Here is a 101,105-nt window from a genome sequence, read left to right on the forward strand (position 1 = left end):
GGTTCATCAAATAACTGCCCAAGGCAATGTAGACGCCGAACTGCAGCCCTGCGTACCACTGCTGGCGCGGGTCCAGCGGCACTTCGAATTTGCGGAATTTGCTCAAGTCCGGCTTGTTCAGCGGGTACCGGGCCGCGACATCCGCCGGACGCCAACCGGTGGGCATGAACCAGATTCGCAGCTTGTCCCACCAGCGCCCCGCTCGCCGCGCATCGGCCCACAGCTGGGCATAGAACTGCAGGTTGGCCCACAACGGATTCCAACTCGCCAGCGGCGTGGTCACGCCAAAAATCACCGGCTCGTTATCGTCTTCTTCCTGGAAGGTGCCAAACAGACGGTCCCAAATAATGAACACCCCGCCGTAGTTGCGATCCATGTAGAGAGGGTTCTGTGCATGGTGGGCACGATGATTGGACGGCGTCACGAAACACCACTCCAGCCAGCCGAGCTTGGGAATGTGCTGGGTGTGGACCCAGAACTGGTACAGCAGATTCAACGCCGCAACGCTGACGAAGACCACCAACGGCACGCCCAATACGGCGAGCGGGACGTAGAAGACCCAGCTCAACAGGAAGCCGGTGCTGGTCTGGCGCAACGCGGTGGACAGGTTGTAGTCCTCGCTCTGGTGGTGCACCGAATGGGCGGCCCAGAGGATGTTGCGCTCATGGCCCATGCGGTGCAGCCAGTAATAGCAGAAGTCGTAGAGCACAAAGGCAAACACCCAGGTCCAGGCCCGGTCGGCAGGGAGCTCGATGACGGCCAGGTGCTTCAATGCAAAGGCATAGGTCACCAGTCCCACGCCTTTGGTCAGCAGGCCGGTGGTGGTCGACAGCACGCCGGTGCTCACGCTGTTGATCGCGTCTGCCACGCGGTAGTGGCTCACGCCCCGCCAGCGATCGGCCAACAACTCGACGGCAATCAGCACAAAGAAGAACGGCACTGCATACAGGATGAAGTTCATGACGCAACCCGGGCAGGCGAGGCAGGGAGATAACCGGCAGGTTAGGTGTAGCTGCCCGATCCCCCTATGGCAACGAGTGACAAATTAGTAGACATTTAACGCCATGAATCTGGAGAAAAAGCCCATGAGCAAAAAAATTGCAGTGATCCTTTCCGGCTGTGGCGTGTATGACGGCGCCGAGATCCACGAAAGCGTGATCACCTTGCTGCGCCTCGATCAGCGCGGGGCGCAGGTCCAGTGCTTCGCCCCCAACATTGCCCAGTTGCATGTGATCAATCACCTGACCGGCGAGGAAATGCCCGAGAGCCGCAACGTGTTGGTGGAGTCCGCGCGGATCGCCCGGGGCAACGTGAAGGATTTGCGTGACGCCAACGTCGACGATTTCGATGCGCTGATCGTACCCGGTGGTTTTGGCTCGGCGAAAAACCTCTCCAACTTTGCCGTCGAGGGCGCCGGCTGCACGGTCCAGCCAGAAGTCCTGGCCTTGACCGAAGCCTTTGCCGAGGCCGGTAAACCGGTGGGGCTGATCTGCATCTCCCCGGCCCTGGCAGCAAAAATCTATGGCCCGGGGGTGACCTGCACCATCGGCAACGACCCGGATACGGCGGCAGCCGTGAGCAAAATGGGCGGCACCCACGAAGACTGCGCGGTGACCGACATCGTCGAGGACCGCGCGCGCAAACTGGTCAGCACGCCGGCCTACATGCTGGCGCAGAACATCAGCGAAGCGGCTTCGGGCATCAACAAGCTGGTGGACCGGGTGTTGGAATTGACGCACGAGAACGACGCCTGACCCCGCAACCGCTCCTGAACTTCCTTCCTGTGGGAGCGGGCTTGCTCGCGAATGCGGTGTGTCAGTCATCGATGAGCCAACTGAACCTACGCCTTCGCGAGCAAGCCCGCTCCCACAAGGGAATTGAGGCAAGACTCAGGAAACTCGAGTCAACCGAGTCAGGATCCGATCCAGCGCATTGGCAAACCCTTGCTTGTCCCGCTCGCTGTACGCCGCCGGGCCGCCACCCATATGCCCCTGCTCACGCAAATCGGTGAACAGGTTGCGCACCGCCAGGCGCTCGCCCATGTTTTGCGCGTCGAACTCCTTGCCCCGCGGGTCCAGGGCGGCGACGCCCCTCTTTACCAACCGGTCGGCCAAGGGCACATCGCTGCAGATCACCAGCTCACCCGGCACGGCGTGCTCCACCAGGTAATCGTCCGCCGCGTCAGGGCCGCTGGGCACCACGATCAATTTCACACAGGCCAGGGCCGGCTTGATCTGCGGTTGGCCAGCCACCAGCACCACCTCGAACCGGCGCTTCAAGGCGAACTTGACCACCAGTTCCTTCGCCGCCTTGGGACAGGCGTCGGCGTCGATCCATACGCGCATTGAGTGGTTTCCTCTAAATTAAAAAGCATCGCGGGCAAGCCTTGCTCCCACAGGTAAGTGCTGGCTGTGGGAGCAAGGCTTGTGTGGGAGCAAAGCTTGCTCGCGATCATGAGCGCAGCGAATGCTTTTCAGGAAACCTGCACCCGACGCTTCTCCGCCACCCAGCTGCGCCCATACAGCACCACGATCGCCACGATCGCCACCACTTGGGCGGCCAGCGAATAGGCATCGGCATGAATGCCCAGCCAGTCGAAGTCGAAGAACGCCACCGGATGGGTGCCGAAGATCCCGGCTTCCTGCAACGCCTTCACGCCATGACCGGCGAACACCACCGACAGCGCGCACAGCAACGCGGCGTTGATACTGAAGAACAGCGCCAGCGGCAGTTTCGCCGAGCCGCGCAGGATCACCCAGGCCAACCCCACCAGCAACACCAGCGCCGTCGCACCGCCGGCCAGCACCGCGTTGTGCCCGGCAGGGCCCGCTTGCAGCCACAGGGTTTCGTAGAACAGGATCACTTCGAACAGTTCGCGATAGACCGAGAAGAACGCCAGGATCGCAAAACCAAAACGACCACCGCCGCCCACCAGGCTGCTCTTGATGTAATCCTGCCAGGCCGCTGCGTGGCGACGGTCGTGCATCCAGACACCCAGCCACAGCACCATCACGCTGGCGAACAACGCCGTCGCGCCTTCGAGCAACTCGCGCTGGGCACCGCTGACGTCGATCACATACGCCGCCAGGCCCCAGGTCGCCAGGCCGGCCAGCAGCGCCAGGCCCCAACCGACGTTGACGCTGCGCACCGCCGACTGCTGGCCGGTGTTGCGCAGGAATGCCAGGATTGCCGCCAGCACCAGGATCGCTTCCAACCCTTCACGCAGCAGGATCAGCAAGCCGGAGATGTAGCTCAGCGACCAGCTCAAGCCATCGCCGCCCAGCAAGTCGGCGGACGCTTTCAACTTGGCCTTGGCCGCGTCCAGGCGCTGTTCGGCCTGCTCCACCGGCAGACCGTCCTGCAGCGACTGACGGTAGGCCATCAGGGCCTTTTCGGTGTCTTTGCGCACGTTGGCATCGACATTGTCCAGCGAGCTTTCCACCAGCTCGAAACCTTCCAGATAAGCCGCGACCGACAGGTCGTAGGCCTGGTCATGGTCACCGGCGCGATACGCCGCGATGCTTTTGTCCAGGGTAGCGGCCGTGTAGTCGAGCAACTGCGCCGGGCCACGTTGCACCTGTGGCGGCTGGGCGCGCTGGGCGCGGAATGTCGCCGCCGCCGCCGGGCCTTGCGCGGCGAGGACTTCGCCCGGGGTCTGGCGCGCCAGGTCAGCGAGGTTAAAGACTTGTTCACTTTTGGCCGCGGCCGGGTCGGCGCTGAAGCTGGCGATGTAGGTCGCCAGGTCCCAGCGTTGACGGTCGTCGAGCTGATCGGCGAAAGCCGGCATGTCGGTGCCTTCGATGCCCATGCCGAGGGTGTTGTAGATCCCATAGAGGCTCAGGCGATCCAGGCGCTGGGCGTCCCGCAAGTTGGCGGGCGGCGGTTCCAGGCCAACACCGGCAGGACCGTCGCCGGCACCGCTGGCACCGTGGCACACCGAACAATTCTGCGCATACAACGGCGCACCGCGAATGGGATCGGGAGTGATGACCGGCGCTTGGCTGACTTCATATGCCACCGCCAGCTTGGCCCCCAGCTGCCGCGCCAGGCGGGCGACTTCGCCGCCGTCCTGGCGCTGGGTGATCGCCGTGCGCAAGGCGCCGAGGCCCTGGACCAGCTCAGCCTTTTCCGGTTTGGCCGGCAACCCGACGATCAACCCTTCCAGCGCCTGGGTGAACTCCAACTGCTCGCGGTACTCCGCCTCGTCGATGACCTTGCCCGCCTCGACCGTAGCCGGGTAATCCGCCCCGATGTAATCCAATAAATGCAGCGCCTGGGGGGCGCTTTCGAGGGTGTCGGCCAGCAGCGAAGTGCTGCACAGCGCAAGCAATGGCAATACAAGCCAGGCCAGCAAACGGAACGGCGCAGTCATGAATGACTCTCGGTTGGTAATAAGAAGTAACACATTGTTCACTTCCAATGGCTTTGGCTCAAGGGCGGATGTGCCTGGGGAGCCGATTTTCATCGGATTTTCATGCTTTGGAGGTGATGTCACAAAAACAGCATTTCGCAATTGAAAAGCCATTACATAGCCAAGCGCCATGTTTATAATCCCGCGGCCTTCTTATCATTCGATGGCATAAAAGCTCCTCTTTTTATGAGGAACCGACAGCGTTTCGACGCTCGTCCGTGGGATCGCTCCAGCCCGGCCCGCACACCCCCGGCTGCTATCAGGGAAGAAAATGTTCATGGCATCCCGTGCCGTTCTTTCGGTCGCCCTTGGCGCGATCACCTTGTTGTCCGGCTGCTCGGCCTTTCGCAACTACGACAGCGAATTGGCCCAGACCAACCAGCAGCTGGCGTCCGGCAACGTCGACGGCGCGTTGACCCTGCTGGAAAAGAACAACTCCAGTCAGGACAAAGACCTGCTGTATTACTTCGAGAAAGGTGAGCTGCTGCGTGCCAAGGGCGATTTGTCCGGCAGCCAGACCGCCTGGAACAGCGCCGATCAGCAGGTCGGCCAGTGGGAGGATGCGGTCAAGCTCGACACAGCCAAGTACCTGGCCCAGTTCGGCAGCTTCCTGGTCAACGATAAAGTCCGCCGCTACGAAGGCTACGATTACGAAAAGGTCATGCTGACCACGCAGATGGCCCTGAATCTGCTGGCGGTGAATGACTTCGACGGCGCCCGGACCCAGATCAAGAAGACCCACGAACGCGAAGCGGTGATTGCCGACCTGCGGGACAAGGAATACCTCAAGCGCGAGGAAGAAGCCGAGAAACAAGGGGTCAGGACCGAATACAAGGACCTCCAGGGTTACCCGGTGGCCAGCCTCGACGCCCCGGAAGTCGTCGGCCTCAAAAACAGTTACCAAAGCGCGTTCAGCCACTACCTGGCCGGTTTCGTCTACGAAGCCCTGGGTGAAAAGGACCTGGCCGCGCCGGGCTATCGCAAGGCCGCCGAACTGCGCCCCAACACGCCATTGCTGGAGCAGGCCCTGCGCGACCTGGACAAGCCTGCCGCCAAAAGCGATGACAGCGACATCCTGATCGTGGTGCAGAGTGGCCTGGCGCCGTCCCGGGACTCGATCCGCATTCCCCTTCCGCTGCCGATCAGCGGCAACCTGGTCATCACGCCGTTGTCGTTCCCGCTGATCAAGCCTGACACCTCCACAGCCACCTTCGGCCAGATCGGTGTCGATGGCCGCCAGTTGGACCTGACCCAGCTCAACAGCACCACCGCCATGTCGCGCCGAGCCCTGCGCGATGACATGCCGGGCATCATCCTGCGCACCACCGTGCGCGCCATCACCCGTGGCGTGGCGCAAAAACAGATCAACGAAACCAACCCCCTGGCCGGCCTGGCCGTGGGTCTTACCTCGGCGGTACTCGAAGGCGCCGACACCCGGACCTGGCGCACCCTGCCCGACTACACCCAGGTCGTGCGCCTGCGCCTGAAGAAAGGCGAGCACCAGGTCACCCTGCCAAGCGCGGTGGGCGGTTCGGTGGTCAAGGTCACCGTCGACCAGCGCTACCAGGTCATCACGCTACGGGCGGTGGGTAACCAAGTGTTCGCCGGCGGTTTGGCGGCCCAGGTGATACCAAGCGCCAACCCGACCGCCATTGCCCTCAAGCAACCTTAAGAACGGAGTCTTGTTCACATGCGTTTAAAACTGATCGCCGTCGGCGCCCTGGCCTTGCTGGCCGGTTGCGCCACCCCGCCGCCACCGGAGCCGGGCAGCGCCGCCAGCAAGGTCGTGGCGATGGGCAAGACCAAGAACATCGTGGTCGGCGCCATGCGCGTGGCCCGGGAAAACGGCTACATGACCGTCAACGTCCAGTTGAGCAATACCAGCTACAACAACAAGACGATGTATTACCGCTTTGCCTGGCTGGGGCCGGAAGGCTTTCCGATCGCCGAAGAAGAAACCTGGAAAAGCCTGACGATGTATGGCGAACAGACCAGTTTCCTGCCGGCCATCGCACCGACACCCAAGGCCGTGGATTTCCGTTTGGAAATCAATACCCCTTGAGCCTGATCCCGGTCGGTCAAGCCAGCACGGACCTGTGGCGAGGGAGCTTGCTCCCGCTGGGCCGCGAAGCGGCCCCAAGATCTTGCGGTCGCTGCGCAGCCGAGCGGGAGCAAGCTCCCTCGCCACAGGGATCGTCGGCACAAGTTCCTTTACCGATCGGCATTGCACCTAAGCCCATATTCATTCAGTTTTCGAGAGCCCCCACATGTTCGTACGCATTTCCTCCCTCGCCCTCGCCGCCCTGCTGGTCAGCGGCTGTGCCAACAACTCGCCGGTCCTGGGCAACAAGAACATCAGCTACGGCGACACCAAGGCCGTGGAAACCGTGACCAACGAGTTCGGCTCCACCGACCTGCAAATGATCGCCGAGTCCATGACCCGCTCCCTGGCCCAGTCCGGCATCCTGCAGGGTCGCCCGGTTGTCCAGGTCTATGACGTGAAGAACAAGACCAGCGAATACATCGACACCCGCGAAATCACCACCAGCATCAAGACCCAGTTGATGAAGACCGGCGCGGCCCGTTTCGCCAGCGACAACACCGCCATGGAAAGCCAGGTCGACCAGCTCAAGCTGCAGAACCAGAGCGGCCTGTACAAGAAAAGCACCGTGGCCAAGACCGGCAACATGATCGCTGCCAAGTACCGCCTCGAGGGCTCCATCAGCTCGATCGTCAAGCGCAGCAGCGACTACAAGGACGTCTTCTACAAATTCAGCCTGCAATTGATCGACGTCGAGAGCGGTCTGGCCGAGTGGATGGACGAAAAAGAAATCCGCAAGACCACGGAGCGCTAAGCCATGCGCACATGGATAGGCATCATGGCCCTGGCCTGCGCATTCAGTGCCCAGGCGGCCCCAAAAGTCGCGGTGACCGACCTGGCGTACCAGGAGCGGGTGGAGGAATACATCCACACCGTTTCGGCGCAAAGCAACTTCCAGGCGAACCCCTACAGCGCCAGCGCTTCCTCGAGCTACGACGAGATGGAAGCCACCAGCAGCTACATCGAGCAGGGCGAACTGCGCAAGTTCACCGGCGACATCAAGGGCGAGATCCTGCGCAGCGGCATGTTCCAGCTGACCCAGGGCACGCCCCACACGGCGGCTTCCACTGGCGACGTGTATGACGTGATCAAGCGCATCAAGGCCGGCAACTTCAAGGGTGCCGACTACGTGCTGTTCGGCACCGTGTCGGACATCGACTTCACCCGCGACATCAACGAGCTGGCCCATACCGACAGCTACTCGGCTGTGCTGGCGTTGACCCTGGTGGCGGACTTCAGCCTGATCAACACCAAGACCTACGAGATCACCTCGGCCTTCACGGCCATGGGCGAAGGCCAGGACACCAAGTTGCTGAACCACCGGGACGCACGCATCAGCCTCAACCGCCCGCGGGTGGTCCGCGAAGTGTCCAAGGCCTTGGGTGAAGACGTGGCGCGGCAACTGAGCGAACAACTCGGCGGCCCGAGCTACGAGCAACCTGGCGAACCGGTACAGCGCAATAACCTGCCCCGGGACACGGCGCCGGTGATCTTGCGCTGAGTCATACCGTCGGGTAGCTGTTTAGCGGCTCTTGTGGCGAGCTAGCTGTTTTAGCTTCTGTGATGAGCTGAATGCTTTTGTGGCGAGGGAGCTTGCTCCCGCTGGGCCGGTCCGACGCTTCGGGCGAAGCGGCCCCAAGATCTTGTGGTCGCTGCGCAACCGAGCGGGAGCAAGCTCCCTCGCCACAAAAGCCCTCTACAAAAGCCAGCCACAAAAGCTACCTCGCCACAGGTTTCGCTTTATGCCGCGGCTTTGCGAATCGTCGCAAGCAAACCCGCCGCGCCAATGAACATACCCGCAAAGGCACGGTTCATCCGCCGCTGTTGTTTCGGTGTGCGCAACAGACGCAGGACTTTCGACGCCAACCCGGTGTACCCGGCCATGACGATGAGATCGACGGCGATCATGGTGACGCCCAGGATCAGGTACTGCTGGATCAACGGCGCATGGGGATTGATGAACTGCGGCAACACCGCCAGCATGAACACCAGCGCCTTGGGGTTGCTGACATTGACCAGGAAACCGCGAAACACCAGCGCCAGGGGCTTACCGATGGGCCGTGGGGCCGCGTCGTCGGTCATGTCGCCGGGAATGGCTCGCCACTGCTTGACCCCCAGGTAGACCAGGTAGGCCACGCCGAACCACTTGATGGCATAGAACGCAGTGGCCGACGCCGTGAGGATCGCGCCAACACCAGCGGCAACGACCACGATTTGCAACGCCAGGCCCAATTGCAGGCCCAAGGCGTTCCAGTAACCGCGCCAAAAGCCATATCGCAGACCGCTGGACATCGATGCAATCGCGCCGGCACCCGGTGAAAGACTGATCACCCAGCACGCAGCGAAAAACGCCAACCATGTTTCCAGCACCATTTCACCCCCCGGCTTGGATTCGTCGAAACGACTAAGCTAATGCGCCGTCACGTGGTTGACCATCGTTTTTTGCACACGCATTTGAGTCGATGCAAACACCGTGGCGAGGGAGCTCGCTCCCGCTGGGCCGCGTAGCGGCCCTATGCGTTATTCGACGAACCCACCCACCGGAAACGCCTCACTGCCGCGCCAGCGCCGCACCGAGCGCTGGAAGAACAGGCTGTTGGGCACTTGCACCATCGCGCTGCCGGTGCCGAGTTCCTCGGGTTCGATCAGCGTGGTGTACAGCAGATTGATTGCCACCACGCGCCCCTTGATACCGGGCTTGTCGGTGCTATCCACCAACTCGACCACATCGCCCAGGCGAAAGGGTCCCACGGTGTAGATCAAAACGGCGCAGAACAGGTTGGACAGCACGCTCCAGATGGCGAAGAACGCCACCGCTGCCACCGCGACAAAGCCCGACAGCGCCGTCCACAGCACCGTGGCCGAGACACCCAGGCGTTCGAGCACCACCAGCACCGCAGTGCCCATGATCAGCCAGCGCAGCACACCCCGCAGGATAATCACCAGTTGGGGTGGGAGCGGGTAACGCTCACCCAGGCCCGTGAGCGCACGCGCGACGAAGCGCTGCGAGACATAACCGGCCACCAGGATCAGCAGGATTTGCACACCGAGCCAGATCGGCTCGATCCACATGACAGGGACAGGCAACGCCAACGCTTCCATCAGGACAACGCCTCCAGCTCCGCTTGCAGGTTTTCCAGCAATTCCAGCGCTTGCATCCAAGCCTCCTCGAGCTCCGCTTCCCGGACCTTCAGCTTGGCCTGTTCGGCCAGCAGGTCACGCAACTCATCCTTGCGCGCTGCCTCGTAGAGACCACTGTCGCCCAGGCTGGTTTCGATTTTCTGCAGTTTTTCGTGCAGCTTGCCCAGCTCGGCTTCGAGCTTGTCGGCCTCGCGCTTGTGCGGCGCCAGTTGCTGGCGAAGTGCGGCGGCGGCCTGGCGCTGGGCTTTCTTGTCGGTCTTGTCCGGGTTGACCGGTGTGCTGCTGACCGGCGCGTTGCGCTGGCGGTACTCCACCAGCCAACGGGCGTAGTCCTCCAGGTCACCGTCGAACTCCTCGACCTTGCCATCGGCGACCAGGAAGAAGTTATCCGTGGTGCTCTTGAGCAAATGCCGATCGTGGGACACCACCAGCACCGCGCCACTGAATTCCTGCAAGGCCATGGTCAGGGCCAGGCGCATTTCCAGGTCCAGGTGGTTGGTCGGTTCGTCGAGCAGCAACAGGTTCGGCCGGCCCCAGGCGATCAACGCCAGCGCCAGGCGGGCCTTTTCGCCACCGGAGAAATTCAACACCGGCTCGTCGATGCGCGCCCCGCGGAAATCGAAACCGCCGAGGAAATCGCGCAGGGTCTGCTCACGCTCGGTCGGCGCCAACCGTTGCAGGTGCAGCAGCGGGCTGGCCTTGGAATCCAGGGAGTCGAGCTGGTGCTGGGCGAAGTAGCCGACGACGGTGTTTTCACCTCGGGTCAGGCGCCCGGCCAAAGGCTCGAGTTCGCCGGACAGGTTCTTGATCAGGGTCGACTTACCGGCACCGTTGGGGCCCAGCAGGCCGATCCGCGCACCGGGGGTCAGTTGCAGCTTGACCTTCTCCAACACGGTCTTGTCGCCGTAGCCCAGGCGTGCGTCAGACAGGTCGATCAACGGGCTGGAGATCTTGGTCGATTCGCGGAAGACAAAGTCGAACGGTGAATCGACGTGGGCCGCCGACAGCTCTTCCATCCGCTCCAGCGCCTTGATCCGGCTCTGGGCCTGGCGTGCCTTGGTGGCCTGGGCCTTGAAGCGGGCGATGTAGCTTTCCATGTGCGCACGTTGCGCCTGTTGCTTCTCATAGGCCTGCTGTTGCTGGGCCAGGCGTTCGGCACGGGCGCGCTCGAAGGCGCTGTAGCCGCCACGGTACAAGGTGAGCTTGCGCTGGTCGACATGGGCCACGTGATCCACCACCGCATCGAGGAAATCACGGTCGTGGGAAATCAACAGCAGCGTGCCCGGGTAGCTCTTGAGCCAGTCTTCGAGCCAGATGATGGCGTCGAGGTCCAAGTGGTTGGTCGGTTCATCGAGCAACAACAGGTCCGAAGGGCACATCAACGCCTGCGCCAGGTTCAGGCGCATCCGCCAGCCGCCGGAGAAATCCCCGACCTGACGGTCCATCTGTTCATTGGTGAAACCCAGGCCGGCGAGCAATTTACGCGCGCGGGCATCGGCGGTGTAGCCATCGGCACTGTCGAGTTCCGAATGCAGGCGGGCCTGTGCGGCACCGTCGTGGGCCGCTTCCGCCGCCGCCAGGTCACGTTGCACCTGGCGCAGGCGCAGGTCGCCATCGAGCACGTAGTCCACCGCCAGGCGCTCGAGGGTGTCGACCTCCTGGCGCATGTGGGCGATGCGCCAATCGGCCGGCAGCAGGCAATCGCCCGAGTCCGGGTGCAGCTCGCCTCGCAGCAAGGCGAACAGGCTCGATTTGCCGGCACCGTTGGCACCGATGAGGCCGGCTTTGTGGCCGGCGTGCAGGGTCAGCTCGGCGTCTTCTAGCAGACGTTGCGGGCCACGCTGTAAAGTCAGGTTCTGAAGTCGGATCATAATGGCGGCGGAGTCTACCAGCTTCGCTCGCAACTGGCGCGAGTAGCACGATGTCCCCTGACCTGTGGAGTTTTTCCCTCGACCTCTATGCCAAGCCTGGCGTAGAGCCTGCGTGCCTGGCGGCACAAGACGCCGGCGCCAACGTCTGCCTGCTGCTTTGTGGCCTGTGGCTGGCGCAGCGCGGCGTGGCCTGCAATGAACACCGGCTGCAGCGACTTCGACAAATGGCCGAGCCGTGGGAGACCGAGGTGGTGCGGCCACTGCGTACGCTTCGCAACCAATGGAAAGCCGGCGCCCTTCAGGACACGGCACTCAATGGCCTGCGCGAACAGGTCAAGCAGCTGGAGTTGGCCGCCGAACGGCGATTGTTGGAAAGATTGGAAGCGCTGGCCATGGATTGGCCGGGGGCACAACAGAACGATTCAGCGCAATGGCTGCAAGGGCTGGCGGCGAATGCCGGACCCGCGAGCCGCGACGCGCTGCATCAGCTGCGCGTCGCGGTGTCCGGCACTTAGGAAGCGCTGGTTGGGGTGCTGCTGCTGGTGGTCGGCGCAACGGCGGCTGGGCCGGTTGCCGTGGCCGAAGTGCTGGCGGTTGGCGCAGGTGCAGCGGTCGGAGCCGGAGTCGATGTCGCGGGCTTGGCGGCTGGCGCAGTCGCAGGTTTTGCAGCGGCTGGTTTTTTCACGGCCGGTTTCGCGGCGGGCTTGGCAGCAACTGGTTTCGCGGCGGCTGGCTTGGCAGCCGTTGGCTTCGCAACTGCAGGCTTGGCCGCGGCCGGTTTGGCAGCGGGTTTAGCCGCGGCTTTGGCAGGGGCTTTGGCAGCGACTGGCTTGGCAGCGGTTTTTGCAGCGGGCTTGGCCGCAGCCGTTTTGGTTGCCGCAGGCTTCGCTGCCGGTTTGGCAGCAGGCTTGGTGGCAGCCGGTTTTGCAGTGGCTTTTACCGGCGCTTTGGCAGCCGGTTTAGCGGCGGCTGTTTTAGCGGCAGGTTTGGCGACAGGTTTTGCCGCTGGCTTGGCGGCAGGTTTAGCAACCGCTTTTACAGCAGGCTTGGCAGCCGCAGGTTTAGCGGCCGCCGTTTTTGCAGCGGGCTTGGCAGCCGCCTTGACGACTGGTTTTTTCGCCGCAGGTTTTGCAGCGCTGGCAGCGACGGGTTTGGCAGCCGGCTTGGCAGCGACTTTGGCCGGCGCTTTTGCCACGGCGGGTTTAGCCGCCGGCTTCTTGGCCGATACAGCGGCAGGCTTGGCAGCACGAAGCGACAGCGCCTTGCCCGCGGCTTCTTGCACGCGACCGACGCCCTGGGCCAGTTTCAGGCTTTCCTGGGCATCACGCTTGAGTTGCAGAATGTAGGCGCGGGTTTCGGACTGACGATCCTTCAAGGCATCGAGCAAGTCTTCGAGCTCTTTCACGACGTCTTTAGCCTTGGCTTGGGCCTTGGCCTTGCCAGCAGTGGCTGCGTCTTGCAGTTTGGTGCGCGACTTGTGCAGTTTTTCCTGCGCCTTGCCGCGTTGCTTTTCCAGTTTGGCGAGCAGTTTTTCAGCATCAGCCAGCGCTTGGGAGCAGGCATTTTCCAGATGTTCGAGCAGGCTGCCCGAGAGTTGTTGGAGCAAGTGCAACGGAGTGTTTACAGGCTTCTTGGTGGCCGACATGGTTTACCTCCTGACTGACGTGAGTGCGGCTCATACTAGACCTCTGCTGCAACCGCCGCTAGGGCATGTTGACAGTACACAAGACGTTGCGTTGCAAGGGAGGAAAAATCTTCTGCGCCAGTGCCTTGGCAATCCACCTCTACAGATATCGGCACTGGCATAATTCCTCGATTCGAGGCCGGAGAGCACACATGTCGCGTCACCTATTTTTACTCCTGTGCATGGCTTGCGCCACGGTCCAGGCCGCTGAAAAAACCAGCGCAAACGATGCCCACGATTTGGCTTACAGCCTGGGCGCCAGCCTCGGCGAACGCCTGCGCCAGGACGTGCCGGACCTGCAGATCAAAGCCTTGGTTGAAGGTTTGCAACAGGCCTACCTGGGCAAGCCGCTGGCGCTCAAGGATGAACGCATCGAACAAATCCTGGCCGAGCACCAGGCGCAACTGAACGCGCCTTCGACAACGCCGCAGACCGACGCCGCATTGAAAACCGAGCAACAATTTCTCGTCGAAGAAAAGAGCCGACCCGGCGTCCAGCAACTGGCAGACGGCATCCTGCTGACCGAAATCAAGCCAGGCCATGGCGCGAAGGCCGGCCCTCATGGCAAGGTCCAGGTGCTGTATACCGGTCGACTGCCGGACGGCTCCGTATTCGATTCCAACCGCCAGGCACAATGGTTCAACCTCGACAGTGTGATTGACGGTTGGCGCAGTGCATTGCCGCAAATGCCGGTCGGCGCGAAATGGCGACTGGTGATTCCGTCGTCCCTGGCCTATGGCGCTGAAGGGGCCGGGGATGTGATCCCGCCGTACACGCCATTGGTGTTTGAGATCGAGTTGCTGGGCGCGACGACCTGACGTTGACCCAATAAAAAAAACGGTGCGCAATGCGCACCGTTTTTTCATGACCGCGAGGCCTCAGGCCTGGACGGTATCTTCTTCCTTGTGAGCGTTGTGCAGCACTTCGATCAGGCAGTCTTCCAATTCGAAACGCTCGTGCAGCAAGCCGCCTAGCTCCTTGAATTTTTCCGCTACACACTTGCCTTCATCGCACAGGTCGTTGAACGCCAGCAGCTTCTCGGTGATGACATCGATGCGCGGGTAAATCGTCTCGGCCAATTCCAGGCCGCGCTTGTCGTTGAAGGCCTTGGCCTCGCCCGTCAGTTGTTCATAGATCTCGAAATGACCGGCAGACACATAGTCGACCAGCACACCGCAGAACTCTTGCAAGGGTTTGCGGCTTTCGCTCAGGGCTTCAGGCTTGTCGCCAAGATCATCGTAGGCCCGAATCAGTTCGCGACGCTCTTGCAGCCAGCGATCGATCAACAGATGCACCCCACCCCAGCGTTCCTGAGCATTCTGACAACTTTCGAGCATGGTGATTTCTTCCCTTGTGAGTCATGCCCCTCGCAGCCTGTGCACGCCTGATGGAACAGGGACAAGCCAGACACAACATGATCGAGCGGCACAATTCCAATAACACGTGCGGGCCAGATTATGCCCGCACGACAACGGCTTCAAGGTACGCAGGAGATAAAGTTCATACAAGTGTTTAATCCACGGCCCGGACCAACTGCGACGTCTCGCCGCTGAGCGGTTGTACCAGAGCACTCCAGGCAAGGCGCAGCAGCAGATAGGTCATCACGCTGGACACCGCAAGAAAAAACAACAAGCTCCACTCGGGGATGCTCATGTCGAACAACGTCCAAGTGATATTCGCGCAGTCGACGGTGCCATCAAAGATACGATGCAATGCGCACCACCACGAATCCATCAGCTTGGGCTGGGCAACACAATCAGCAAACGGCTCGAACGAATCGCTTTGCATCAAGACCTGACGCCAGGCCAGGGTCATTCCCCCCGCTACAAAAACCAGCCCTGCCGTACCGTAGAAGAGCGTGCCTCTTTGACCTGGACCCTGCACGCAGGCCACGAGACTGTTCACCAGGAACAGCATCAGGCACAACCGCTGCAAGACACACAGGCTGCAAGGCGCCAGGCCGACCGAATATTCCAGATACGTGCTGATGCCCAAAGCCAGGGCGGCGGCGATGGAAGCCATGAGAAACAAGAAACGTGAGCTGGCCAAAGACATGGCGATTCCGTAACAGAAGAGACAAGCTGTTACGGTAGAGGAAAGCCCTCGGGCCTTTCAAGACAGCCTCGCGCAGACACTTCACCGGGGGTGTAGGGAATTCCCGACAGGCCGAGGAGGATACGGCGCGATGGGCTGTAGGACTTTACTGATGGTATGACCAAAGCCCCGAAACCGTATTCGCAACCACGCATTTAAGGTTCATCAACCCGTGGCGAGGGAGCTTGCTCCCGCTGGGCTGCGCAGCAGCCCCAAAGCCATTCAACACGGTGCATCAGGAAAACAGTGAGCAGGTTTTTTACGACTGCTGCGCAGCCGAGCGGGAGCAAGCTCCCTCGCCACGATGGTTCATACCCTTTTCAAGAATGGGTCATATCCCTCTCAAGTGGACAACACCTAAGCCGGAACCGGCAGCGGCGCAGCCAGCAGGCGCTCATCCAACAACCCCAACCCCTCTTGGAACAACTGGTTGCTGCGCTCGGCATCCCCCAGTTGCGCCAGCAGGCGCGCCAGTTCGGCGCAGGCTTCGGGATTGCGCTGGGCCCGCAAACTGCTTTCCAGGTAATCCCGCGCCTTGCCCCACAAGCTGTTCTGCAGGCATAGGCGCCCCAGGGTCAGCAGCAGGCTTGGATCGGCCGGGTGGTCCTTGAGCCAGCCCTCGGCCGTTTGCAGTTGGCGGATCGGATCGTTGCCACGAACCAGCCCATATAGACGCGCCAGGTGGCTTTCGTAATGACGCTTGAGCGCGCCGCGCAGCACCTCTTCGGCTTCGACCTGAGCGCCCAACTGACGCAGTTGCTCGGCATAGGCCAATACCAACGCCGGTTCCTGGCGCTGCGCGGAGGTCAGCTGTTGCCAGGCCCGATTGAGCGACTGCAAACCGACACTGCCGTCCTCTTCACGGTGGGCCGCCAGGGTGAGGTTTTCGCCCCAGGCACGCCGTTCCAGTTCAGCCAATTCAGCCGGCGGCAGGACTTTATCCTTGCGCAACTCCGGCAACAGCCGGATCACCGCCGACCAGTCGCCGCGCTGCTGATGCAGTCGCTGCAATTGGCGCAGGGCCTGGACGTTATGGGGATGACGCTCATGCATGGCCTGCAGCGTGCTCAATGCCCCGTCCGTGTCGCCCCGGTCCGTCTGCAGTTGCGCGTGCGTCAGGGCAATGGCCAGCTCCGCCTGGGGCTGACGCTCCAGGGCGCGCTCCAGCAAACTGTCGCTCTGTTCGTAAAGACCTTGTTCGTTAGCCGCGCGGGCAGCACCCAGGTAATACAGCAGCGGTTGGCGCTCGGCTTCGGCGGCACGGTGCAGGTGGCGCTGGGCACTGGCCCAGCGACCTTCGGCCAGGTCCAACTGGCCGTGTTCGATCGCCACTTGCACCCGACGGCTGCGGTTGCGCCGCGACCACGGGTTGACCACGCCGCTGGAAGTGGTCACCAGCCCGATCAGGAATCTCAGGCCTCGCCACACCAGCCAGAGCACCGCCACCAGCGCCAGGGTGACCCACAGGCCGGCTTCATAACGGAAGTTCTTGTACGCCACCAGCACGTAACCCGAATGCTCGGCAATCGCCACGCCCAGCAAGCCGGCGGCGGCGATGACCACGAACAGAATCACGTAGAGACGTTTCATGGCGTGGCCTCCTGCGCGCCAGGCGCGGGCAGCGGCTTGACCGATTCCTCGGCATTGAGGTTGCGGCGCTCAAGGTAGGCCTGGACGCTGCTCAGCGTGCCGGTCAGGTCCGGGGTGACCACCGTCACCGGTTGCTTGGACAGCTCACCCACGCGCTCGAGCATGACTTTGCTTTGCGGGTTGTCCTGGTTGAAGTTGTTCTTCAACACATCCCGCGCCTCGGTCAGCGCCTGGGTGTAGACCGGCGCCTGGCCGTTGAGGGCGGCCCATTGCGCCTGCTCCAGCGCCAGGCTCAGGGCCAGGCGCACTTGTACGAGGCTCTGCCCGGCCAGCAGCGGACGAACGTTCTCGTCCGCGTTGAAATCGATGCGGATATAGCGCGATATCTGATCCCACCACTGTGCCCACCGGCTGGCACCATCGCCATCGGCGGTCAGGCCCAGCAGCGATTCGCCGCGATCCTTGTACTCGGGTGCCAGTTCGGTCAGTTGCAGCACCTGGTCACGCAAGGCGCCCAGTTGCAGGAACAGCCCGGTGCGATCCGGTTGTTCGGTGCTGCGCAGCGCAGCGAGGGTCTTGGCCAATTGCTCGCGGGCGGCGAACGAACCAGGGTCGTTCTGCTCCCGCAGGATTTCGTCAGCGCCCTGGACCAGCGCCTGGGCACTGTTGATGTCTTGCAGGGCGGAAAGACGCAGGCTGGCCAGGCGCAACAGGTGCTCGGCCTCTGCCAGGCGCCAGTCCTTGCGGCTGGCACCGAGCACGGTTTCCAGGCGCTGATTCAAGTGTTGCTGGTCACTCTGCAACTGGGCCACCAGGCGCCGCCGCTCCTCCAACTCTTCAGCCGGGGGCAATTGCGCCAGGCGCTCGCTCAGGCGTTGCTCGTTGAGCTTGAGGGTCTGGGCCTGGTCGTTCAGCGCCTGGACCTGGGCGGACTGCTGCTGGTTATTGGTTTGCAGGTGACGCACCTGCCATACGCCCCAGCCGCCAACGGCTACGCCGGCAGCGCCGAGCAACAGTGCAACAACGGCCACCCCGTTGCCACGACGCGGCGCTACGGGAGGCGGGGTTTCAACCGGCGCATCGATCGCTGGCTGGTCTAGATCTTCTTTTGGCAAGGCTGTTTCGCTCACGTATCCATCCTTTGCATTAGAAAACGGCACGGAGTGTTCCCGTAACGCCGCCAGCAAAGCCGCGGCATGGGCGCCACGGCAATCCACAACTGTTCGGGCCCCGGCGGCTCGCGCCATCTCGGCCACCCTTGGGCTTGGCACAAACAACGGTAACCGCGCCAGGGCCGGCCACGCATCGCCGGCCAGCCGCCGCAGATGCTCGAAGCCCTGCCCACTGCTGACCACCAGGGCGTTCAAGCGTTCCGCTTCGACTTTCGCCGGCAACGCCCCTTCGCCGTAATCAGGCAAGTGGCGGCGGTACAATTCCAGATAATCGACACTAGCACCTTGCTCGCGCAAACGCTCTGCCAGCAAGCCACGCCCGCCTTCACCCCGCACGATCAACACCTTGGGGTCGGGCCGCGATACAGCCTGGCGCAAGACCAAGTGTTCCAGCAAGGCTTCGCTGTCATCGCCGTGATCGGGATAAAACACCGTGAGGCCGGCATCGGCGAGGATCTGTCCGGTGGCCGCGCCCACGCTGAACCAGGGTTGGTCTGGAGGCTGGGGCCAGTATTGGCGCAACAACTCGACGCACAGGCGTGCGGCCGGTTTGCTGACGACGATCACGGCAGAGTATTGGTCCAGCGCCTGGAATATCACCCGCCCGGCATCGGACAGCGGGACCGGCTCGATCTCCAGCAACGGCAAGCTGCTGCTGTAGACCCCCGCTTCGGCCAGAACCGCCGCCAGCGCCGACGACTCGTCCGCCGGCCGGGTGAGCAGCAGCCGCCAGCCCGTCACGCGTGGCCGGCCTCGCCGTAGACAGCCTTGAGGATGTCAGCAGCGCCCTGGCTCAGCAGGTCCTCGGCCACCCGCACGCCCAACGCCTCGGCATCGTGGCGCGGTGCCCGGGCCTCGGCGCTAAGCAGTCGGCCGCCGTTGGGATCCCCCACCAGACCGCGCAACCAGACGTGCTCACCCTCCAGCACGGCGTAACAGGCGATCGGCACCTGGCAACCGCCATTGAGATGTTTGTTCAGCGCGCGCTCGGCGAACACCCGCGTGGCGGTGTCTGCATGATGCAGCGGCGCCAACAGGGCATGGATATCGCTGTCGGCGCTACGGCACTCGATACCCACTGCCCCTTGGCCGCCGGCCGGCAGGCTGTCATCGACGCTGATGGCCGAGGTGATGCGGTCTTCGAAGCCCAGGCGGATCAAGCCGGCGGCGGCGAGGATGATGGCGTCGTATTCGCCGGCGTCGAGCTTGGCCAGGCGTGTGTTGACGTTGCCACGCAGGAAACGGATTTGCAGATCCGGGCGCCGCGTCAGCAATTGTGCCTGGCGACGCAGGCTGGACGTGCCGACCACGCTCCCGGCAGGCAGCGCCTCAAGGCTGGAAAACGTGTTGGAGACGAACGCATCGCGGGGGTCTTCTCGCTCGCAGATGCAAAACAGGCCCAGGCCTTCGGGGAAGTCCATGGGCACGTCTTTCATCGAGTGCACGGCGATGTCGGCTTCGTTGTCCAGCAACGCGGTTTCCAGCTCCTTGACGAACAGGCCCTTGCCGCCGATCTTCGACAGCGGCGAGTCCAGCAGCTTGTCACCGCGACTGACCATGGGCACCAGGGTCACGCTCAGCCCGGGATGGGCCGCTTCCAGGCGGGCTTTGACGTATTCGGCCTGCCAGAGGGCCAAGGCACTTTTACGGGTGGCGATGCGGATCTCGCGAGGGGACATGGATCAATCCGTACTTAAAAGATACGGCAGATAATAACAGCTCAGCCAAAACCGCTTTGATTTGAATCACGACCCCAAGGCCTCCCTGGCCGCCAGATCCTCGAAATGAAACGCGTTGAACGCCTTGGACCGCTCGGTTAAAGCTGCTGCATCATCTTGCGCACGCCGGCCACGTGCCGTCGGCTGACAATCAGCGCGTCGCCATTGAGGCCCTTGAGGAACAGTTGGAAATGCCCAAGGGGGGTGCGCTGCAAACGCTCGATGCGCTCGCGGGCCACGAGGGCGTTGCGGTGGATGCGTACGAAGCGTTCACCGAACTCGTCTTCAAGGGCCTTGAGGGGTTCGTCCAGCAACACCTCGCCACTCTCATGACGCAAGGTCACGTACTTGTGGTCGGCAATGAAATAGACCACTTGATCCAAGGGGATCAACTCGATGCCTTTGCGGGTGCGCGCACTGATATGGCTGCGCGGGCCGCTGCCGCTTTCGGCGGCCGGACGGGTCAGCGCTGCCAGTTGCACGCGGTTGAGCCGCTCGGCCTTGCGCAAGGCTTCGAGCAACGCCTCGGACGCCACGGGCTTGACCAGATAGCCCACGGCACCGGCCTGTAACACCTCGGGTGGGAAGTCGTCCCGGGTGGTACAGAACACCACGGCGGGCGGCGATTCTCGTTCGCACAACTTCGCCGCCACTTGCAGGCCGTCCAGGCCAGGCATGCGAATGTCGAGCAGCACGATATCCGGCTTGTGGCTGTCGATAAGGGCCAATGCCTCGTCGCCATTGGTGGCGCTCGGCTCCAGGACACTGTAACCCTCGAGTTCGCCAACCATTCGGCTCAGGCGCTCGCGGGCCAGTGGTTCGTCATCAACGATCAGGACATTCATATTGCGCTGGATTCCTGCGTGAGTCTCGCACAAGGATAGCGTAGACAGGGGAAGTGACATCCGTCACCGCGATCCACGCTAAGACTCGTTCGAGGGCCAAAAAGTGCCGCGAGGCGGTTGTCTATCTTTACCAGCGCTTGCCGACCGATGCCCGAGGCCCGTTGTCGCACGGCGTCGCCGTAGGGATTGTTAACTGTCGATCTGACCAATATGAGCTCCCCCTTCTTCTATTTTTCCGGTGCGCCATGGATGGAAAAAGCAAAAGTCCTACCGTCCACTGTAGACGGTTGCCACGACGATATTGCTCAATCGAAAAATATCGTTGTGCGAAAACCTTCTTGGATCCCAAGGCCCGATCGGAAAAACCTGCCGACCAGTGCCAGCGCCAGTCCCGGCAACCCTGCTATCATCCGCCGCAGCCTTTAACCGCTACTTTCTCCACAGCCGATCACGAGCGAATTCATGAGCACTGACAAGACCAATCAGTCCTGGGGCGGCCGCTTCAGTGAACCCGTCGACGCCTTCGTCGCCCGCTTCACCGCCTCCGTCAATTTTGACCAGCGCCTGTATCGCCACGACATCATGGGTTCGATCGCCCACGCCACCATGCTGGCCAAGGTCGGCGTGCTCACCGATGCCGAGCGCGACAGCATCATCGACGGCCTGAAGACCATCGAAACTGAAATCGAGGCCGGCCAGTTCGACTGGCGCGTCGACCTTGAAGACGTGCACATGAATATCGAAGCACGCCTGACCGACCGCATCGGCGTGACCGGCAAGAAACTGCACACCGGCCGCAGCCGCAACGACCAGGTCGCCACTGACATCCGCTTGTGGCTGCGGGATGAAATCGACCTGATCCTGGGCGAAATCACGCGCTTGCAAAAAGGCCTGCTGGAGCAAGCCGAGCGCGAGGCCGAGAGCATCATGCCGGGCTTCACGCACCTGCAGACCGCCCAACCTGTAACGTTTGGGCATCACATGCTGGCCTGGTTCGAGATGCTCAGCCGCGACTACGAGCGCCTGGTGGACTGCCGCAAGCGCACCAACCGCATGCCCCTGGGCAGCGCCGCGCTGGCCGGCACCACGTACCCGATCGATCGTGAATACACTGCGCAGTTGCTGGGCTTCGACGCCGTCGGCGGCAACTCGCTGGATAATGTCTCGGACCGCGATTTCGCCATCGAATTCTGCGCCGCCGCAAGCATTGCGATGATGCACCTGTCGCGTTTCTCCGAAGAGCTGGTGCTGTGGACCAGCGCGCAGTTCCAATTCATCGATTTGCCCGACCGCTTCTGCACCGGCAGCTCGATCATGCCGCAAAAGAAAAACCCCGACGTGCCGGAACTGGTGCGCGGCAAGAGTGGCCGGGTGTTCGGCGCACTGATGGGCCTGCTGACCCTGATGAAAGGCCAGCCGCTGGCCTACAACAAGGACAACCAGGAAGACAAGGAACCGCTGTTCGACGCCGCCGATACCTTGCGCGATTCGCTGCGGGCCTTCGCCGACATGATCCCGGCCATCAAGCCCAAGCACGCTGTGATGCGCGAAGCGGCCCTGCGCGGCTTCTCCACTGCCACCGACCTGGCCGACTACCTGGTACGCCGCGGCCTGCCGTTCCGCGATTGCCATGAGATTGTCGGCCATGCCGTGAAATACGGCGTAGACAGTGGCAAGGACCTCGCGGAAATGAGCCTGGACGAACTGCGCCAGTTCAGTGATCAGATCGAGCAGGACGTGTTTGCCGTGCTGACCCTGGAAGGCTCGGTCAATGCCCGCGACCACATCGGGGGCACCGCGCCGGCGCAGGTCAAGGCAGCCGTGGTGCGTGGCCAGGCGCTGCTCGCTGGCCGCTAAAAAGCTAAAAAGCTAAAAAGCTAAAAAGCTAAAAAGCTTCGCGAGCAAGCCCGCTCCCACATGGGATCTCCAGTGGACCCAAAATCTTGGTGAATATGGAGATCCCATGTGGGAGCGGGCTTGCTCGCGAAGGCGTCCTTCAAGGCGCCAGAAAACTCACTTCTTGGCAGCGATCCTCGCTAAAAACGCCGGCATCTCTGCCTCCCTGTCCGCCGCGATCCGCTGCACGTTCGGGTTCTCCCCCAACCGCTCCATCAGCGCCTTGGCCGCCGGCATGTCCGCCAGCAAATCCATATCGAAGACCTTCTTGCCCACCTGCAAAGCCAGCGAAAGGCTGTAGTAGAAATACAGGTCGGCAATGCTCAGGCTGTCGCCCGCCACGTAGGGCGAGAACTTGCCGTGTCGACCGAGCGAGGCGAACCCCAGCAGCAATTCGGCCTTGGATTTTTCCTTGATGGCCTCGGCCACCTGCATACCGAAGAACGCCTCGCCATAGCAGGCCCGTCCGGGCAGCTCGATGTACAACTCGATTTCCCGGCACAAGGCCAACACCTGGGCGCGCTCGAACGGGTCGGCTGGCAGCAAGGGCTTACCCGGCTGGGTCTGCTCGAGGTATTCGAGGATGACGCTGGTCTCGTTGATAAAACCCTGTTCGGTCTTGAGCACCGGCACCTTGCCGCGCGGGCTGATGGCCAGGGCTTCCGGGGTCTGGGCGCCGAAGAACTGGACCTCTTCGAAGGGCAGGCCCTTCTCCAGCAGCGCCAGCTTGACCATGTTGTAATAATTACTGACGGAGAAACCATAAAGCTTGAGCATTACAAAGCCTCCAGGCCGTGCGGGGTTGGCAGCCTTGCGTTATAGACCGTCGAGGCGTTTCCTGCCAGGCGCATCACGACGCTGAATGCAGGTAAACTGGCGGCCTTTCCTACAGGAGCCTGCCATGAGCGAGCCAACCGATATCGACAACGACGAAGAAGCGTTCGTCGAGAACACGCTGATCGAGGCGATTGAAAACCAGATCGAGAGTGACAACCCGCCAGCGGCCAAGGCCGTTTTCAATAAATTGACCCTGGTGGGTTATGAGCGCGAAGAAATCCTCAACTTGATGGCCCATGTGCTCGCGGTGGAAATCGACGCGATCCTGGAAGAGGACCGCCCGTTCAATACCGAGTGGTACGAAGCCGCCTTGCGTGCCCTCCCCGAGTTGCCGCCGGAAAAAAACTGAACCGCTCTTGTGAAAACTGGACCGCTCTTGTGGCGAGGGAGCAAGCTCCCGCTCGGCTGCGCAGCAGTCGTCAAGCTATTGGGGCCGCTTCGCGTCCCAGCGGGAGCAAGCTCCCTCGCCACAAAAGAATCGCTTTAAACAAAAAAAGCATGACACTGACACTGGACAGCTCGGCCGAGTGCGCTCACCTTAGTGACGCTGTCGACCAAATTCCTAGAAAGTCTGGAGTCCTTATGTCGCTTACCCCTGAGTTGGTTGCCGAACTGGAAATCCTCGCACTCTTCAACCTGGACAGTTCCCAGGAAGGCCTGAAAATTCATCAGACCGCTGCCCCTAAAGCGATTGCCGCTGCCCAACGCCTGTTCGAAAAAGAGCTGATCGATCAACCCGATGGTGGCTACCTGACCAGCCTTGGGCGTGATGCCGCGCAGAATGTACAAACCGTCCTGACTATTCTCAGCGTTCAAGAAACCGCCTGATCCCCCTGCCGCCCACGGAAATCTCCTCTACGGGATTTCCGCCGGCGCACTGGCGCCCTGCGTAAAAAACCAACCTCAAAATCCTGTTTTCAGCTTAAGTATTCCCAAGACCGGGCGCTAACCTGCCATCACCCCACGTTCGACGCCGCGAGCCGGTTTGAGCCGACATGACCCGCAACCACGAAATACGCCCCGATCTGGACGAAGGAATCGACCGCAAGGTGCTGAGCCAGTTGCGCGCACGTTTCCTCAAGCTCAACACCGTGCGGATGGAGCGCGCCCTCGAAGGCCTGTCGCCGCGCCAGCAAGGCGTACTGACGTTGCTGCCGCTGTTCTTCCACGTCAACCATCCGCTGCTGCCCGGCTACGTCTCCGGCAGCACGCCTGCCGGACTGTCGAACTACGAGCCTGACGCCGACGTCCTTGCCGAAGCCCAGCGGCTGACCCGTTCGTTTTCCTACAAGCCTCGGCACGGCGGCAACCCGCCTCGCCCGATCCTGGGCCTGTTCCTGATGGGCAGCCTCGGCACCCTGGCCCAGGCCGACCAGAGCGACATGGACGTGTGGGTCTGCCACGGGCCGGACCTGAGCGACGATGAGCTGGCCGAGCTGCGCAAGAAATGCCAGTTGCTGGAGATATGGGCCGCGACCCAGGGCGCCGAAGCGCATTTTTTCCTGATCGACCCGGCGCGCTTTGTGCGGGGCGAGCGGGACAACCAGCTCAGTTCCGACGATTGCGGCACCACCCAGCATTACCTGTTGCTCGACGAGTTCTACCGCACCGCGATCTGGCTGGCCGGGCGCACGCCGATCTGGTGGCTGGTGCCGGTCTATGAAGAAGAGAACTACGAGCAATACACCCATACGCTGATGTCCAAGCGTTTCATTCGTGCGGATGAAACCCTGGACCTGGGGCATCTGGCCTACATCCCGCCGGGAGAATTCGTCGGTGCCGGGCTCTGGCAACTGTTCAAGGGCATCGAATCGCCCTATAAGTCCGTGCTCAAGCTGCTGCTGACCGAAGTCTATGCCAGCGAACACCCGAACGTGCGCTGCCTGAGCCTGCGTTTCAAGCAGGCGGTGTTTGCCAATCGCCTGGACCTGGAAGAGCTGGACCCATACATGCTGGTTTACCGCCGCATCGAGGAATACCTCAATGCCCGTGGCGAACCCGAACGCCTGGAGCTGATCCGCCGCGCGCTGTACTTGAAGGTCAATCGCAAACTCACCGGCCAGGCGCGCAGCAATGGCTGGCAACGGGTACTGCTTGAGCGACTGGCCCGGGAGTGGGGCTGGGACCAGCGTCAGTTGGCCTTGCTGGACAGCCGCAGCCAGTGGAAAGTCCGCCAGGTCAGCCACGAGCGGCGCGCCCTGGTCAACGAACTCACCCACAGCTACCGCTTCCTGACCCAGTTCGCCCGCACCGAGAAAACCGTCAGCCTGATCAACAAGCGCGATCTCAACGTGCTGGGCCGGCGGTTGTACGCCGCCTTCGAGCGCAAGGCCGACAAGGTCGAGTTCATCAACCCCGGCATCGCGCCGGACCTGGCCGAAGACACCTTGACCCTGGTCCAGTCGCCCAACAAGAAAGAACCCGGGCAGAACCAGTGGGGCCTGTACAACGGCAGCCTCAACGCCCTGGAGTGGGAGAACTTCGCGCCGATCAAGCGCTGCCGGGAGTTGCTGGAACTGCTGACCTGGTGTCATCGCAACGGCGTGATCGACAGCAGCACGCGCCTGGCGCTGCACCCAGGTAGCAGCGACCTGAGCGAGTTCGAACTGTTCAACCTGCTGGGAAGCCTGCAGCAATCCATCGCCCTGCCCCTGGTTACGGTGGACGAAGCGCAGTTGTTGCGGGCCAGCGTGCCCAGCGAAGTGTTGATCCTGGTGAACGTCGGCGTCGACCCGCTCAAGCACCACCGCGACTTGAACATTCTGATGACCACCGAGCGTACCGATTCCCTGAGCTATGCCGGGGTCCGGGAAAACCTGGTGCTGACCCTCGACCAAGTCACGCTCAATAGTTGGAATGAGGTGCTGGTCAACCGTTTCGACGGCGAACACGCCCTGCTCGATTGCCTGCGCGACTATCTCAACGACCTACCCGTCACCCAGCGCCAGCCGCGCTTGCAGGTGCGCTGCTTCTGCCACAACCGCGCCCAGTTCATTGCGCGGCGCGTCGAGGAAGTCATCGAAACAGCCCAGACCCTGTTATTGAGCAGGCTCAATTACCGTTATCTGCTTCAGGTCCAGCAGCACTATCACGTGCTGGAATTGATGCCCGGCCAGGTCAATCACGTAGCCCTGGGCAGCTTGTCGGCGCTGATGGATTACCTGGGCGAAGAACTGACGGCCTACAGCCCCTTGCACCTGGACCCGATGGCGCTGGAAGACCATGACCTGGCGCTGATCCTGCCCATGGGGCAGCCCGAGTGCATCCAGGTGTTCTACCGGACCAACGAGGACGAAGCCGACCTGTACGTGCTCGATGAATTCAACGCCCTGTGGCAACAACACGTGCCGTATCACGACGAACAAAGCCTGCTGGTACCGCTGCAGCGCTTTGTGCAATCGGTGCTGTACCGCCGCGACGCCTTGCTGCCGCTGGATGCCGCCCAGCCGCTGAGCCTGGAAACCCTGTACTACCAGTTGCTGCCTTCAGGTGGCCGGGCACGACGGATCGAAGCGCGGCAAGCCCCGCAGATGCCGGTCAACAAACCGTTCTATGACGTGCAGGCGATCATCGGCAAAGCGGCGCACGGGCAGGTGCACGTCACCTTGTACTGCGATCAACAGGAGTTTTCCGAACTGGAGCATGGCGACCAGCTGTTCCGCGTGGTCGCCAGGGAGATCGTCGAACAGCGCCGCGAAGCCCAGCGCTATCGCTGCTACATCACTGACCTGGACCTCTCGGGACTGGTGGGCGACGGCGCCTGCTCAACAAACTTGTACCTGCGCTACAAGGCCGACCTGGAACGCGCCCTGAACGAGGCGCTGGCCCTGGCCTGATGCGCCCGGGCACTCAGAGCTGAAAATCACCGCCGGCTTCGGGCTGGTATTCGACGTCCAGCAAGGTCAGCTTCAGTGTCTTGCCGCCCGGGGCCGGCCAGTCGATGTGCTGGCCGACCTTCAGGCCCAGCAAGGCACTGCCCACCGGCGCGAGGATCGAGATCCGGCCTTCGTCGGCCTTTGCGTCCTGTGGATAAACCAAGGTCAGGTGATAGTCCTTGCCGCTGCTTTCTTCGCGGCAGTGCACACGCGAGTTCATGGTCACGACATCGGCAGGCACTTCTTCGTGGCCCACCACGTTCTCGGCGCGATCCAGTTCAGTTTGCAACGCAATCACGCCCGGCAGCGTTTCATCAAGACTGTCGATCAGGCGTTCCAGACGCTGTACGTCCAGGCGGGTAAGGGTGATGGAAGGTGCGGTCATGATCCAGGCAGACTCCTTTCTTCTGCACAAAAAAAGCAAAACCCCGCCACAAAAAGGCGGGGTTTTCACGGGCCTCGATAAGTTGAGGCGTAGCCGGACACTACCACAGCTCAATAAATAAACAACCCGGGCAGGATTTGCCCTGCCCATGGACACCACCGAACCCTTGTGGCGAGGGAGCTTGCTCCCGCTGGGTTGCGAAGCGACCCCAAAAAACTGCGACTGCTGCGCAGCCGAGCGGGAGCAAGCTCCCTCGCCACAAAAAGCCTGGCCATCAGGTGTTGGCTACTTCAAGAGTCTGCGCTTGAGCGCCTCGGCACAAATGACCCGCCGGCGCTCGTCGTCGGCCGAGCGCCATTCGCGGATATCTTCCACATGGCGCAAACATCCGAGGCAGACCTTGCGTTCATCCAACTTGCACACGCCGGTACACGGCGACGGCACGGCGGGGCTGACGTTGCTGTAGAGCGGCTTGGGTGGCCGTGGCAGGGCGGTCTGGCTCACGCCGTCACAGGCCTTCGAAATCGAGTTCAACGCCAGCCTGCTGCTTGACGATGCGCTCGAGCATCTCGCCCAGCTGCTCTTCGCTCTTGTCGCACATCCAGCGTTCGCTTTCCTCGTCATAGTCGAAATGAAAGCCGCCGGAGACCGCTGCCAGCCACAACTGCCGCAACGGCTCCTGGCGACTGAAGATCAGCTGGCTGCCGTTTTCGAACTTGACGGTGAGGACACCGGCGGAGATTTCCAGGTCAATGTCCAGGCCACTGTCATCGAACACATCCTCCAGCGTTTGCTGGGTCGCATCGACCAGATCGTGAAAACGGGCTTCAGTCAAACTCATTGCGGCAACCTCGAAAATGTCTGCTCATGCTCAAGCGCCGCAAGATACGGACGCTTCCCGGCGATTGCAAAGGATATACCGACTGACGACCCCAGTGCCGCCGGACGGGCGCCCCGTTGCATAGGCAAGCTGACGGGTGGCCGGTATACTCCGGCGCAATTAACGCATTTTCAAGGATTTCGCCATGAAGCGCCTGATCTCTTCCCTTGCTGCGCTCGTCGCGGTTGCCTGCCTCGTGACAGCTTGTGGTCAAAAGGGTCCGCTGTACCTGCCTGATGACAGCAAGTCTCCCGAAGAACAAGCAGAACAGGCCAAGTCGTCGCAATCCAAGTCACACTCGCACGACACCCACACCACTTACTAAGGGAACGCCATGGACGCTTTTAACTACCGTGGCGGGGAGCTGTTCGCGGAAGGGGTTGCCCTGTCCGCGATCGCCGAACGTTTCGGCACGCCGACCTACGTCTATTCCCGTGCCCACATCGAAGCGCAATATCGGACATTCGCCGATGCCCTCGACGGCATGCCGCACCTGGTGTGCTTCGCTGTAAAAGCCAACTCGAACCTGGGCGTGCTCAACGTCCTGGCACGCCTGGGCGCCGGCTTCGACATCGTCTCCGGTGGCGAGCTGGAGCGTGTGCTGGCCGCGGGCGGCAGCGCCGACAAGATCGTCTTCTCCGGCGTCGGCAAGACCCGCGAAGACATGCGTCGCGCCCTGGAAGTCGGCGTGCACTGCTTCAACATTGAATCCACCGATGAGCTCGAGCGCCTGCAAGTCGTCGCCGCCGAGCTGGGCGTCCGCGCGCCGGTTTCCCTGCGCGTGAACCCGGACGTCGACGCCGGCACCCACCCGTACATTTCTACCGGCCTGAAGGAAAACAAGTTCGGCATCGCCATTGCCGACGCCGAGGATGTGTACGTACGCGCCGCCCAACTGCCGAACCTGGAAGTGCTGGGCGTCGATTGCCACATCGGCTCGCAGCTGACCACCCTCGAACCGTTCATCGATGCCCTCGACCGCCTGCTGGCGCTGGTCGACCGCCTCGGCGACTGCGGCATCTACCTGCGTCACATCGACCTGGGTGGCGGCGTCGGCGTGCGCTATCGCGATGAAGAGCCGCCGCTGGTGGCCGACTACATCAAGGCCGTGCGTGAACGCCTCGACGGTCGCGACCTGGCGCTGATGTTCGAGCCCGGCCGCTACATCGTGGCCAATGCCGGCGTGCTGCTGACCCAGGTCGAATACCTCAAGCACACCGAGCACAAGGATTTCGCCATCGTCGATGCGGCCATGAACGACCTGATCCGCCCGGCGCTGTACCAGGCGTGGATGGACGTCACCGCCGTGCGCCCTCGCGACACCGCGGCCCGCCCCTACGACATCGTCGGGCCGATCTGCGAAACCGGTGATTTCCTGGCAAAAGGCCGGGAGCTGGCGCTGGAAGAAGGCGACTTGCTGGCCGTGCATTCGGCCGGTGCCTACGGGTTTGTCATGAGTTCCAACTACAACACCCGCGGCCGCTGCGCCGAGGTGCTGGTGGACGGTGATCAGGCATTCGAAGTGCGTCGCCGCGAGACGGTAGCCGAGTTGTTTGCCGGCGAAAGCCTGCTGCCGGAGTAAAACCATGCTGCTGCGTTTTACCAAGATGCACGGCCTGGGCAATGACTTCATGGTCCTCGACCTGGTCAGCCAGCACGCGCACATCCAGCCCAAGCATGCCAAGCAATGGGGCGACCGCCACACCGGCATCGGGTTCGACCAGTTGCTGATCGTCGAGGCGCCGAACAACCCGGACGTGGACTTTCGCTATCGGATCTTCAACGCCGACGGTTCGGAAGTGGAGCAATGCGGCAACGGCGCGCGCTGCTTCGCCCGTTTCGTGCTGGACAAGCGCCTGACCGCCAAGCGGCAGATCCGCGTCGAGACCAAGAGCGGCATCATCGAACTCGATGTGCGCAGCGACGGCCAGATCGGCGTCAACATGGGCGCTCCGCGCCTGGTGCCGGCGGACATCCCGTTCCAGGCGCCGGCCCAGGCCTTGAGCTATAAGGTGGACGTCGACGGCACCCCGGTGGAACTGGCGGCGGTCTCCATGGGCAACCCCCATGCCGTGCTGCGCGTGGCCGATATCAACAGTGCCCCGGTGCATGAACTGGGGCCGAAAATCGAACACCATTCGCGCTTTCCGGCGCGGGTGAATGTCGGTTTCCTGCAAGTCATCGACCGCCACCGCGCACAATTGCGCGTCTGGGAACGCGGCGCCGGGGAAACCCAGGCCTGCGGGACCGGCGCCTGTGCCGCTGCCGTCGCTGCGATCAGCCAGGGGTGGATGGATTCGCCATTGTTGATCGACCTGCCCGGCGGGCGCCTGTCCATCGAATGGGCAGGCCCTGGCCAGCCGGTGATGATGACCGGCCCGGCAGTACGCGTATACGAAGGACAAGTTCGTCTTTGAGTGAGCCAAACCCATGACCGATCAGCCACAGGTTCCAGCCCCACAGCCCGACGAATCCCCCAGTCTTCCAGAAACCGCGGCCGTGGCTGCTTACCTGGAGGCTCATCCGGACTTCTTCGTCGAGCATGAAGAACTGCTTGCGACGATGCGCATCCCCCACCGGCGCGGCGATACCGTGTCGCTGGTGGAACACCAGATGAAAATCCTGCGCGAGCGCAACATCGAAATGCGCCATCGGCTTTCGCACCTGATGGACGTGGCCCGGGACAACGACCGGCTCTTCGACAAGACCCGTCGGCTGATCCTGGCCCTGATGGACGCCAGCACCCTTGAAGACCTGGTCATGAGCGTCGAAGACAGCCTGCGCCAGGATTTCCAGGTGCCCTTCGTCAGCCTGATCCTGTTCGGCGACAACGCCATGCCGGTGGGCCGGTGGGTGACCCACGCGGAAGCGCAGACGGCCATTGGCGGCCTGCTCACGGAAGACAAAAGCGTCAGCGGCAGCCTGCGCGAGCATGAGCTGGATTTCCTGTTTGGCGAAGAACAACGCAAGCAGATCGGCTCCACTGCCGTCGTCGCCATCGCCCACCAGGGCGTGCACGGCGTGCTGGCCATCGCCAGCCGCGATCCGCAGCACTACAAGAGTTCGGTGGGCACGCTGTTTTTGAGCTACATCGCCGAAGTCACCGGCCGGGTGCTGCCAAGGGTCGCCGGCTCGCTGCGCCCGGTACGCTGATCATGGAACGGCAACTGGACGCCTACTGCGAACACCTGCGCAGTGAGCGCCAGGTATCGCCCCACACGTTATCGGCCTATCGCCGCGACCTGGAAAAAGTGCTGGGCTGGTGCCAGAAGCAGAACATCGGCAGTTGGTCGGCCCTGGACATCCAGCGCTTGCGCAGCCTGATCGCCCGCCTGCATCAACAAGGCCAATCCTCCCGCAGCCTGGCGCGCCTGTTATCGGCGGTGCGTGGCCTGTATCACTACCTCAATCGCGAAGGCCTGTGCGATCACGATCCGGCCACCGGCCTGGCGCCGCCCAAGGGCGAACGCCGGCTGCCGAAGACCCTCGACACCGACCGCGCCCTGCAATTGCTTGAAGGCGCCGTCGAGGATGATTTCCTGGCCCGGCGCGACCAGGCGATTCTCGAGCTGTTCTATTCTTCCGGCCTGCGGCTTTCGGAGCTGACGGGGCTCAACCTGGATCAACTGGACCTGGCCGACGGCATGGTCCAGGTACTCGGCAAGGGCAGCAAGACGCGCCTGCTGCCCGTCGGCCGCAAGGCCCGGGAAGCCCTGGAGCAGTGGCTGCCCCTGCGAGCACTGGCCAACCCTGCCGACGATGCGGTATTCGTCAGCCAACGCGGTCGGCGCCTCGGCCCGCGGGCGATCCAGTTGCGGGTCAAGGCCGCGGGCGAACGTGAGCTGGGGCAGAACCTGCACCCGCACATGCTCAGGCATTCCTTCGCCAGCCACCTGCTGGAATCCTCCCAGGACCTGCGCGCCGTGCAAGAGCTGCTGGGTCACTCGGACATCAAGACCACACAGATCTACACCCATTTGGATTTCCAGCACCTGGCAACGGTCTATGACAGTGCCCACCCCAGGGCCAAACGCATCAAGGGCGACGAATCATGACCATCGAGCTCATCACTTTCGACCTGGACGACACCTTGTGGGACACCGCCCCGGTGATCGCCAGCGCCGAAGCCGTACTCCGCCAATGGCTGACCGACAACGCGCCCGACCTGGGCGATTTCCCGGTGGAGCGCCTGTGGGCGATCCGCACGCAAGTGCTCAGCGAAGAGCCGAACCTCAAGCACCGCATCAGTGCACTGCGCCGGCGCGTGCTGTTCCGGGCGCTGCAAGACGCCGGTTATGATCAGTGGCAAGCCTCGGAGTTGGCAGACCAGGGATTCGAGGCATTCCTCCATGCCCGGCATCAACTGGAGGTCTTCCCCGACGTCGAGCCAACCCTGGAAATCCTCGCCAACCAGTTCGCCCTTGGCGTCGTCACCAACGGCAACGCCGATGTGCGTCGCCTCGGGCTGGCCGACTACTTCAAGTTTGCCCTGTGCGCCGAAGACATCGGCATCGCCAAGCCAGACGCCCGGCTGTTCCACGAAGCCTTGCAGCGCGGTGGTGCAACGGCGCAGACGGCCGTGCATATCGGCGATCACCCGGGCGACGACATCGCCGGCGCCCAACAGGCCGGCCTGCGCGCGGTGTGGTTCAACCCGACAGGCAAGGCCTGGGATGCCGCGCATGCGCCCGACGCGGAAATCCGCAGCCTGACCGAGCTGCCGGGGTTATTGGCAGGGTGGCATAGCCAGCCCTGACCCCCTGCTTCGCAGCGCCTCAAATCCCTATGTGGGAGCGAGCTTGCTCGCGAAGACGGCCCCCATCCGCCGCCTGAGCCTCAAACCGATCCGTGGCGAGGGAGCTTGCTCCCGCTGGCCTGCGAAGCGGGCCCCGGCGTATTTCCAGGCAGACCACTTCGACCGGTTTAGCGACTGCTGCGCAGCCGAGCGGGAGCAAGCTCCCTCGCCACCGGATTGGGTTGTCTGGGCTGAAGTCATCGCGAGCAAGCTCGCTCCCACCCTGGAACTGCGGTGCACCGAAGCTCTGCGCCCATGAAAAAGCCCGCAGCGACGGCGGGCTTTTTCAGCAAGCAAGAAGCAGACACTCAGATAGGGCGGCTGCCGTACTTGTTGTCTGGCTTCTTGGGCGGATCAGCGACCACGTTGGCCTCCACTTCCTGCACTTTACCGCCCCTGGCCAGGAATTCCTCCATGGCCTTGGCGAGCGCATCACGCTCCTTGTTCTTGGCCTCTACGCTCGGCAATTCGTCGACCGACACAGCCGCCTTGGCCTTGCCTTTGGCGGTAGGAGCCGGAACGTCGGCGCCATCGTCTTCGGCAACGTCTTCCGCCGCCACTTCAAGGCCTTCTTCGGTCTCGTCTTCGTCGCCTACTTCGAGGTCGTCGTTTTCCAGATCATCGTCGCTCATGTTCTACCTCATGACTTGCGAAAAGCAGATTAGTTATAGCCCAGCTTCGCCATCTGTTCGAAGGCTGCCAGAAAAAATTCAACATCCGCCGGCAATCAGCGGTTATGCCTCTTCACCGTACAAGGTGGCGAGGACTTTACGAGCACCGCCGTGATCACGGTGCTCGCCCAGATAAACACCTTGCCAGGTTCCCAACGCCAGCCTTCCTGCCGTAACCGGCAGGCTGAGCTGGCAACCGAGCACGCTGGCCTTGAAGTGCGCCGGGAGGTCGTCCAGGCCTTCGTCGTTGTGCTCATAACCGGCGGCTCCTTGTGGGATCAGCCGATTGAAAAATCGTTCGAAGTCTCGACGTACCGCCGGATCGGCGTTCTCGTTGATGGTCAACGAGGCCGAGGTATGCTGCAGCCACAGATGCAACAGACCAACACGACACGCCTTGAGTTCAGGCAGGCCGGCCAGCAACTCGTCCGTCACCAGATGAAAGCCCCGGGGCCTTGCCCGCAGGGTTATCAGCGTCTGTTGCCACATACAGATCTCCGCACGTTCGGCGCGCATTCTAGCGCGCTCTGGGAAAAAACAAAGGCCCTAATATTCTTGCTTCGATGTAAGCCTTTGGCGGTATAAAAACCCATGTCGCATCCACAACAAAAGGCGTCGGAAAAACCGCCGCATCCTGTGAGCAATGACAAATTCCAGGCAAAAAAATGCCCGGCGAACCGGGCATTTTTTAGGGCGCGTATTTACAGGTTGTAGCCACGCTCGTTGTGCTGGGCCAGGTCCAGGCCCACGGCTTCTTCTTCCTCGGTGACACGCAGACCCATGACGGCATCCAGCACCTTGAGGATGATGAAGGTGACGATCCCGGTGTAGACCACCGTGAAACCCACGCCTTTGAATTGAATCCACACTTGCGCGCCGATGTCGGTCACGGTGCCGAAGCCACCCAGTGCCGGAGCGGCGAACACACCGGTCAGGATCGCGCCGAGGATACCGCCGATGCCGTGTACGCCGAAGGCGTCCAGGGAATCGTCATAACCGAGCTTGCGCTTGAGGGTGGTAGCGCAGAAGAAGCACACCACGCCCGCCGCCAGGCCGATGACCAGGGCGCCCATCGGGCCCACGGTGCCAGCAGCCGGGGTAATTGCAACCAGACCGGCCACCACGCCCGAGGCAATGCCCAGTGCGCTTGGCTTGCCGTGGGTGATCCACTCGGCAAACATCCAGCCCAGCGCCGCCGCAGCGGTCGCGATCTGGGTCACCAGCATCGCCATGCCGGCGGTGCCGTTGGCGGCGACAGCAGAACCGGCGTTGAAGCCGAACCAGCCGACCCACAGCATGGCCGCGCCCATCAGGGTGTAACCCAGGTTGTGCGGCGCCATTGGGGTGGTCGGGAAGCCTTTGCGCTTGCCCAATACCAGGCACGCCACCAGACCTGCGATACCGGCGTTGATGTGCACCACGGTGCCGCCAGCGAAGTCCAGCACGCCCCAGTCCCACATCAGGCCGCCGTTGCCGGACCAGACCATGTGCGCAATCGGTGCATACACCAGGGTGAACCACACGCCCATGAAGATCAGCATGGCGGAGAACTTCATCCGCTCGGCAAATGCGCCGACGATCAGGGCCGGGGTGATGATGGCGAAGGTCATCTGGAAAGTGATGAACACCGCTTCAGGGAACAGCGCCGCCGGACCGGTGATGCTCGCCGGCGTGACGCCCGCCAGGAACGCCTTGCCCAGGCCACCGACGAAGGAGTTGAAATTGACGACGCCCTGCTCCATGCCGGTGGTGTCGAACGCGATGCTGTAGCCATAGATGACCCACAGGACGCTGATCAGACCGGTAATGGCAAAGCACTGCATCATCACGGAAAGAAGGTTTTTCGACCGGACCATGCCACCGTAGAACAGTGCCAGGCCGGGAATGGTCATGAACAGTACAAGAATCGTGGCCGTGAGCATCCAGGCGGTGTCGCCGGAGTTCAGGACAGGGGCTGCCGCTTCTTCTGCCATGGCCAGGCCAGGCATTGCGAAGGACAACAGGGCTCCTAGCCCTGCGAATTTACGCAGAGTCATATTGTTTTCTCCTGGGGCGTTGGGTTTGGCGGCTTAGATGGCGTCGGTATCGGTTTCGCCGGTACGGATGCGGATAGCCTGTTCCAGATTGACCACAAAGATCTTCCCGTCACCGATCTTGCCGGTGTTGGCGGCCTTGGTGATTGCCTCGATCACCCGGTCAAGATCCTTGTCGTCAATGGCGACATCGATCTTCACCTTGGGCAGGAAATCGACCACGTATTCCGCGCCGCGATACAGCTCGGTGTGGCCCTTCTGCCGACCGAAGCCCTTGACCTCAGTAACGGTAATGCCCTGCACGCCGATCTCGGACAACGACTCGCGCACGTCGTCCAACTTGAACGGCTTGATGATGGCAGTGACTAGCTTCATGAAACTTTCTCCCGAATTGGTGGACTTGCCCCAGGAAAACAAACCCGACTCAAGTCTAAGCGCAGTGCCTGGCTTTGTAACGCGTCGTCGGCCCAAGTTGCCCGACAGGTGCCAGTTAACCGATCCTGACGAAACTCCCCGTTCCGCCTGCTGCACTGCATTCGTCACAGCGACTGCATCAGTGCATGGGTCATCAGCCTCTAAGCAGAAACCTTGCCATCTGCACCCAAACCCTCTGATTTCAATCTCTTGGCCACCTGCTCGACGTGCACTGCGTCATGAACCGCAACGTTACGCACAACAACAGTGCAGCAACGCCCGGCGCAATGCGCGAAAAGCGTGCATCCCCGGCTTGCGAATTGACTATAGACACTGCGTGGTACACTGCCCGCCATCGTTTCCAGGACACCTGCACATGCTTGCGCCCAAAGACCTCCTCGACGCCCTGAGCGGCCACGCCTCCCGCCTCTTGAGTGGTGACACGCCGCTGCCCAAAAGCGAAATCGAAAGCCAGTTCAAGGCCCTGCTGCAAAGCGGCTTCAGTAAGCTGGACCTGGTCAGCCGGGAAGAATTCGACAGCCAGATGGTCGTGCTGGCCCGGACCCGGGCACGGCTCGAAAGCCTGGAGGCCAAGGTCGCGGAGCTGGAAGCGAAGATGAATCCATCTGTCGATTAACGTGTACCCCTGTAGGAACTGCCGAAGGCTGCGATATTTTGATCGCTATCCTTTCCAACATCCCGGCAAAATCCTACAAGCCTCAGCGCCTCCGTCCGATTGCGCCGCCATGTCCAGGTTCCTAAGCTCGCTCGATGCTGAACATTCAGCACCGGGTTTGGCGACCCGAGCAGCTTAAGGCGCACACTATCCGACGGCGGACTTCCTTTCCGCCACATCGAGTCATGGCGGTTGTGCGTGGGAGACCCTCGGGTCTGCCGGGTTCCTTTTGCTCCGGTTCGCCAACCCGCGCACAACTGCCACCCAATCGTTTGGCGACGATTGATGGCAGCCCTTAAGCAAAAGGAGCTGTTCAATGAATCACGATGACGCTTATCTGATCCCCCACGTCTTCATCCGTCACAAGCTGCACCTCCATGCCCTGCTACTGCAAAACCAACCCTGGTTCAGCGCTCGCGATCTGGGCCGGTTCCTTCGGCTTTTTCTTGATGACCGAGCGCTACGCAAACTCGATCCTGACCAATACCAAAATTTACAAATGCTTATTCACGGCACTATCGAGAACGTACTGCTGATCAGCGAATCCGGTATCTATGCGTTACTGATCTATCACTATTGCCCCGAATATCGTGGCCTGCGGGAATGGCTCACTCACGACGTAGTCCCAACCCTTAGAGACGCGCAACAGTTAGCCCCAGCCGAACGCCCAATTCTGAGCGTGCTGAACTGGCCAGATATGTCTTTGAATTTACTGCACTGGAATAACCAGCCTTGGATTCGGTTGCAGGATGTTCCGCAATTGCTGCCGTATGAGGAGCAACCACGAAATGCGGTTAATCCGCCATGGTGGAAGCGTGCTTCGCGCGCGCTGCAGTTTTTTTAGTTTGGTCAATGATGATCATGAAACCCTTCGATTTGGTGGAGTTCCATTGGGTTACCGAGGTCCTTCACCGATCCAGGCTCGCTCCTACAAGGAGAAGCTCCCGCAGCTGATTACCTCGGCGATCCTGCATCTCTTACGATTCAGCGACGCCAAGAGTCCAGAGGAAACCAAATGAGCCTCCAGAAATACAAACCAAATCGGGATAAAGAGCTATACCACGATAAATGCCTCAGCCTAGCGTCGCCCAGGCTCCGCGCGTATTACATCGCTGGTTGCCAAACTGCTTGCATCTGATATCAATGTGCAACGATCAAACCTCAACGCGCGCATACCTCACAGGGACCGTTATGGCAGCACCAGACTTCCGCCTCATAGCCTCAGCGAACAGTGACCAAAGCGGTCATTTCGACGACATCGGCGCAATAGGAAAGACAATCACTCCAGAGATAGTCATCGCCCTATGTGGACCGATGGGAACACCCTTGCACGATGTTGCACAGACTTTCCAAGACTTACTGCTCGGCAATGATTACAGCTACGAAAAAGTTAACATCATCCGACTGAGTGACGAGATTCGTAAGCAGAAAGCACTGACCGGCGAAAAATCAATTCTTAAGCTGATTGAGGCGGGAAATGAGCTTCGTGCTGAGTATGGCAACGAAATCCTGGCTCGCTTTGCAATTAGACGGATCACCTTGGAGCGCGAGGAAGCCCAGCAAGCATCGGAAAAAAATCTCGAGCCCGATTTATTTGAAGATGCAGAATCATCGGTCGTCCCTAAGGTGACCGTTCGCTACTGTCACATCATCGACTCAATCAAACATATCGATGAGTTGAAGCTGTTGCGGTCTATCTACGGAGATATGCTCCATGTAGTGGGGGTGTACTCACCCATTGAGATGCGCATTGCCAGGCTTGAACGCTCCAAAGGTCCCGGCGATCACATCCACGATCTGATCGACAGGGACTCTGGCGAGGAAATAGATCACGGTCAGCGAGTCGAAGACACGTTTCCCCAAGCTGACTTTTTCCTGCGCGTGGAAAAGACCACAGACACACATCGTAAAGGGCGGGTAAAACGCTTTCTCGACCTCATGTTGGGGACGGTGATTGCGACCCCAACCCTGAATGAACGGGCCATGTACACGGCATTCTCAGCTGCACGGAATTCAGCGTGCCTTTCGCGACAGGTCGGCGCCGCTATCACCAGTGCTGATGGGGAGATCCTAGCCACCGGATGGAACGACGTACCCAAAGCTTTCGGTGGGCTCTATCAGACAGAAACATACGGTAGCTCACCCGATGAAGACCGGCGCTGCTGGAACCTTGAGGGCGGCTTTTGCTCCAACGACCAAGAAAAAAGAGTCATTTCCAATGCGATAGTCGATCTCTTGACCAGTGAAGGCCTCATCGAAGAGGCCAAACGAGATCAGGTCTACCAAGTCATCCGCAAGAAGTCGCAGTTGAAGAGCTTGATTGAGTTTTCGCGTGCTGTGCACGCTGAAATGCATGCATTGTTAAGTGCTGGCGGTACTGATGGAGGGAAGATCCGGGGCGGGAAGCTATTCGTCACCACCTATCCCTGCCACTCTTGTGCTCGGCACATTGTTGCTGCAGGAGTCCGGGAGGTTTACTTCTTGGAACCCTACAGAAAGAGCCTTGCTACCAAGCTTCATGAGGATGCTATAACTGAAAATGAAAACGAGACAGATAAGGTCAGAGTGATGCCCTTTGACGGTGTGGCTCCCTCACGATTCCTGCGCTTTTTCTCCGCTCACCCCAAAGGCCGGAAAAACGCCGAAGGAAATATGCATACCAGGGAAGCCCATCCCGTCGCCTTCGTTACAATAGAAGCCATTCCGACCCTTGAATCTCTCATCGTACAGGGACTATCCTCCCGCGGCATTTAAGGTCATCTGGTGAGCTGCTAGCAGCAGTGGAGAATTTTATGAAGAACGTTGACGAGTCTGGTAAACCAGAAGTCGGAATACAGTTGGCGTTCACCTTTGATTCCTTCGATTCCAAGGACCAGTCGTACCTGCCGGTACCGGCGTTCATTGAATCTGCGAAAGTGTTCCGCCTCACTGAGAACAAGGTGATAGCGTTTCCCAAGCAGCGGATTTCCTCCGCTGAAGCAGGTTTAATCGCAAGGATCTTGCACAGAACCAAACATTTCGTCTGAGACTCTTATTGCTTTTACCTGTGACTCAAGCGCGGCGCTCGACCCGCTCCCCGGTTATCCTCCGCGCCTGTAACACTTTCGTGTCCTAGGCCTTGATCTGACAGCTTAACCATCCGCCGCCCGCTGAGACGGGGCCAGTGCCAGCGGCAGCTCCAGGATAAACAGCGCGCCGCAGCCCGGCCCGGCGCTCTGCACGGTCAGATCGCCGCCCATTTCGTGCGCAGCCAGGATGCAGCTGTGCAGGCCAAAACCATGGCCGTCGACACGCGTGGTGAAACCGTGCTCGAACACCCGCGCCAGATTGTCCTGCGCGATTCCCTCACCGTTGTCCTCGATCTCGACCCGCACGCGCCCCTCGTCAACGATCTTCAGGCGCAGGACGATCTGCGGCGGCCGGTTCGTACCCGCGTCCAGCGCCTGCTTGGCGTTGTTGATCAGATTGACCAGGATCTGCAGCACTCGGTGCTTATCCAACGGCATTTGCGGGGTATCGCTGAATTCCTTGATCAGCGTGATGTGGTGGCGGGCCAGGGACACATCGCAAATGCGCACCACATCCTCGACCAACTCTCGCAGCGAGCCCGGCTCCAAGACACTGGCATTACCGGCGTAGGACTGCTGGGTGGCGACGATTTCCTTGATGTGGTCGATTCGACGGGTCAATTGCGCCAGCTCGGCGATCATGCCTTGCTGCTCGACGGCCAGCGCGTCGGCCAGCTTGTCGAGATAGTCGGGTAGCGCGCGCCCTTTCGGATCAGTGCTGATGAAGTCGCCGAGATCATCGGGATGGTCCTTCATCAACTGGGCGACCTTGGCCACCGCAGGCCCCTTGGAGGTGTGCACCTTATCGTAGAGGACCTGGGCTGACACATTCACGCTGTTGAGCACATTGCCCACGTTGTGCAGCACATTGGTGGCGATCTCCGCCATGCCGGCCCGGCGCGCAGTGGTCACCAGTTCGGCCTGCGCCTCGCGCAATTCGTCGTTGACCTTGGCCAGTTGCTGCGGGCTGGGGATCTTCAGGGCCGCCGGCACCAACCGCACCAGCAGGATGGCGGTAATCACCGAGGCGATCGCAGTGATCACCTTGACCAGCGCCGACAGCCAGTAATAGGGCTGCCAGATGGTCAGGATCTCCATCACATGACTGGTCCCGCAGGCCAGGATAAACACGCCGAAAGCCGCCAGCATCCAATCGAACGGCACATCCTTGCGCTTGTGGATGAAGTACAGGAGGGTGAAGGGAATGGTGACGTAGGACAGGGTGATCAAGCCGTCGGCGATCACATTGGTCCACAGCAAATCCGGACGCCACATGTAGCAATGCCCGTGAGGCATGAAGCGCTTGTCGGTTAACAGAGCCAGCAGATCGTTCATGGCCACTTCCTCGCTGTGCCGTTGATACCGCCAAGTGCCGACTGGGCAAAATCGAGTCTAGCAGAGGGCGGCGGCCGGATATTTTGCGGCGGCACCGGTTGGACGATAGGGTGTTGGTCGTCCTTCGGCTGTCACTTACCCTCGAAACATCCTGCCAAATTTCTCCCCTCAATTACTGCGCCCAAGTTCATCCCCACGACTAATCTTCAAGAGCCGCAGGACGCGGCGCCCCATTCACTCAAGGAACGATTCATGTCGCTTGCCATTGTCCATAGCCGCGCCCAGGTAGGGGTCGAGGCGCCTGCCGTTACCGTTGAAGTCCACCTGGCCAATGGCTTGCCGTCGCTGACGATGGTTGGCCTGCCGGAAGCGGCGGTCAAGGAAAGCAAGGATCGGGTGCGCAGCGCGATCATCAACTCGGGGCTGAATTTTCCGGCGCGGCGCATCACCCTGAACCTGGCGCCGGCGGACCTGCCAAAAGACGGCGGCCGCTTCGACCTGGCCATCGCCTTGGGGATCCTCTCGGCCAGCGTGCAGGTGCCGACCCTGACCTTGGACGACGTGGAATGCCTCGGCGAACTGGCCTTGTCTGGCGCAGTGCGCCCAGTGCGCGGGGTATTGCCCGCGGCGCTGGCGGCGCGCAAGGCCGGGCGCATGCTGGTGGTGCCACGGGCCAATGCCGAGGAAGCCTGCTTGGCCTCGGGGCTGAAGGTGATCGCCGTGGACCATCTGCTGGAAGCGGTGGCGCACTTCAACGGTCACACTCCGGTCGAGCCGTTCGTTTCCAATGGGCTGCTTTCGGCCAGCAAACCCTACCCCGACCTGAATGAAGTACAAGGCCAGGCCGCGGCCAAGCGGGCGTTGCTGATTGCTGCCGCAGGGGCTCACAACCTGCTGTTCAGCGGGCCACCGGGCACCGGCAAGACCTTGCTGGCGAGCCGTTTGCCCGGGCTGTTGCCACCACTGGCCGAGAGCGAAGCCCTGGAGGTCGCAGCCATTCAGTCGGTGGCCAGTTGCGTGCCGTTGAGCCATTGGCCGCAACGTCCGTTTCGCCAGCCACACCACTCGGCTTCCGGCCCGGCGCTGGTCGGTGGCGGGTCAAAACCGCAGCCAGGGGAGATCACCCTCGCCCACCATGGCGTGCTGTTTCTGGATGAATTGCCGGAATTCGACCGCAAGGTGTTGGAGGTCTTGAGAGAACCGCTGGAGTCCGGGCACATCGTGGTGTCTCGCGCCCGTGACCGGGTGCGCTTCCCGGCGCGCTTCCAGTTGGTGGCGGCGATGAATCCCTGCCCCTGTGGATATCTTGGCGAACCCAGTGGCCGCTGTGCCTGTACACCGGACATGGTGCAGCGCTACCGCAACAAACTCTCCGGCCCGCTGCTGGACCGCATCGACCTGCACCTGACCGTCGCCCGGGAAGCCACGGCCTTGAACCCCAAGCGCGAACCCGGGGACGATACGGCCACGGTCGCCGAGCGCGTCGCCGAAGCCCGGGAGCGCCAGCAGGAACGCCAGGGCTGCGCCAATGCCTTCCTCGATCTGCCGGGATTGCGCCGGCATTGCAAGTTATCCACAACCGACGAAACCTGGCTGGAAACTGCCTGCGAGCGGCTGACGCTGTCGCTGCGCGCCGCCCATCGCTTGCTCAAGGTCGCCCGGACATTGGCGGACCTGGAGCAAGCGGGGAGCATTCGCCGCGAGCACCTGGCCGAAGCGTTGCAGTACCGGCCGGCTACGGCTTGAACCGCTTTATGGCTTGCTCAGGTCCACCAACGGTGTTTGCCGAACCTCGGTTTTTTGACCGTTCTGGATCGTATCGATGCGCTTGAGCGCCTTATCCACAGCGCCCTTGTCTGCCAACAGGCTGTAGTGGATCTGGAATTGCTTGTGCTCTTTCGGCGCGATGGTGGGCACCAGGCCCAAGGGGCGCTGATACCGGCGGTTATAGGAAAAACTGGTGCCTGGCTCCAGCCCGGTCACGTAGCCCTGGCCTTGGGTATCCGTGTTTTTCCACAGGGAGAACACGGGCAGCGTGCTGGTATTGAAGCCCACCGACACCCCGAGACTGCCGGCCTTGTTGTGCAACACCGTGAGGGTGTCGCCCTTGGCGTCGGCGTAGGGCACGACGTTATAAACGGTTTCGTCGTAATCCTTGGTCGGGCCCCGGTAGGTTTGCCAGTCGGCCAAGTCGCCCTTGGCCTTATCGTTGAACGGCGAGACCTGCTTGACCGGTGCCGCGAAACGAGCGCCCTGCTCCAGGAAAGGCGTGCTGAAATTGCTGTGGTAGAGCGCTTGGTATTCCTTCGGGTAATCGCCGTTGTTGGTCAGCGTGTCGTTGAGCGCGAACGTCACGCTGCCGGGCTCGGTGACCAGTTCGGTCTGCACCGAGAAATCGACCTTCTTGAATGCCTGCTCCTTCAACTCGCCCCGCAGGGTAATGGCGTAGGGCGGTTTCTCATCGATGTGCAAGGTGACTTTGTTAGCCGGAATATTCGCGGCGCGACCGTGCAGGGTCAGCAGCTCGCCATTGTCCATGCCGGGATGGCCGACCCATTCGTAGCCGCAGCGGGTGACCAGCTCGTTGAAGCCTTCAAGCCAACCCAACCCGCCTCGGCCGTTGAGCTCGATGAACGCCGGGTTGACCACTTCCTTGACGGGCGAATCCCATCCCATGCGCACGTCGCCAACCGATGCCTGCAGCACATTCATGCCACGGGTCGGGACCACTGAAAGCTTCAGGGTGCCGTTGTCGATGTCGACCACGCTGACACCCTCCTGCCGACCACCGTGCAGGGTGCGCAGCGTCACGGAAAAGGGTTTGTCGGTCTTCACGCCGAGTTGCTGGCTGGTGATTTGCCAGGGTTGGGCGGCTTTATCGGTATCCAGCAGGACGTAATCCCAAGCCATCGCATGGGAAGCAGCGCCCAAGGCGCCAAGGGTAACGAGCAGTTTGAGCGGAGTCATGGTCACGACCTTTTATTGGAGTTGTGCGGTTTTTATAGACTTGAAGAAACGTTTCAGCAAGCTTAAAAACAGCAATTTCCTTAAAAAGCACAGCGACAACACCAGCAGTTTTTTGTGGGAGCGAGCTTGCTCGCGATGACTTTCGTCCGGCCGACCTCAAACCCGTGGCGAGGGAGCTTGCTCCCGCTGGCCTGCGAAGCAGGCCCCAGCCTATCTCCAGGTGGACCGCGTTAACCGGTTTGCGACTGCTGCGCAGTCGAGCGGGAGCAAGCTCCCTCGCCACAGGTGATTGGCTTGGCTTGCGGTTCAGGTATTGGATTCAGAGGGCTGTGGTGACTGACTGCCGCCTTCGCGAGCAAGCTCGCTCCCACACTGATTCCAGGCAGGCGCAAGAGGTAGGATCACCGCAAATTCCCTTGTGGGAGCGAGCCTGCTCGCGATGGCAGTGGGTCAGCTGACAGAGATGTGACTGACAAGCCGCTTCGCGAGCAGGCTCGCTCCCACATTAATCGCGGGGGTGCCTGCTCGCGGTGGTTGCAGAGGCCTCAGCGGAACCGATCCACCTCTTGGCGCAGGTCCTGGGCGAGTTTTTCCAGTTCTTTGGCGGTGAGCGCCAGGTTCGAGACCACTTGGCGCTGTTCGCTGTTGGCCATGGCGATGCTCTGCAGGTTGCTGCTGAGCAGGGTCGCGGTGCTGCTTTGTTCCTGGGTGGCAGTGGTGATCGCCGCGAATTGCTGGCCAGCCGAGCGGCTCTGCTCGTCGATGCGCGCCAGGGCCGAGGCCACGTTGGCATTGCGCGACAAGCCTTCCTGCATCAGCAGGTTGCCCTGCTCCATGGTGCTGATGGCATTGCCGGTTTCCTGCTGGATGCTGTTGATCATGCTGGAGATTTCGTCAGTGGCCTGGCGGGTGCGGGACGCCAGGCTGCGGACTTCATCGGCCACCACGGCGAAACCACGGCCCTGTTCGCCAGCGCGGGCAGCCTCGATAGCGGCGTTCAATGCCAGCAGATTGGTCTGCTCGGCAATCGAGGTGATGACACCGACGATGCCGCCGATCTCCTGGGAACGCTGGCCCAGGGTATTGATGACCGAGGCCGTGCTGTTCAGCGCGCCGGCAATTTGTTCCAGGGAGGACGATGCTTCGTCCATCGAGGTCCGGCCAATGCGGGTTTGCTGGGCATTCTCCTGGGCCAGGCGCTCGGTATTGCCCATGTTGTCGGCAATGTTCAAGGAGGTCGCACTGAACTCTTCCACCGCGCCAGCCATGCTGGTGATTTCGCCGGACTGCTGCTCCATGCCCTCGTACGCCCCGCTGGACAACCCGGACAGGGCCTGGGCGCGGCTGTTGACTTCCTGGGAGGCCTTGCGGATGTGCTCGACCATGGTCGACAGGGCCTGGCTCATCTGGTTGAAGGCACGGGCCAGCTGACCGATTTCGTCATGGCTCGATACGTTCAGGCGCACGCTCAGGTCGCCAGCGCCCAATGCTTCGGCCTGGCGCACCAAATCCCCCAGCGGTGCCAATTTGCTACGCAACAACCACATCGCCGAGCCGACCGCCAACAGCATCGCCAGCAGGCTGCCGATGGCCAACTGCGTACCGACGCTCCAGGTCACGGCGCGGATCTCGGCTTTCGGCATGCTCGCCACCACCGCCCACGGCCCACCCTCGAACGGCACGGCAACGCTGTAGAAGTCTTCGGCGGTATCGGCCCAGAACGCACCCTTGCCCGGTTTTTTGATCAGGCCCGTAATGGCCACGGTCGCATTATCCAGCGCCTGTACACCTGCCGGCGGCACCAGCCATTTGTTTTGCTCATCCAACAAGGCCAGCGAACCGGTCTGCCCAATGCGGAAACGCTTGAGGTTTTCGAACTGCGCGTTTTGCGCATCGGTGTAATCGAAGCCTACATACAACACGGCGATGATCTTGCCGCTGCTGTCGCGTACGGGCGTGTACTGCGACATGTAGAAGCGCCCGAACAACAGGGCCCGGCCGATGTAGCTCTGCCCGCTGATCACCGGACCGTAGGCTGGACCGGCGCGGTCGAGCACGGTGCCGATGGCCCGCGTGCCGTCCTGTTTACTGACGGACGTGCTGACGCGAATGAAATCGTCGCCGCTGCGCACGAATATCGTGGCCACACCGGCGGTCATCGCTTTGAAGTCATCCACTTCCTTGAAGTTGTTGTTCAACACCTCGCTGCCCAGGTTCAAGCCTGGGGTCTGTACGCCCGCCACCGTCACCGGCTGGTCTGGATGCACGGTCAAACCCGCGCTGAAGCGCTTTTCGAACAGGCCGGCCAAGCGCTGGGTGCTCTCACGCAAGGTGCTGTGGAAGGTATTGAGCTGATCGGCCATCAGGCGCGCTTCGCTGGCCAAGTGCTCTTCACGGGTGGCAAGGTTGGCGGTGTCCAGGGAACGCAGGGCGAAGACGGTACTGCCGGAGATCACGACCGCCAGTATCACGGCAAGGGCAAGGCCTAGCTGCGAGGCGATCCGGGCGCGGGGTTGAGACATGATGGCTCCTGGCCGAGAGACCGGATCATCCTGATCACGTCGCACGCTCGGCATTTTATTCGGGTGAGGTGTAAGTAGACCCTTTCTGAACGAGGGTTCCATCTTCACGGATTCGGCGGCAAAGCCAAATACTTGAGCGGTTTGGACGGATTAATGCCAAGTGGCTAGCACGCCAACTGCAACGTTTCAGCCCAGACGCTGCACTTCGGGCAACTGCATGGCCTTGACCTCACCCTGGAGGAAGTCGCTGAGCCGACGCAAACGCTCGCCCCCCGGCCGGGTTTTCGGCCAGACCAGGTAATAGTGCTCGCCACTGGCAACCGCCGTCGGCCATGGCAGGCTCAGGCGCCCTTGGGCAACGTCCTCGGCCACCATCAGCAGGTCGCCCATGGACACCCCATAGCCGCGTGCCGCCGCGATCATGCCCAGCTCCAGGGTATCGAACACCTGCCCACCCTTGAGCGAGACCTTGTCGGCCAGGCCCATGCGTTGCAACCAGTTGCGCCAGTCCCGGCGATCCGGCGTCGGATGCAGCAGTTCGGCGCTGGCCAACCGCGCCACATCCCAGGGCTGATCGTTCAGCAGGTTCGGCGCGCCCACCGGAATCAACTCCTCGGGGAACAGCAGACTGGCCTCCCAGTCCGCCGGAAAATGCCCGTTACTCAGCAATACGGCGCAATCGAAGGGCTCGACGTTGAAGTCCACCGAATCGATGTCCATCCAGGCACTGGTCAGTTGCACCTCGTTGCCAGGCTGCAGATGCCGGAAACGGCTCAGGCGCGCCAACAGCCAGCGCATGGTCAATGTGGAGGGTGCCTTCATGCGCAAGATGCCGTCTTCGCCATGCAAGGTGTGGCAGGCCCGCTCCAGCGCCATGAAACCTTCGCGCACGCCCGGCAGCAGCAGCCGTGCCGCCTCGGTCAATTGCAAGTTGCGACCGCTGCGCTGGAACAGCCGACAGGCAAAGTGATCTTCCAGGGTGCGAATGTGCCGGCTGACGGCGCTCTGGGTAATCGACAGCTCTTCGGCGGCCCGGGTGAACGAGCTGTAGCGTGCCGCGGCTTCGAATGCCCGCAGCGCATAAAGCGGAGGAAGACGACGAGGCATCGCAAAAGCTCCATGGCGGTGTTTGCAAACCCTACCAGAAACGCGCCTAGCATGAGTTTTAATCATGCCAGCGATCTTTTTTATCCTTTTGTGCAATCCGTCTAGAGCGCCGAGAATCGTCGCTTTACTGCCTTCTTTGAACAGGGAGCGTGATGATCATGCGGCATCCGGTGCGTACCGAACTCTGGGCCATCCTGCGGCTGGCGGGGCCGTTGATTGCCTCGCAGTTGGCGCACATGCTGATGGTGCTCACCGACACCGTGATGATGGCGCGCCTGAGCCCCGAAGCCCTCGCCGGTGGCGGGCTCGGGGCGGCCACCTATTCGTTCGTGTCGATCTTCTGCATCGGCGTGATCGCCGCGGTGGGCACCCTGGTTGCGATTCGCCAGGGCGCAGGCGATGTCGAGGGCGCTACCCGGCTGACCCAGGCCGGATTATGGCTGGCCTGGTTGATGGCGCTGATGGCCGGGTTGCTGCTGTGGAACCTCAAGCCGGTGCTGCTGATGTTCGGCCAGACCGAAACCAACGTACTGTCCGCCGGGCAGTTCCTGCTGGCGCTGCCATTCGCCCTGCCCGGCTACCTGAGCTTCATGGCCCTGCGCGGCTTTACCAGCGCCATCGGCCGAGCCACGCCCGTAATGGTGATCAGCCTCGGCGGTACGGTGGCCAACTTCCTGCTCAACTACGCGCTCATCACCGGCATGTTCGGCCTGCCGAAACTCGGCTTGATGGGCATCGGCCTGGTCACGGCCATCGTCGCCAATTGCATGGCCCTGGCGCTGGCCTGGCACATCCATCGGCACCCGGCCTACCGTGCCTATCCGCTGCTGGATGGGCTGTCGCGGCCCAACCGCCAATACCTCAAGGAACTGTGGCGCCTGGGCCTGCCGATCGGCGGCACGTACGCAGTGGAAGTCGGGCTGTTCGCGTTCGCCGCGCTGTGCATGGGCACCATGGGCAGCACGCCGTTGGCGGCCCACCAGATCGCCCTGCAAATCGTCTCGGTGGCGTTCATGGTGCCGGCCGGGATGTCCTACGCCATCACCATGCGCATCGGCCAGCACTACGGCGCCGGGCAACTGCTGATGGCGCGCCTGGCCGGGCGGGTCGGGATCGGCTTCGGCGCGGCCGCGATGCTGGCGTTCGCCATGGTGTTCTGGTTGTTGCCCCATCAATTGATCGGCTTGTTCCTGGACCACGACGACCCGGCGTTTCGCGAGGTGATCAACCTGGCGGTGAGCCTGTTGGCGGTGGCGGCGTGGTTCGAGCTGTTCGACGGCACGCAAACCATCGCCATGGGCTGCATTCGCGGACTCAAGGACGCCAAGACCACCTTCCTGGTGGGCCTGGGTTGCTATTGGCTGATCGGTGCGCCGTCGGCGTGGTGGATGGCTTTCCACTTGAACTGGGGGCCAACCGGTGTCTGGTGGGGCCTGGCCCTGGGGCTGGCCTGTGCGGCCGTGAGCCTGACGCTGGCGTTTGAGTGGAAGATGAAGCGGATGATTCGCAGTGAGCCTGGGCGGCCCGGATTCGAAGCGATCCAGGCCAAATGAAAATCCCCTTGTGGGAGCGGGCTTGCTCGCGAAGGCGGAGTGTCAGTCCAAGAGTATCCGGCTGACCCACCGCCTTCGCGAGCAAGCCCGCTCCCACAGGGTTTTGTGTCAGCTGATTTCCAGCATCGACTGCTGATCACCCTCGAACGTCAAATATTCAACCAACTCCGGCAACGGCAACGGCTTGCTGATCAGGAAACCCTGCACCTGGTCGCAACCGAAACCGCGTAGCAGGTCCAGTTGTTCCTGGGTTTCCACACCTTCGGCCACCACCTCCAGGTTGAGGTTGTGGGCCAGGTTGATCATGGCGTGCACCAGTTTGCGGTTCTCTTCGCGCTGTTCCATGCCGCCGACGAAGCTCTTGTCGATCTTGAGCAAGGCGATCGGCAGGCTGTTGAGGTGCACGAACGACGAGAAGCCGGTGCCGAAGTCGTCCAGGGAGAAGCGCACCCCCAGGCGGCCCAAGGCATCCATGGTCTGCTTGACCAGTTCGCTGCGGCGCATGACGGCGGTTTCGGTGAGTTCGAATTCAAGCCATTGCGCCTCGACACCCCGCTCGGCAATCAGCCGGCTCAAGGTCGGCAGCAACTGGCTGTCCTGGAACTGCCGGAACGACAGGTTGACCGCCATGTGCAACGGCGCCAGCCCTCGCTCGCGCAGGGCCTGCATGTCCCGCAGCGCCCGGGAAATCACCCAGTAGCCCAGCGGCACGATCAGGCCGCTCTGTTCGGCCAGCGGCACGAACTCACTCGGCGGCAGCAAGCCGCGCTCGCCGTGACGCCAGCGCACCAGGGCTTCGAGGCCGACGATGTGGCCGCCATCGAGGTTCAATCGGGGCTGGTAATGCAGTTCCAACTCGTCGCGGCGCAGTGCCCGGCGCAGCTCGCTTTCCAGGTCGGCGAGGCTGCGGGCATTGCGATTGATGCGCTCGTTGAAGATATGAAAGGTGCAGCCCTGGGTGCTCTTGGCCTGTTGCATGGCGATGTGGGCGTGCCACATCAGCGGATCGGCGCCGGCCTGGGCGCGGGCATGGGCGACGCCCAGACTACAGCCGATCAGCAAGCTTTCACCGTCCACCCAATAAGGTTCGGCCAAGGCCTCGGTAATACGCTCGGCCATCCACTCGGCCCGCTGTGGTGCGCGGCGGGTGTCGATCAACAGGGCGAACTCATCACTGCCCAATCGCGCCAATTGATCGCCAGCCTCGAGCGAGCTCTTGAGCCGCGACACCACTTGCAGGATCAAGCGGTCACCGGCCTGGTGGCCGAGGGCGTCGTTGGCGTGGCGAAAGTTGTCCAGGTCCAGGTGACCGAGCGCCAGGCCACGGCCGTCGTTTTCCGCCAGGCGCGCCGCCAGCAAGGTCTGGAAGCCCTGGCGATTGGCGATGCCTGTCAATGGGTCCTGTTCGGCGAGGCGCTGCAAGGTGTTTTCCAGCACGCCGCGTTCACGCACATGGCGCAAGCAACGACGCAGGGTCGCACCGTCGAGCACGTCGCGCACCAGCCAGTCGCTGACACCGTCGGGGGCAGCCGCCGGCTCGTGCTCAAGCAACAGGATGGTTGGCAGGCTGCAACGACCCGGCGCCGGTTGCAGCGCCGCAACGGTCAGCAACACCGCGTTGCGATTGTCTTCGAACAGGCTGCAGACTGACTCCCAGTTCGGAGCGCTGATCAACACGACCGAGGGCCCCAAGGGCACCAGGCACTCGCGCAAGATTGCTGCCCACTCTGGCTCTTGGGCCAATAACAGCAAACGCAAGGGTTCGACAGGCGTTGACAAGCTGACTCCCTAGACTCTGCAAGGTGGTAGGCGCCGGGCATTATGACCTGCCGATGGGCAATGACCAATGCCAATGGTTCTCAAACACGCGCTTTTCGGTGGTTTTTCCGCTCGAAATGCTACGCAGGACCCAATTGGCTCCACATCCTGCGTGAAAGTGACAAAAGCGGCAAATGACAATCCTGTGTGCGTCACAAGTCGGACAGAGCAGCACAATTCTCTGAGCCTGTTAAAATGCCGGCCCATTTCGCAAACGACTCCCTGAACCCTGTCATGTCCCGACTCAATCCCCGGCAGCAAGAAGCCGTGAACTATGTCGGCGGCCCTCTTTTGGTGCTCGCCGGTGCAGGCTCCGGCAAGACCAGCGTGATCACCCGCAAGATTGCGCACCTGATCCAGAATTGTGGCATCCGCGCCCAGTACATCGTCGCCATGACCTTCACCAACAAGGCCGCCCGGGAAATGAAAGAGCGGGTCGGCGGCCTGCTGCGCGCCGGCGAAGGTCGCGGCCTGACAGTCTGTACCTTCCACAACCTGGGCCTGAACATCATCCGCAAGGAACACGCGCGGCTGGGCTACAAACCGGGCTTCTCGATTTTCGACGAGACCGACGTCAAGGCCCTGATGACCGACATCATGCAGAAGGAATATTCGGGCGACGACGGCGTGGATGAGATCAAGAACATGATCGGCGCCTGGAAAAACGACCTGATCCTGCCGCCCGAGGCCCTGGAAAACGCCCGCAACCCCAAGGAACAGACCGCCGCCATCGTCTATACCCACTACCAGCGCACGCTCAAGGCGTTCAACGCGGTGGACTTCGACGACCTGATCCTGTTGCCGGTCAAGCTGTTCCAGGACCACGCCGACATTCTCGAAAAATGGCAGAACAAGGTCCGCTACCTGCTCGTGGACGAATACCAGGACACCAACGCCAGCCAGTATTTGCTGGTGAAGCTACTGATCGGCAAGCGCAACCAGTTCACCGTGGTGGGTGACGATGACCAGTCGATCTATGCCTGGCGCGGCGCGCGGCCGGAAAACCTGATGTTGCTCAAGGAAGACTACCCGTCGCTCAAAGTGGTGATGCTGGAGCAGAACTACCGCTCCACCAGCCGCATCCTGCGCTGCGCCAACGTGCTGATTTCCAACAACCCCCACGAGTTCGAAAAGCAACTGTGGAGCGAGATGGGCCACGGCGACGAGATCCGCGTGATCCGTTGCCGCAACGAAGACGCCGAAGCCGAGCGCGTGGCCATGGAAATCCTCAGCCTGCACCTGCGCACCGACCGGCCGTACAGTGACTTTGCGATCCTGTACCGCGGCAACTACCAGGCCAAGCTGATCGAGCTGAAATTGCAGCATCACCAGGTGCCTTATCGCCTGTCGGGGGGCAACAGCTTTTTCGGACGCCAGGAAGTGAAGGACCTGATGGCCTACTTCCGCCTGATCGTGAACCCGGACGACGACAACGCCTTCCTACGGGTGATCAACGTGCCGCGCCGGGAAATCGGTTCGACCACCCTGGAAAAACTCGGCAACTATGCCACCGAGCGCAAGATCTCGATGTACGCCGCCACCGATGAAATTGGCCTGGGCGAACATCTGGACAGCCGCTTCACCGATCGCCTGGCGCGCTTCAAGCGCTTCATGGACAAGGTCCGCGAGCAGTGCGCCGGGGAAGATCCGATCTCGGCGCTGCGCAGCATGGTCATGGACATCGACTATGAGAACTGGCTGCGCACCAACAGCTCCAGCGACAAGGCTGCCGACTACCGCATGAGCAACGTCTGGTTCCTGATCGAGGCGTTGAAGAACACCCTGGAAAAAGACGAAGACGGCGACATGACGGTCGAGGACGCCATCGGCAAGCTCGTGCTGCGGGACATGCTCGAGCGCCAACAGGAAGAGGAAGAAGGCGCCGAAGGCGTGCAGATGATGACGCTGCATGCTTCCAAGGGCCTGGAGTTTCCCTACGTGTTCATCATGGGCATGGAAGAGGAAATCCTGCCGCACCGTTCCAGCATCGAGGCCGACACCATCGAGGAAGAACGGCGCCTGGCCTATGTCGGCATTACCCGGGCACGCCAGACGCTGGCCTTCACCTTCGCCGCCAAGCGCAAGCAATACGGCGAAGTGATCGACTGCGCACCGAGCCGCTTTCTCGATGAACTGCCGCCGGACGACCTGGCCTGGGAAGGCAATGACGACACGCCAACGGAAGTCAAAGTCGTTCGCGGCAACAGTGCCCTGGCGGATATACGCGCGATGTTAAAGCGCTAGAATCGACTACTTTTTTACCGACTTCAGGCGCTCACGCGCCATCAGAGGAGGCTTCATGGAAGCCCTGCACCAGAAAATCCGCGAGCTAGGCATCGTGCTGTCCGACCAGGTCCTGAAGGTCGATGCGTTTCTCAACCACCAGATCGACCCGCAATTGATGAAGCTGATCGGCGACGAATTCGCCGCGCTGTTCAAGGATTCTGGCATTACCAAGATCGTCACCATCGAAGCCTCGGGCATTGCCCCGGCGATCATGACCGGGCTGAACCTTGGCGTGCCGGTGATCTTCGCCCGCAAGCAACAGTCCCTGACCCTGACGGAGAATCTGCTGTCGGCCACCGTGTATTCGTTCACCAAGAAGACCGAAAGCACCGTCGCCATCAGCCCGCGTCACCTGACCAGCAGTGATCGGGTGCTGATCATCGATGACTTCCTGGCCAACGGCAAAGCCTCCCAGGCGCTGATTTCCATCATCAAGCAGGCCGGCGCCACCGTGGCAGGTCTGGGGATCGTGATCGAGAAGTCATTCCAGGGCGGCCGCGCGGAATTGGATGCACAGGGCTATCGCGTCGAGTCGTTGGCCCGGGTGAAGTCGCTGGCGGGTGGGGTTGTGACTTTCATCGACTGATCACCCCATTCAATCCTGTGGGAGCGGGCTTGCTCGCGAATGCGGTGTATCAGTTAGCATTGATTTGGCTGACACACCGCATTCGCGAGCAAGCCCGCTCCCACAGGGGAATGTATATACCGCTATGGCACTGTCGCCTTGAGCCCCGCCAGCAGCAACCGCTGGGCCAATTCCTCCTTCAACCCCTCGGGACTGGTCAACTGCATCCGCTCCAGATGCCCGGCATATTCCCAGGGCTCCGGAGCATCCAGCGCGGCTTTGCCCAGCTCCAGGATCTCAGTGAGCTTGAACTTGCTCTTGAGCCAGTTCAGCGCCCGTAATAGGTCCCGCTCCAGCCCATCGAAATCACAGCCCAGCGGGTACTCGGGAAACAGGTTCGGATGGCGTGTCTGGATCGCCTGCAACCGCTCCGAGGTGTTGTCGGCGAACCGCGGATCGAGACGGAAATCCTTCGGCAGCTTGCCGGCCTTTTGCGCCTGCTCGATCAACCCGGGCTGGAAGCGTGAGTCGCTGATGTTCAGTAACGCCTCGATCACTGCCGCGTCGGTCTTGCCGCGCAGGTCGGCGATGCCGTATTCGGTGATCACGATGTCCCGCAGGTGCCGGGGAATCGTGCAATGGCCGTACTCCCAGACGATATTCGAGCTGATCTCGCCCCCGGCCTCACGCCAACTGCGCAGCAGCAGGATCGAGCGCCCGCCCTCCAGCGCATGGCCTTGGGCAACGAAGTTGTACTGCCCGCCCACACCGCTGAGCACTCGCCCATCTTCCAACTGATCGGCCACCCCGGCGCCCATCAGGGTCATGGTGAAAACCGTGTTGATGAAACGAGCATCGAGGCGTTGCAGGCGCTTGAGCTGTTCCTGGCCGTACAGCTCGTTGATGTAACTGATGCGCGTCATGTTGAATTCGCGCAGACGGCTTTGCGGCAGCTCGCTCAGGCGCTCGTAAAAACTGCGCGGGCCGAGGAAGAATCCGCCGTGTATGCAGATGCCGTCGGGTTGCGCCGCCTCGTCGAGCGTCCCGGCATTGGCCCGCTCCTGGGTCGCCTCGTCGGGGTAGACCTTGCGCCGGATGATCCCGGCCTCCGCCAGCGCCAGCAAACCGTTGACGAACATTTCACTGCAACCGTACAACCCTTTGGCAAACGGCTCGACCCCGCCCTCACGCTCGATCAATTGCGCCCACTGGCTAAGGTTCAGGTCCGCCAGCAACGCCTGGTAGCCGGCGTTATCGGCCTGGCGCGCCAGCAGTGCCGCGGTCAATGCGTCGCCCATCGAGCCGATACCGATCTGCAACGTACCGCCATCGCGCACCAGGGTACTGGCGTGCAGGCCGATCAAATGGTCCTGGAAACCCACCGGCATGTTCGGCGTGGAGAACAACGTGTGGCTGTCCTTTTCGTCGATCAACAGGTCGAAAGCGTCGATGCCGACTTCCGCATCGCCGGGCATGTAGGGCAAGTCGCTGTGGACCTGGCCCACCATGAGAATGGTCTCCCCGGCCTCGCGCCGCTTGGCGATCATCGGCAGCAGGTCGAGGGTGATGTCCGGGTTGCAGCTCAGGCTCAGGCGATCCGGGTGCTCCGGATCGCTCGCCACCAGTTGCGCCACCAGGTTCAAGCCGGCGGCATTGATGTCCCGGGCCGCATGGCTGTAGTTGCTGCTGACGTAGTCTTGCTGGGCCGACGTGCTATGCAGCAGGCTGCCGGGCTGCATGAAGAATTGCTGGACGCGGATGTTGGCCGGCAGGCTGTCCCGCTGCAGGTCCGCCAAGAAATCCAGCTCGGGGTAATCGCCGAAGACCCGTTCGATAAAGGGTTCGAGGAAGCGCTTCTGCAAACCATCGCCCAGGTTCGGCCGGCCCAGGCTCAGGGCGGTGTAGATGGTCAGCTGTCGCTCGGGCAGTTGCGCGATGCGCCGGAACAGCGCGTTGGCGAACAGGTTGGGCTTGCCCAGCCCCAGGGGCATACCGAGGTGAATATGTGCCGGCAGGCGCTCGAGCACGTCATCCACCGCCTGTTCGATTGAACACAACTGCACCATCGGACCCTCCAGGACATTCCATGAATGTGGGTTGGACCGAGCTTGCCGGGTCTTGGTTGCGATGAACAGCCCCGAAAAATCCCAGGCGCAAAAAAGCCGCTCGTAAGCGGCTTTTTTGTGAAAGATGTTGGCGTATTACAGGCCAGACATCTCTTTGATAGCGCCCTTGAGGTCGTCATCGGAGCAGTCGGCGCAGGTGCCTTTAGGCGGCATGGCGTTCACGCCAGTAATCGCCTTGGCCAGGATGCCATCGAGACCACCCTGGTGGTCGGCGCGCTCTTTCCAGGCAGCCTTGTCGCCGATTTTCGGCGCGCCCAGCAGGCCAGTGCCGTGGCAAGCGTTGCAGTGTTTTGCGATCACGTCTTTCGGCGTCTTGGCAGCCCCGCCGCCAGCCGAAGCCACGACTTCCATACCCTTGCATTCCTTGCCCTGGACGCAGACCTGGCCGACGGGTTCAAGGCGCTTGGCGATTTCGTCGTTCGGCGCCGCTTGAGCGGTCGCAGCCCATAGGGCCAATACGGTTGCTGGTGCAGCCAGCATTTTCATAATTAGGTTCACGCGTACACCCTCAATGGTGGCTAGTCACGCCTGCGGCCACGGTTTGCAGGCGGGCGCAAGTATAGCGGTAAGCCTGTCACTCTGAAACAACCCCAAAGTCGCAAGGGTCTTGTTTGTCATGACAGCCCAACAAGCGGGCGCCTTGGCCACGCGGGCCTGGCGCCTCTCGGTCTAGAAATTGGCCGGTGTGGCTGCGCTGATCAGTCGCGCCGGCACGTCGAACGGATTACGGAAACGGTGCGGCTTGGTGCTTTCGAAATAATAGCTGTCGCCGGCTTCGAGCACGAAGGTTTCGACGCCGACCACCAATTCCAGCCGCCCTTCCACCAGGATCCCGGTTTCCTCGCCCTCATGGGTGAGCATCTCTTCACCGGTATCGGCACCCGGTGGATAGATTTCATTGAGGAAGGCAATCGCCCGGCTCGGGTGTGCCCTGCCCACCAGCTTCATGGTCACGGCGCCGTCGGAGATGTCGATCAGTTCGTTGGCTTTGTAGACGATCTGGGTCGGTTTCTCCTGAAGGATCTCTTCGGAGAAAAATTCGACCATGGACATGGGAATCCCGCCAAGGACCTTACGCAGCGAACTGATCGAGGGGCTGACGCTGTTCTTCTCGATCATCGAAATAGTGCTGTTGGTGACGCCCGCGCGCTTGGCGAGTTCACGCTGGGAAAGGCCTTTGAGTTTACGAATGGATTGCAGTCGTTCACCGACGTCCAATGCTGGAGCCTCCAGGGAATCAGGTTGTGTGGAAAGTGAGCGTTATCATGGCGACAGCGTTCAGTATTTACAACACTTTGACCCGAATCCTGTGCGGTGAAGCGACTTTCGGTAGGTTGCGCTTCGTGTCAGGCCCCGGAATAGAGCCGTGGCACCCGCCGCAGGTTGCAGAAAATCTGATAAGGAATCGTGTCGGCGGCCTTGGCGACATCGCTGGCGAGGATGTGCTTGCCCCAAAACTCCACGGTCGAGCCGAGCCCGGCCTGGGGGACTTGGGTCAAGTCGACAGCCAGCATGTCCATCGACACCCGGCCCACCAACTGGCTGCGCTGCCCCTCCACCAGCACCGGGGTGCCGGTGGGGGCCTGGCGTGGGTAGCCGTCGGCATAACCCATGGCGACCACGCCCACCCGGGTCGGTTGCGTGGTCACGAAGCGAGCGCCATAGCCCACCGGCTCGCCGGCAGGCAATTCGCGCACGCTGATGATCTTCGACTCCAGGGTCATCACCGGTTGCAAGCGCGAGGCGACAGCGTTGGGCTCATCAAAAGGCGTGGCCCCGTAGAGCATGATGCCCGGGCGCACCCAGTCGCTGGGTATCTGCGGCCAGCCTAGCACCGCTGGTGAATTGCGCAGGCTGATCGGCGCCACCAGGCCCTGGCGGGCTTTGTCGAAGATCGCCAGTTGCTCGGTACTACTGGGATCGTGCAGTTCATCGGCACGGGCGAAGTGGCTCATCAACACAATCTTCGCCACTTTGCCGCTGGCGAGCAGGCGACGGTAGGCCGCCTGGTAATCCGTCGGATGCAGGCCGACCCGGTGCATGCCGGAATCGAGCTTGAGCCAGACGGTGATCGGCTGGCTCAGAGGGGCTTTTTCAATCGCTTCAAGCTGCCACAACGAATGCACCACGCACCAGAAATCGTGCTCGACGATCAGTGGCAACTCATCGGCTTCGAAAAACCCTTCCAACAGCAGGATCGGCCCACGAATCCCGCCGGCCCGCAATTCCAGGGCCTCTTCGATGCAGGCCACGGCAAACCCGTCCGCCGTGTCCTGCAGCGCCTCGGCGCAACGCACCGCGCCGTGCCCATAGGCGTCGGCCTTGATCACCGCAAGGGCTTTGGCCCCCGTGACTTCGCGGGCCAATTGGTAGTTGTGACGCAGGGCTTGGAGATCGATCAGGGCACGGGCAGGACGCATGGCGGCAGGCTTCTAGGCGGTCATCAATAAAAAACCGGCGCGGGCTGACGGCATGAACCGCCCGCAGCGCCGGAAGAGGGATCGTTTCGGCCGGGGATTAAGGCAGCGCGGCCACGACGGACAGCTCCACCAGAATCTCCGGTTCACACAGCTTGGCCTCAACCGTGGCACGGGCCGGGGCGACGCCTTTGGGCAACCATTGGTCCCAGACGGCATTCATGCCTGCGAAATGGGCCTCGATGTCCTTCAGGTAGATCGTCACCGATAACAGCCGCGTCTTGTCAGTCCCGGACAGGTCCAGCAAGCGTTCGATATTGGCCAGGCATTCGCGGGTCTGCTGTTCAATACCGGCGTTCATGTCGTCGCCGACCTGCCCGGCCAGGTAAACGGTGCCGTTGTGCACGACAACCTGGCTCATGCGGTCATTGGTGAGCTGGCGCTGGATTGACATGTTTTGCAGACTCCTGGTGTTTGCTACCGTAACGGGAAATATCGAGGCCTTCGGCGCTGATCTGCGGCTTTTTCTTTGCCATCAGGTCGGCCAACAGGCGACCGGAACCACAGGCCATGGTCCATCCAAGGGTGCCATGGCCGGTGTTCAGGAACAGATTCTTGAACGGTGTGGCGCCTACGATTGGCGTGCCGTCCGGGGTGGTCGGGCGCAAGCCGGTCCAGAAACTGGCCTGGGCCAGGTCGCCGCCCTGAGGATAAAGGTCGTTGACGATCATCTCCAGGGTTTCGCGCCGACGAGGGTTGAGGGACAGGTCAAAACCGGCGATTTCCGCCATGCCGCCCACCCGAATGCGATTGTCGAAGCGGGTGATCGCGACCTTGTAGGTTTCGTCGAGAATGGTCGAGGTCGGTGCCATGGCCGGGTTGGTGATCGGCACGGTCAGGGAGTAACCCTTGAGCGGATACACCGGTGCACGGATCCCGAGGGGCTTGAGCAGTTGCGGCGAATAGCTGCCCAGGGCGAGCACATAACGGTCGGCGGTTTCCAGCTTGCCGTCGATCCACACGCCGTTGATGCGATCACCCGCGAAGTCCAGGCGTTGGATGTCCTGGCCGAAGCGGAATTGCACGCCCAGCTTCACCGCCATTTCCGCCAGGCGCGTGGTAAACATCTGGCAGTCGCCGGTCTGGTCGTTGGGCAAGCGCAAGGCACCCGCCAGGATGTCGGTGACATTGGCCAGGGCCGGTTCGACCCGGGCGATGCCTTCGCGGTCGAGTACTTCGAACGGCACGCCGGACTCTTTCAACACGGCGATATCTTTTGCCGCGCCATCGAGCTGGGCCTGGGTGCGGAACAACTGCGTAGTCCCCAGGCTACGGCCTTCGTAGGCAATGCCGGTTTCGGCGCGCAGTTCGTCGAGGCAGTCGCGGCTGTACTCGGACAGGCGGACCATGCGCTCCTTGTTGATTGCGTAGCGGTTGGCGGTGCAATTGCGCAGCATCTGCGCCATCCACAGATATTGATCGATGTCGGCAGTGGCCTTGATCGCCAGTGGCGCATGGCGTTGCAGCAGCCATTTAATGGCCTTGAGCGGCACGCCCGGCGCGGCCCACGGCGAGGCATAACCCGGCGACACCTGACCGGCATTGGCGAAACTGGTTTCCATGGCAGGTGCTGGCTGACGGTCGACCACCACCACTTCAAACCCGGCACGAGCCAGGTAATAAGCACTGACGGTACCGATGACGCCGCTACCCAAGACCAGAACGCGCATGTTGATGCCCTCATCGCGGATAACCGCTGACGTTTGTTGTACATAGCTTTGATGGGCGCAGTGTAAAAAAGATCAGCCAGTGCTTTTCACTATATAAACACCTATATTTGGCGAGAATTCTCGGCAAAACCCCTTTTCATGGAGGCGCATCACCTGTGCGTACCAACACCCAGACCAAACGCGAGCTGGACAAGATCGACCGCAACATCCTGCGGATCCTCCAGGCGGACGGACGGATCTCCTTCACCGAGCTGGGGGAAAAGGTCGGCCTCTCCACCACGCCCTGTACCGAACGGGTGCGGCGCCTGGAGCGCGAAGGGATCATCATGGGCTACAACGCCCGGCTCAACCCGCAGCACTTGAAGGGCAGCCTGCTGGTGTTTGTCGAAATCAGCCTCGACTACAAATCCGGCGACACCTTCGAAGAATTCCGACGCGCCGTGCTGAAATTGCCTCACGTGCTGGAATGTCACCTGGTGTCAGGAGATTTCGACTACCTGGTGAAAGCACGGATTTCCGAGATGGCGTCGTACCGCAAGCTGCTGGGGGACATCCTGCTCAAACTACCCCACGTGCGCGAATCCAAGAGCTACATCGTGATGGAAGAAGTGAAGGAGAGCTTGAACCTGCCGATTCCGGATTGATGGCAGCCCCCAAGGCCGCCTTCGCGAGCAGGCTCGCTCCCACACAGGTAGGTGGCGAACGCTTTCTTGCGAACTACAGAGAGCCCTTGTGGGAGCGAGCCTGCTCGCGAAAGCCGCGACTCGGTATGCCAGACCGCTAGACCAACACCTGCCGAGTGCTGGCCATATATTCATGAATCTGCTTCTCCACACGCGGATGAATCAGTTCCACCGGTCGCCGGCCATTGGGACACGGCAAGGTCGCCGTGGTGCCGAACAGCCGACAGATCAGCGGACGCTCGTCATAGACCGTGCAACCGTTGGGCCCCAGGTGCACGCAGTCGAGCGCTTCCATGGCCGCATCCTGTTCGGCGCGGGTCTTGCGGGGCAAGCGGGCCATTTCCTCGGGCGAGGTGGTGACCGGACCGCAGCAGTCATGGCAGCCCGGTACGCACTCGAACGAGGGAATCTGCTGGCGTAGCGTGCGAATTTTTTGACTGTTGCAGCTCATCGAGACGGTTACCGAGAAGGACTGTCCGGGATTCTGCCTTAAAAGCCGCGGACCAGACAGCGCCAACCGACCGGTGTTGCCCGAGGAGGAATCCCCGGCTTATGCTCCGTAAAATTTCTCAAACAGAACAATCAGGATTACGCACATGAACGCCCGTGTTCAGCAACCTGCCCCGAACCACGCGCACGCCGCCTCTTACTACGCCGCCAGCAGCCTGCCGCAACCGGACCATCCGGTGTTGCAGGGGGAGTTGCGGGTGGACGTCTGCGTCGTCGGCGGCGGGTTCTCCGGGTTGAACACGGCGATCGAACTGGCTGAACGCGGCATGAGCGTGGCGCTGCTGGAGGCGCACCGGATCGGCTGGGGCGCCAGCGGGCGCAACGGCGGCCAATTGATCCGTGGCGTCGGCCATGGCCTCGACCAGTTCGCGCCCATCATCGGCACCGACGGCGTGCGCCAGATGAAGCTCATGGGCCTTGAGGCGGTGGAAATCGTTCGGCAGCGGGTCGAGCGCTTCCAGATTCCTTGCGACCTCACCTGGGGCTACTGCGACCTCGCCAACAAACCCAGCGATCTGGAAGGCTTCGCCGAAGACGCCGAAGAACTGCGCAGCCTCGGTTATCGCCACTCGACCCGACTGCTGCAAGCCGACGAAATGCACAGCGTCGTAGGCTCGGATCGCTACGTCGGCGGATTGATCGACATGGGCTCGGGCCATCTGCATCCGCTTAACCTGGCCTTGGGCGAAGCCGCCGCCGCGCAGCAACTGGGAGTCCGGCTGTTCGAGCAATCGGCGGTCACGCGTATCGACTACGGCCCTGAAGTGAAGGTGCACACCCAACAGGGCTCGGTCCACGCCAAGACGCTGGTACTGGGCTGCAACGCCTACCTCAACGGACTCAACCCGCAACTCGGCGGTAAAGTGTTGCCGGCCGGAAGCTACATCATCGCCACCGAACCCTTGAGCCAGGCGCAGGCACAGGCGTTGTTGCCGCAGAACATGGCGGTCTGCGACCAACGGGTGGCATTGGATTACTACCGGCTTTCGGCCGATCGTCGCTTGTTGTTCGGCGGGGCCTGTCACTATTCCGGCCGCGACCCGCAGGACATTGGCGCCTACATGCGTCCGAAGATGCTCAAGGTGTTCCCGCAGTTGGCGGGCGTGAAAATCGACTATCAATGGGGCGGGATGATTGGCATCGGTGCCAACCGCTTGCCGCAGATCGGCCGGCTCAAGGACCAACCCAATGTGTATTACGCCCAAGCCTATTCCGGCCACGGCGTGAATGCCACGCACCTGGCCGGCAAATTGTTGGCCGAAGCCATCAGCGGGCAGCAGAGCAGCGGTTTCGACCTGTTCGCCCAGGTCCCGCACATGACCTTTCCGGGTGGCAAGCATTTGCGCTCGCCGTTGTTGGCGTTGGGGATGTTGTGGCATCGGTTGAAAGAGTTGGTCTAGCCCAACAACCGTGGCGAGGGAGCTTGCTCCCGCTGGGTTGCGCAGCGACCCTACGATTTTGCGGTCGCTGCGCAACCGAGCGGGAGCAAGCTCCCTCGCCACAGGTCCTTGATCACGTCAAAGCCGCCAGAACGGTTTCAGCCCCTCCTCCCGCGCCTGCTCTCGGCTCAGCCCAACGTCATGCAACTGTTCGGGTGTAAGTTCCAGCAAGGCCTTGCGTGTATGCAGACGATGCCAGAACAGGCCCCAGCGACCGAGGCCGGACGGTGCATTGCGCAATGTCGCGCTGCGCAGCCCTTTCTCTTGCCCTGCCGCCAGTTCCTGACTGTGTAACGTCAGCCGCACATCGCTCAAGCCGTTCATTTTGATCGCTCCTGTTTACTTGGGTAGCCAGAGGTTTCATGATGCGCGGACGGCAAAAAGCAATACAGATTCAACCTAATTCTTTTATAAGCATACAGATTAGGTACTTCGGGTACTGAATCATCATTTTCCAACCCAACTGTATTGGTTGCAGTTGTCCTTCTCATCGGGAGCACACCATGACCCTCTATGTGAACCTCGCCGAACTGCTCGGCACCCGCATCGAACAGGGCTTTTACCGTCCTGGCGACCGGCTGCCTTCTGTACGGGCATTGAGCACGGAGCACGGGGTCAGCTTGAGTACGGTGCAGCAGGCCTATCGCGTGCTGGAAGACAGCGGGCTGGCGATGCCGAGACCCAAGTCAGGTTATTTCGTGCCCGTGAGCCGTGAACTGCCGGACCTGCCGGTGATTGGCCGCCCGGCCCAGCGCCCCGTGGACATTTCCCAATGGGACCAGGTGCTGGAACTGATACGCGCCGTGCCGCGCCCGGACGTGGTGCAACTGGGCCGAGGCATGCCGGATATCCATTCGCCGACCATGAAACCGCTGCTACGCAGCCTGGCGCAGATCAGCCGCCGACAAGACATGCCAGGCCTGTATTACGACAACATCTACGGCAACCTCGCGTTGCGCGAGCAGATCGCCCGGCTGTCGCTGGACTCCGGCTGCCAATTGGGCCCCAATGACCTGATCGTCACCACCGGCTGCCATGAAGCCCTGTCGGTCAGCATCCGCGCCACCTGCGAACAAGGCGATATCGTCGCGGTGGACTCACCCAGCTTTCACGGGGCCATGCAAACCCTCAAGGGCCTGGGCATGAAAGCCCTGGAGATCCCCACCGACCCGCTTACCGGCATCAGCCTGGATGCGCTGGAACTGGCCCTGGAGCAATGGCCTATCAAGGCCATACAGTTGACTCCCAGCTGCAACAACCCATTGGGCTACATCATGCCCGACGCCAATAAACGCGCGCTGCTGAACCTGGCGCAACGCTTCGACGTGGCGATTATTGAAGATGATGTGTATGGGGAATTGGCCTACACCTACCCTCGCCCACGCACCATCAAGTCGTTCGATGAAGACGGCCGCGTCTTACTCTGCAGTTCGTTTTCCAAGACCCTGGCGCCTGGCCTGCGCATTGGTTGGGTCGCGCCAGGCCGGTATCTGGAGCGGGTGCTGCACATGAAATACATCAGCACCGGCTCTACCGCGCCACAGCCGCAGATCGCCATTGCCGAGTTTCTCAAGGGCGGGCACTTCGAACCCCATTTACGGCGGATGCGCACGCAATACCAGCGCAATCGCGACGCAATGATTGACTGGGTCAGCCGCTATTTCCCAGCGGGTACCCGTGCCAGCCGCCCGCGGGGCAGCTTCATGCTGTGGGTGGAACTGCCCGACGGCTTCGATACGCTGAAGCTCAATCGAGTCCTGCTGGACCAAGGCGTACAGGTCGCTGTCGGCAGCATCTTTTCGGCATCGGGCAAGTACCGCAACTGCCTGCGGATGAACTACGCTGCCAAGCCAACGGCCCAGATCGAAGAGGCTGTGCGCAAGGTCGGAGCGGCCGCCATCGCACTGTTGAACGAAACCCAGCGCGATGTCGTCTGAACGTTAACCAGGGAAGCAGCACCCAACAGCCGATCCCCACCAACAAGCGGAACGATCCTACGTGAGATCCAGACCGATCCTGCCTGCGTTGCTGTTAGTCGCCTCACTGCTGAGCGGCTGCGCCGGTCTTGATGTCACCCGTGAGCCCTCCCAGGCCTTGCCCGCCGCCGAATCCTCGTTCGGCCGCTCGGTCCAAGCCCAGGCCGCGCCCCACGAAGGACGCTCAGGCTTTCGGCTGCTATCGGACAGCACCGAGGCCTTTACCGCCCGAGCCGAGCTGATTCGCAACGCCCAAGGCAGCCTGGACTTGCAGTACTACATCGTCCACGACGGCATCAGTACGCGAATGCTGGTGGATGAATTGCTCAAGGCCGCCGACCGCGGCGTGCGCGTGCGGATCCTGCTGGACGACACCACCAGCGATGGCCTCGACCAGGTCATCGCGACCCTTGCCGCTCACCCACAGATCCAGATCCGCCTGTTCAATCCGCTGCACCTCGGACGCGCTACCGGCGTGACCCGTGGCCTCGGGCGCCTGTTCAACCTGTCGCTGCAACACCGGCGGATGCACAACAAGCTTTGGCTGGCCGACAACAGCATGGCCATCGTTGGCGGCCGCAACCTGGGCGATGAGTATTTCGACGCCGAACCCAACCTGAACTTCACCGACATCGACCTGCTCGGCGTCGGCCCGGTGGCCGAACAATTGGGCCACAGTTTCGACCAGTACTGGAACAGCGCCCTGAGCAAACCCATCGAACAGTTCCTGTCCCATCGCCCCACGCCCAAGGACCTGGCCAACAGTCGGCTGCGCCTGCAAGAGTCGCTGGAGCAGACCCACAAGGAAAACCACGCGCTTTACCAGCAATTGACTGCCTACAAGACCCAACCGCGCCTGGATACGTGGCGCGACCAGTTGATCTGGGCCTGGAACCAGGCGCTGTGGGACGCGCCCAGTAAAGTGCTGGCCAAGGGTGAACCGGACCCGCAGCTATTGCTGACCACCCAACTGGCCCCCGAACTGACGGGCGTCCGCAAAGAACTGATCATGATTTCCGCCTACTTCGTCCCCGGCCAGCCAGGCTTGGTGTACTTGACCAGTCGCGCAGACGCCGGTGTGTCGGTGAGCCTGCTGACCAATTCCCTGGAAGCCACCGACGTGCCCGCCGTGCACGGCGGCTACGCGCCGTACCGCAAGGCCCTGCTGCAACATGGCGTGCGCCTGTTCGAGTTGCGACGGCAACCGGGCGACACCGGCGGCAGCGCTCACTTGTTCTACAGCAAGTCCTACGGCGAATCGGACTCCAGCCTGCACAGCAAGGCGATCATCTTCGACCAGCAGAAATCCTTCATTGGCTCGTTCAATTTTGACCCGCGTTCGGTGCTATGGAACACCGAAGTCGGCGTGCTGGTGGACAGCCCTGAACTCGCCGGACAAGTCCGTGAGCTGGCCTTGCAAGGCATGGCGCCGGCCTTGAGCTACCAGGCGAGGCTGGAAGATGGAACGCTTGTGTGGACCACCGAAGATAACGGCCAGACCCACGACCTGGCCCGAGAACCGGGCAGTTGGTGGCGCCGGTTCAATGCCTGGTTCAGCACGACGATCGGACTGGAGCGGATGCTTTAGAGGCGGACAGGTCGCTTTTGTGGCAGACCTTTTGTGGACAGCCTGCCTTGTGGCAGACCGCTTTTGTGGCGAGGGAGCTTGCTCCCGCTGGACTGCGAAGCAGTCCCGGCTTTGCGGTTGCCGCGCAACCGAGCGGGAGCAAGCTCCCTCGCCACAAAAGCCCCCTTGCTACAGGGTTTCGGGTGTTCAAGCGGGCTGGGGGCTCCCAAACGCCCCCTGGCGAACCAGCAGGATCACCAGCCCGAACGCCCCGGCCGCCATGAACAAAGGCAGCGCATGGCCGCTGATCCATTGGCTGCCCGCCCCCGCCACCAGTGGGCCGACCAGGCAACCGAGCCCCCACAATTGTGCGACATGGGCGTTGGCCCTTACCAGCGCATCGTCGCGGTAACGCTCGCCGATCAGGATCAGCGACAACGTGAACAAACCGCCCGCGCTGGCGCCGAACAGCACCCACAGCGGCCAGATCAGCAGGGTATCGATCAGCAGCGGAACCGCCAGGCTCGATAACATCAATGCCACCGCACATCCCGTCAACAGAGCCCGGCGAGACACACGATCGGCCAGGGCACCGATGGGCAACTGCAGCAAGGCATCGCCGACCACCACGGTGCTGACCATCGCCAGCGCGATGTCAGCCGTGAAGCCCTGGCGCAGGCAATACACGGGCAGCAAGGTGAGGATCATCGCCTCGAACGCAGCGAACAACGAGACCGCCCAGGCAATCGCTGGCAAGCCGCGGCAGAACGCCCATAAATCACTGAACGTGACGTTGCCGGCCTCACTGCTGGGTGCACCGCTACGGCCCAGCAGCAACAAGGGTGCGATCAACAACAGCCCAACGCCCACCCAAAACCCGTAGTCATGATCGGTCCCCAGGGCGCCCAGCAGCAGCGGGCCAGACAACTGGCTCAGGGCGTAGCTACTGCCGTATAGCGCCACCAGCCGTCCACGCCATTTTTCAATGACCAACTGATTGATCCAGCTTTCACCCAGAATGAACACCAAGGTCAGAACCACGCCGATCATCAGGCGCAACAGCAACCAGACTGTATAACTGGGCAGCAGCGCCAAGAGCCCGATGGACACTGCCCCACCCCATAGGCACAGGCGCATCAACGCCGCCGTGCCGAACCGCGCCGCCAGACGGCTCGACACCTTGGCCCCAAGCAACACCCCCACGGCCGGCATCGCAGCCATCACGCCAATGGCGAACGAGCCATAACCCCAGCCCTCCAGGCGCAGCGATACCAGCGGCATGCTCACGCCCAGGGCCAGGCCGACGCTCAGGACAGACGCCAACACGGCGAAATAGGTTGCCCAACGCATTTCCACGCTCCTGTGGACAGTGATGTTTCAAGCCCTACGCAAAACAAATGTGGGAGCGAGCCTGCTCGCGATGACGGAGCAACATTCAACAAAGTCGTCGACTGTCATACCGCTATCGCGAGCAGGCTCGCTCCCACAGGGGATCTGTTTCGACCGCCAATCTTCCGCTCATTCTCAGCCAATGTGGGAGCGGGCTTGCTCGCGAAGGCGGAGTGCCAGTCAACTTAGCTGCTGAATGTTAAACCGCTTTCGCGAGCAAGCCCGCTCCCACAAACGAATCAGCACGGCATGGAGCCCCGGACAGGGTCCGGGGCCGCCCGTGTCAGAGCTTGATCCAGGTCGACTTCAGCTCGGTGTATTTGTCGAACGCATGCAGCGACTTGTCGCGACCATTGCCCGACTGCTTGAAGCCACCGAACGGTGCGGTCATGTCGCCGCCGTCGTACTGGTTGACCCATACGCTGCCGGCGCGCAGGGCCTTGGCGGTCAGGTGAGCCTTGGAGATGTCTTTGGTCCATACCGCTGCAGCCAGGCCATACGGCGTGTCGTTGGCGATTTCAATGGCCTGCTCGGCGGTGTCGAAAGCGATGACCGACAACACCGGGCCGAAAATCTCTTCCTGAGCGATCTTCATGGCATTGCTCACGCCGTCAAAAATCGTCGGCTCGACATAAGTGCCGCCGGTTTCTTCAAGGATGCGCTTGCCACCGGCCACCAGTTTGGCGCCGTCGCTGTGACCGGCCTCGATGTAGGACAACACCGTGTTCATCTGCTGGGTATCCACCAGGGCGCCAACGTTGGTCGCCGGATCCAGGGGGTTGCCCGGCTTCCAGCCCTTAAGGGCTTCGATCACCAGCGGCAGGAACGTGTCCTTGATGGAACGCTCCACCAACAGCCGCGAGCCGGCGGTGCAGACTTCGCCCTGGTTGAAGGCGATGGCGCTGGCAGCGGACTCGGCCGCGGCCTGCAGGTCCGGAGCATCGGCGAACACGATGTTCGGGCTCTTGCCGCCGGCTTCCAGCCAGATGCGCTTCATGTTGGATTCACCGGAATAGATCATCAATTGCTTGGCGATCTTGGTCGAGCCAGTGAACACCAGCGTATCGACGTCCATATGCAGGGCCAGGGCCTTGCCGACGGTGTGGCCGTAGCCTGGCAGCACGTTCAGCACGCCTTTCGGAATGCCGGCCTCGATCGCCAGCGCGGCGATGCGGATGGCGGTCAGCGGGGACTTTTCCGACGGCTTGAGCACCACCGAGTTACCGGTGGACAACGCCGGACCGAGCTTCCAGCAGGCCATCATCAGCGGGAAGTTCCACGGCACGATCGCGCCCACGACACCCACCGGCTCACGGGTCACCAGGCCCAATTGATCGTGCGGCGTGGCGGCCACTTCGTCGTAGAGCTTGTCGATGGCTTCACCGCTCCAGCTCAACGCTTGGGCCGCGCCGGGCACGTCGATGTTCAGCGAGTCGCTGATCGGCTTGCCCATGTCGAGGGTTTCAAGCAGGGCCAGCTCTTCGGCATGCTGCTTGAGCAGGCCGGCGAAACGAATCATGGTGGTTTTGCGCTTGCTTGGCGCCAGGCGCGACCAGACGCCGGAGTTGAAAGTGGCGCGGGCATTCTCGACGGCACGCTGGGCGTCGGCCACGTCGCAGCTGGCGATCTTGCCCAGCAGGCGGCCATCGACCGGGCTGAGGCAATCGAAGGTTTCGCCGGACACCGCATCGGTGTACTCACCGTTGATGAAGGCGCGGCCTTCGATTTTCAGGTCGCGGGCGCGTTGTTCCCAATCGGCACGAGTCAGGGTGGTCATGCGTGTGTCCTCCTCTTATTGAGTACGAACGCCGCGCAATGCGCAGCGCTCAAAAGAATTCTGCCCGGCCAGCCTGCTTTCGGCGCTGTTCGGCGCTGTAATTGGTACGGGGCACCCGCCACCCTAAACCAGCGGCTGGTCATGTTTCAATATATTTGACACAACGGTGGCAAACGGCCTTGCGATGTTCGTTTTAATAAACATAGACTCGAGGCCTTTCCAAGCGATCACTGGGGATCACCCGCATGAGCATTCAGGACATCGTCGACTTCAGCCAGGCCAATACCACCGCCGAACGTTATCGCCCGGACCCGGCCAAGGTGTTCAAGGGCGATCCCGAGCAAGCCGTGTTCAACCACTACAGCAGCCCCTGTGGGCAAATGAACGCTGGCGTGTGGGAAGGCGCCATTGGCCAGTGGACGGTCAACTACACCGAGCATGAATACTGCGAGATCGTCCAGGGCGTTTCCGTGCTGCGGGACAATGACGGCAACGCCAAGACCCTGCGGGCCGGCGACCGCTTCGTGATTCCGGCCGGGTTCAAGGGCACCTGGGAAGTGCTGGAGCCGTGCCGCAAGATCTATGTGGTGTTTGAACAGGCCAAGACCGCGCCGTAAAAGACCGTGACACTTAATCATTGGTCAATCGCCACGGTGACGATTAAAACCTGCCATAGGCACCGCGCAATTTATCGTCGCAGCGGGACGCGCAGGATGCGCGACCAACCCAACCGGTGAGTGCCTTTTCTTTTTAACGATCAGCAAGGAAGCTAGAAATGCCGAATCAAAACGACACCGTTGTCGTGCCGATGCCAGACGACCAGTGCGATATCGCTATCGCCCAGTACACCATTGGCCAAAAATACACCCGCGAGCTGCGTGAAGAAGTTCGCGCGCTGGCCAACGGGCCCCAGGTTCGCCCCGCAGGCCCGAAACACCCTATAACCTACGATCTGCGCCCGCGACGCATCAACCTTGTAACGGATGTCGACGGAATCATCGTCGGCATTAAATGCGGTTGATCCACAGGACCAAAACACAACAAAAAAGGCCCGTATCTCGCGATACGGGCCTTTTTCGTAAGAAGGGAAAAATCAATTACTTGATTTTGCCTTCCTTGTAGATCACGTGCTTGCGAACAACCGGATCATATTTCTTGATCTCGATTTTGTCCGGGGTAGTACGCTTGTTCTTGTCGGTAGTGTAGAAGTGACCAGTACCGGCGCTCGAGATCAAACGAATCAATTCACGCATGATTAGCTCCCTTAAACCTTGCCATCGCGACGAAGTTCGGCCAGCACGACACTGATGCCACGCTTGTCGATGATGCGCATGCCTTTGGCAGATACGCGCAGACGCACAAAACGTTTCTCTTCTTCAACCCAGAAGCGGTGATGCTGCAGGTTCGGCAGGAAACGACGACGGGTTTTGTTGTTTGCGTGGGAAATGTTATTCCCAGTCACCGGACCCTTACCGGTAACTTGACAGACTCTCGACATGCCTCAGCCCTCTAAAACCACATGCCCAACCCGGCATGGGTTGGCCGCTTAATCTCTCAGTCATTTGGCGCCAGGCGCCGCGTTTCTTTAAGGGTCTTACCGGCTACACCTACAGTGAAGGAACCGGGCCCCTAGAAAAGAGCGCTGCTTTATACCAGAAAGACCACAGTGCAACAACAGCCGATGTGATTTGTCTTCCTGGAGAATCATCGGCCAACCGCCCGGGACGGCGGGGACAGAGGCTGGCGCGACCCCTTACCGCTCGTCGCTGCACGCAGGTTTTTTTCACATACGACAGGTTTTGGCCACCCAAACGTCGCCGCAGCGTGCCGGAAAATGCAAAAAGGGGATAGTCATTTGGCAGCGAGCCCACTAGGGTAGGCCTTTTCCAGACTGCACTCGCAGATGGGCCTTCGACTTGCACAGGAAACCGACCATGCGCCTCGCTGCCCTACCGTTGTTGCTCGCCCCTCTGCTGATCACCCCGCAGGTATTCGCCGCCGCCCTGAGCGTCTGCACCGAAGCTAGCCCGGAAGGGTTCGATGTCGTCCAGTACAACTCCCTGACCACCACCAATGCCTCCGCCGACGTGCTGATGAACCGCCTGGTGGATTTCGACACCGCCAGCGGCAAAGTAGTCCCCAGCCTGGCCGAGCGCTGGGAAGTCTCCACCGATGGCCTGACCTACGTGTTCAAGCTGCGGCCGCAGGTCAAGTTCCACCGCACCGATTACTTCACGCCGCGCCGCGACCTGACCGCCGAGGACGTGAAGTTCAGCTTCGAACGCATGCTCGATCCGGCGAACCCGTGGCACAAGGTCGCGCAAAGCGGCTTCCCCCACGCCCAGTCCATGCAGTTGCCGGCGCTGATCAAGAAAATCGACGCCCTGGATCCGCTGACCGTGCGCTTCACCCTCGATCACGCCGACTCGACGTTCCTGGCGACGTTGAGCATGGGTTTTGCCTCCATCTATTCGGCCGAATACGCCGACCAGTTGATGCAGGCCGGCACGCCGGAAAAACTCAACAGCCAGCCGGTCGGCACCGGCCCGTTCATTTTCAGCCGATTCCAGAAGGACGCCTCGATTCGCTATAAGGCCAACGACGCCTATTTCGGCGGCAAGCCCCAGGTGGATCCGTTGATCTTCGCCATCACGCCGGACGCCAACGTGCGCCTGCAGAAACTGCGCCGCAACGAATGCCAGATCGCCCTGTCGCCCAAGCCGCTGGATGTGCAGGCCGCCCGGCAGGAATCGACCCTGAGCGTGGCCCAGACCGAGGCCTTCATGACCGCGTTCCTGGCGATCAACAGCCAGCATCCGCCCCTGGACAAACCTGAGGTGCGGCAAGCCATCAACCTGGCCTTCGACAAGGCCAGCTACCTCAAGACCGTCTTCGAAGGCACCGCCGAAGCCGCCAGCGGCCCTTACCCACCGAACACCTGGAGCTATGCCAAGCACTTGCCGGGCTATGCCCACGACCCGGCCAAGGCCCGCGACTTGCTGGCCAAGGCCGGCTTGAAGGAAGGCTTCAAGACCACCATCTGGACGCGCCCTTCCGGCAGCCTGCTCAATCCCAACCCAAGCCTTGGCGCACAGCTGCTGCAATCGGACCTGGCGGAAGTCGGCATCCAGGCGGAAATCCGCGTGATCGAATGGGGCGAACTGATCCGCCGCGCCAAGGCCGGCGAGCATGACCTGCTGTTCATGGGCTGGGCCGGCGACAACGGCGACCCGGACAACTTCCTCACGCCGCAGTTTTCCTGCGCGGCGGTGAAGTCCGGGACCAACTTCGCCCGTTATTGCAACCCGGACCTGGACAAACTGATCAGCGCCGGCAAGACCACCGGCGAACAAGGCGTGCGCGCCAAGCTCTACGAACAGGCCCAGGCCCAGATCCAGCAGCAGGCCCTGTGGCTGCCCCTGGCCCACCCCACTGCCTTCGCGCTTACCCGCAAGGATGTGCAGGGTTATGGGGTGAGCCCGTTTGGGCGGCAGGACTACTCCAAGGTCAGCCTCAAGTAACCCCAGCCCACGGACATTTGAAGTTGCAATGGTCCCTGTGGGAGCTTGCTCGCGATAGCGGCGCATCAGACACATCAATGCTGGCTGACCGACCGCTATCGCGAGCAAGCTCGCTCCCACAAAGGGCCTCGCTTCGTCAGACCCGGCCTACATCCACCCCCGCTCCGCCATCGACAACGGTTCCCCATCGCCAACGATGAAATGGTCGAGCACCCGCACATCGATCAACTCCAGGGCCTCCTGGAGCCGCTCAGTGAGCACACGGTCGGCCTGGCTGGGCTCGGCGTTGCCGGAGGGGTGGTTGTGGCACAGGATCAACGCAGCGGCGTTATGGGCCAGGGCGCGCTTGACCACCTGCCGGGGATGGACACTGGCGCTGTCGATAGAACCGCGAAACAGCGCCTCGAAGGTCAGCACCTGGTGCTTGGAGTTGAGAAACAGGCAACCGAACACCTCGTGGGGTTCGTGGCGCAGCATGGACTTGAGGTATTCACGCACCGCGAATGGGCTTTCCAGTGATGTCTTTTCCCGTGCCCGCTCAGCCAAGTGCCGCCGACTCATTTCCTGGGCCGCCTGCAACTGGGCAAACTTCGCCGGCCCGAGCCCCATATGATTGCTGAATGTAATCTGATCGGCTTCAAGCAGCGCGCGCAGGCTGCCAAATTGAATCAACAGTTGTCGCGCCAGATCCACCGCGCTTTTGCCTGACACCCCGGTGCGTAAAAAAATCGCCAGCAGCTCGGCGTCCGAAAGACTCCCCGCCCCCAGCGCCAATAACCTCTCCCGCGGTCGCTCGGCCGCGGGCCAGTCACGAATACTCATGGCATCTCCCTGATTGTGGGCGCCGCTGTTCCGTAGCGGTCGCTGTGATATCGTAGCCCATCTTTTTTGCAGGCGATTTGCACCCTGGCAGGCTGCTGCCAAGGGGTTCGCCTTGCACTGACCACTGAAATCGAAAGGCAGGCCTATGCAGCGGCTGTATCGGAAACGCATCGTTCTGGGCGTCGGCGGCGGCATTGCCGCCTACAAGAGCGCCGAGCTGGTTCGCCGACTCATCGACCAGGGCGCGGAAGTACGGGTCGTCATGACCCGTGGCGGCAGCGAGTTCATCACCCCGCTGACCATGCAAGCCCTGTCCGGCCACCCGGTCCACCTGGATTTGCTCGACCCGGCGGCCGAAGCCGCCATGGGCCATATCGAACTGGCCAAGTGGGCCGACCTGGTGCTGATCGCCCCGGCCACGGCCGACCTGATCGCCCGTTTGGCCCAAGGCATCGCCGACGACCTGCTGACCACCCTGGTGCTTGCCACCGACGCCGTGGTCGCCGTCGCCCCCGCCATGAACCAGGCCATGTGGCGCGATCCGGCCACCCAGGCCAACCTGCAATTGCTGGAAAGCCGCGCCCTGAAAGTCTTCGGCCCAGCCTCCGGCAGCCAGGCCTGCGGCGACGTCGGCATGGGGCGCATGCTTGAGGCTACCGACCTGGCCCAGTGCGCCGCCGATTGCTTCCAGCGCCAGGCCCTGACCGGCAAGCATGTGCTGATCACTGCCGGGCCGACCCAGGAAAACATCGACCCGGTGCGCTACATCACCAACCACAGCTCCGGAAAAATGGGCTTCGCCCTGGCCGAAGCCGCCGTCGAAGCCGGCGCCCGGGTGACGCTGATCACAGGTCCGGTGCACCTGCCGACCCCGGACCGAGTCACGCGCATCGACGTGGTCAGCGCCCGGGACATGCTCGCGGCCTGCGAAGCGGCCATCCCCTGCGACCTGTTCATCGCCTCGGCTGCGGTAGCGGACTACCGCCCCGAAGTCGTTGCCCCGCAAAAATTGAAGAAAGACCCTACAAGCGGCGACGGCCTGCTCCTGCAAATGGTGCGCAACCCGGACATCCTGGCCAGCATCGCCACCCGCCCCGACCGACCGTTCAGTGTCGGCTTCGCCGCCGAGACCGAACATCTGCTCGATTACGCCGCCCGCAAGCTCAAGGACAAGAACCTCGACTTGATCGTCGCCAACGATGTGGCCAACCCGAGCATCGGCTTCAACAGCGAAGAAAACGCCTGCAGCGTGATCGACCGCCAGTTGCACGCCACACTTTTCGCCCAGACCAGCAAGAGCAAGATTGCCCGCCAGCTGATCACTTTCATCGCCGAACGTCTGAACCAGGTTTAATGTCATGCACGCTCTACAAGCCAAGATCCTCGACCCACGCATCGGCAGCGAATTCCCGCTGCCGCAATACGCCACACCAGGCTCCGCCGGCCTCGACCTGCGGGCGATGCTCAAGCAGGACACGATCCTGGAGCCAGGCCAGACCCTACTGATTCCTACCGGCCTGTCGGTGTACATCGGCGACCCAGGCCTGGCCGCGCTGATCCTGCCGCGCTCGGGCCTGGGGCACAAACACGGCATCGTGCTGGGCAACCTGGTGGGCCTGATCGATTCCGACTACCAGGGCGAACTGATGGTGTCGTGCTGGAACCGCGGCCAAACGGCCTTCAATATTGCCGTGGGCGAGCGCATCGCGCAGTTGGTACTGGTGCCGGTGGTCCAGGCCCACTTCGAACTGGTCGACGAATTCGACGAGAGCCAGCGCGGCGCCGGTGGTTTTGGACATTCCGGCAGCCATTGACCGCTCGATTGCGGGCCCGGCGTCCTGCCCGGCCCGTTCATGAAGCTTCTGTTTCAGGACAAAAAATGCGCAATGGCTTTCTGCTAGGTTTCCCATCCGGAATCAATGTATTAGGCGAGCGAGGCCGGGGTACCGCTGTCTCATGGCACTTTCCCACCACGAACTCTCTGTCAAAAACGCCGTCATACCCTTCAGCTTGAGCCTGCCGACACCCAGTGTCGGCCTGTCCAGTCACTTTCCTGATAGAGCGCCCCGCCCATGAACACCCCAGCCGCAATCGCCCCGATCTTCCCTGAAAGCATTTTCCGCGCCTACGACATCCGTGGCGTGGTACCGGAAACCCTCACCGCCGAAACCGCCTACTGGATCGGCCGCGCCATTGGCTCCCAGAGCCTGGCCCAGGGCGAACCGAACGTGTGCGTCGGCCGTGACGGCCGCTTGTCGGGCCCCGAGCTGGTTGAGCAATTGATCAAAGGCGTTGCCGACAGCGGCTGCCACGTCAGCGACGTGGGACTGGTGCCGACCCCCGCGCTGTACTACGCCGCCAACGTGTTGGCCGGTAAATCCGGGGTGATGCTCACCGGTAGCCACAACCCGTCGAACTACAACGGCTTCAAGATCGTCATCGCCGGCGACACCCTCGCCAACGAGCAGATCCAGGCCCTGCATACCCGCCTCAAGACCAACGACCTGAGCAGTGGCCAGGGCAGCGTGACCAAGGTCGATATCCTTCCTCGCTACAACGACGAGATCGTCAAGGACGTGAAGCTCGCCCGCCGCCTGAAAGTGGTAGTCGATTGCGGCAACGGCGCGGCCGGCGTGATCGCCCCGCAACTGATCGAAGCCCTGAACTGCGAAGTCATCCCACTGTTCTGCGATGTGGACGGCAACTTCCCTAACCACCACCCGGACCCGGGCAAGCTGGAAAACCTCGAAGACCTGATCGCCAAGGTCAAGGAAACCAACGCCGACCTGGGCCTGGCCTTCGACGGCGACGGCGACCGCGTGGGCGTGGTGACCAATACCGGCAGCGTGGTGTTCCCGGACCGCCTGCTGATGCTGTTTGCCAAGGACGTGGTGGCGCGCAACCCCGATGCCGAGATCATTTTCGACGTGAAATGCACCCGTCGCCTGGTGCCGCTGATCAAGGAATATGGCGGCCGCCCGCTCATGTGGAAAACCGGTCACTCGTTGATCAAGAAGAAAATGAAACAGAGCGGCGCCCTGCTGGCCGGCGAAATGAGCGGCCACATCTTTTTCAAGGAACGCTGGTTCGGTTTTGATGATGGCATCTACAGCGCCGCGCGCCTGCTGGAGATCCTCAGCAAGGAAAAATCCACGGCCGAAGAACTGTTCGCGACCTTCCCGAACGATATTTCTACGCCAGAAATCAATATCCATGTGACCGAAGAGAGCAAATTCAGCATCATTGATGCTCTGCACGACGCCCAGTGGGGCGAAGGCGCCGAACTGACCACCATCGACGGTGTGCGGGTCGACTACCCACAAGGCTGGGGCCTGGTCCGCGCCTCCAACACCACACCGGTGCTGGTGCTGCGTTTCGAAGCCGACAACGAGGCGGAACTGCAGCGCATCAAGGACGTATTCCACGCCCAACTCAAACGTGTTGCACCTGATCTCCAACTACCGTTTTGATTTTTTGAAGCACTACCGGAGCCCTGAATGACCCTCGAACGCGAAGCCGCCGCCAACACCGCCAAGGTCCTGTCCGAAGCGTTGCCTTATATCCGACGCTACGTCGGCAAGACCCTGGTGATCAAATACGGCGGCAACGCGATGGAAAGCGAGGAGCTCAAGACCGGCTTCGCCCGCGACATCGTGCTGATGAAGGCCGTGGGCATCAACCCGGTGGTCGTACACGGTGGTGGCCCGCAGATCGGCGACCTGCTCAAGCGCCTGTCGATCGAGAGTCACTTCATCGACGGCATGCGCGTGACCGATGCACAGACCATGGATGTGGTGGAGATGGTCCTGGGCGGCCAGGTCAACAAGGACATCGTCAACTTGATCAACCGCCATGGCGGCAGCGCCATCGGCCTGACGGGCAAGGACGCCGAGCTGATCCGGGCGAAGAAACTCACCGTCACCCGCCAGACCCCGGAGATGACCCAGCCGGAAATCATCGACATCGGTCATGTGGGCGAAGTAGTCGGCATCAACACCGACCTGCTGAACCTGCTGGTCAAGGGCGACTTCATCCCGGTCATCGCGCCCATCGGCGTGGGCGCCAACGGTGAGTCGTACAACATCAACGCCGATTTGGTGGCAGGCAAGGTTGCCGAGGCACTGAAAGCTGAAAAGCTGATGCTGCTGACCAACATCGCCGGCCTGATGGACAAGTCGGGCAAGGTCCTGACCGGACTGTCGACCCAGCAGGTCGATGACCTCATCGCCGACGGCACCATCTACGGCGGCATGCTGCCGAAGATTCGTTGCGCGCTGGAAGCGGTACAGGGCGGCGTCGGCAGCTCGCTGATCATCGACGGCCGGGTGCCCAATGCGATCCTGCTGGAGATCTTCACCGATACCGGCGTGGGTACGTTGATCAGCAATCGCAAGCGTCCCTGATAGCTGACACACCAAAATCGCGATCCTTGGCAGTTTTCAAAGTGGATTCAAAACATGAAGTCCATTTTGCACTGGCAGGGCTCGCGTTTTTTTTCGCGAGCAAGAAGACATCAAGCTTACCCTGTCTTGATTTTCAGCGATGATGCCATTTCAACAAACGCTGAAACCACCCATTTTGCTGAAATACGTGGACTACTTTCACTGAAATGGGTAATTTCAGCATTCGTTGAAAAGGTCTCTGTCAATGAAAATGCTCACAATAAACGCGAAAGAGGCGCTTCAAGACCTCCTAGGCAAAGTACCGGTCATCGAGATAAAAAGCGTGAAGATCTCGCTGCCAGCCAAAACCTGGGCCCCTGATCTCATCGTTGAAATAGACGCTTCGGGAAAATCGCACTTCCTGGCCTGCGACATCAAAGCCAACGGACAGCCCCGATTTGTTACCGCAGCCATACTCCAACTTCGCGACTACGTCAGTGAAAGGAGTACAGAGATCACGCCTATCGTGATAGCCCCCTACCTTTCGCTTGCTGCGAGACAGGCATGCCGGGAAAAAGGCGTGGGTTATCTGGATCTGGAGGGCAATGCCTGGCTGTCGTTCGATGGTGTATTCATCGACCACCAAGTCGCAGAAAAGCCGCCCTCGGAAAACAGAGGGCTGAAATCTCTCTTCAAGCCGAAGTCAGCACAGATCCTTCGTACGATGTTGCGCGAGCCCGATCATGCATGGCGTGTGATAGAACTCTCCGAGGCAGCCAATGTGAGCTTGGGTCAAGTCAGCAATGTGCGCACGGCCCTACTTGATCGCGAATGGGGACAAGCAACACGCGATGGATTTTTCCTGTGCGATCCTCAATCGCTTCTGGATGCATGGGTCCAAGCCTATGAGGCTCCATCCGGGGAGCGTAAAAAATTCTATACCGCCTTACACGGCAGCTCCCTGGAGAATGCGGCACGCAGCGTAATCGGCGAAAAAGGCTATGGACGCACGGTATTTTCCTCGTTTTCCGCCGCACAATGGCTCGCCCCCTACGCCCGAGTCAGCACGAATTATTTTTACGCCGACAGTGAAGGCCTGGAAAAATTAATCACAGCTCTGCAACTGGTCCCCGTCACCAAGGGTGAAAATGTGGTGATTACCCTCCCTAAGGACGAAGGGCTCCTTTTGGACGTCGTCGAAGCGGCGCCCGATGCGATATGCACCAGCCCCGTTCAAACCTATTTGGACCTATCCATTGCTGGCGAGCGCGCAAAGGAAGCGGCCGAATATCTACGCCAGGAAAAACTGGCATGGCCCCGGTAGTACCGCAGGAACCTCAATCGGCCTCGGATTATGAAGACAGGACGACGGTGGCAGTTAAAGCAGTACTCGTCGAAATGGGTCAGATCCTGGGTAGCTTCAAAGGAAAGTTCGCAGTGATTGGCGGTGCAGTGCCATGGCTGCTCCTTGCAAATGACGATATGCAGCATGTCGGTACACTCGATGTCGACTTGAGCCTTGATGCAGAAGCACTGGGTGATGGCGAGTACGCGACTCTGGTCGAAGCCTTGATGGGCAATGGGTACGAGCAGAGAGGAGAGTTACGACGCTTTCAACTCGTTCGCCAGGTTCCCGTGGACGACGGGGGAGCCCCGATAGATGTGATCGTGGATTTCTTGATGCCACGCGATGCTGCGATCATTCAAAACAAACCGCCTATTCTGAGCGACTTTGCAGTTCAACGTGCCGACGGTGCCGACCTGGCAATGCGGTTTTATCAGATGGTCGCAATTGAAGGACCTATGCCTACCGGCGGTACAAATCGAGTCGAGGTTGCCGTGTGCTCTATCCCGGCACTGCTCGCAATGAAAGGCTATGCCCTTAATGGACGACACAAGCAGAAAGACGCCTACGACATTTACTATTGCGTTCGCAATTTTCCGGGCGGCATAGCAGCGCTCGCGCAGGAATGCCGCCCCGTACTTGAAACCGGAAGTGGCGAGCAAGGCTTTCTGTACATCTGCCAGAAATTTGATATTGCCGACGGTTATGGCCCGACGTCCGTAAGGCGTTTCGTCGAAGACAGCCAGATCCTTGAGGATCGGACGCCAGATCAGTGGCAGCAGGATGCTTTCGGGCAAGTGGATGCCTTACTTCGCGCCCTTCATTTACGGGAGTGAACATTCACTGAAAAAAACAAGGCCCTGTTTCCGGGGCCTTGGTTTTTAGACGCCGAACTGGGCGCGGTAGGCTTCCACTGCCGGCAAATGCTGCTTGAGCTGCGGATCATCGGCCAAAAATTCCAGCACTTGGTTCAGCGACACAATGCTGACCACCGGAATGCCGAAATCGCGCTCCACTTCCTGGATCGCCGACAGCTCGCCGTTGCCGCGCTCCTGGCGGTTCAGGGCGATCAGCACACCAGCGGCCTTGGCGCCTTCCTGGGAACCGATGATCTGCATCACTTCGCGAATGGCGGTGCCCGCGGTGATCACGTCGTCGATGATCAATACTTCGCCGGTCAGCGGCGCGCCGACCAGGCTGCCGCCTTCGCCGTGGGCCTTGGCTTCCTTGCGATTGAAGCACCAGGGCAGGTCGCGGCCGTGGTGTTCGGCCAAGGCCACAGCGGTGGTGGCAGCCAGCGGGATGCCTTTGTAGGCCGGGCCAAACAATACGTCGAACGGGATGCCGCTCTCGACGATGGCTGCGGCATAGAAACGGCCCAACTGCGCCAGGGCGGTTCCGCTGTTGAACAGGCCCGCATTGAAGAAGTACGGGCTGGTACGCCCGGACTTGAGGGTGAATTCACCGAAGCGCAAAACGCCGCGATCGATGGCAAAGCGAATGAAATCGCGCTGATACGCCTGCATGAAAAAAGCCTCAAATACCGCGGATTTAGCTAAATAGGTACACGGCGTGTATCATACACGCACGTGATTTTTGGGGCCATTTATGCGGATCATCAGTGTGAACGTCAATGGTATTCAGGCTGCAGTCGAGCGTGGTTTGCTCAGTTGGCTGCAAGCACAGAATGCCGACGTCATCTGCCTGCAGGACACCCGCGCCTCCGCCTTTGAACTGGACGATGCAGCCTTCCAACTGGATGGTTACTTCCTTTATGCCTGCGATGCCGAAGTCCCCGCCCAGGGTGGCGTGGCTTTGTACTCGCGGCTGCAACCGAAGGCTGTCATCAACGGTCTCGGTTTCGAGACGGCGGACCGCTACGGGCGCTACCTGCAAGCCGATTTCGACAAGGTCAGCATCGCGACCTTGCTGCTCCCTTCGGGGCAGAACGGCGATGAAGATTTGAATCAGAAATTCAAGTTGATGGACGACTTCGCCCGTTACCTTGATAAACAGCGGCGCAAACGTCGCGAGTACATTTATTGTGGCTCGCTGTACGTGGCGCAACAGAAGCTGGATATCAAGAACTGGCGCGACAGCCAGCAATCTCCTGGTTTCCTGGCGCCGGAACGGGCCTGGATGGACGAGATCATTGGCAACATGGGTTATGTCGACGCCCTGCGTGAAGTCAGCCGTGAAGGCGACCAGTACAGCTGGTGGCCAGACAACGAGCAGGCCGAGATGCTCAACCTCGGCTGGCGTTTCGACTACCAGCTGCTGACGCCCGGGTTGCGCCGCTTCGTACGCAGCGCCCGCCTGCCGCGCCAGCCACGGTTCTCGCAGCATGCGCCGCTGATCGTGGATTACGATTGGACGCTGACCATCTAAGCGTATCGGCGATAGCCCTCCGGTAGACCGAACAAAAAATGCCCGTATCGCAAGATACGGGCATTTTTCATGGAGCACGCTACCGCCCAGAACATCAAGTCACGGCGAAAAACGGCAGGGCCAGGTACAACTTGATGACGATGACGTTAATGATATCGATGAAGAACGCCCCCACCATCGGCACCACCAGAAACGCTATTTGCGAAGGTCCGTAGCGCTGCGTCACAGCTTGCATGTTGGCGATGGCCGTCGGCGTGGCGCCCAGCCCAAAACCGCAATGTCCCGCCGCCAATACCGCGGCATCGTAGTGACTGCCCATGATCCTGAACGTCACGAAAATCGCAAACAGTGCCATGACCAATGTCTGCGCCGCCAGGATGATGAAGATCGGCAAGGCCAATGAGGCCAGGTCCCATAATTTGAGTGACATCAAGGCAATCGCCAGGAACAACGACAAGCTGACGTTGCCAAGCACGGATACTTCTCGTTCGAATACTTGATACAAGCCAAGTGCCGAAAGCCCGTTGCGCAAGACCACTCCCACGAACAAGACGCAAACGAACGTCGGCAATTCGAATGCAGTACCGTGGAGCTGCCCATTCAAGAGCGTGCCGGCCAACAGGCTGACCGCGATCAAAGCAAGTGTCTCGATAAACGAAAACGCCGTTATCGAGCGCTCTTTGTTTGGCTGCTCGAAGCCCTTGGGCATCCGGGGTTTTTCTGGCTCAAGGCCGCCGGGTGATTGGACACGCTTGATGAGCAACCGCGCAACCGGCCCACCGATCAAGCCACCCAACACCAAGCCAAACGTCGCGGAAGCCATCGCAAGCTCGGAGGCGGAAGCCAGACCGTATTTCTCACTGAACACCGCCCCCCACGCCGCGCCTGTACCGTGACCGCCCGCCAAGGTGACCGAGCCTGTCAGCAACCCGATCAACGGATCGAGCCCCAGCGCTTTTGCGAGCCCGATACCCATCGCATTCTGGACCACCAGCAGGCCGACCACCGCAAGCAGGAAAATTCCCACCACGCGCCCACCCCTTTTCAGGCTGGCGAAATCCGCACTCAGGCCGATCGTGGCAAAAAACGCCAGCATCAACGGTGTTTGCAATGAAGTATCAAATCGAACTTCAACTTCAAGCCCCCGCAGAGCCAAAAGAACCAGGGCGACTACCAACCCGCCCGCAACAGGTTCAGGGATATTGTAGGCACGCAGAAAACCAACACGCTTAACAAGTCCGCGCCCCAACAAAAGCACTAACGAGGCGGCGACAAGCGTTCCATAGAAATCGAGCTGAAGCATGAGTATTATTCTTTTGACATATATTCAGGGGCGAACTTTTTACCTGGACACGCCTCTTGAACAGGTTGATCTACTCAACACTGATTGGCTTTGAATTCAAGGACCTTCAATGGTCTGAATATATCGAAATATTTCTAAAGGAATATAACTTGGGGGCAACTCTATCAACCGGACGCCCCGACTGCCAAGAAGATAAGTAGTGCTGACATTTTGCAGTTGTGACTAAAAATGTAAAAGGCGTAATGCAACGTAGGATAATTCTGTACGTCGCCGGAGCCCATACAAGGGAGAAACACTTATGTATTCAAGTAAACTCAACACTGCACAATGAGTCGCGTCATTGTCAGTAGCACAAACCAAGAAGCCGATATCACTATCGGCTTCTTGAGGACAACGATTCAAGCTGGGTCAGCCTTCGAACCATCGAGCTCTTCAACACGCTCGATCATTAGGATCCGAGTAACGGCCTGATTTCATTGATCGCATACTCAGCGCATTGCTCATCGATTCTTCCGTTGGGTGCACCACCTACTCCGATAGCGCCGATGACATCGTTACCCACCTTAATAGGTACGCCCCCAGTCAACGCCAGGGTTCCGGGAATATTGGACAGGTTCGGGACATTCACCGAGCGCTCCATGAGCGTGCCTGTTGGGGTCTTGAAGGATACGGCGGTATAAGCCTTGCGCTCACTGCCAGCATAGGAAGTCGGACCGGCGCCATTGGAGCGCAGGCTCGCCAGTACTATTCCCGAGCGATCCACCACCGTGGCGGCGACCGACTGGTTGTTTTTGGCACAGACGGCAACGGCGGTCTGCGCCAGTTGCATGGCATGCACGTAGGAAAGGTTTTTTTGTGAAATGACGGCTTGCGTACTCACGGCCTCGGTCGATAGAGGCTCAAGGGGCGGTACTTGCGCGTGAACAGATAAGGCGGCAAAGGTACTCGCTGCAGCCAGGGTAAATATTAGAAGCTTCATGACAAATCCTGTTTTGGTTAGAACATCACGAGGTGCATCCAGTCACCCCGATGGAAAAACCATACTGGACCAAAAATAACGGCCAAGCCCACCCACTTATGGGACAGGATGTAACCACGCGCACGCCAGCCGCGACGACATGACCTTCATGCCGACACCGTACTGCGCCGCTTTACTTATAGATCGTCGAACTTCAGAGGGGCCCAGGGTCGCAATTTGCGAACATAGGCAGTAGCAAAGCAATCGGCGGCACTCCACGAGGAAGCTGCCGCAGAATACTCACCTGGGCGTTATTTAACCAACCGCCAGGTAAACGGATACCGATACGGCTGCCCTTCATTGGCCTTCACGCCGCCAATGATGGTCAGCACCAGCGCACCGATGGCCACCAGGCCGAACAGGAAGAAGCCGATTACCACGATCATCAGCAGCAGGCTGATCGCCGCGGCGATCGCCACGGTGATCTGGAAGTTCAGCGCTTCCTTGCCCTGGGCATCGATGAACGGGTCGGATTCACGCTTGATCTGCCAGATGACCAGCGGCCCGATCAGCGAACCGAACGGAATGAAAATTCCCACTAGTGCAGACAGGTGACAAAACATCGCCCATTGCCGCACTTCTTTGCTCGGCTGGGGCAACAGGACTTGCTCATCACTCATGACATTCTCCTTGTCTGAAGCGCACAACGATCAGTCGGCCAAGGCGGCCTTTTGCAGTTCGAAGATCTCGTTCATGCCTTTCTTCGCCAATTCCAGCATAGCGTTCAATTCTTCCGGCTGGAACGGCGCGCCCTCGGCGGTGCCCTGGACTTCGATGAAACCACCGGCGCTGGTCATGACCACGTTCAGGTCGGTCTCGGCGGCGGAATCTTCCAGGTAATCCAGGTCCAGCACCGGCTCGCCCTGGTACATGCCCACGGACACGGCGGCGATCATTTGCTTGAGCGGGTCACCGCCCTTGAGGCCGCCGCGCTTCTTGATCACTTTCAAGGCATCGACCAGCGCAACCATGGCCCCGGTAATGGAAGCCGTACGCGTGCCGCCGTCGGCCTGGATCACATCGCAATCGACATACAGCGTCACGTCGCCCAGCTTGGACATGTCCAGCGCAGCGCGCAGCGAACGACCGATCAGACGCTGGATTTCCAGGGTGCGGCCGCCCTGCTTGCCACGGCTGGCCTCACGCTGGTTCCGCTCGCCGGTGGCACGCGGCAGCATGCCGTATTCGGCGGTCAACCAGCCCTGGCCTTGACCCTTGAGAAACCGTGGTACGCCGTTTTCGACGCTGACGGTGCAGATGACCTTGGTATCACCGAATTCGACCAGTACAGATCCCTCGGCGTGTTTGGTGTAGTTGCGGGTAATGCGGATCGAGCGAAGCTGATCGGCAGCGCGACCACTTGGACGTTTCATAGGGAACACCTGTACAGAGGACGGAAAACTGCCGGACATTATAGAGCCGTGGGCCGCCAGAGGGCAGTTTAAAAAAGCTGGCGCGACCGGTGAACGCGCCCGAAGCCCCGGCCGACGGGCTGCAGCGGTTTGTTGCCGGAGCTGTTTGGGCGCTTGGGTCCCACTGCGCTACAATCCCGCGCCTTTGCTGTCCTTCAGCATTTATCCACAGATCCCAGGCCCCGCACCCATTGGTTGTGGCCGGCCTGCATTGCGAGGAACCCCCATGGTGCACAGCATGACCGCCTTCGCCCGCGTCGAGAAAGCCGGGGCCCAAGGCACGCTGAGCTGGGAGCTGCGCTCGGTCAACAGCCGTTACCTGGAGCCGCACCTGCGCCTGCCCGAGTCCTTCCGCGACCTGGAAGGCAACGTGCGCGAAGCGCTGCGCCAGGGCCTGTCCCGAGGCAAGCTGGAATGCACCCTGCGTTTCACCGAAGAAAGCACCGGTAACCCCCTGCAAGTGGACCGCGAGCGCGCCGCGCAGTTGGTCGCTGCCGCCGAAACCGTCGCCAGCCTGATCAAAAACCCCGCGGCCCTGAATCCGCTGGAAGTCCTGGCCTGGCCCGGCGTGCTGGTGGGTGACGCGAGCGACCCCCAGGCGCTGAACGCGGAAGCGCTGGCATTGTTCAACCAAGGCCTGAAAGAGCTCAAGGCCGGTCGCGAGCGTGAAGGCGCGGAGCTGGCCCGGCTGATCAACGAGCGCCTGACCTCCATCGAAGAAGACGTCGGCACCCTGCGCGAGCTGGTCCCGCAGATGCTCGCAACCCAGCGCCAGAAGGTCCTCGATCGTTTCGCCGACATGAAGGCCGAGCTGGACCCGCAACGCCTGGAACAGGAAATGGTCATGCTCGCGCAGAAGAGCGACGTGGCCGAAGAACTGGATCGCCTGAGCACCCACATCATCGAAGTCCGCCGGGTCCTCAAGTCCGGCGGCGCGGCCGGTCGCCGCCTCGACTTCCTGATGCAAGAGCTCAACCGCGAAGCCAATACACTGGGCTCCAAAGCCTTCGACCCGCGCAGCACCCAGGCAGCGGTCAACCTCAAAGTGTTGATCGAGCAAATGCGCGAACAAGTGCAGAACATTGAGTAAGGCTAACCCGACATGACCCACAGCACCGGCACTCTCTACATCATTTCCGCGCCCTCGGGCGCCGGCAAGACCAGCCTGGTCAAGGCGCTGATCGACGCCGAGCCGCAGATCCGCGTCTCGGTCTCGCACACCACCCGTGCCATGCGCCCGGGCGAAGTCAACGGCGTGAACTATCACTTCGTCGACCGCGAAGAGTTCGTGAAGATGGCCGAGCACGGCGACTTCCTGGAGCGCGCCGAAGTCTTCGGCAACCTCTACGGCACGTCGCAAAGCTATCTGCAGCAGACCCTCGACGAAGGCCATGACCTGATCCTGGAAATCGACTGGCAAGGCGCCGAGCAGGTGCGCAAGCTGATGCCCCAGGCCCGCTCGATCTTCATCCTTCCCCCGAGCCAACAGGCCTTGCGCCAGCGCCTGACCAACCGCGGCCAGGACAGCGACGAGATCATCGAAGGCCGGATGCGTGAAGCGGTCAGCGAAATGAGCCACTACGTCGACTACGATTACCTGATCATCAACGACGATTTCGCCCACGCGCTGGACGACCTGAAGGCGATTTTCCGCGCCAGCCAGCTGCAACAGAAACGCCAGCAGCAACGTTTCGGTAAATTATTGGCCGAACTACTGGGCTGAACAGCCCTTCCCAAAACCGCTGCGACGGCTTTACATTGGTACTCGCAGCGCGCCGAGGGGTTTGGTTAAAAAATCAGCGCTTCCCTAAACGCTGGTGTTTTTTTAAACTGTCGAGTCCGCTCGCCCAACCGGGCAGCGCGCATATTGCATTCGCTCCGAGGAATACCATGGCCCGCGTAACCGTTGAAGACTGCCTAGAACACGTGGAAAACCGCTTTGAGCTGGTCATGCTCTCTACCAAGCGTGCCCGTCAACTGGCCACCGGCGGCAAAGAGCCATTGGTCCAGTGGGAAAACGACAAGCCTACCGTGGTAGCGCTGCGTGAAATCGCCGAAGGCCTGATGAGCTACGAGTTCATCGCCAACGCTGAGATCGTCGAAGACGAACCGCTGTTCGCAGCGTTCGAGGACGAGTCCAACGAGGCGGTCTAAGCCTATGCCTGGTCGACGTAGCACGGCGCGGGGTCACAGCAAACGGCAGGAGTCACCATCATGCCGAGCATAGACGCCCTCGCCGATCGCTTATCGGCCTACCTCGGCACGGACCAGGTCAACCTGGTCCGCCGAGCCTATTTCTACGCCGAACAAGCCCACGACGGCCAACGCCGACGCAGCGGCGAGGCGTACGTCACGCACCCGCTTGCGGTGGCGAACATTCTTGCCGACATGCACATGGACCATCAGAGCTTGATGGCGGCGATGCTGCATGACGTGATCGAAGACACCGGCATTGCCAAGGAAGCGCTGCAAGCGCAGTTCGGCGAAACCGTGGCCGAACTGGTCGACGGGGTCAGCAAGCTGACCCAGATGAACTTCGAGACCAAGGCCGAGGCCCAGGCCGAAAACTTTCAGAAAATGGCCATGGCCATGGCACGCGACATCCGCGTGATCCTGGTCAAGCTCGCCGACCGCCTGCACAACATGCGCACCCTGGAAGTGCTGTCCGGCGAAAAACGCCGGCGCATCGCCAAGGAAACCCTGGAAATCTACGCCCCCATCGCCAATCGCCTGGGCATGCATGCCATCCGCATCGAGTTCGAAGACCTGGGCTTCAAGGCCATGCACCCGATGCGTTCTGCGCGGATCAACCAGGCCGTCAAGCGCGCCCGGGGCAACCGCAAGGAAATCGTCAACAAGATCGAAGAGTCCCTGAGCCACTGCCTGGCCATCGACGGCATCGAAGGCGAAGTCAGCGGGCGCCAGAAACATCTCTACGGCATCTACAAGAAAATGCGCGGCAAGCGCCGGGCCTTCAACGAGATCATGGACGTCTACGCGTTCCGGATCATCGTCGACAAGGTCGACACCTGCTACCGCGTGCTGGGGGCTGTGCATAATTTGTACAAACCATTGCCGGGGCGCTTCAAGGACTACATCGCGATCCCCAAGGCCAACGGCTACCAGTCGCTGCACACCACGCTCTTCGGCATGCACGGCGTGCCGATCGAAATCCAGATCCGCACCCGTGAAATGGAAGAGATGGCCAACAACGGCATCGCCGCCCACTGGCTCTACAAATCCAGCGGTGACGAACAGCCCAAGAGCACCCACGCCCGCGCCCGGCAGTGGGTCAAGGGCGTGCTGGAAATGCAGCAGCGCGCAGGCAACTCCCTGGAATTCATCGAGAGCGTGAAGATCGACCTGTTCCCGGACGAGGTCTACGTCTTCACGCCCAAGGGCCGAATCATGGAGCTGCCCAAGGGCTCCACGGCCGTGGACTTTGCCTATGCGGTGCACACCGACGTCGGCAACAGCTGCATTGCCTGTCGCATCAACCGCCGCCTGGCACCGTTGTCCGAACCGCTGCAAAGTGGCTCCACGGTGGAGATCGTCAGCGCCCCCGGCGCGCGCCCCAACCCGGCGTGGCTCAATTTCGTGGTCACCGGCAAGGCCCGCACGCACATCCGTCACGCGCTGAAGCTGCAACGTCGCTCCGAATCCATCAGCCTCGGCGAACGCCTGCTGAACAAGGTCCTGAACGGCTTCGACAGCTCCCTGGATAAGATTCCGGGTGAGCGGGTGCAGGTGATGCTCCACGAATACCGTCTCGAATTGATCGAAGACCTGCTCGAAGACATCGGCCTGGGCAATCGCATGGCCTATGTCGTCGCCCGTCGCCTGCTCGGCGAAGGCGAACAGCTGCCAAGCCCCGAAGGCCCGCTGGCGATTCGCGGCACCGAGGGCCTGGTGCTCAGCTATGCCAAGTGTTGCACGCCGATCCCGGGCGATCCGATTGTCGGCCACCTGTCCGCCGGCAAGGGAATGGTGGTGCACCTGGACAACTGCCGCAACATCAGCGAAATCCGCCACAACCCGGAAAAATGCATCCAGCTTTCGTGGGCCAAGGATGTCACTGGCGAGTTCAATGTCGAGCTGCGAGTCGAGCTGGAACACCAGCGCGGCCTGATCGCCCTGCTGGCCAGCAGCGTCAACGCCGCCGACGGCAATATCGAAAAAATCAGCATGGACGAGCGCGATGGTCGCATCAGCGTCGTCCAATTGGTGGTCAGCGTGCACGACCGTGTGCACCTGGCCCGCGTAATCAAGAAGCTGCGCGCCCTGACCGGCGTTATCCGCATCACCCGGATGCGCGCATAACGCCTCAATAGCCTATTCCTTACAAGGAGTCATCGATGACCAAGACCGTAATCACCAGCGACAAGGCCCCAGCCGCCATCGGCACCTATTCCCAGGCGATCAAGGCCGGCAACACGGTGTACATGTCGGGCCAGATCCCACTGGACCCGAAAACCATGGAACTGGTGGAAGGCTTCGAAGCCCAGACCGTGCAGGTGTTCGAAAACCTCAAGGCCGTGGCCGAGGCTGCCGGTGGTTCGTTCAAGGACATCGTCAAGCTGAATATCTTCCTCACCGACCTGAGCCACTTTGCCAAGGTCAACGAGATCATGGGCAAATACTTCGACCAGCCCTACCCTGCCCGCGCCGCCATCGGCGTAGCGGCCCTGCCGAAGGGCTCACAGGTCGAGATGGATGCCATCCTGGTCCTCGAGTAATAAGGTCGGCGCAGCTTCCCCCGCTGCGCCGTTTTCGTCTTGAAAGGATTCCACCATGCGCAAAGCGCTTGCTCTCTCGCTGGCAGCCCTGCTCCTGGGCGGCTGCGCCAGCGACCCTGCCGACCGTGACATCAGCGGCACCTGGATCAACCAGGCGGCCATCGACGCTGCCGCCAAGGGCGGCCCGCTGCGCGAAGCGCTGCAAGGCTATGGCCCGAACCTGGAATGGGACGTCAACACCCGGGCCGGCCAGGCGCGCTACACCAACGGTTTTGAAAACGTCGAAGGCAAGTTGCTGGGCGAAGAAGACGGCGCTTGGAAAGTCGACTTCTACGGCAGCTCCGCCAGCGAACTCAAGCGCGACGGCGACCAGTTGAGCCAGGCCGCCACCGAGAACGAACCGCAGCAGGTGTTCGACCGCGCGCAAGTGCAGGCACCGGAAGGCGCACCCATCGGTGCCAGTTTCGAGCGCGCGCTGTATGCCGCTTACCTCGGCGGCGCGTGGAACATCACCAGCGGCCCCGGCCAGGGCGCCACCGTGCAATTCCAACCCGACGGCCAGGTCAGCGGCCTGCCGGGTGCCGATCGCTACGCCTTGTGCCTGGCCGGCGATTGCGCCTCCATGAGCGGCGGCAACGACAACATCTGGCTGCAACAAAACGGCCAGGGCAATACATGGATCTTTGCCCGCGACGGCAAGAAGCTGGAGATTTTCCAGACCGTGAATGCGGCATTGGCGGATGAAATGCCTTCGTTCACGCCGGGCAACCGGCAGTGGGTGCTTGAAAAGCAGTAGGAGCCACGACGCAACTCTCATGTGGGAGCGGGCTTGCTCGCGAAGACGGCATGGCAGTCAACGAAGATGTTGAATGTCAGGGCCCCTTCGCGAGCAAGCCCGCTCCCACAGGTGCTTTGGGGTGTCAGGCGAATCAGCAGCGCCCTTCCAGAATCGCCGCATACCCCTCGCGAAAACTCGGATAACGCGGCGTCCAGCCCAAGGCCTTCGCCCGGGCATTGCTGCAGCGCTTGCTGCCGGCGCGCCGCACGCTGGCATCTTCGGCCCACTCGGTAACACCCATGAATTCCCGCAGCCAGCCCACGACTTCGGCCAACGGCGCAGGGGCATTGTCGACGCCGATGTAGCAGTCGTCCAGCACCTTGCCTTGGCGATCAGCCTCCAGCAGAAACGCCAGCAAGCCGGCCGCGTCGTCAGCGTGGATACGATTGGCGTACAGCGGCGGGTCGATCACCACGCGATAACCCTGGCGCACCTGGCTCAGCAACCACTCCCGACCTGGACCATAAATGCCGGTCAGGCGCACGCGACTGGCCGGAATGCCGCTGTCCAGGGCGACTTGCTCGGCTTCGAGCATCAATCGACCGGAATATCCGCCGGCCACGGTGGGCGACGTTTCATCCACCCATTCGCCCTGCTGCTGCCCATACACACTGCTGCTGGACACAAACAACAGGCGCTTGGGCCGTTGGCCATGCTGCTTCAGCCAGCCCAGCACATGCTGCAACCCTTCGACGTAAGCGCTGCGATAGCCCGCCTCGTCATGGTCGGTGGCCGCCGCGCTGTACACCAGGTAATCCAGGGACCCGGTGGGCCAGTCGGCGGGGCATTGCTCGCTGAATAAATCCCCTGCCACCCCGATGACACCCGCCGGCAAGTTCGAAACCGTGCGCCGCAGGCCATGGACTTGCCAATGTTCGGCCACTAACTGGCTGGCCAGGCGGCCGCCGATATCACCGCAGCCGGCGATCAAAACAGAAGGCGCGGACATCAAGAACTCCTCTGGCAAAGCCGCAGACTAGCCTCCGTGGGGGATGAGCGGCTAGCCATGCGACAAAAAAAGTAACTGTATTACTTTTGTTAACAAGAATTACTTGCAATAATGCTCGCCACTTTTGTTCTCGGCCCACGAGGCCTGGAAGAACATCAACCTTCTTTTTTTCTCAGGTCCGGCCAGCATGAAACGCTCTCTATCCCCCGCTTCGCCAACCAATCGACCTCGTGCCTGGAGCACGGTAGCCGCCTTGTTGTTCAGCCTGTTGCTGGCACCTGCCGCGGCCTTCGCCGATGCACAGGCGCCCGCCACGACCCCAGCGACGACTCCGGCCGCCGCACCTGCTGCTGCCCAGGCGCCTGCCGATCCAGCCGCTCCCGTTGCGACGCCGGCCGCCACCGACCCGGCCCAAGCCGTCGAGGCCGATGCACCTGAAGTGCTCGAAGCCGACAATACCCTGGGCATGGCCCACGACCTGTCGCCATGGGGCATGTACCAGAACGCCGACATCATCGTGAAGATCGTGATGATCGGTCTGGCCATCGCCTCGATCATCACCTGGACCATCTGGATCGCCAAAGGCTTCGAGCTGCTGGGTGCCAAGCGTCGCTTGCGCGGTGAAATCGCCGCCCTGAAAAAAGCCGCCACCCTCAAGGAAGCCAGCGCCACCGCGGCGAAGGAAGGCACCCTCGCCAACCTGCTGGTGCATGACGCCCTCGAAGAGATGCGCCTGTCGGCCAACAGCCGCGAGAAGGAAGGCATCAAGGAGCGCGTGAGCTTCCGCCTCGAGCGCCTGGTCGCCGCCTGCGGTCGCAACATGAGCAGCGGCACCGGTGTGCTCGCCACCATTGGTTCCACCGCGCCGTTCGTCGGCCTGTTCGGCACCGTGTGGGGCATCATGAACAGCTTCATCGGCATCGCCAAGACCCAGACCACCAACCTCGCCGTCGTCGCCCCGGGTATTGCCGAAGCCCTGCTGGCAACGGCACTGGGCCTGGTCGCGGCGATCCCGGCGGTGGTGATCTACAACGTCTTCGCCCGCTCCATTGCCGGCTACAAGGCCCAGGTTTCCGACGCTTCGGCTGAAGTCCTGCTGCTGGTCAGCCGTGATCTCGACCACTTGCCGCCCGAGCGTGGCTCGCAACCACACATGGTGAAAGTGGGGTAATCGGCCATGGGCCTGCATTTGAAAGAAGGCGCAGACGACGATCTGGCCGAGAACCACGAAATCAACGTCACGCCGTTCATCGACGTGATGCTGGTGCTGTTGATCATCTTCATGGTGGCCGCCCCACTGGCCACCGTGGACATCAAGGTCGACCTGCCGGCGTCGACGGCCAAGCCTTCGCCGCGGCCGGAGAAACCAGTGTTCCTCAGCGTCAAGGCCGATCAGCGCCTGTTCCTCGGTGAGGAAGAGGTCAAGGCCGACACCCTCGGCGCGACCCTCGACGCCAAGACCCAGGGCAAGAAGGACACGACGATCTTCTTCCAGGCCGATAAAGGCGTGGACTACGGCGACCTGATGAGCGTGATGGACGCGCTGCGGAGCGCCGGCTACCTGAAAGTCGGCCTGGTCGGACTCGAGACGGCGCCTAAAAAATGATCACGACGCGCCAAAAGCTGACGCGTTACAGCGGTAGCCTGGCAGTGGTGCTGGGCGTGCATGCGCTCGCCATCGCCCTGGCGCTGAACTGGACCACGCGAGCACCCATCGAGTTGCCGCCCCAGGCGATGATGGTCGAGCTGGCGCCGGTCCCAGCCCCGCCGCCACCGGCACCGCCAAAAGTCGTCACACCGCCGCAACCGCCCGAGCCGGTGGAAGAGCTGCCGCTGCCTAAACTCGCCGAAGCACCGAAGCCTGAAATCGCCGTGCCCAAGCCGGTCAAGCCCAAGCCCAAGCCTCAACCGCCCAAGCCCAAAACGGTGGAGAAAAAACCCGAGCCGCCGAAGGAACAGCCGTCGGAGCAGAAGCCCAGCGACACGCCGCCCACCCAGTCAGTGGCCGAGAAGTCCGCGCAACCGGCGCCTGGCCCGTCGCCCGCGCAATCGGCTGCCAAGGCCAATTGGCAGGGCACGTTGCTGGCGCATCTGGGCAAGTACAAGAAGTACCCGCCCAGAGCCCAGCAGATGAACAAGGAAGGCACCAACCGCCTGCGTTTCGTGGTGGATGCCGACGGCAACGTGTTGTCATTCGAATTGGTGGGCAGTTCCGGCACGGAGTTGCTGGACCGGGCCACCCTGGAGATGATCCGCCGCGCCCAGCCGTTACCCAAGCCACCGGCGGAGTTACTGACCAACGGCACCATCGAACTGACGGCACCGTTCGTGTACTCCATCGACAAGCGCCGGCGTTGACTCAATCTGGCAATCCGATGGCAGGTTGAATCCTGTGGCGAGGGAGCTTGCTCCCGCTGGGCCGCGAAGCGGCCCCAAAACCAGCGAATGTGCTGCATCAGGCAGACCGCGTTCGCCGCACCAGAGGCCTGCTGCGCAGGCCAGCGGGAGCAAGCTCCCTCGCCACAATGAGCACAACCGACATAAAGGCATCGAAAGATGCCTTTTTCATATCCAGCAACGCCCCACAGACATTCGCCAGTGTCCCACCGCACCCCCAGTCTGATAACGTGCGTCTATCGATTGCAGCCGGTATGCTTGGCTCGCAACTTCACGGACGCTCGCCATGACCCTCACAGAATTACGCTACATCGTGACCCTCGCCCAAGAGCAGCATTTCGGCCATGCGGCCGAGCGTTGCCACGTCAGCCAGCCGACGCTGTCGGTGGGTGTGAAAAAACTTGAAGACGAACTCGGTGTGCTGATTTTCGAGCGCAGCAAAAGCGCCGTGCGCCTGACCCCGGTGGGCGAAGGCATCGTCGCCCAGGCACAGAAGGTCCTTGAACAGGCCCAAGGCATTCGCGAACTGGCCCAGGCCGGCAAGAACCAACTGACCGCCCCGCTGAAAGTCGGCGCGATCTACACCGTCGGCCCGTACCTGTTCCCGCACCTGATTCCGCAACTGCACCGGGTCGCCCCGCAGATGCCGTTGTACATCGAAGAAAACTTCACCCACGTGCTGCGCGACAAGCTGCGCAACGGCGAGCTGGACGCGATCATCATCGCCCTGCCGTTCAACGAAGCCGATGTCCTGACCCTGCCGCTCTATGACGAACCGTTCTACGTCCTGATGCCGGCAGAGCACCCCTGGACCCAGAAGAAAACCATCGACGCCGCCCTGCTCAACGACAAGAGCCTGCTGCTGCTCGGCGAAGGCCACTGCTTCCGCGACCAGGTGCTCGAAGCCTGCCCGACCCTGACCAAGGGCAGCGAAGGCGCCAAGCACACCACGGTGGAATCCAGCTCCCTGGAAACCATTCGCCACATGGTCGCTTCGGGCCTGGGCATCTCGATCCTGCCGCTGTCGGCGGTGGACAGCCACCATTACTCCCCTGGCGTGATCGAAGTCCGCCCGCTGACGCCACCCGTGCCGTTCCGCACCGTTGCCATCGCCTGGCGCGCCAGTTTCCCGCGACCCAAGGCCATCGAAATCCTCGCCGACTCGATCCGCCTGTGCTCCGTGGCCAAGCCGCCCGCTGCCAAGTAAGCCGCTGCCATGACTGAGCTGTCGAAAGTGCCGGTCACGACACTCAAGGGTGTCGGTGAAGCCATGGCCGAGAAACTGGCCAAGGTTGGCCTGGAAAACCTCCAGGACCTGCTGTTTCACCTGCCGTTGCGCTATCAGGACCGCACCCGCGTGGTGCCCATCGGCCATCTGCGCCCGGGGCAGGACGCGGTGATTGAAGGCACCGTCAGCGGCGCCGATGTGGTCATGGGCCGTCGTCGCAGCCTGGTGGTGCGCCTGCAGGATGGCACCGGTGGGCTCAGCCTGCGTTTCTATCACTTCAGCAATGCGCAAAAGGAAGGCCTCAAGCGCGGCACCCGCGTGCGTTGCTACGGCGAAGCACGGCCCGGGGCGTCGGGGCTGGAGATCTATCACCCGGAATACCGCAGCATTACCGGTGACGAGCCGCCGCCCGTGGATGAAACCCTGACCCCGGTCTATCCGCTCACCGAAGGCCTGACCCAACAACGTTTGCGCCAGCTCTGCCAGCAAACCCTGACGCTACTCGGCCCCAGCAGCCTGCCCGACTGGCTGCCCACGGAACTGGCCCGGGACTACCAGTTGGCGCCGCTGGCCGATGCGATCCGCTACCTGCACCATCCGCCTGCCGATGCCGACGTCGACGAACTCGCCCTCGGCCATCACTGGGCCCAGCATCGCCTCGCGTTCGAAGAACTGCTGACCCATCAACTGTCCCAGCAACGCCTGCGCGAAAGCCTGCGTTCCCTGCGCGCCCCGGCCATGCCCAAGGCCAAGGACCTGCCGGCCCGCTATCTGGCTAACCTCGGCTTCACCCCGACGGGCGCCCAGCAACGGGTGGGCAACGAAATCGCCTACGACCTGAGCCAGCCCGAGCCGATGCTGCGGCTGATCCAGGGCGATGTCGGCGCCGGCAAGACCGTGGTTGCCGCCCTCGCCGCGCTGCAGGCCTTGGAGGCCGGTTATCAAGTGGCGTTGATGGCGCCCACCGAAATCCTCGCCGAGCAACATTTCATCACCTTCCAGCGCTGGCTCGAACCACTGGGCATTGAAGTCGCCTGGCTGGCCGGCAAGCTCAAGGGCAAGAACCGCGCCGCCGCCCTGGCGCAGATCGCCGAAGGCGCGCCGATGGTGGTCGGCACCCATGCGCTGTTCCAGGATGAAGTGCAGTTCAAGAACCTGGCCCTGGTGATCATCGACGAACAGCACCGCTTCGGCGTGCAACAACGCCTGGCTTTGCGGCAGAAAGGCGTGGGTGGGCGCATGTGTCCTCACCAACTGATCATGACCGCCACGCCGATCCCACGGACCCTGGCGATGAGCGCCTACGCCGACCTCGACACCTCGATCCTCGACGAACTGCCCCCCGGCCGCACACCGGTCAACACCGTGCTGGTCACCGATACCCGACGAGTGGAAGTGATCGAGCGCGTGCGCAGCGCCTGTGCCGAAGGGCGGCAGGCCTATTGGGTGTGCACATTGATCGAAGAGTCGGAAGAGCTGACCTGCCAGGCGGCCGAAACCACCTTCGAGGACCTCACCGCCGCCCTCGGCGAGTTGAAGGTCGGGCTGATCCACGGCCGCATGAAACCCGCCGAGAAAGCCGCGGTCATGGCTGAATTCAAGGCCGGCGCCCTGCAACTGCTGGTCGCCACCACGGTGATCGAGGTCGGCGTCGACGTGCCAAACGCCAGCCTGATGATCATCGAAAACCCCGAGCGCCTGGGCCTGGCGCAGTTGCACCAGCTGCGCGGCCGGGTGGGCCGGGGCAGCGCCGCCAGCCATTGCGTCTTGCTCTATCACCCGCCACTGTCGCAGATCGGGCGCCAACGGCTGGGGATCATGCGCGAAACCAACGACGGTTTCGTCATCGCAGAAAAAGACCTCGAATTGCGCGGCCCCGGTGAAATGCTCGGCACGCGCCAGACCGGTCTGCTTCAATTCAAGGTAGCCGACCTGATGCGCGACGCCGATCTGCTCCCTGCCGTACGCGACGCCGCCCAGGCCCTGCTGGAACGCTGGCCCGACCACGTCAGCCCACTGCTGGATCGCTGGCTGCGTCATGGGCAGCAATACGGCCAAGTGTGAGCACGCGCTCAGTTTTCAAGACCCGCGTGCCGGACAAGCTGGTTATACTGACCAACTTGTAGGAAAACGGATACAGACCATGACAGAAGCTGCCCTCGTCCCCGAAGCCCCGCACGCTCCGTCTGTTATTCGGCTGTTGCTCGAGAAATTGGGCATCGGCTATGACGAAGTACTCGAACGACCCGGCCTGAACCCAGCCCGCAAGGTGCAGGCGGTGTTGCTGCACGATGCCGTTGGCGCGCTCATGGTGCTGTTTCCACAAAGCCAGCTGCTGGACCTCAATCGCCTGGCCGAACTCACCGGTCGCAAGCTCACGGCGGTGCCGACCGAACGCCTGGAGCGCATGCTCGGCAAACACAGCCTGAGCCTGCTGCCCGGCCTGCCGGCGCTGACCAGCTCACCGTGCCTGTACGAAGAAAGCCTGCTGCGCGAACCCAAATTGCTGATCAACTCCGGCGAGCCGGGGCTGCTGCTGGAAGTGACCAGCGAAGCGTTCAAGACCATGCTCACCAAGGCCAGCGCCGCGACATTTGGCGAAGCCGTGAGCAACATCACCCCCAACCTGGACCGTCCGCACGACGACCGCGCGGAAATCACCCAGGCTGTGCAAGCGTTTACCGCCCGGCGTATCCAGCAACGGCTGGAGGAAACCATCGAGATCCCGCCGCTGGCTGAAACCGCGCAAAAAATCATCAAGCTGCGGGTCGACCCCGACGCCACCATCGACGACATCACCGGCGTGGTGGAAACCGATCCGGCCCTGGCCGCGCAAGTAGTGAGCTGGGCCGCCTCGCCCTACTACGCCTCGCCCGGCAAGATTCGCTCGGTGGAAGACGCCATCGTCCGGGTGCTGGGATTCGACCTGGTGATCAACCTGGCACTGGGCCTGGCCCTGGGCAAAACCCTGAGCCTGCCCAAGGACCATCCGCAACACACCACGCCGTACTGGCACCAGTCGATCTACACCGCCGCCGTCATCGAAGGCCTGACCCGCGCCATGCCGCGGGCCCAGCGTCCCGAAGGCGGCCTGACCTACCTCTCCGGCCTGCTGCACAACTTTGGTTATCTACTGCTGGCCCATGTGTTCCCGCCGCACTTCTCGCTGATCTGCCGACACCTGGAGGTCAACCCGCACCTGTGCCACAGCTACGTGGAGCAACACTTGCTGGGCATCAGCCGCGAGCAGATCGGCGCCTGGCTGATGCGCTACTGGGACATGCCCGACGAACTGGCCACCGCCCTGCGCTTCCAGCACGACCCGCACTACGACGGCGAATACGCCGCCTACCCGAACCTGGTGTGCCTGGCCGTGCGCTTGCTGCGCTCGCGCAGCATCGGCTCCGGCCCGGATGAAGACATCCCGGATGCGTTGCTCGAACGTGTGGGCCTGACCCGGGAAAAGGCCAACGATGTGGTCAGCAAGGTGCTTGAGGCCGAAGTGCTGCTGCGGGAACTGGCTTCGCAGTTCGGCCACTGATGCCCGGCTGATTCATAGCTCATTGATGGCTAACTGCCTGATGAGCTCATTGGCTGCTGACTGAAGAGCTTTTGTGGCGAGGGAGCTTGCTCCCGCTCGGCTGCGTAGCAGCCGCAAAACCTGCCGACGCGATCTGCCTGGAAGACCGTGTCAATCCGTTTGGGGCCGCTTCGCCGCCCAGCGGGAGCAAGCTCCCTCGCCACAGGGGAGTCACTTGGCTTTAGGTTTCCTCGGCTTCAGGTACTTGGTCAGCCCCTGGAACCAGATCACCAGCGCCGGGTTGCCCTTGATCTGGATCGACTTGTCCTGAATCCCCGTCATGAATGCCAACTGCTTGTTCTTGGCCTGCATCGTCGCGAAGCCATAGGCGGCGTCCTTGAAGGCGATGGCGAAGGCCGGGGTCGGGTAAACCCCGGACTGGCTGGTGATGCGCTGGTTCTTCACGGTGAAATGCCGGGCGACCTTGCCATCCAGGGTTTGCAACTGGAACACCAACTCCTTGTCGCCCAACTGCTGTTGGAACGCCGGGTTGGTCCGGCTGGCCTTGCCCATCAACAACCCCAGCATCCACAACAGAAAACGAAATTTCATGGGCACAGCCTCGTGAGAAAAGATCAATGGCTGGCAGTTTAGCGATTCTTCGGCGCAACGCCATCATCGGATCGCTTTAGCGGAAGATCAGCTGGTTTTCGCGAAAGATGACTGCCAAGTCACGAATTCAAAATCAAAAGATCGCAACCTTCGGCAGCTCCTACATCGATTTCCGTAGGAGCTGCCGAAGGCTGCGATCTTTTGATCTTTTTGCCCTGCCAAACCCTCGGACATTTCCTTCAAGACGCGGGGGTGTTCATGAACTAGGCACCCTGGTTTTGCGCGGCTAACCTGGGTTCGTCATCGCAAAAAACGGTGACACGGACGTGCAAGTCCGGTACATATCGGCGCGCAACTGCTACGCCAAACGGCTCACGCTCGTATTGGTGTGTTTATGGCGGCTGCGCGCGGGAGACTCTCGAGGTCTGCCGGGGTCCGATATGCCCGGTCTTGCACACCCGCGCACAGCTGCCACCCCTTTCGGTGCAACGAAAGGTGCCAGCCTTCATTCAATACATATCGGAAATACAGTTATGTTCAAGGTCACTCCAAATCCGCCACAAAGCGGCCACAAATCCCGCGTCCAAGCGCAGGAAGAAAAAAAGCTCGAAGACGCCGCCACCCGCGCCCTCGACTACTACCTCAACCCCAAGCCCGCCTCACCGCCCGAGCCCGACAAAAACCAACTCTTCATCGTGTCCCCCCACATC

General features: G+C 61.4%; 96 protein-coding genes and 3 pseudogenes (1 of these 99 only partly in view). 51 read left to right on the forward strand and 48 right to left on the reverse strand.

What is annotated here, in order from left to right; genetic code table 11:
• Window positions 1-961 carry the 5' portion of a sterol desaturase family protein gene (locus HU715_RS24360; RefSeq protein ID WP_186706836.1) on the reverse strand. 287 nt of this gene lie to the left of the window's left edge, so the window shows 961 of its 1,248 coding nt (coding positions 1-961); the start codon lies at window positions 959-961; its stop codon lies beyond the left edge, outside the window.
• A 124-nt stretch (window positions 962-1,085) separates the two neighbouring features.
• Here HU715_RS24360 and elbB point away from each other — a divergent pair, with 124 nt between their 5' ends.
• Window positions 1,086-1,754, forward strand: coding sequence for an isoprenoid biosynthesis glyoxalase ElbB (gene elbB / locus HU715_RS24365; protein WP_186706837.1), 669 nt, complete (start codon window positions 1,086-1,088; stop codon window positions 1,752-1,754).
• A gap of 135 nt (window positions 1,755-1,889) precedes the next feature.
• Here elbB and HU715_RS24370 read toward each other — a convergent pair whose 3' ends face one another.
• Together HU715_RS24370 and HU715_RS24375 are read right to left on the reverse strand one after the other, a co-directional pair.
• Window positions 1,890-2,345, reverse strand: coding sequence for a YaiI/YqxD family protein (locus tag HU715_RS24370; RefSeq protein ID WP_186706838.1), 456 nt, complete (start codon window positions 2,343-2,345; stop codon window positions 1,890-1,892).
• Between the two features lie 128 nt (window positions 2,346-2,473).
• Window positions 2,474-4,372, reverse strand: coding sequence for an FTR1 family protein (locus HU715_RS24375; protein ID WP_186706839.1), 1,899 nt, complete (start codon window positions 4,370-4,372; stop codon window positions 2,474-2,476).
• A 316-nt stretch (window positions 4,373-4,688) separates the two neighbouring features.
• On the opposite strand from HU715_RS24375, the gene HU715_RS24380 reads away from it, so the two are divergent.
• The 4 genes from HU715_RS24380 (at window position 4,689) to HU715_RS24395 (ending at window position 8,013) form a co-directional block, all read left to right on the forward strand.
• Entirely contained in the window at window positions 4,689-6,083 is a 1,395-nt protein-coding gene (locus HU715_RS24380; RefSeq protein ID WP_186706840.1) for a COG3014 family protein, read from the forward strand.
• A gap of 18 nt (window positions 6,084-6,101) precedes the next feature.
• Window positions 6,102-6,473, forward strand: a complete 372-nt coding sequence (locus HU715_RS24385; RefSeq protein ID WP_186706841.1) for a YcfL family putative periplasmic lipoprotein — start codon at window positions 6,102-6,104, stop codon at window positions 6,471-6,473.
• Between the two features lie 205 nt (window positions 6,474-6,678).
• A complete protein-coding gene (gene lpoB / locus HU715_RS24390; protein ID WP_053126460.1) occupies window positions 6,679-7,266 on the forward strand; it encodes a penicillin-binding protein activator LpoB in 588 nt (195 codons plus the stop codon).
• A 3-nt stretch (window positions 7,267-7,269) separates the two neighbouring features.
• The gene (locus tag HU715_RS24395) at window positions 7,270-8,013 is read left to right on the forward strand and encodes a penicillin-binding protein activator LpoB (protein WP_186706842.1); all 744 of its coding nucleotides are present in this window, start codon (window positions 7,270-7,272) and stop codon (window positions 8,011-8,013) included.
• Between the two features lie 239 nt (window positions 8,014-8,252).
• Here HU715_RS24395 and rhtB read toward each other — a convergent pair whose 3' ends face one another.
• From rhtB to HU715_RS24410, 3 genes are all read right to left on the reverse strand, one after another.
• Window positions 8,253-8,885 carry a homoserine/homoserine lactone efflux protein gene (gene rhtB / locus HU715_RS24400; RefSeq protein WP_186706843.1) on the reverse strand — a complete coding sequence of 211 codons (633 nt, stop codon included), beginning with the start codon at window positions 8,883-8,885 and terminating at the stop codon, window positions 8,253-8,255.
• 147 nt (window positions 8,886-9,032) lie between these two features.
• The gene (locus HU715_RS24405) at window positions 9,033-9,614 is read right to left on the reverse strand and encodes a mechanosensitive ion channel family protein (RefSeq protein ID WP_186706844.1); all 582 of its coding nucleotides are present in this window, start codon (window positions 9,612-9,614) and stop codon (window positions 9,033-9,035) included.
• The gene (locus HU715_RS24410; protein WP_186706845.1) at window positions 9,614-11,524 is read right to left on the reverse strand and encodes an ATP-binding cassette domain-containing protein; all 1,911 of its coding nucleotides are present in this window, start codon (window positions 11,522-11,524) and stop codon (window positions 9,614-9,616) included. Before HU715_RS24410 ends, HU715_RS24405 begins: the two co-directional genes overlap by 1 nt.
• A gap of 50 nt (window positions 11,525-11,574) precedes the next feature.
• Between HU715_RS24410 and HU715_RS24415 the strand changes: the two genes are divergently transcribed.
• Entirely contained in the window at window positions 11,575-12,039 is a 465-nt protein-coding gene (locus HU715_RS24415; RefSeq protein ID WP_186706846.1) for a TIGR02444 family protein, read from the forward strand.
• Here the strand turns inward: HU715_RS24415 and HU715_RS24420 are convergent.
• Entirely contained in the window at window positions 12,036-13,169 is a 1,134-nt protein-coding gene (locus tag HU715_RS24420) for an AlgP family protein (protein WP_186706847.1), read from the reverse strand. The genes HU715_RS24415 and HU715_RS24420 overlap by 4 nt on opposite strands.
• Before the next feature lie 191 nt (window positions 13,170-13,360).
• On the opposite strand from HU715_RS24420, the gene HU715_RS24425 reads away from it, so the two are divergent.
• The gene (locus HU715_RS24425; protein WP_186706848.1) at window positions 13,361-14,026 is read left to right on the forward strand and encodes an FKBP-type peptidyl-prolyl cis-trans isomerase; all 666 of its coding nucleotides are present in this window, start codon (window positions 13,361-13,363) and stop codon (window positions 14,024-14,026) included.
• Window positions 14,027-14,086: 60 nt separating this feature from the next.
• Here HU715_RS24425 and HU715_RS24430 read toward each other — a convergent pair whose 3' ends face one another.
• The 7 genes and pseudogenes from HU715_RS24430 to HU715_RS24455 all read right to left on the reverse strand — a co-directional run bounded on the left by HU715_RS24430 (window position 14,087) and on the right by HU715_RS24455 (window position 20,627).
• Entirely contained in the window at window positions 14,087-14,545 is a 459-nt protein-coding gene (locus HU715_RS24430) for an Rsd/AlgQ family anti-sigma factor (protein ID WP_053126475.1), read from the reverse strand.
• Window positions 14,546-14,720: 175 nt separating this feature from the next.
• Entirely contained in the window at window positions 14,721-15,263 is a 543-nt protein-coding gene (locus HU715_RS24435; RefSeq protein ID WP_186706849.1) for a disulfide bond formation protein B, read from the reverse strand.
• A gap of 396 nt (window positions 15,264-15,659) precedes the next feature.
• Window positions 15,660-16,892, reverse strand: a complete 1,233-nt coding sequence (locus tag HU715_RS24440; protein ID WP_186706850.1) for a heme biosynthesis protein HemY — start codon at window positions 16,890-16,892, stop codon at window positions 15,660-15,662.
• Complete coding sequence (locus tag HU715_RS27380; protein WP_367617217.1) at window positions 16,889-18,022, reverse strand: uroporphyrinogen-III C-methyltransferase; 1,134 nt, start codon at window positions 18,020-18,022, stop codon at window positions 16,889-16,891. The genes HU715_RS24440 and HU715_RS27380 overlap by 4 nt, the downstream gene beginning before the upstream one ends.
• A gap of 36 nt (window positions 18,023-18,058) precedes the next feature.
• A pseudogene (locus tag HU715_RS27385) lies at window positions 18,059-18,805 on the reverse strand (uroporphyrinogen-III synthase); the annotation flags it as partial.
• Window positions 18,802-19,743 (reverse strand): hydroxymethylbilane synthase, encoded by a 942-nt coding sequence (hemC, locus tag HU715_RS24450; RefSeq protein ID WP_186706852.1) that lies wholly within the window; start codon window positions 19,741-19,743, stop codon window positions 18,802-18,804. The gene hemC and the pseudogene HU715_RS27385, both read right to left, overlap by 4 nt.
• Before the next feature lie 137 nt (window positions 19,744-19,880).
• Window positions 19,881-20,627, reverse strand: coding sequence for a LytR/AlgR family response regulator transcription factor (locus HU715_RS24455; protein ID WP_186706853.1), 747 nt, complete (start codon window positions 20,625-20,627; stop codon window positions 19,881-19,883).
• A gap of 462 nt (window positions 20,628-21,089) precedes the next feature.
• Here HU715_RS24455 and argH point away from each other — a divergent pair, with 462 nt between their 5' ends.
• A complete protein-coding gene (gene argH, locus HU715_RS24460; RefSeq protein ID WP_186706854.1) occupies window positions 21,090-22,484 on the forward strand; it encodes an argininosuccinate lyase in 1,395 nt (464 codons plus the stop codon).
• Between the two features lie 156 nt (window positions 22,485-22,640).
• On the opposite strand, the gene HU715_RS24465 is transcribed toward argH, so the two are convergent.
• Entirely contained in the window at window positions 22,641-23,300 is a 660-nt protein-coding gene (locus HU715_RS24465; protein ID WP_186706855.1) for a glutathione S-transferase family protein, read from the reverse strand.
• A 124-nt stretch (window positions 23,301-23,424) separates the two neighbouring features.
• Here HU715_RS24465 and HU715_RS24470 point away from each other — a divergent pair, with 124 nt between their 5' ends.
• The 3 genes from HU715_RS24470 (at window position 23,425) to HU715_RS24480 (ending at window position 27,196) form a co-directional block, all read left to right on the forward strand.
• Entirely contained in the window at window positions 23,425-23,709 is a 285-nt protein-coding gene (locus HU715_RS24470; protein WP_186706856.1) for a hypothetical protein, read from the forward strand.
• A gap of 233 nt (window positions 23,710-23,942) precedes the next feature.
• Window positions 23,943-24,188: a TIGR02647 family protein gene (locus HU715_RS24475; protein WP_157711860.1), complete on the forward strand. Its 246-nt coding sequence runs from the start codon at window positions 23,943-23,945 to the stop codon at window positions 24,186-24,188.
• A gap of 167 nt (window positions 24,189-24,355) precedes the next feature.
• Window positions 24,356-27,196 carry a class I adenylate cyclase gene (locus HU715_RS24480; protein WP_186706857.1) on the forward strand — a complete coding sequence of 947 codons (2,841 nt, stop codon included), beginning with the start codon at window positions 24,356-24,358 and terminating at the stop codon, window positions 27,194-27,196.
• 13 nt (window positions 27,197-27,209) lie between these two features.
• Here HU715_RS24480 and rnk read toward each other — a convergent pair whose 3' ends face one another.
• The 3 genes from rnk to cyaY form a co-directional block, all read right to left on the reverse strand.
• Window positions 27,210-27,620 (reverse strand): nucleoside diphosphate kinase regulator, encoded by a 411-nt coding sequence (gene rnk / locus HU715_RS24485; protein ID WP_186706858.1) that lies wholly within the window; start codon window positions 27,618-27,620, stop codon window positions 27,210-27,212.
• A gap of 285 nt (window positions 27,621-27,905) precedes the next feature.
• The gene (locus HU715_RS24490) at window positions 27,906-28,124 is read right to left on the reverse strand and encodes a DUF1289 domain-containing protein (protein ID WP_186706859.1); all 219 of its coding nucleotides are present in this window, start codon (window positions 28,122-28,124) and stop codon (window positions 27,906-27,908) included.
• A 4-nt stretch (window positions 28,125-28,128) separates the two neighbouring features.
• A complete protein-coding gene (gene cyaY / locus HU715_RS24495) occupies window positions 28,129-28,461 on the reverse strand; it encodes an iron donor protein CyaY (protein WP_072343055.1) in 333 nt (110 codons plus the stop codon).
• 184 nt (window positions 28,462-28,645) lie between these two features.
• Between cyaY and lptM the strand changes: the two genes are divergently transcribed.
• From lptM to HU715_RS24525, 6 genes are read left to right on the forward strand one after another with little or no spacing between them, the layout of a single operon-like run.
• A complete protein-coding gene (gene lptM / locus HU715_RS24500) occupies window positions 28,646-28,825 on the forward strand; it encodes an LPS translocon maturation chaperone LptM (protein WP_018605419.1) in 180 nt (59 codons plus the stop codon).
• A 9-nt stretch (window positions 28,826-28,834) separates the two neighbouring features.
• Window positions 28,835-30,082, forward strand: coding sequence for a diaminopimelate decarboxylase (lysA, locus tag HU715_RS24505; protein ID WP_186706860.1), 1,248 nt, complete (start codon window positions 28,835-28,837; stop codon window positions 30,080-30,082).
• A 4-nt stretch (window positions 30,083-30,086) separates the two neighbouring features.
• Entirely contained in the window at window positions 30,087-30,917 is an 831-nt protein-coding gene (gene dapF / locus HU715_RS24510; protein ID WP_186706861.1) for a diaminopimelate epimerase, read from the forward strand.
• Window positions 30,918-30,930: 13 nt separating this feature from the next.
• Window positions 30,931-31,653: a DUF484 family protein gene (locus tag HU715_RS24515; RefSeq protein WP_053126501.1), complete on the forward strand. Its 723-nt coding sequence runs from the start codon at window positions 30,931-30,933 to the stop codon at window positions 31,651-31,653.
• A 2-nt stretch (window positions 31,654-31,655) separates the two neighbouring features.
• On the forward strand, window positions 31,656-32,555 hold the full coding sequence (xerC, locus tag HU715_RS24520) for a tyrosine recombinase XerC (RefSeq protein WP_186706862.1): 900 nt from the start codon (window positions 31,656-31,658) through the stop codon (window positions 32,553-32,555).
• Complete coding sequence (locus HU715_RS24525; protein WP_186706863.1) at window positions 32,552-33,256, forward strand: HAD family hydrolase; 705 nt, start codon at window positions 32,552-32,554, stop codon at window positions 33,254-33,256. Before xerC ends, HU715_RS24525 begins: the two co-directional genes overlap by 4 nt.
• Before the next feature lie 347 nt (window positions 33,257-33,603).
• Here the strand turns inward: HU715_RS24525 and sutA are convergent, their stop codons facing one another.
• From sutA to glnK, 4 genes are all read right to left on the reverse strand, one after another.
• Window positions 33,604-33,927: a dormancy-specific transcriptional regulator SutA gene (gene sutA / locus HU715_RS24530; RefSeq protein ID WP_072406034.1), complete on the reverse strand. Its 324-nt coding sequence runs from the start codon at window positions 33,925-33,927 to the stop codon at window positions 33,604-33,606.
• A gap of 102 nt (window positions 33,928-34,029) precedes the next feature.
• The gene (locus HU715_RS24535) at window positions 34,030-34,455 is read right to left on the reverse strand and encodes a secondary thiamine-phosphate synthase enzyme YjbQ (protein WP_186706864.1); all 426 of its coding nucleotides are present in this window, start codon (window positions 34,453-34,455) and stop codon (window positions 34,030-34,032) included.
• A gap of 212 nt (window positions 34,456-34,667) precedes the next feature.
• On the reverse strand, window positions 34,668-36,002 hold the full coding sequence (locus tag HU715_RS24540; RefSeq protein WP_186706865.1) for an ammonium transporter: 1,335 nt from the start codon (window positions 36,000-36,002) through the stop codon (window positions 34,668-34,670).
• A gap of 33 nt (window positions 36,003-36,035) precedes the next feature.
• Window positions 36,036-36,374, reverse strand: coding sequence for a P-II family nitrogen regulator (glnK, locus tag HU715_RS24545; protein ID WP_002555808.1), 339 nt, complete (start codon window positions 36,372-36,374; stop codon window positions 36,036-36,038).
• Window positions 36,375-36,789: 415 nt separating this feature from the next.
• Between glnK and HU715_RS24550 the strand changes: the two genes are divergently transcribed.
• The 4 genes from HU715_RS24550 to HU715_RS24565 all read left to right on the forward strand — a co-directional run bounded on the left by HU715_RS24550 (window position 36,790) and on the right by HU715_RS24565 (window position 40,115).
• Complete coding sequence (locus tag HU715_RS24550) at window positions 36,790-37,050, forward strand: accessory factor UbiK family protein (protein ID WP_186706866.1); 261 nt, start codon at window positions 36,790-36,792, stop codon at window positions 37,048-37,050.
• Between the two features lie 355 nt (window positions 37,051-37,405).
• Window positions 37,406-37,933 carry a BRO-N domain-containing protein gene (locus HU715_RS24555; protein ID WP_077507206.1) on the forward strand — a complete coding sequence of 176 codons (528 nt, stop codon included), beginning with the start codon at window positions 37,406-37,408 and terminating at the stop codon, window positions 37,931-37,933.
• 347 nt (window positions 37,934-38,280) lie between these two features.
• Complete coding sequence (locus tag HU715_RS24560) at window positions 38,281-39,843, forward strand: anti-phage dCTP deaminase (protein WP_186706867.1); 1,563 nt, start codon at window positions 38,281-38,283, stop codon at window positions 39,841-39,843.
• Window positions 39,844-39,881: 38 nt separating this feature from the next.
• Complete coding sequence (locus HU715_RS24565) at window positions 39,882-40,115, forward strand: hypothetical protein (RefSeq protein WP_186706868.1); 234 nt, start codon at window positions 39,882-39,884, stop codon at window positions 40,113-40,115.
• A gap of 105 nt (window positions 40,116-40,220) precedes the next feature.
• Here HU715_RS24565 and HU715_RS24570 read toward each other — a convergent pair whose 3' ends face one another.
• Window positions 40,221-41,492: a sensor histidine kinase gene (locus HU715_RS24570; RefSeq protein WP_186706869.1), complete on the reverse strand. Its 1,272-nt coding sequence runs from the start codon at window positions 41,490-41,492 to the stop codon at window positions 40,221-40,223.
• Window positions 41,493-41,744: 252 nt separating this feature from the next.
• Here HU715_RS24570 and HU715_RS24575 point away from each other — a divergent pair, with 252 nt between their 5' ends.
• On the forward strand, window positions 41,745-43,238 hold the full coding sequence (locus tag HU715_RS24575; RefSeq protein WP_186706870.1) for a YifB family Mg chelatase-like AAA ATPase: 1,494 nt from the start codon (window positions 41,745-41,747) through the stop codon (window positions 43,236-43,238).
• A 6-nt stretch (window positions 43,239-43,244) separates the two neighbouring features.
• On the opposite strand, the gene HU715_RS24580 is transcribed toward HU715_RS24575, so the two are convergent.
• From HU715_RS24580 to HU715_RS24590, 4 genes and pseudogenes are all read right to left on the reverse strand, one after another.
• Window positions 43,245-44,459 carry an aldose 1-epimerase family protein gene (locus tag HU715_RS24580; protein ID WP_186706871.1) on the reverse strand — a complete coding sequence of 405 codons (1,215 nt, stop codon included), beginning with the start codon at window positions 44,457-44,459 and terminating at the stop codon, window positions 43,245-43,247.
• A gap of 545 nt (window positions 44,460-45,004) precedes the next feature.
• Window positions 45,005-45,865 carry a methyl-accepting chemotaxis protein gene (locus tag HU715_RS27720; RefSeq protein WP_408003329.1) on the reverse strand — a complete coding sequence of 287 codons (861 nt, stop codon included), beginning with the start codon at window positions 45,863-45,865 and terminating at the stop codon, window positions 45,005-45,007.
• A 42-nt stretch (window positions 45,866-45,907) separates the two neighbouring features.
• Window positions 45,908-47,083: pseudogene (locus HU715_RS27725) on the reverse strand (Cache 3/Cache 2 fusion domain-containing protein); the annotation flags it as partial.
• Window positions 47,084-47,167: 84 nt separating this feature from the next.
• Window positions 47,168-48,088 carry a LysR substrate-binding domain-containing protein gene (locus tag HU715_RS24590; protein ID WP_186706873.1) on the reverse strand — a complete coding sequence of 307 codons (921 nt, stop codon included), beginning with the start codon at window positions 48,086-48,088 and terminating at the stop codon, window positions 47,168-47,170.
• 158 nt (window positions 48,089-48,246) lie between these two features.
• On the opposite strand from HU715_RS24590, the gene HU715_RS24595 reads away from it, so the two are divergent.
• Window positions 48,247-49,641 (forward strand): NorM family multidrug efflux MATE transporter, encoded by a 1,395-nt coding sequence (locus HU715_RS24595; protein WP_186706910.1) that lies wholly within the window; start codon window positions 48,247-48,249, stop codon window positions 49,639-49,641.
• A gap of 108 nt (window positions 49,642-49,749) precedes the next feature.
• Here HU715_RS24595 and HU715_RS24600 read toward each other — a convergent pair whose 3' ends face one another.
• Window positions 49,750-51,420 carry a putative bifunctional diguanylate cyclase/phosphodiesterase gene (locus tag HU715_RS24600; protein ID WP_186706874.1) on the reverse strand — a complete coding sequence of 557 codons (1,671 nt, stop codon included), beginning with the start codon at window positions 51,418-51,420 and terminating at the stop codon, window positions 49,750-49,752.
• A 273-nt stretch (window positions 51,421-51,693) separates the two neighbouring features.
• On the opposite strand from HU715_RS24600, the gene rep reads away from it, so the two are divergent.
• On the forward strand, window positions 51,694-53,703 hold the full coding sequence (rep, locus tag HU715_RS24605) for a DNA helicase Rep (RefSeq protein ID WP_186706875.1): 2,010 nt from the start codon (window positions 51,694-51,696) through the stop codon (window positions 53,701-53,703).
• Window positions 53,704-53,758: 55 nt separating this feature from the next.
• Entirely contained in the window at window positions 53,759-54,331 is a 573-nt protein-coding gene (locus tag HU715_RS24610) for a xanthine phosphoribosyltransferase (RefSeq protein ID WP_042728997.1), read from the forward strand.
• A 122-nt stretch (window positions 54,332-54,453) separates the two neighbouring features.
• Here the strand turns inward: HU715_RS24610 and HU715_RS24615 are convergent, their stop codons facing one another.
• From HU715_RS24615 to dadA, 6 genes are all read right to left on the reverse strand, one after another.
• A complete protein-coding gene (locus HU715_RS24615; protein ID WP_186706876.1) occupies window positions 54,454-56,376 on the reverse strand; it encodes an acetyl-CoA hydrolase/transferase C-terminal domain-containing protein in 1,923 nt (640 codons plus the stop codon).
• A gap of 135 nt (window positions 56,377-56,511) precedes the next feature.
• A complete protein-coding gene (locus tag HU715_RS24620) occupies window positions 56,512-56,922 on the reverse strand; it encodes a c-type cytochrome (RefSeq protein ID WP_186706911.1) in 411 nt (136 codons plus the stop codon).
• A gap of 183 nt (window positions 56,923-57,105) precedes the next feature.
• Entirely contained in the window at window positions 57,106-57,654 is a 549-nt protein-coding gene (locus HU715_RS24625) for a cupin domain-containing protein (protein WP_003206841.1), read from the reverse strand.
• A gap of 128 nt (window positions 57,655-57,782) precedes the next feature.
• On the reverse strand, window positions 57,783-58,856 hold the full coding sequence (alr, locus tag HU715_RS24630) for an alanine racemase (RefSeq protein ID WP_186706877.1): 1,074 nt from the start codon (window positions 58,854-58,856) through the stop codon (window positions 57,783-57,785).
• 97 nt (window positions 58,857-58,953) lie between these two features.
• Entirely contained in the window at window positions 58,954-59,307 is a 354-nt protein-coding gene (locus HU715_RS24635; protein WP_186706878.1) for a RidA family protein, read from the reverse strand.
• A complete protein-coding gene (gene dadA / locus HU715_RS24640) occupies window positions 59,279-60,583 on the reverse strand; it encodes a D-amino acid dehydrogenase (protein ID WP_186706879.1) in 1,305 nt (434 codons plus the stop codon). The genes HU715_RS24635 and dadA overlap by 29 nt, the downstream gene beginning before the upstream one ends.
• Before the next feature lie 155 nt (window positions 60,584-60,738).
• On the opposite strand from dadA, the gene HU715_RS24645 reads away from it, so the two are divergent.
• Window positions 60,739-61,227 (forward strand): Lrp/AsnC ligand binding domain-containing protein, encoded by a 489-nt coding sequence (locus HU715_RS24645; RefSeq protein ID WP_003206849.1) that lies wholly within the window; start codon window positions 60,739-60,741, stop codon window positions 61,225-61,227.
• Window positions 61,228-61,363: 136 nt separating this feature from the next.
• On the opposite strand, the gene HU715_RS24650 is transcribed toward HU715_RS24645, so the two are convergent.
• Window positions 61,364-61,717: a YkgJ family cysteine cluster protein gene (locus HU715_RS24650; protein WP_003206850.1), complete on the reverse strand. Its 354-nt coding sequence runs from the start codon at window positions 61,715-61,717 to the stop codon at window positions 61,364-61,366.
• A 145-nt stretch (window positions 61,718-61,862) separates the two neighbouring features.
• On the opposite strand from HU715_RS24650, the gene HU715_RS24655 reads away from it, so the two are divergent.
• Window positions 61,863-63,176, forward strand: a complete 1,314-nt coding sequence (locus HU715_RS24655) for an NAD(P)/FAD-dependent oxidoreductase (protein ID WP_186706880.1) — start codon at window positions 61,863-61,865, stop codon at window positions 63,174-63,176.
• Window positions 63,177-63,293: 117 nt separating this feature from the next.
• Here HU715_RS24655 and HU715_RS24660 read toward each other — a convergent pair whose 3' ends face one another.
• Window positions 63,294-63,539 (reverse strand): DUF1127 domain-containing protein, encoded by a 246-nt coding sequence (locus HU715_RS24660; RefSeq protein WP_186706881.1) that lies wholly within the window; start codon window positions 63,537-63,539, stop codon window positions 63,294-63,296.
• A gap of 179 nt (window positions 63,540-63,718) precedes the next feature.
• Here HU715_RS24660 and HU715_RS24665 point away from each other — a divergent pair, with 179 nt between their 5' ends.
• Together HU715_RS24665 and HU715_RS24670 are read left to right on the forward strand one after the other, a co-directional pair.
• Window positions 63,719-65,152, forward strand: coding sequence for an aminotransferase-like domain-containing protein (locus HU715_RS24665; RefSeq protein ID WP_186706882.1), 1,434 nt, complete (start codon window positions 63,719-63,721; stop codon window positions 65,150-65,152).
• Window positions 65,153-65,213: 61 nt separating this feature from the next.
• Window positions 65,214-66,779, forward strand: a complete 1,566-nt coding sequence (locus HU715_RS24670) for a phospholipase D family protein (protein WP_186706883.1) — start codon at window positions 65,214-65,216, stop codon at window positions 66,777-66,779.
• A gap of 186 nt (window positions 66,780-66,965) precedes the next feature.
• Here HU715_RS24670 and HU715_RS24675 read toward each other — a convergent pair whose 3' ends face one another.
• Entirely contained in the window at window positions 66,966-68,108 is a 1,143-nt protein-coding gene (locus HU715_RS24675; protein ID WP_186706884.1) for an MFS transporter, read from the reverse strand.
• Between the two features lie 322 nt (window positions 68,109-68,430).
• Window positions 68,431-69,924, reverse strand: coding sequence for an aldehyde dehydrogenase (locus HU715_RS24680; protein WP_003206859.1), 1,494 nt, complete (start codon window positions 69,922-69,924; stop codon window positions 68,431-68,433).
• 245 nt (window positions 69,925-70,169) lie between these two features.
• On the opposite strand from HU715_RS24680, the gene HU715_RS24685 reads away from it, so the two are divergent.
• Together HU715_RS24685 and HU715_RS24690 are read left to right on the forward strand one after the other, a co-directional pair.
• Window positions 70,170-70,541 carry a cupin domain-containing protein gene (locus HU715_RS24685; RefSeq protein ID WP_186706885.1) on the forward strand — a complete coding sequence of 124 codons (372 nt, stop codon included), beginning with the start codon at window positions 70,170-70,172 and terminating at the stop codon, window positions 70,539-70,541.
• Between the two features lie 158 nt (window positions 70,542-70,699).
• Window positions 70,700-70,945: an I78 family peptidase inhibitor gene (locus tag HU715_RS24690; RefSeq protein WP_189656229.1), complete on the forward strand. Its 246-nt coding sequence runs from the start codon at window positions 70,700-70,702 to the stop codon at window positions 70,943-70,945.
• Window positions 70,946-71,021: 76 nt separating this feature from the next.
• On the opposite strand, the gene rpmG is transcribed toward HU715_RS24690, so the two are convergent.
• Both rpmG and rpmB read right to left on the reverse strand, forming a co-directional pair.
• On the reverse strand, window positions 71,022-71,177 hold the full coding sequence (gene rpmG / locus HU715_RS24695) for a 50S ribosomal protein L33 (RefSeq protein ID WP_003177274.1): 156 nt from the start codon (window positions 71,175-71,177) through the stop codon (window positions 71,022-71,024).
• 11 nt (window positions 71,178-71,188) lie between these two features.
• Window positions 71,189-71,422, reverse strand: coding sequence for a 50S ribosomal protein L28 (gene rpmB / locus HU715_RS24700; RefSeq protein ID WP_003177273.1), 234 nt, complete (start codon window positions 71,420-71,422; stop codon window positions 71,189-71,191).
• 436 nt (window positions 71,423-71,858) lie between these two features.
• Between rpmB and HU715_RS24705 the strand changes: the two genes are divergently transcribed.
• Window positions 71,859-73,445 carry an ABC transporter substrate-binding protein gene (locus HU715_RS24705; RefSeq protein WP_186706887.1) on the forward strand — a complete coding sequence of 529 codons (1,587 nt, stop codon included), beginning with the start codon at window positions 71,859-71,861 and terminating at the stop codon, window positions 73,443-73,445.
• Window positions 73,446-73,592: 147 nt separating this feature from the next.
• Here HU715_RS24705 and radC read toward each other — a convergent pair whose 3' ends face one another.
• A complete protein-coding gene (gene radC / locus HU715_RS24710) occupies window positions 73,593-74,267 on the reverse strand; it encodes a RadC family protein (RefSeq protein ID WP_186706888.1) in 675 nt (224 codons plus the stop codon).
• Window positions 74,268-74,412: 145 nt separating this feature from the next.
• Here radC and coaBC point away from each other — a divergent pair, with 145 nt between their 5' ends.
• From coaBC to HU715_RS24740, 6 genes and pseudogenes are all read left to right on the forward strand, one after another.
• On the forward strand, window positions 74,413-75,621 hold the full coding sequence (coaBC, locus tag HU715_RS24715; protein WP_003206865.1) for a bifunctional phosphopantothenoylcysteine decarboxylase/phosphopantothenate--cysteine ligase CoaBC: 1,209 nt from the start codon (window positions 74,413-74,415) through the stop codon (window positions 75,619-75,621).
• Window positions 75,622-75,625: 4 nt separating this feature from the next.
• The gene (dut, locus tag HU715_RS24720) at window positions 75,626-76,081 is read left to right on the forward strand and encodes a dUTP diphosphatase (RefSeq protein ID WP_186706889.1); all 456 of its coding nucleotides are present in this window, start codon (window positions 75,626-75,628) and stop codon (window positions 76,079-76,081) included.
• 252 nt (window positions 76,082-76,333) lie between these two features.
• A pseudogene (locus HU715_RS24725) lies at window positions 76,334-77,737 on the forward strand (phosphomannomutase/phosphoglucomutase); the annotation flags it as partial.
• A gap of 27 nt (window positions 77,738-77,764) precedes the next feature.
• Window positions 77,765-78,670, forward strand: a complete 906-nt coding sequence (argB, locus tag HU715_RS24730) for an acetylglutamate kinase (protein ID WP_003206871.1) — start codon at window positions 77,765-77,767, stop codon at window positions 78,668-78,670.
• 244 nt (window positions 78,671-78,914) lie between these two features.
• Window positions 78,915-79,973, forward strand: a complete 1,059-nt coding sequence (locus HU715_RS24735; protein ID WP_186706891.1) for a type IV toxin-antitoxin system AbiEi family antitoxin — start codon at window positions 78,915-78,917, stop codon at window positions 79,971-79,973.
• Window positions 79,961-80,830 carry a hypothetical protein gene (locus HU715_RS24740; RefSeq protein WP_186706892.1) on the forward strand — a complete coding sequence of 290 codons (870 nt, stop codon included), beginning with the start codon at window positions 79,961-79,963 and terminating at the stop codon, window positions 80,828-80,830. Before HU715_RS24735 ends, HU715_RS24740 begins: the two co-directional genes overlap by 13 nt.
• Before the next feature lie 45 nt (window positions 80,831-80,875).
• On the opposite strand, the gene pyrE is transcribed toward HU715_RS24740, so the two are convergent.
• Complete coding sequence (gene pyrE / locus HU715_RS24745; RefSeq protein ID WP_186706893.1) at window positions 80,876-81,520, reverse strand: orotate phosphoribosyltransferase; 645 nt, start codon at window positions 81,518-81,520, stop codon at window positions 80,876-80,878.
• 82 nt (window positions 81,521-81,602) lie between these two features.
• Here pyrE and crc point away from each other — a divergent pair, with 82 nt between their 5' ends.
• The gene (gene crc / locus HU715_RS24750; protein ID WP_013694557.1) at window positions 81,603-82,382 is read left to right on the forward strand and encodes a catabolite repression control protein Crc; all 780 of its coding nucleotides are present in this window, start codon (window positions 81,603-81,605) and stop codon (window positions 82,380-82,382) included.
• A gap of 94 nt (window positions 82,383-82,476) precedes the next feature.
• Here the strand turns inward: crc and gltS are convergent, their stop codons facing one another.
• From gltS to rph, 4 genes are all read right to left on the reverse strand, one after another.
• Window positions 82,477-83,685 (reverse strand): sodium/glutamate symporter, encoded by a 1,209-nt coding sequence (gene gltS, locus HU715_RS24755; RefSeq protein ID WP_186706894.1) that lies wholly within the window; start codon window positions 83,683-83,685, stop codon window positions 82,477-82,479.
• 448 nt (window positions 83,686-84,133) lie between these two features.
• Window positions 84,134-84,664 carry a GlcG/HbpS family heme-binding protein gene (locus HU715_RS24760; protein WP_186706895.1) on the reverse strand — a complete coding sequence of 177 codons (531 nt, stop codon included), beginning with the start codon at window positions 84,662-84,664 and terminating at the stop codon, window positions 84,134-84,136.
• 290 nt (window positions 84,665-84,954) lie between these two features.
• A complete protein-coding gene (locus tag HU715_RS24765) occupies window positions 84,955-85,323 on the reverse strand; it encodes a DUF4870 domain-containing protein (RefSeq protein ID WP_186706896.1) in 369 nt (122 codons plus the stop codon).
• 30 nt (window positions 85,324-85,353) lie between these two features.
• A complete protein-coding gene (gene rph / locus HU715_RS24770) occupies window positions 85,354-86,076 on the reverse strand; it encodes a ribonuclease PH (protein WP_003177262.1) in 723 nt (240 codons plus the stop codon).
• Between the two features lie 265 nt (window positions 86,077-86,341).
• Between rph and HU715_RS24775 the strand changes: the two genes are divergently transcribed.
• The 6 genes from HU715_RS24775 (at window position 86,342) to HU715_RS24800 (ending at window position 91,647) form a co-directional block, all read left to right on the forward strand.
• Window positions 86,342-87,205, forward strand: coding sequence for a YicC/YloC family endoribonuclease (locus tag HU715_RS24775; protein WP_186706897.1), 864 nt, complete (start codon window positions 86,342-86,344; stop codon window positions 87,203-87,205).
• 12 nt (window positions 87,206-87,217) lie between these two features.
• The gene (gmk, locus tag HU715_RS24780) at window positions 87,218-87,838 is read left to right on the forward strand and encodes a guanylate kinase (protein ID WP_053126561.1); all 621 of its coding nucleotides are present in this window, start codon (window positions 87,218-87,220) and stop codon (window positions 87,836-87,838) included.
• A gap of 167 nt (window positions 87,839-88,005) precedes the next feature.
• Window positions 88,006-88,269, forward strand: a complete 264-nt coding sequence (rpoZ, locus tag HU715_RS24785; RefSeq protein ID WP_003177259.1) for a DNA-directed RNA polymerase subunit omega — start codon at window positions 88,006-88,008, stop codon at window positions 88,267-88,269.
• Window positions 88,270-88,329: 60 nt separating this feature from the next.
• Window positions 88,330-90,435, forward strand: coding sequence for a bifunctional GTP diphosphokinase/guanosine-3',5'-bis pyrophosphate 3'-pyrophosphohydrolase (gene spoT / locus HU715_RS24790; RefSeq protein WP_053126562.1), 2,106 nt, complete (start codon window positions 88,330-88,332; stop codon window positions 90,433-90,435).
• 35 nt (window positions 90,436-90,470) lie between these two features.
• Window positions 90,471-90,851: a RidA family protein gene (locus HU715_RS24795; protein ID WP_186706898.1), complete on the forward strand. Its 381-nt coding sequence runs from the start codon at window positions 90,471-90,473 to the stop codon at window positions 90,849-90,851.
• A gap of 55 nt (window positions 90,852-90,906) precedes the next feature.
• Entirely contained in the window at window positions 90,907-91,647 is a 741-nt protein-coding gene (locus HU715_RS24800) for a hypothetical protein (RefSeq protein WP_186706899.1), read from the forward strand.
• 133 nt (window positions 91,648-91,780) lie between these two features.
• Here HU715_RS24800 and HU715_RS24805 read toward each other — a convergent pair whose 3' ends face one another.
• Window positions 91,781-92,638: an SDR family oxidoreductase gene (locus HU715_RS24805; protein WP_186706900.1), complete on the reverse strand. Its 858-nt coding sequence runs from the start codon at window positions 92,636-92,638 to the stop codon at window positions 91,781-91,783.
• A 187-nt stretch (window positions 92,639-92,825) separates the two neighbouring features.
• Here HU715_RS24805 and exbB point away from each other — a divergent pair, with 187 nt between their 5' ends.
• From exbB to HU715_RS24835, 6 genes are all read left to right on the forward strand, one after another.
• On the forward strand, window positions 92,826-93,809 hold the full coding sequence (gene exbB / locus HU715_RS24810; RefSeq protein ID WP_186706901.1) for a tonB-system energizer ExbB: 984 nt from the start codon (window positions 92,826-92,828) through the stop codon (window positions 93,807-93,809).
• 6 nt (window positions 93,810-93,815) lie between these two features.
• Window positions 93,816-94,244: a TonB system transport protein ExbD gene (exbD, locus tag HU715_RS24815; protein WP_053126573.1), complete on the forward strand. Its 429-nt coding sequence runs from the start codon at window positions 93,816-93,818 to the stop codon at window positions 94,242-94,244.
• On the forward strand, window positions 94,241-94,996 hold the full coding sequence (locus tag HU715_RS24820) for an energy transducer TonB (protein WP_186706902.1): 756 nt from the start codon (window positions 94,241-94,243) through the stop codon (window positions 94,994-94,996). Before exbD ends, HU715_RS24820 begins: the two co-directional genes overlap by 4 nt.
• A gap of 325 nt (window positions 94,997-95,321) precedes the next feature.
• Entirely contained in the window at window positions 95,322-96,242 is a 921-nt protein-coding gene (locus tag HU715_RS24825; protein WP_186706903.1) for a hydrogen peroxide-inducible genes activator, read from the forward strand.
• A gap of 9 nt (window positions 96,243-96,251) precedes the next feature.
• Window positions 96,252-98,327, forward strand: a complete 2,076-nt coding sequence (gene recG / locus HU715_RS24830) for an ATP-dependent DNA helicase RecG (RefSeq protein ID WP_186706904.1) — start codon at window positions 96,252-96,254, stop codon at window positions 98,325-98,327.
• A gap of 79 nt (window positions 98,328-98,406) precedes the next feature.
• Window positions 98,407-99,804 (forward strand): aminoacyl-tRNA deacylase and HDOD domain-containing protein, encoded by a 1,398-nt coding sequence (locus HU715_RS24835; RefSeq protein ID WP_186706905.1) that lies wholly within the window; start codon window positions 98,407-98,409, stop codon window positions 99,802-99,804.
• Window positions 99,805-100,014: 210 nt separating this feature from the next.
• On the opposite strand, the gene HU715_RS24840 is transcribed toward HU715_RS24835, so the two are convergent.
• A complete protein-coding gene (locus tag HU715_RS24840) occupies window positions 100,015-100,395 on the reverse strand; it encodes a helicase (protein WP_186706906.1) in 381 nt (126 codons plus the stop codon).
• Window positions 100,396-101,105 lie beyond the last annotated feature (710 nt).

It is taken from the genome of Pseudomonas zanjanensis (assembly GCF_014268745.2).
Taxonomy (GTDB): domain Bacteria; phylum Pseudomonadota; class Gammaproteobacteria; order Pseudomonadales; family Pseudomonadaceae; genus Aquipseudomonas; species Aquipseudomonas zanjanensis.

Excerpts from the sequence above, each read along its gene's own strand:
- elbB (WP_186706837.1), top strand. The coding sequence starts at position 1,086 with ATGAGCAAAAAAATTGCAGTGATCCTTTCCGGCTGTGGCGTGTATGAC.
- HU715_RS24370 (WP_186706838.1), bottom strand. The coding sequence starts at position 2,345 with ATGCGCGTATGGATCGACGCCGACGCCTGTCCCAAGGCGGCGAAGGAA.
- HU715_RS24375 (WP_186706839.1), bottom strand. The coding sequence starts at position 4,372 with ATGACTGCGCCGTTCCGTTTGCTGGCCTGGCTTGTATTGCCATTGCTT.
- HU715_RS24380 (WP_186706840.1), top strand. The coding sequence starts at position 4,689 with ATGGCATCCCGTGCCGTTCTTTCGGTCGCCCTTGGCGCGATCACCTTG.
- HU715_RS24385 (WP_186706841.1), top strand. The coding sequence starts at position 6,102 with ATGCGTTTAAAACTGATCGCCGTCGGCGCCCTGGCCTTGCTGGCCGGT.
- lpoB (WP_053126460.1), top strand. The coding sequence starts at position 6,679 with ATGTTCGTACGCATTTCCTCCCTCGCCCTCGCCGCCCTGCTGGTCAGC.
- HU715_RS24395 (WP_186706842.1), top strand. The coding sequence starts at position 7,270 with ATGCGCACATGGATAGGCATCATGGCCCTGGCCTGCGCATTCAGTGCC.
- rhtB (WP_186706843.1), bottom strand. The coding sequence starts at position 8,885 with ATGGTGCTGGAAACATGGTTGGCGTTTTTCGCTGCGTGCTGGGTGATC.
- HU715_RS24405 (WP_186706844.1), bottom strand. The coding sequence starts at position 9,614 with ATGGAAGCGTTGGCGTTGCCTGTCCCTGTCATGTGGATCGAGCCGATC.
- HU715_RS24410 (WP_186706845.1), bottom strand. The coding sequence starts at position 11,524 with ATGATCCGACTTCAGAACCTGACTTTACAGCGTGGCCCGCAACGTCTG.
- HU715_RS24415 (WP_186706846.1), top strand. The coding sequence starts at position 11,575 with ATGTCCCCTGACCTGTGGAGTTTTTCCCTCGACCTCTATGCCAAGCCT.
- HU715_RS24420 (WP_186706847.1), bottom strand. The coding sequence starts at position 13,169 with ATGTCGGCCACCAAGAAGCCTGTAAACACTCCGTTGCACTTGCTCCAA.
- HU715_RS24425 (WP_186706848.1), top strand. The coding sequence starts at position 13,361 with ATGTCGCGTCACCTATTTTTACTCCTGTGCATGGCTTGCGCCACGGTC.
- HU715_RS24430 (WP_053126475.1), bottom strand. The coding sequence starts at position 14,545 with ATGCTCGAAAGTTGTCAGAATGCTCAGGAACGCTGGGGTGGGGTGCAT.
- HU715_RS24435 (WP_186706849.1), bottom strand. The coding sequence starts at position 15,263 with ATGTCTTTGGCCAGCTCACGTTTCTTGTTTCTCATGGCTTCCATCGCC.
- HU715_RS24440 (WP_186706850.1), bottom strand. The coding sequence starts at position 16,892 with ATGAAACGTCTCTACGTGATTCTGTTCGTGGTCATCGCCGCCGCCGGC.
- hemC (WP_186706852.1), bottom strand. The coding sequence starts at position 19,743 with ATGTCCCCTCGCGAGATCCGCATCGCCACCCGTAAAAGTGCCTTGGCC.
- HU715_RS24455 (WP_186706853.1), bottom strand. The coding sequence starts at position 20,627 with ATGAATGTCCTGATCGTTGATGACGAACCACTGGCCCGCGAGCGCCTG.
- argH (WP_186706854.1), top strand. The coding sequence starts at position 21,090 with ATGAGCACTGACAAGACCAATCAGTCCTGGGGCGGCCGCTTCAGTGAA.
- HU715_RS24465 (WP_186706855.1), bottom strand. The coding sequence starts at position 23,300 with ATGCTCAAGCTTTATGGTTTCTCCGTCAGTAATTATTACAACATGGTC.
- HU715_RS24470 (WP_186706856.1), top strand. The coding sequence starts at position 23,425 with ATGAGCGAGCCAACCGATATCGACAACGACGAAGAAGCGTTCGTCGAG.
- HU715_RS24475 (WP_157711860.1), top strand. The coding sequence starts at position 23,943 with ATGTCGCTTACCCCTGAGTTGGTTGCCGAACTGGAAATCCTCGCACTC.
- HU715_RS24480 (WP_186706857.1), top strand. The coding sequence starts at position 24,356 with ATGACCCGCAACCACGAAATACGCCCCGATCTGGACGAAGGAATCGAC.
- rnk (WP_186706858.1), bottom strand. The coding sequence starts at position 27,620 with ATGACCGCACCTTCCATCACCCTTACCCGCCTGGACGTACAGCGTCTG.
- cyaY (WP_072343055.1), bottom strand. The coding sequence starts at position 28,461 with ATGAGTTTGACTGAAGCCCGTTTTCACGATCTGGTCGATGCGACCCAG.
- lptM (WP_018605419.1), top strand. The coding sequence starts at position 28,646 with ATGAAGCGCCTGATCTCTTCCCTTGCTGCGCTCGTCGCGGTTGCCTGC.
- lysA (WP_186706860.1), top strand. The coding sequence starts at position 28,835 with ATGGACGCTTTTAACTACCGTGGCGGGGAGCTGTTCGCGGAAGGGGTT.
- dapF (WP_186706861.1), top strand. The coding sequence starts at position 30,087 with ATGCTGCTGCGTTTTACCAAGATGCACGGCCTGGGCAATGACTTCATG.
- HU715_RS24515 (WP_053126501.1), top strand. The coding sequence starts at position 30,931 with ATGACCGATCAGCCACAGGTTCCAGCCCCACAGCCCGACGAATCCCCC.
- xerC (WP_186706862.1), top strand. The coding sequence starts at position 31,656 with ATGGAACGGCAACTGGACGCCTACTGCGAACACCTGCGCAGTGAGCGC.
- HU715_RS24525 (WP_186706863.1), top strand. The coding sequence starts at position 32,552 with ATGACCATCGAGCTCATCACTTTCGACCTGGACGACACCTTGTGGGAC.
- sutA (WP_072406034.1), bottom strand. The coding sequence starts at position 33,927 with ATGAGCGACGATGATCTGGAAAACGACGACCTCGAAGTAGGCGACGAA.
- HU715_RS24535 (WP_186706864.1), bottom strand. The coding sequence starts at position 34,455 with ATGTGGCAACAGACGCTGATAACCCTGCGGGCAAGGCCCCGGGGCTTT.
- HU715_RS24540 (WP_186706865.1), bottom strand. The coding sequence starts at position 36,002 with ATGACTCTGCGTAAATTCGCAGGGCTAGGAGCCCTGTTGTCCTTCGCA.
- glnK (WP_002555808.1), bottom strand. The coding sequence starts at position 36,374 with ATGAAGCTAGTCACTGCCATCATCAAGCCGTTCAAGTTGGACGACGTG.
- HU715_RS24550 (WP_186706866.1), top strand. The coding sequence starts at position 36,790 with ATGCTTGCGCCCAAAGACCTCCTCGACGCCCTGAGCGGCCACGCCTCC.
- HU715_RS24555 (WP_077507206.1), top strand. The coding sequence starts at position 37,406 with ATGAATCACGATGACGCTTATCTGATCCCCCACGTCTTCATCCGTCAC.
- HU715_RS24560 (WP_186706867.1), top strand. The coding sequence starts at position 38,281 with ATGGCAGCACCAGACTTCCGCCTCATAGCCTCAGCGAACAGTGACCAA.
- HU715_RS24565 (WP_186706868.1), top strand. The coding sequence starts at position 39,882 with ATGAAGAACGTTGACGAGTCTGGTAAACCAGAAGTCGGAATACAGTTG.
- HU715_RS24570 (WP_186706869.1), bottom strand. The coding sequence starts at position 41,492 with ATGAACGATCTGCTGGCTCTGTTAACCGACAAGCGCTTCATGCCTCAC.
- HU715_RS24575 (WP_186706870.1), top strand. The coding sequence starts at position 41,745 with ATGTCGCTTGCCATTGTCCATAGCCGCGCCCAGGTAGGGGTCGAGGCG.
- HU715_RS24580 (WP_186706871.1), bottom strand. The coding sequence starts at position 44,459 with ATGACTCCGCTCAAACTGCTCGTTACCCTTGGCGCCTTGGGCGCTGCT.
- HU715_RS27720 (WP_408003329.1), bottom strand. The coding sequence starts at position 45,865 with ATGAGCCAGGCCCTGTCGACCATGGTCGAGCACATCCGCAAGGCCTCC.
- HU715_RS24590 (WP_186706873.1), bottom strand. The coding sequence starts at position 48,088 with ATGCCTCGTCGTCTTCCTCCGCTTTATGCGCTGCGGGCATTCGAAGCC.
- HU715_RS24595 (WP_186706910.1), top strand. The coding sequence starts at position 48,247 with ATGCGGCATCCGGTGCGTACCGAACTCTGGGCCATCCTGCGGCTGGCG.
- rep (WP_186706875.1), top strand. The coding sequence starts at position 51,694 with ATGTCCCGACTCAATCCCCGGCAGCAAGAAGCCGTGAACTATGTCGGC.
- HU715_RS24610 (WP_042728997.1), top strand. The coding sequence starts at position 53,759 with ATGGAAGCCCTGCACCAGAAAATCCGCGAGCTAGGCATCGTGCTGTCC.
- HU715_RS24615 (WP_186706876.1), bottom strand. The coding sequence starts at position 56,376 with ATGGTGCAGTTGTGTTCAATCGAACAGGCGGTGGATGACGTGCTCGAG.
- HU715_RS24620 (WP_186706911.1), bottom strand. The coding sequence starts at position 56,922 with ATGAAAATGCTGGCTGCACCAGCAACCGTATTGGCCCTATGGGCTGCG.
- alr (WP_186706877.1), bottom strand. The coding sequence starts at position 58,856 with ATGCGTCCTGCCCGTGCCCTGATCGATCTCCAAGCCCTGCGTCACAAC.
- HU715_RS24635 (WP_186706878.1), bottom strand. The coding sequence starts at position 59,307 with ATGTCAATCCAGCGCCAGCTCACCAATGACCGCATGAGCCAGGTTGTC.
- dadA (WP_186706879.1), bottom strand. The coding sequence starts at position 60,583 with ATGCGCGTTCTGGTCTTGGGTAGCGGCGTCATCGGTACCGTCAGTGCT.
- HU715_RS24650 (WP_003206850.1), bottom strand. The coding sequence starts at position 61,717 with ATGAGCTGCAACAGTCAAAAAATTCGCACGCTACGCCAGCAGATTCCC.
- HU715_RS24655 (WP_186706880.1), top strand. The coding sequence starts at position 61,863 with ATGAACGCCCGTGTTCAGCAACCTGCCCCGAACCACGCGCACGCCGCC.
- HU715_RS24660 (WP_186706881.1), bottom strand. The coding sequence starts at position 63,539 with ATGAACGGCTTGAGCGATGTGCGGCTGACGTTACACAGTCAGGAACTG.
- HU715_RS24665 (WP_186706882.1), top strand. The coding sequence starts at position 63,719 with ATGACCCTCTATGTGAACCTCGCCGAACTGCTCGGCACCCGCATCGAA.
- HU715_RS24675 (WP_186706884.1), bottom strand. The coding sequence starts at position 68,108 with ATGCGTTGGGCAACCTATTTCGCCGTGTTGGCGTCTGTCCTGAGCGTC.
- HU715_RS24680 (WP_003206859.1), bottom strand. The coding sequence starts at position 69,924 with ATGACCACCCTGACTCGTGCCGATTGGGAACAACGCGCCCGCGACCTG.
- HU715_RS24685 (WP_186706885.1), top strand. The coding sequence starts at position 70,170 with ATGAGCATTCAGGACATCGTCGACTTCAGCCAGGCCAATACCACCGCC.
- HU715_RS24690 (WP_189656229.1), top strand. The coding sequence starts at position 70,700 with ATGCCGAATCAAAACGACACCGTTGTCGTGCCGATGCCAGACGACCAG.
- rpmG (WP_003177274.1), bottom strand. The coding sequence starts at position 71,177 with ATGCGTGAATTGATTCGTTTGATCTCGAGCGCCGGTACTGGTCACTTC.
- rpmB (WP_003177273.1), bottom strand. The coding sequence starts at position 71,422 with ATGTCGAGAGTCTGTCAAGTTACCGGTAAGGGTCCGGTGACTGGGAAT.
- HU715_RS24705 (WP_186706887.1), top strand. The coding sequence starts at position 71,859 with ATGCGCCTCGCTGCCCTACCGTTGTTGCTCGCCCCTCTGCTGATCACC.
- radC (WP_186706888.1), bottom strand. The coding sequence starts at position 74,267 with ATGAGTATTCGTGACTGGCCCGCGGCCGAGCGACCGCGGGAGAGGTTA.
- coaBC (WP_003206865.1), top strand. The coding sequence starts at position 74,413 with ATGCAGCGGCTGTATCGGAAACGCATCGTTCTGGGCGTCGGCGGCGGC.
- dut (WP_186706889.1), top strand. The coding sequence starts at position 75,626 with ATGCACGCTCTACAAGCCAAGATCCTCGACCCACGCATCGGCAGCGAA.
- argB (WP_003206871.1), top strand. The coding sequence starts at position 77,765 with ATGACCCTCGAACGCGAAGCCGCCGCCAACACCGCCAAGGTCCTGTCC.
- HU715_RS24735 (WP_186706891.1), top strand. The coding sequence starts at position 78,915 with ATGAAAATGCTCACAATAAACGCGAAAGAGGCGCTTCAAGACCTCCTA.
- HU715_RS24740 (WP_186706892.1), top strand. The coding sequence starts at position 79,961 with ATGGCCCCGGTAGTACCGCAGGAACCTCAATCGGCCTCGGATTATGAA.
- pyrE (WP_186706893.1), bottom strand. The coding sequence starts at position 81,520 with ATGCAGGCGTATCAGCGCGATTTCATTCGCTTTGCCATCGATCGCGGC.
- crc (WP_013694557.1), top strand. The coding sequence starts at position 81,603 with ATGCGGATCATCAGTGTGAACGTCAATGGTATTCAGGCTGCAGTCGAG.
- gltS (WP_186706894.1), bottom strand. The coding sequence starts at position 83,685 with ATGCTTCAGCTCGATTTCTATGGAACGCTTGTCGCCGCCTCGTTAGTG.
- HU715_RS24760 (WP_186706895.1), bottom strand. The coding sequence starts at position 84,664 with ATGAAGCTTCTAATATTTACCCTGGCTGCAGCGAGTACCTTTGCCGCC.
- HU715_RS24765 (WP_186706896.1), bottom strand. The coding sequence starts at position 85,323 with ATGAGTGATGAGCAAGTCCTGTTGCCCCAGCCGAGCAAAGAAGTGCGG.
- rph (WP_003177262.1), bottom strand. The coding sequence starts at position 86,076 with ATGAAACGTCCAAGTGGTCGCGCTGCCGATCAGCTTCGCTCGATCCGC.
- HU715_RS24775 (WP_186706897.1), top strand. The coding sequence starts at position 86,342 with ATGGTGCACAGCATGACCGCCTTCGCCCGCGTCGAGAAAGCCGGGGCC.
- gmk (WP_053126561.1), top strand. The coding sequence starts at position 87,218 with ATGACCCACAGCACCGGCACTCTCTACATCATTTCCGCGCCCTCGGGC.
- rpoZ (WP_003177259.1), top strand. The coding sequence starts at position 88,006 with ATGGCCCGCGTAACCGTTGAAGACTGCCTAGAACACGTGGAAAACCGC.
- spoT (WP_053126562.1), top strand. The coding sequence starts at position 88,330 with ATGCCGAGCATAGACGCCCTCGCCGATCGCTTATCGGCCTACCTCGGC.
- HU715_RS24795 (WP_186706898.1), top strand. The coding sequence starts at position 90,471 with ATGACCAAGACCGTAATCACCAGCGACAAGGCCCCAGCCGCCATCGGC.
- HU715_RS24800 (WP_186706899.1), top strand. The coding sequence starts at position 90,907 with ATGCGCAAAGCGCTTGCTCTCTCGCTGGCAGCCCTGCTCCTGGGCGGC.
- HU715_RS24805 (WP_186706900.1), bottom strand. The coding sequence starts at position 92,638 with ATGTCCGCGCCTTCTGTTTTGATCGCCGGCTGCGGTGATATCGGCGGC.
- exbB (WP_186706901.1), top strand. The coding sequence starts at position 92,826 with ATGAAACGCTCTCTATCCCCCGCTTCGCCAACCAATCGACCTCGTGCC.
- exbD (WP_053126573.1), top strand. The coding sequence starts at position 93,816 with ATGGGCCTGCATTTGAAAGAAGGCGCAGACGACGATCTGGCCGAGAAC.
- HU715_RS24820 (WP_186706902.1), top strand. The coding sequence starts at position 94,241 with ATGATCACGACGCGCCAAAAGCTGACGCGTTACAGCGGTAGCCTGGCA.
- HU715_RS24825 (WP_186706903.1), top strand. The coding sequence starts at position 95,322 with ATGACCCTCACAGAATTACGCTACATCGTGACCCTCGCCCAAGAGCAG.
- recG (WP_186706904.1), top strand. The coding sequence starts at position 96,252 with ATGACTGAGCTGTCGAAAGTGCCGGTCACGACACTCAAGGGTGTCGGT.
- HU715_RS24835 (WP_186706905.1), top strand. The coding sequence starts at position 98,407 with ATGACAGAAGCTGCCCTCGTCCCCGAAGCCCCGCACGCTCCGTCTGTT.
- HU715_RS24840 (WP_186706906.1), bottom strand. The coding sequence starts at position 100,395 with ATGAAATTTCGTTTTCTGTTGTGGATGCTGGGGTTGTTGATGGGCAAG.